Consider the following 93,288-nt stretch of genomic DNA (forward strand, 5'->3'; position numbering starts at 1 on the left):
GCGCGGAGTGGGGCGCGGACGCAGGGTGCGTTGGAGCTGCCGCTCGGGCGGCCCGCGGCCAGCGCGGTGCTCGTCTCGTGCTTCGCGTGTCTGGGTGAGTCGCCGGGCCCCGCGCGCCTGGCGCATGCCCTGGTGTCCCGGGGCTTCGCGGTGCTCCGCCTGGACTTCACCGCGCGGGATGGGGGCGGTCACCCGGACACCGTGCCCAGCGTGGCCGCGGTGGTGGACGCGGCGGCGTGGCTGAGCGCGGAGGGCTTCCCTCCGCCGCGACTGATGGTGGGCCACAGCCTGGGAGGCACGGCTGCGGCGGTCGCGGTGGCTCGGCTGCCCGAGGTGGCGGCGCTGGCCCTGGTGAATGCGCCCGCGGGCGGCAGTGGCTTGCTCGCGCGCCTCACGCCCGCGGAGCAGGCGGCGGGGGAGGGCGAGCTGCACCTGGGGCCCGGGCGACTGCGATTGGGGCACGACTTCCTCGCGGCCATCGCGGAGGCGCGCGTGTCCGAGGCGCTGAGCGGCTTCCCCGGCGCGGTGCTCGTGCTGCACGCGCCCGCGGACCGGTACGTGGGCCTGGAGAGCGCGCGGAAGCTGGTGGCGAGCGCCCGTCGCCCCGCCAGCCTGGTGATGTTGGACGGCGCGGACCACTTCCTCTCGCGCGAGCGGGATGCCTCGTTCGCGGCGGACGTGCTGGGCCCGTGGGCGGTGCGCGAGGTCGCGCCCGTGGCCGAGCGCGAGGCGCCGCTGCCCTCGGGCGTGGTGGAGGTGCGCGAGGCGGGGCAGGGCCGGTTCGCCCAGGACATCCGCGCGGGGCTGCACCGGCTGCGCGCGGACGAGCCCCTGTCACTGGGAGGCTTGGACACCGGGCCCACGCCGTATGGCCTGCTCGCGGCGGCGCTGGGCGCGTGCACGTCCATGACCCTGCGCCTGTACGCCGAGCGCAAGGGCTGGCCCCTGGAGCGCGTCAGCGTCCGGCTGAGCCATGACAAGGTCCACGCCAAGGACTGCGCGGAGTGCGAGCAGCGGGACGGCAAGGTGGACCGCCTGGAGCGCGTCATCCGCCTGGAGGGGCCGCTGACGGACGCACAGCGTGAGCGGCTGTTGCACATCGCGGACCTGTGCCCGGTGCACCGCTCGCTGTCGTCGATGGAAGTCGAGGTCCGCACCCGGATGGCGGAATCAACGTGAGCCCTCGGGGCTGGGGACTGCTATAGGGACCGCCCCCTTCCTGGATTGGATGTCCGCACATGCATTCCCGTGACACGAACCTGGTGTGGCTGGACCTGGAGATGACCGGACTCGACCCCGAGTCCTGCGCCATCATCGAGGCCGGCGTCATCATCACCGGACCGGACCTGGACATCCGGGAGGAGCAGGGCTGGGTCATCTGGCAGCCGGAGGAGATGCTCGCGCGCATGGAGCCCGTCGTGCGCGAGATGCACACGCGCAACGGCCTGCTGGAGAAGGTCCGCTCCTCCACCACGTCCCTGCGCGTGGCCGAGCGAGAGATGATGTCGCTGGTGGCGGGCCACTGCGGCGTCCACGAGGGCATCCTCGCGGGCAACTCCATCCACACGGACCGGCGCTTCCTCGCGGAGTACATGCCCATGCTCGACCGCTACCTGCACTACCGCATGGTGGACGTGACGAGCCTCAAGGTGCTGGCGCGCGCCTGGTACCCCAACCTCGTCGAGCCGCGGAAGCCGCCCAGTGCCCACACCGCGCTGGCGGACCTGCGCGCGAGCATCAACGAGCTGCGCTACTACCGCGAGATTCTCTTCCGGGCCACGCCGGGCTGAGTCACGGGCTGGCGCGCGGCGCGCCGTCGAGCAGTCCGGCGATGGTGTCCAGCAGCGTGTCCAGCTCGAAGGGCTTGGCCAGGAAGCGGGCGCTGGCCTTGCGCTCCTCCTCGGAGATGCGGCCGGCGCTCATCACCACCACGGGCAGGTCTCGCGTGGTGGCGTCCTCGCGCATGCGGCGCAGCATCTCGCGCCCGTCCATCACCGGCATCATCAGGTCCAGGAGCACCAGGTCCGGCTTCACCTGGGCCAGCCGCTCCAGGCCCTCGGCGCCGTTGAAGGCGGTGGCCACGTCGTAGCCCTCCACGGAGAGGATGTCTTGGAGCGCCTCGACGATGGCCACCTCGTCATCCACGATGAGCAGCCGCTTCATGCGCGGCCCCCCCGCTTCCCCGCCGCCCGTGGGCGGGTGGGGCGCTTGCGGCCTCGCGACGCGTCATCGCGGGCGGTGATGCCCTCGGGCCCGATGGTGTACAGGCGCAAGGACGGGTCGTTGTCGCTCTCGCGCATCTTCAGCACGGAGAGCACGCGGTGGCGCCGCGCGCGCAGCTCCACGAAGCGCAGCAGGATGATGTTGTCGACCACGGCCTCCAGGCCGGACTGCGGCGTGCTCGGCTCCTGGCCCACGAGCGTGTGCGTCTCCTGCGCGATGAGCACGCTGACATGGCGCTCGCGCAGCATGTTCATCACCGCCACGAGGAAGCGCGGCAGCCGCTCCGGAGACATGGACTCCTGCGCGAAGGTCACCAGCCCGTCCAGGAACAGCCGCCGCACCTGGTGCTGCTCCACGTGCTCCAGCAGCCGTTGCACCAGGGCGTCCGGCGGCGCCTCCACATCCACCTGCGTCTCCAGCCGCACGTGCCCCTTGGCCACGTGCGCACGCAAGTCCAGCCCCACGCCGCCCGCGGCCTGGAGCAGCCGCGAGGGCATCTCCTGGAACCCGAGGTACAGCCCGGGCTCATCGCGCCGCGCGCCCTCGGCCAGGAAGTGCAGCCCCAACAGCGTCTTGCCCGTGCCCGGCGCGCCGAACAGCAAGGTGGACGTGTCGCGCACCAGCCCACCCGTCAGCATGGCGTCCAGCCAGGGCAGGCCGAAGCTCAGGCGCTGGCGCGGGTCGGGGACCTCGGCGGGGGGATGGAAGTAGAGCGCCTCGGCGCGCGGGAAGACGCGCACGCCCGCGTCGCTGATGTCGAAGGCGTGCCGGCCTGGGAGCTGCGCGCCCCCTCGGAACTTGGGCACCTCCACGCCGCGCACGGCCTTGAGCCCGAGCACGTCCAGCGACAGGGCCACCACGCCATCCACCAGGGCGAACTGTGAGTCCTCTCCATCCGGAGGCCGCCCGGTGAGCAGCAGCGTGGTGCAGCCCGCGAGCGCGCTCTGCACGCACAGCGCATGGAGGAACTCGCGGAAGGCCAGCCGCGACTCGGCGTACTCCTCCGCGGCGGAGAGTCCGTCGAGCACCAGCGTGGTGGCGTCGTGCTCGCGCACCGCGCGGAAGATGAGGCGGTTGAGGCCCGTGAGCCCCTCGCCCTTCAGGGCCGCGGAGCCGCTGACGTAGTGCAGCGAGCGCCCCACGGCCTCGGGTTGGAAGAAGCCCAGGGGAGACAGGTGCAGCACCATGCGCGAGTGGGACTCGGTCAGCACGGTGACGTAGACCGCGCGCCCACCCAGGGCCACGGTGGCGAAGCAGAACTGGTTGCCGAGCAGCGTCTTCCCCGTGCCCGGCATGCCCGTGAGAATGTACGTGCCGCCGCGCAGCCAGCCGCCGCGCAGCAAGGTGTCCAGCCCGTCCACTCCGGTGGGGACTCGGGGCGCGGGCCCGGTCGGAAGGTCAGGGGATTCCGTCACGCGTGCTCCTTCCGCCTTCTGTGCGCAAGGTAGGCCATGCCGCGTGAGCGGCCACGTCTTCAGACGCGGTGTGTCCGGAATCCAGCGCTGGCGGTGGTCCGTCTTTCAGCTTGCGAGCACATCGCCCCGCGCGGCGGTGCCCAAACGCTCGCGCAGCACGTGCTTCTGCACCTTGCCCAGCGCGTTGCGGGGCAGGGCTTGCGCGAACACGACGCGGCGCGGCTTCTTGAAGCTCGCCAGCCGCTCACGGCACCACTCCACGAGCACCGCGGCATCCGGCGTGACGCCCGCGGTAGGGACGACGACGGCCACCACCTGCTCGCCGAAGTCCGCGTCCGGCATGCCGAGCACGGCCACCTCCGCGACGGAGGGGTGCGAGGCGAGCACCTCCTCCACCTCGCGCGGGTAGATGTTGAAGCCGCCGCTGATGATGAGCTCCCGCGCGCGGCCGGTGATGCGCAGGTAGCCGTCCGCGTCGAACGCGCCCAGGTCGCCCGTGCGGAACCAACCCGCCAGGTCGAAGGACTCGGTGGTGGCGTCCGGACGTCGCCAGTAGCCCGCGAAGACGTGGGGCCCGCGCACCTCGATTTCGCCCGTCTCGTCGGCGGCCACGGGCTGACGGGTGCGCACGTCCACCACGCGCGCCTCCTGGCCCGGGAAGGCGAAGCCCACCGTGCCCGGGCGGCGCTCGCCGTCATACGGGTGGGTGGTGTTCATGAGGGTCTCCGTCATCCCGTAGCGCTCCAGGATGCGCTGACCGAACTCCGCTTCGATGTCATGGCAGAGCTGTGGGCTCAGCGGCGCGGAGCCGGACACCCACAGGCGCAGCCGCCGAGGCTTCACGCCCGTGCGCCGCGTCTCCTCCAGCAGCCGCCCGTACATGGTGGGCACGCCGAAGAAGAGCGTGAGGCGCGCATCGTCACGCAGCGCGGCGAGCGCCTCGGACGCGACGAAGCGGCGGCGAAGGTCCACCGTGGCGCCGGTGAACAGGGTGCCATGCAGCCCCACCATGAGCCCGTGGGTGTGGAAGAGCGGGAGGGTGAGCAGCAGTCGGTCCGCGTCCGTCCAGCGCCACGCCTCGGCGACGGCGCGCACGTTGGCCAGCAGGTTGCGGTGCAGCAGCATGGCGCCCTTGGAGCGGCCGGTGGTGCCAGACGTGTAGCCCAGCACCGCGAGGTCCTCCGCGCGCGGCAGCGACAGCGCGGCCTGCGAGGCCTCGCCCTCCGCGAGCAGCGTGGCGAAGGGCAGCTCCGTCAGCGAGGTGGGCAGCGCGAGGGCGGGCGGCTCCACGGTGATGAGCCATTGCAAGGCGGGGAGCTGCTCGTGAAGCGGCACGAGCTCCGCGGAGCCCGCGGTGCCGGTGACACACGCGCGCACCTCCGCGTCCGCGAGGATGTGGGCCAGCTCCACCTGGCGGTACGCGGTGTTGACGAGCACCACGACTCCGCCCGCGGCCTGCACGCCCAGATAGGCGATGACGAACGCGGCGCTGTTCTCCTGGAACAGGGCCACGCGCTCGCCGGGCTGGAGGCCGCGGTGCTTCAGGCCCCGCGCGAACCGCGTGACGCTTTGCGCCAGCTCTCCTCGCGTGAAGGACTCCTGCTCGAAGGTCAGCAGCGGGCGCTGCGGCTCGGCGCGAGCGAGGTCGAGGAAGACTTCGAGCAGGGAGGAGGTCATGTCGCGGCGCCTCGGGGAACAAAGGGGAACGCCTGACACATCGCACGTGGGGGGGCTTGCGTGAAGGGTTGGCTTCTGGACGAAACTCGCGCCGGGGGCCGGCATTGCGCGAGGTGTGGAATGCAACTGCGTCGCCGCCCATGGCTTGGAGTGCTGGTCGTCTCGTTGTGGGGCTGGGGGTGTTCTTCCTCCAGCCCCGCGTCCCCGCCCGACTCGGGCTCTGTCGTGCCGGAGTGGGATGGCACGGCGGTCCCGCTGGAGGAAGTGGGAGACCCGGTGGATGCGGGCACGCCGAGCGCGTGCCGCGTCGTCAAGGATGCGGGCCCGGGGGTCGCGTGTGGTGACTTCGCCACCTTCGACTTGTCGGGGTGCAAGCGCGAGACGCTCGCGCGGGTGTCGGAGACGGGCGTCTTCTATGGCTCGGTTGGCGCCTTGGCCTTTCATGGCGACGCGGGCGCCTTCGCGGATGGGTTCCCCGCGGACAAGGCGCTGCGCGATGGCACCACCCTGTACGCCACCGCGGAGTACGTCACGCTCACCAACACGCGCCGGGTTCGCGTGGCCATCGCGGCCTGCGAGGCTCCCACGCCGGACCTGGTGAAGAGCTGCAGGTCGTTCTGCGTCAACGGGAAGCTCTCGGGCTGGGACTTTGGAGACCTCAACCAGGTGGGCGCGCCCGGCAGTCAGCCCGAGTCCTCCGGCGGGCTCCAGCTCTCCTCCGAGTCCTTCGTCACGCAGGGCGAGCCCGTGGATGTCTATGTCACCCACGAGCGCGCCTACGTCGTGTCCATTGATTCGCTCTGGGGACGCGGGGGGCTCACCGTCTTCGACGTGCGCGACCGTGCGCACCCCGTGCTCAAGAAGGTCATCCACATCGATGGGGACAGCTACTGGAACGCGGCCTGGTCCAAGGGCGACACGCTGTACGTCGCGAGCAAGGCCCGCGGCGTGCTCCTCTTCGACATCCGCCAGCCGGACGATCCGCAGTTCCTGCGCGCCCTGCCCGGGGGAGAAGCCATCAACGTCCACACGATGTTCGTGGATGGGGACATCCTCTTCGCGATGGTGCTGGATCCCGTGGCGAGCACGCTCATCTTCGACATCTCCAACCCGTCCGAGCCCGTGCTCCTCGATCGCTACGTCACCCCAACAGGGCCGGATGCGTGGCCCGTCACCTATACGCATGACGCGTTCGCCTACCAGGGGCGCCTCTACGTCAATCAGCAGGGGGAGGGATACGTCATCGTGGACGTCACGGACCCGAGCGCACCGCGCAAGCTGGGCGCGTATCGCTTCCCCGACACCTTCACGCACGCCAGCGCCGTGGGGACCTTCGCGGGCCGCACCATCGCGTTCGAGGGCGGCGAGAACTACGGCGCGCACCTGCGCGTGCTCGACGTCACGGACCCCGCGAACATCGTGAAGATTGGCGAGTACGGCTTGGGCACGTACTCCATCCACAACATGCTGCTGCGCGGTAAACGGCTCTACGTCGCCTACTACCAGCTGGGCCTGCGAGTGCTGGATGTCTCCAACCCCACCCGTCCGCGCGAGGTCGCACACTACGCCACGTATCGGGATACGGACCCTTACAGATGGGGCGATATGTTCGAGGGCGCCATCGGGATCCGCATCCCGGGGGATGGGTTCGTCTACCTGGTGGATACCTCGCGCGGCTTGCTCATCCTCAATGAACTGTGATCCGGAGCCGTGAGCCGGAGGGACGGCGCCCCGTGAGACATGGCTGATACGTCTCACGGGGGCTTGCGGGAAGCGCGCGGCTGTGTTCGAAATCCCTTCTTGAAGGGGCCGGCCATTGCGAGAGGTATCCGATGCAGCTGCGTCGCCGTCCATGGCTTCATTTGTTGGCCGTTTCCCTTCTGAGCTGGGGGTGCTCCTCCAAGCCCACGCCTCCCCCGGACCCCGAGACCCCCACGCCCGAGTGGGATGGCACCGCGGTGCCGCTGGAGGAGCTGGGAGACGTGATTGACGCGGGCACCCCGAGCGCGTGCGGGACGCTCGCGGACGCGGGCCCGGGGGTCGAGTGTGGGGACCTCGCCGCCTTCGACCTCTCGGGCTGCAACCGCGCCTCGCTCGCGCAGGTGCCGGCCGTGGGCATCTTCCAGGGCGGGGTTGGCTCCGTGGCCATGCAGGGGGATGCGGGCACGTTCGTGAGCGGGCTTCGGGGCGAGCTGTACCGGGACGCGACCTCCCTGCATGCGTCCATGACCTATGTCACGAAGCGCAACTTCCACATCCGCACGGCGATCGCCGCCTGTGAGGCGCCGAACCCCGACCTGGTGAAGGTCTGCGTCGCCACGTGCCGCGACGGCAAGCTCATGTTCTTGGATCGCGGCGACCTCAACCGCATTGGCAAGGTCGACAATCAGCAGCCCGTGTCCGAGGGCGGCATCAACCTGGCCTCCGAGTCCTATGTCGCGATGGGCGAGCCCGTGGATGTCTATGTCACCCACGACCACGCCTATGTCGTCTCCATCGATGGCCTGGAGGGGACGGGGGGGCTCACCATCTTCGATGTCCGCGACCGGGCCCATCCTGTCTTCAAGAAGCAGATCCGGATGGATGGTGACAGCTACTGGAACGCGGTCTGGGCCACGGGCGACACGCTGTACATCGGGAGCAACTCCCACGGCGTGCTCGTCTATGACATCCACGACCCGGCCAACCCGCAGTACCTGAGGGCCGTGGGGGGTGACACCATCAACGTGCACACGTTCTTCGTGGACGGGGACATCCTCTACGCGATGTCTCCCATGCCCGCGCCGAGCGTGTTCGTGTTCGACATCAAGAAGCCCAACGAGCCGGTGCTGCTCCAGAAGATCGTCATCCCGCTGTCTCCCACGGCATATCCGACCGCGTACCCGCACGATGCGTTCGCCTACCAGGGGCGCCTCTACGTCAACAACATCCTGGACGGGTACGTCATCCTGGACGTCACCAACCCGAGTGTGTCGACGGAGCTGGGGGCGTACCGCTTCGAGGGCAGCCTGTCACACGCGAACGCGGTGGGCACCTTCGCGGGCCGCACCATCGCGTTCGAGGGCGGCGAAGGCATCGCGACGCACTTGCGACTGCTGGACGTCACGGACCCGGCGCACATCGTGAAGATTGGCGAGTACCAGCTGGGTAACTCCTCCATCCACAACATGATTCTCCGTGGGAAGCGGCTCTACGTCGCCTACTACCAGGAGGGCGTGCGCGTGCTGGACGTCTCCAATCCCACCCAGCCGAAGGAGATTGCCCGCTACTCCACGTATCGGGACACGGACCCCTTCCGGGTGGGTAACTTCCTGGAGGGCTCCATCGGAATGCGCGTGCCGGGAGATGGCTTCGTCTACGTGGTGGACACCTCGCGCGGACTGCTGATCTTCAACGAGCTGTAAGGTGCTGGGGGCGAGCCGCGTGCGGTGCGGCGACGGCTCGCCCTGGCCAGGCTCTGTGGGGGGCGCCTCGGAGCGCGTGCGACTCGGAGCAGCCGGCGGAAGCGCCGCGACCTTGCCCCCGCACTTGGGGGAGGCCGCGGCTGAACCGTGGCCTGACGAGGAAGCCCAGTCACAGCTCACCCGCCTGCGAAGCCCTGGTGGGGGTTGCAGCGCTCTGGGCTTTTCTGCGACCGGAGCAAGCTGCTGACGTAGCCAGTCGAGGTGTCGCCGCACATCTTTGGATTGGACCCGTTCCTCCGATTCGAGGAACCAGCCATTCACCATCACCGTCCGAGTTCGCCCGCGACTGTTCGTCTTCACCTCGCCAACACGATTGGTTTTCGCGGGCACGAGGTTGAGGGAGTGTGTCACCTCGTCAGGGGATGTGTTGCCATTGTAGATGCACGGTGTGCAGAACGCCTCGGCACATGAGCTGTCGTCATCATTGTATGGGGTGAAGGGAGGCGGGATTGTCACGCGGATGAGGCTGTCATGATGGGGTTGGAGCGAGCCGCCGGGGGGACCTGGATGACTCACCCCGTCATGGGGTGACCGCACCCGCCCGGGGGGCACGTGCTGAGAAGAATGCCTGACAGTTCGCGAGGGGGCTTGCGACCTACACGTGGCTGTGCGCGAACGTGTCGATACGGGGGGCCGGCAAAGGTGTGGAGGTCGAATGCAATCGCATCGTCGTCCTTTGCTGCGTGTGCTGGCCTTTTCCCTGCTGTGTTGGGGGTGCTCATCCTCCAGTCCCACGTCCCCGCCGGATTCGGGCACCGTCACGCCCGGCTGGGACGGCACCGCGGTGCCGTTGGAGGAGTGGGGGGACGTGTTCGACGCGGGGACCCCGAGCGCCTGCCGAATGGTTGAGGACGCGGGCGCTGGGGTCGAGTGTGGCGACCTCGCCACCTTCGAACTCTCCGGGTGTGACCGGGCCTCGCTCGCGCGGGTGCCTGCGATGGGCATCTTCTCGGGGGTGAGCGGTGCCTTGGCCATGCAGGGGGATGCGGGGACCTTCCTCGTCGGAGGACCGGTGGAGCAGCTGCGACGGGAGGACGGCACCCTGTATGCGTCCGTGCGCTACACCACCAAGCGCAACGCCCACATGCGCGTGGCATTCGCCGCCTGCGAGGCGCCGACTTCTGAGCAGGTGAAGGGCTGCCTCGTCACCTGCCGCGAGGGGGTCTTCTCGGGCTTGGAGCGCGGGGACTTCAACCAGCTGGGCAAGAGCGATGGCACGCCGGAGGCCTCCGGCGGCCTCCAGCGCATCTCCGAGTCCTTCGTCCCGCTGGGCATGCCCGCGGACGTGTACGTCACCCACGACCACGCCTACGTCGTGTCGCTGGATCACCCTCACGGAGAGGGAGGACTCACGGTCTTCGACGTGAGCGACCGAGCGCATCCCGTGCTCAAGAAGGTCATCCACCTGGACGGTGACAGCTATTGGAACGCGGTCTGGTCCAAGGGCGACACGCTGTATGTCGCGAGCAAGGCCCACGGCGTGCTCGTCTTTGACATCCACCAGCCCGCCGACCCACAGCTCCTTCGCGCCGTGCCGGGCGGGGACCCCCTCAACGTGCACACGCTGTTCCTGGATGGGGACCTCCTCTACGCGATGTCGCAGGCGCCCACGCCGAGCATTCTCGTGTTCGATGTCCGCGCGCCCTCCGCGCCCGTGCTGCTCCAGCGCATCGTCATCCCCCTGCCCCCAGAAGCGTCGGCGTTGTCCTATCCGCACGACGCGTTCGCCTATCAAGGGCGCCTCTACGTGAACCACATGGGAGATGGGTATGTCGTCCTGGACGCCACCCAGCCGACCACGTCCCGTGAGCTGGGCGCATACCGCTTCACGGACAGCTACTCGCACGCCAATGCCCTGGGCACCTTCGCGGGCCGCACCATCGCGTTCGAGGGCGGCGAAGGCGTCGCCGCGCACCTGCGGGTGCTCGACGTCACGGATCCAGCGCACATCGTGAAGATTGGGGAGTACAGCCTGGGTACGTACTCCATCCACAACATGATCCTGCGGGGCACGACGCTCTACATCGCCTACTACCAGGAGGGCCTGCGGGTGCTGGATGTCTCCAACCCCACCCAGCCCCGCGAGATTGCCCACTACGCCACCTACCGGGACTCGGACCCCTTCCGTATCGGAGACCTCTTCGAGGGCGCCATCGGCATCCGCGTCCCGGGTGACGGCTTCGTCTACCTGGTGGACACCTCGCGCGGCCTGCTCGTGTTCAAGGAGCTGTGAGTCGGGTGGCGCGCCGCGCGGCGCTGAGTCGCGCGGCGGGCCGTGTGCGCGCTACGGGACCTCGCCGTAGTAGGAGAGGTCGGTGGTGGTGCCGCTGACGACGTTGCCCACGAAGAAGGCCGAGGCCAGCGGCTCCGCCTGCTTCTTCACGCCATTCTCCAGGGAGTATACGGGCGTGAACCCGAACGTCTGGCGATTGCCATTGCGCAACACGTTGCCGAAGAGGAAGCGCGTGGGCGAGCCGTCCGCGTTGAGCTTGTTGGGGTCGTGGGAGCTGGCGGCCAGCCCTTGCAGTCCCAGCTCCTGCTGGAACCAGACGGTGGGGCCCATCGCCTGCCACGACACGCCATCCACGGAGCCGTAGCCCTGGGCGAAGCTGGCGCCATTGCCGGCGGGCCACACGTCCAGGCGGACGAAGGTGGCCTCCTCGGCCTGGATGCCTTGGGCGAGCGAGGCCTCTGCGCGCGCCGTGCCGCAGGGACCCGAGCAGCCGAAAGTGCGGTATTGCACGAAGAGCTGCTTGTTATCGCCAGCACGGCACACGGCGTAATAGGGCGAGTTCGCGTCAAAGCTGTTGCGGGCCATGAGGCAGCCCTTGGCCCACTCGTGCACGTTGCCGTTGCTCGCGTCGGAGATGAAGGCGGTCCATTGGGTGCGCTCGGCGGGGTTCGCTTTCCAGGACGGCGCGAAGACGAAGTCGTCCCACGTCCCCCAGATGTCGCCGGAGCGCACGGTCATCTCCAACAGGCTGCGACGCTCGCGCTGGGTGGACAGCGCATGCGGCTGGGTGCGGCAGTCCAGGCCGAGCACCCCGATAGGACAGAACGGGTAGCCCAGGGCGTTGTCAGTGCGAACGAGCGGATTGGCGTGCCAGTCGAACAGGTCCGTTTGGAGCCACGGATAGACCTGGGCAGCCGCAGCGTTGTTGAACGTGTCGAAGTCGTTGGTGCCACTGGCTCGGATGACCGCGCCGGGGAACGCGTCTCGCAGGAGCACGGCGCGCCAGGGGGTCCCGCCCTCGGTGTGCATGACCACGCCCGGGTTGTTGGCCAGCCCGGCGAAGGGTGGGACGTCATAGAGCCATCCATTGACGAACTTCAGCGGCGCCAGGAAGGCGGTCCTGCCGAGCGCGGCCGAGCTGTTCGGCCCGGCATACAAGTCATAGGACTCCTCGGCGTAGTTCACACCGTTCCAGTTGCCAGCGTGAAGGGTGACGAGAATCTTCCCGCGCAGCGTCTCCAGGAGCGGCCATCCGCAGGTGGCCACCGCCTGCTGAAGCGTGGTCGCTCCCGGGCACAGGGCCAACAGGTCCGAGGGCGTGAAGAGCGCGGCGCCGAGCTGCGCGCGCAGCCGTGCATCCAGTCCCTCGGGCGTCTGGCGTCCGGGGTTGTGTGTGCTGTTGGCGGTGGCGTCTGGGAAGGCGACGTCGCAGCTGCCGCCGTCGGCGCCGCCCTTCAGCTCCAGGTGCAGCGTGAAGACCTCGTGCAGGGGCATGGCCGACTGGAACGCGGCGAGGAGTCGCAGCCCGTCCGACAGCGTGTTGAACCGGCCATAGTCAGAGGGTTGCCAGGGGGAATGGTAGACATACCAGTCATTGGCGGGATGGTGGTCCGTACCGCAGACATTGGAGATGGGCTGCGAGCGCAGGTCCCACTCAACGTCTCGGATGCCGTAGTACACGAGCTGATCCATCACCCCCGCGCTCTTGCCCATCTCATAGGCGTTGTGCAGGGAGCGTTGGTAGACCTGATTGTAGCGGAGCTGTGTGCGCAGCCAGTCCCGGTATGTCCCGACCGAGCGGCCCAGGACGGCAATCATCGCTTGCGCGGACTCGATGTCCTGTGGCGTCGCTTTGAGGTGCACGGTCTCCAGGAAGGCCGCGGTGATCCTGTTCATCCCCTCCGTGGCGTGCGTGAACGAAGCGCGCATGCTGGGGATGGACCACCCGTAGAGGATGTTCTGCTGCCAGGCATCCACCTCCGAGGTCGCGGGTGTCCGCTCGAACACCTGTTGATAGCCGAGGCTGATGGCCGCGCGGCACTGCGGGTCTTTCGCGAACGCGGCCCGCATGGAGCCAATCGTCCAGCTCCCTGATTGGAGGTTGCTCACCCAGGCGTTCACTTCCCACTGCGCGGCCTCCCTCCCCAGCGTGTCCCGGTACACCTGGCGGATCTGCTCGGTGTTGACGGCGATCGCCGCCTGGGAGAGTTCCCGGATGGCTCCAAGTGTCTGGGATTGCGCCAGGGCCGTCGCGGCCCCGGCTGTCCCCTGGGCCCACACCCCCAATGCCATCACCGCTCCGACCACGGATGCTCGCTGCCACATCTGTCCCCCCTCATGGGTGCTGAGAAATTCGAGAGAAGAACGACAGGCTGGGCATTCCTTCGGTGCGGGAGCATCTGCCTCGGGCGGCGCGCCGCCATGTCCGTTTCTGGGACGTGACTTCGCGGAAGCGGGCAGTGGGGAGGAGGGGGGCCCCGTGAGTCCTCGTGATTTCGAGGATTTGGAAGGCGAAATGCAATTGGCACGGGGCTCGCTCTTAGTGAGGGCGTGGACATTCCCAAAGCTCGCAAGACACGACGCGCCCCGTGGATCCTCGCCGTGGTGGGGGCCCTGGCGCTCATCGGGGTGACGGTGGGGCTGGCTCGGCTCCGCCCCGCGGCGCCCACGGTGGAGAAGGCCTCGGTGTGGCTGGACACGGTGAAGCGCGGCCCCATGGTGCGGCAGGTGAAGGGCGCGGGCACGCTGGTTCCCGAGTACATCCGGTGGTTGACGGCCGACACCGCCGGTCGCGTGGAGCGCATCCACGTGAAGCCCGGCGCGCAGGTGAAGGCAGACACGCTCCTCATGGAGCTGTCCAACCCGGACGTTCAGCTCCAGGCCCTGGAGGCCGAGCGTCAGCTCGCCAGCGCGCTGTCGGACTTCCTCAAGCTGCGCACGGAGCTGGAGACGGAGCGGCTGGCGCAGGAGGCCGCGGTGTCCACGCTCGTCGCGGACAGCGCGGACGCCCAGCGTCGGGCGCAGGCCAGCTCCTCGCTTCAGCAGAAGGAGTTCATCGGCGAGCTGGAGGCGCGGCAGGTGACGGAGAAGTCCGGCGAGCTGGAGCAGCGCCTGGAGCTCCAGCGCAAGCGGCTGAGCGTGGTGTCAACCAGCATCCGCGAGCGGCTCGCGGCGCAGCAGAGCCAGGTGGATCGCTTGCAGGCCGTGGCGCGCTTCCGCCGCGCGCAGGTGGAGTCCATGAAGGTCCGCGCCGGCGAGGATGGCATCCTCCAGGAGCTGCCGTTGGAGCTGGGCCAGTGGGTGACGCCGGGCGTGCTGCTGGCGAAGGTGGTGAAGCCCGAGAAGCTCAAGGCCGAGCTGCGCATCGCGGAGACGCAGGCGCGCGACATCCAGCCGGGGCTCAAGGCGCAGGTGGACACGCGCAACGGCGTGGTGGAGGGCACGGTGGCGCGCGTGGCGCCGGCGGCCAGCCAGGGGACGGTGCGCGTGGAGGTCTCCTTGCCGGACACGCTTCCGAAGGGCGCTCGGCCGGACCTGACGGTGGAAGGCACCGTGGAGTTGGAGCGGCTGGGCAACGTGCTGTCCGTGGGGCGGCCCGCGGGCGCGCAGCCCAACGCGACGGTGGCGCTGTTCCGGCTGATGCCCGGCGGCGACGAGGCAGTGCGCGTTCCGGTGCAGCTCGGCCGGGGCTCGGTGAATGCCGTGGAGGTCGTGCAGGGCCTCTCGGAAGGTGATCAGGTGGTGCTCTCAGACATGACCGCGTGGGACGCGGTCGAGCGGGTGAGGCTGCGATGATGACGACGACGAATGACAGTGTGCCCGCGCAGGAGTCCGAGGGTGCGGTGCTGGCCGGTGGACCGAAGGTGGAGGCAGGCAAGGCCCTCATTCAGTTGGAGGGACTGACCAAGGTCTTCGAGACCGAGGAGGTGGAGACGCACGCGCTCTCCAACATCCACCTCACCGTGCGGCAGAACGAGTGGGTGGCCATCGTGGGCCCCTCGGGCTCGGGCAAGTCCACCTTGCTGGCGGTGCTGGGACTCCTGGACACGGCCACGCGCGGCGCGTACCTGCTGGACGGGCGCAGCGTGTTGGACCTGTCCTCCTCCGACCGCGCGCTCGTGCGCAACCGGCACATCGGGTTCATCTTCCAGAGCTTCAACCTGATTGGCGACCTGACGGTCTTCGAGAACGTGGAGCTGCCGCTCACCTACCGGGGCATGCCCGCGGCGGAGCGCAAGCAGCGGGTGGAGCGCGCGCTGGAGCGCGTGGGCATGGCGCACCGCGCGCGGCACATGCCGGGACAGCTCTCGGGCGGTCAGCAGCAGCGTGTCGCGGTGGCCCGCGCGGTGGCCGGAGACCCCATCATCCTCCTGGCCGACGAGCCCACCGGTAACCTCGACTCGAAGAACGGCGAGGCGGTGATGCAGCTGCTGGGCGAGCTGCACAAGGCGGGCGCCACCATCTGCATGGTGACGCACGACCCGGCGCACGCGCGCGTGGCCACGCGCACCGTCAGCCTCTTCGACGGCCGCGTGGTGCAGGACGAGCAGCGCCGCTAGTCGGCGTCGAATCCCGTCCGAGTCGCCCGCGCACGGCGTGGGCACCGGACGGTGGTGGTGGATGGGCGCCAGGACATGGCGCCTCTTTTCTTGGAGGCCCCGTGCTGAGTTCCCTGAATCAAGACATGCGGTATGCGCTGCGCACGCTGCGAGGCAGCCCGGGCTTCGTGCTGGCCGCGGTGTTGGCGCTCGCGCTGGGGATTGGCGCGAACAGCGCGGTCTTCAGCGTGGTGAATGGGGTGCTGCTCACGCCGCCGCCGTTCCGAGAGCCCGAGCGGCTCGTGCACCTCTCCAATGACTTCGCCAAGGCGGGCATCCGGCTCGCGCCCGTGTCGATGCCTGAGTACCGCGACCATCAATCCCTGGCGCGGGTCTTCTCGTCGGTGGCGGCGTATGTCCAAGGTGACCTGACCCTCACGGGGCGGGACACGCCGGTACGGCTCGGCGCGACGTCCTCCACCGCGTCGCTCTTCTCCACGCTGGGCGTGACGCCCGCGCTGGGGCGGACGTTCACCGAGGCGGAGGAGGTTCCGGGGCGCGACAAGGTGGTGGTGCTCACGCAGAAGGCGTGGCGGGTGTACTTCGCCGCGGACCCCGCGGTGCTCGGCCGGAGCCTGCTCCTCGACGGTGAGTCTTACACCGTGGTGGGCGTGCTGCCCCCGGGCGTGGCGTATCCGGCGGACACGGACCTCTACCGTCCCTTCGCGCCGCCGCCCGAGCAGACCACGGAGGCGCAGCGCGGGGAGCGCTACCTCTCGATGCTGGGGCGGCTGAAGCCGGGCGTGACGCTGGAGGCCGCTCGCCAGGACATGACGCGCGTCATGGCGCTCATGGTGGCGGATCATCCCAAGTATGGAAACGGCGGCTGGTCCATCCAGTTGAGGTCGCTGGAGGACCTGGTGGTGGGGGACGTGAGGGGGACGCTGTGGATGCTGTTGGGGGCGGTGGGGTTCGTGCTGCTGGTGGCGTGCTCGAGCGTGGCGAACCTGCTGCTGGCGCGAGCAGCGACGCGGAGCCGCGAGGTGTCGATTCGAGCGGCGCTGGGAGCCGGGCGCGGGCGGCTGGTGGCGCAATTCCTGACGGAGAGCCTGCTGCTGGCCGCGGCGGGCGGCGTGTTGGGATTGCTGCTGGCGATGTGGGGGACGGACGCGCTGCTGACGCTGGTGGGAGAGAGCCTGCCGCGCGCGGCGGAGGTGAAGCTGGACAGGTGGTCGCTGCTGTTCACCGGAGGCATGTCGTTGCTGACGGGGCTGTTGTTTGGGTTGGTGCCGGCGTTGCAGTCGAGCCGGGCGGACCTGAGCGCGGCGATGCGGCAGGGGGCGAAGGGGACGGCGGAGGGCGCGGTGAAGCTGCGCTCGGGGCTGGTGGTGGCGCAGATGGCGCTGGCGTTGGTGCTGCTGGTGGGAGCGGGGTTGTTCGCGAAGAGCTTCCTGGCGCTGCGCTCGGTGGACGTGGGCTTCACGCCCGAGGGGGTGTTGACGGGTCAGCTCTCGCTCCCGGCCACGCGCTACAAGGAATCGGAGCGTCAGGTGGCCTTCCACCGCGAGCTGCTGGAGCGGATTCAATCGCTGCCAGGAGTGGAGTCAGCGGGGCTCACCAACATCCTGCCGTTGGGCGGACGCTTGACGCGCGGCTTTGAGATCGAGGGACGGACGAAGGGCCCGGGCGAGGTGTGGCCGGCCGTGCAGTTCCGCACGGTGAGCCCCGACTATCTGCACACGTTGCGCGCGACGCTGCGCGAGGGCCGGATGTTGGATGCGCGCGATGATGCGGCGGCACCCGGCGCGGCGATCATCAACAAGTCGCTCGCGGACTTCTTCTGGCCGCGAGGGGACGCGGTGGGCAAGCGGCTGCGGCTGGGGAATCCCGCCGCGGCTTGGACGACGGTGGTGGGCGTGGTCGACGACTTGCGCGAGTGGGGCGTGGATCAACCGGCGCGCCCCGCCATGTACTACGCCCTCGCGCAGTTTCCTTCCGCGGACCTGGCGCTCGCGGTGCGCGCGAAGGACAGCGTGCGCGCGAGCGTGGAGGCGGAGCTGCGGGCGATGGACCGAGACGTGCCGATGTTCGCGGTGAGCCCGTTGTCTCGACTGGTGGACGAGTCGATTGGCTCGCGGCGGCTGTCGGCGCTGCTGATGGGGCTGTTCGCGGGAGTGTCGCTGGTGCTGGCGGCGCTCGGAATCTCGGGAGTGATTGCGTACGCGGTGGCGCAGCGGACGCGAGAGATGGGGATTCGGATGGCGTTGGGCGCGGAGCCGGGAGATGTGTTGCGGCTGGTGTTGGGGCAGGGGATGAGGCTGGCGGGGCTGGGCGTGGGCGTGGGGCTGGTGCTGTCACTGGGATTGGCGAGGCTGTTGGGGTCGATGCTGTACGGGGTGACAGCGTATGACCCGTGGACGTTCGTGGGCGTGGCGGCGCTGCTGAGCGGCGTGGCGCTGTTCGCGACCTGGTTGCCCGCGCGTCGGGCGACGCGGGTAGACCCCATCATCGCGCTGCGCGCGGAGTGAGTGAATCCATGAGCATGTTGCTTCAGGACGTGAAGTACGCGCTGCGCACGTTGAAAGGCAGCCCAGGCTTCGTGTTGGCCGCGGTGCTAGCGCTCGCGCTGGGGATTGGCGCGAACAGCGCGGTCTTCAGCGTGGTGAACGGGGTGCTGCTCACGCCGCCACCGTTCCGAGAGCCCTCGCGGCTCGTGCACCTCTTCGGCAACTTCAAGGCCGCGGACTTGAAGGACATCTCGGTGTCCGTGCCCGAGTACCACGACTACCAGGAGATGCCGCGGGTCCTCGAGAGCGTGGCGGCGTACGCGCCGACCAGCCTGACGATGACCGGGGGCGACACGCCGCTGCGCTTCACCGTCGTGTACAGCACGGCGTCGTTCTTCTCCACGCTCGGCGTGCAGCCGATATTGGGGCGCTTCTACACGCAGGAGACGGAGACGCCGGGCCGCGACAAGGAAGTGGTGCTCACGCAGAAGGCGTGGCGCATCCACTTCGGCAAGGACCCCGCCGTGCTCGGGCACGTGCTCGTGCTCGACGGTGAGTCCTACACGGTGGTGGGCGTGCTGCCGGCGGGTGTGTCGTATCCGGCGGACACGGACCTCTACATTCCCTTCGCGCCTCCTCCCATGACGTCCACCGATTCCCGGCGGGGCAACCGCTACCTGGACGTGGTGGCGCGGCTCAAGCCGGGCGTGACGCTGGAGGCGGCGCGCCGGGACCTGGCGCGGGTGTCGGGTGAGCAAGAGGCTGCGTACCCCGACAACTACAAGGACGGCGGCTGGGGCATCAGCGTCAACTCCATGGAGGACCTGGTGGTGGGGGACGTGAGGGGGACGCTGTGGATGCTGCTGGGGGCGGTGGGGTTCGTGCTGCTGGTGGCGTGCTCGAGCGTGGCGAACCTGCTGCTGGCGCGAGCAGCGACGCGGAGCCGCGAGGTGTCGATTCGAGCGGCGCTGGGAGCCGGGCGCGGGCGGCTGGTGGCGCAATTCCTGACGGAGAGCCTGCTGCTGGCCGCGGCGGGCGGCGTGTTGGGATTGCTGCTGGCGATGTGGGGGACGGACGCGCTGCTGACGCTGGTGGGAGAGAGCCTGCCGCGCGCGTCGGAGGTGAAGCTGGACGGGTGGTCGCTGCTGTTCACCGGAGGCATGTCGTTGCTGACGGGGCTGTTGTTTGGGTTGGTGCCGGCGTTGCAGTCGAGCCGGGCGGACCTGAGCGCGGCGATGCGGCAGGGGGCGAAGGGGACGGCGGAGGGCGCGGTGAAGCTGCGCTCGGGGCTGGTGGTGGCGCAGATGGCGCTGGCGTTGGTGCTGCTGGTGGGGGCGGGGTTGTTCGCGAAGAGCTTCCTGGCGCTGCGCTCGGTGGACGTGGGCTTCACGCCCGAGGGCGTGCTCACGGGGCGCGTGTTCCTGCCGGCCACGCGTTACAAGGAGTCGGCGCGCCGGGTGGCCTTCCACCGCGAGTTCCTGGAGCGCGTGCAGGCGCTGCCGGGAGTGGAGTCGGCGGGACTCACCAACATCCTGCCGCTGGGTGGGCGCTCGGACCGGAGCTTCGACGTCGAGGGCCGCACGGAGGACCCCAACGAGCACTTGCCCGCGGTGGAGTACCGCACGGTGACGCCCGACTATCTGCGCACGTTGCGCGTGAAGCTGAGGGCGGGCCGGATGCTCCAGGCCTCGGATGGTCCGGACTCGCCGTGGGCGGTGGTCATCAACAAGTCCTTCGCGGATGCGTACTGGCCGAGCGGGGACGCGTTGGGCAAGCGCCTGAAGCTGCACGGCGACGACACGCAATGGACCACGGTGGTGGGAATCGTGGAGGACCTGCGCGAGTGGAACCTGAGCCAGCCCGCGCGGCCGGCCGCCTATTGGTCCATGGCGCAGCTGCCGGCGTCGCGCATGGGGTTGGTGGTGCGCGCGAAGTCGGGCATCGAGGAGTCGGTGCGCGCGAGCGTGGAGGCGGAGCTGCGAGCGGTGGATCGGGACGTGCCGATGTTCGCGGTGAGCCCGCTGGCGCGGCTGGTGGATGAGTCCATTGGCTCGCGGCGGCTGTCGGCGCTGCTGATGGGGCTGTTCGCGGGAGTTTCGGTGGTGCTCGCGGCGTTGGGAATTTCCGGAGTGATTGCGTACGCGGTGGCGTTGCGGACGCGCGAGATGGGGATTCGCATGGCGCTGGGCGCGGAGCGGGGCGATGTGATGAGGCTGGTGCTGGGCCAGGGCATGAAGCTGGCGGGGCTGGGGGTGGGCGTGGGCCTGGTGCTGTCGCTGGGATTGGCGAGGCTGTTGGGGTCGATGCTGTACGGGGTGACGGCGTATGACCCGTGGACGTTCGTGGGCGTGGCGGCGCTGCTGAGCGGCGTGGCGCTGCTCGCGACCTGGTTGCCCGCGCGGCGGGCGACGCTGGTGGACCCCATCATCGCGCTGCGCGCGGAGTGAGCATCATGTCCGAACCCCTCATGCGGCTGCGTGACGTGGAGAAGTCCTACCCCCTGGCCGGAGGCCGCAGCTGGGTGCTGCGCCGCATCCACCTGGACATCCAGCCCGGCGAGTTCGTCACCCTGATGGGCCCCTCGGGCGCGGGCAAGTCCACGCTGCTGTCCATCCTGGGCCTGCTCGACGCCGAGTGGACCGGCGAGTACTGGCTGGATGGCAAGGGGGTGCACTCGCTGAAGACCAAGGAGCGGGCGGAGCTGGCCCGGCGAACCATCGGCTTCGTCTTTCAGCAGTACCACCTGCTGGACACCCTCACCGTGGCGGAGAACCTGGAGGTTCCCCTGTCCTATCGCGACCTCAAGCGCTCCGAGCGCGAGGCGCTGGTGGGCGACATGCTCGACCGCTTCCAACTCGTGGGGAAGAAGGACCTGTTCCCCTCGCAGCTCTCGGGCGGTCAGCAGCAGTTGGTGGGCGTGGCGCGCGCGCTCATCTCCAACCCCAAGGTCCTCCTCGCGGACGAGCCCACCGGCAACCTTCATTCCGGGCAGGCGAAGCAGATCATGGAGGTCTTCCAGGAGCTCAACCGGGCGGGCACCACGGTGGTCCAGGTGACGCACTCGGACGCCAACGCCGCCTATGGCCACCGCATCATCCGGCTCGCGGATGGCTGGATGCAGCCCACTCCGGCCCCCTGAGGCGCCTGCTCCCTGGGCGGAAGGCCGACCCAGGGAACGGTGTTCCCCGCGTCACCCCGCTTTCTGGCACATTCTCTCCCGTTCGTTGGTGACCCCCGTGTTCGAGTCCACCCCCGCTGTCCCCGCTGCCTCACCGGAGCCCGTGGCCCCCGCACGGGCCGCGCGCATCCTGCTCGCCGATGATCAAGCGGACGTGCTGGATGCGCTCCGGCTGCTGCTCAAGCGCGATGGCTATTCCATTGTCACCGCGCAGTCGCCCGCGGGCGTCCTCGCCACGCTGGACGCCGAGGACGTCGACCTGGTGTTGATGGACCTCAACTACGCGCGCGACACCACGTCCGGGCGCGAGGGATTGGACTTGCTCGCGCGCCTGCGCGGGATGGATGCGTCGCTGCCCATCGTGGTGATGACGGCGTGGGGAAGCGTGGAGGGCGCGGTGGAGGCCATGCGCGCCGGCGCGCGCGACTACGTGCAGAAGCCGTGGGACAACACGCGGCTGCTCGCCACGCTGCGCACGCAGCTGGAGCTGGGGCAGGCGCTCAAGCGCAGCCGCCGGCTGGAGGAGGAGAACCAGCACCTGCGCCGAGGCCAGGGCGGACTGCCCTCCCTGGTGGGTGACTCCCGCTCGATGCAGCCGGTGCGCCGCCTCATCGAGCGCGTGGCGCCCTCGGGCGCGAACGTGCTCGTCACGGGCGAGCACGGCACGGGAAAGGAAGTCGTCGCGCGGCTGATGCACGCGGCCAGCACGCGCAAGGACCGGGCGTTCGTCGCGGTGAACTCGGGAGGCCTGTCCGAGGGCGTCTTCGAGAGCGAGCTGTTCGGCCACGTGAAGGGCGCCTTTACGGACGCGAAGACGGACCGCATCGGCTGCTTCGAGCTGGCGGACGGCGGCACGCTCTTCCTGGATGAGATTGGCAACATGCCGCTCACGCAGCAGGCGAAGCTCTTGCGCGTGCTCCAGACGGGTGAGCTGCACCCGGTGGGCTCCTCCAAGACGCGCCGGGTGGACGTGCGCGTGGTGAGCGCCACCAACGTGGACCTGGCGAAGGCGGTGGCCGAGGGCCGCTTCCGCGAGGACCTGCTCTACCGGCTCAACACGGTGGAGGTGCAGCTGCCCTCGCTGCGCGAGCGGCGCGAGGACATTCCCCTGCTGGCCGCGCACTTCCTGGCGGAGCACGGCAAGCGCTATGGCCGTCCGCAGATGCGGCTCGCCCCGAGCGCGCTGGAGGCCCTCCTGGCCTACCCGTGGCCCGGCAACGTTCGCGAGCTGGAGCACGCGGTGGAGCGCTCGCTGCTGATGGCCTCGGGCGAGGAGGTGCTGGCCGAGGACCTGCTGCTCAAGCGCGGCGGCAACAACGGAGGCACGTCGCGCCTGGAGGAGATGACGCTGGAGGAGGTGGAGCGCTACCTCATCGAGCGCGCCCTGGCGCGGCACGAGGGCAACGTGAGTGACGCGGCCAAGGGCCTGGGCCTGTCGCGCAGCGCGCTGTACCGCCGGCTCCAGTACTACGGAATCAAGGGCGCTCGGTGAAGCCACAGCGGGCGCCGCCACCGCACGACGTGCAGGTGTTGGGGCTGGCGCTCCTGGCGGGTCTGCCCGCGGTGGCCGTGGCGTTCGTGCTGGTGTGGACCGGCGCGTTGAGCGCGAAGGTCCAGTGGACCCTCTCCGCGCTCATCCTGGGGTTCTATGCCGGCGGAGGATTGGCGTTGCGCGAGCGCATCGTCCGCCCGCTGCATGCGCTGGCCAACCTGTTGGCCGCGCTGCGCGAGGGGGACTACTCGGTGCGCGGCCGCGGCGCGCGCGGAGGTGATGCGCTCGGCGAGGTGCTGCTGGAGGTGAACGCGCTGGGCGACACGCTGCGCGAGCAGCGGCTGGGCGCGATGGAAGCGGGCGCGCTCCTCGAGCAGGTGATGGAGGAGATTGACGTCGGGGTGCTCGCCTTCGACGTGGCGGGCACGCTGCGGCTGGTGAACCGCGCTGGTGAGAAGCTCTTGGGCCACTCGCGCGCGCAGCTCGTGGGCAAGGGCGCTGGGGCCTTGGGGCTGGCGGACCTGTTGGAGGGGCCCGCGCCGCGCCGGCTGACGCGTGGGTTCTCGGAAGAGGGCGGGCCCTACGAGCTGCGGCGCGGGTCGTTCCGGCAAGGCGGCCTGCCGCATCAGCTCGTGGTGGTGGCGGACCTGCGGCTCGCCCTGCGAGAGCAGGAGCGCGAGGCGTGGCGCCGGCTGGTGCGCGTGCTCAGCCACGAAATCAACAACTCGCTGGCGCCCATCCAGTCCATCGCGGACTCGCTGCGCGGGCTGCTGTCCCCGGGGCCGCATGCGTCGGATTGGGAGGATGACATGCGGGCGGGGTTGGGCATCATCGCCCGGCGCTCGGAGTCGCTCGCGCGCTTCATGTCTGCCTATGCGCGGCTGGCGCGGCTGCCACCCCCCGCGCTCCGAGACGTGTCGCTGGACGGCTGGGTGCGCCGCGTGGTGGCGCTGGAGCAGCGCTCGCTGGTGTCGGTGCGCGCGGGCCCGGTGTTGGTGGTGCGCGGAGATGAAGACCAGCTGGAGCAACTCCTCATCAACCTGGTCCGCAACGCGGTGGACGCCGTGCAGTCCGAGCCGGAGAAGGGCAGCGGTGTCTGGGTTTCGTGGGGCGTCCACGCGCCCGGCTCCGTGGAGGTCTGGGTGGAGGACGAGGGCCCGGGGCTGGCGGACACCGGCAACCTCTTCGTGCCGTTCTTCACCACCAAGCCGCAAGGCAGCGGCATCGGGCTGGCGTTGAGCCGGCAGATCGCCGAGGCGCATGGCGGCAGCCTGCGCCTGGAGAACCGCCCGGATGGGCGAGGCTGCCGGGCACGCCTCAAGCTGCCGCTGGATGCCCCGGGCGCTTGAGCGGTCCGCTCAGGCCGTCTGCTCGTCCAGGTGCAGGTCGTACGCGGGCGACAGCTCCACCACGTTCATCGTGAGCAGGTGGTACAGGATGGCGTCGCTCAGCCAGAAGAACAGGGCGCTGAAGCTCACGTAGACAAGCTGGGAGTTGGGCCAGATTTGCAGCGGGTGGTGGAACACCTCGGCGGCGATGAACCCAGCGAACCACTCCCCCATCCAGCCAATCACCGTGCTGGTGATGAGCCGTTGCCACAGCTTCACCCGGCGCGGATAGAACCAGAAGTGGTGCAGCGCCCACAGCAGCGTCACCGCGGCCGCCCACAAGAACAGGCTGCTGAACGAGAACCACTCATAGGGCGACTCCGGGTAGACCCAGCCCCAGCTCCCGTTCATCCACCGCCACGCCACGTTCTCCGACAGCTCCAGGAACCAGAACAGGGGCGTGATGTAGAGCACCTGCCTCACGAGGACGCTCAGAAACGAGGCCAGCGTCTTGAGGAGCTGCCCCATGGGCCAGGTCAGCGTGATCATCCCGTCCCTCGCTCCGGCGGTTGGCCGCTGTCACCGCTCTCCGGACAGAACGGAGTCGCCTTTATTTCTTGATTTATTCGAACCCGTCAGCTCGCAGGAAAGGCATAAATCTCTGGAGTTTCAGGATGTTGTCGAAGTCCTGCCCGCCGGATGGAGGCCAGCGTTCCCAGGTAGACAACCCGGGTGGTGTTTGACGGGGAGAGGAAGACTATCCAGGATTGCTGAGTCCCCAGATGGGGATGCTTTCACCACACTTCCGGAGATTCAGCATGCGCGTTCGTCCCCTTCGTCGCTCCCTGCTGTTCACCGCGGTCGCCACGTTCCTCGGCGCAGCCGCGGGTTTCTTCGTGGCCACGGATGCGCGGGCGGACGACCCCGGCACTGGCGTGGAGCAGGAGAGCCGCGAGTACTACTCCGATGCGGCCATGACCCAGCACGTCGGGGGCTGGTGGTACGACTGCAATGGCAATGTCCGCTCCTGGGGCGTGCAGACCATTTACATGACCAGCTACCGCTCCGCTTGCTACTAGCCGGATGTTTCCGCCCCGGGTGTGGCACTCTCTCGGGGCACCCTTGCCCTGTCGAACCATTCCGCTATTTTTGTGTAGTCAAGTCAGTGTTCGCGGATTTGGATTTGGGATTGCTGGCAGGCTGATTCCTGTCACGAAACGACGGCAGCCATCCGCTGTCGTTCCACAGACGCGCCGGGGCCCGCCGCGAGCCTCGGCGCGTCGCTGTGTTCGTGGGTCAGTACGTGGCCTTGAGGCCGAGCAGCGGGAGGATGACAGGGATTCCCACCGCCCGGCGGATGGGCGCTCGGGTCATTGAGTCGACCGTGTACTCGTAGGAGAGGACCTCCTCCTGGACGGAGGCGTTGAGGATGTCCAGGTAGGCATCGAAGGTGAAGTCCTCCATGGCCCACGACTTCGCCACGCGCAGGTCCACGCGGAAGAAGGACGGCAGTCGCTCGGCGCGATCGAGGTCCTGCCGCACCCAAGGATTCCCCTCTCCGTTGTCCACCACGCGCTGGGTGAGCGAGGCGACCTCGCCCGACTCGGGGCGGCCGGAGTTGACGTGCACCACCGTTCCCACCGTCCAGTTGTTGCCGAACTTGTAGCTGAGCGCGGCGTTGAAGACGTGGGCCTGCTCGAACGCGAAGGGCAGGGTCCCCTCCACTGTCTCCACCACCTGGTTGAGATCGCCGATGCGGCTGAAGCGCATGTGCCGCTTGCTCTGCAGGAAGCTGTAGGACACCCAGCCGAACCAGTTGCCGCCCAGCGGGTGGCGCACCATCAGCTCGAACCCGTAGGCATAGCCGCTGGCGGCGGGGTCCTTCATCAGCAGGTCGCGGCGGCGGCGGTTCTCCGCCACGTCCGTCAGGTCGAACTCCACCGTGCGAGACAGCGGGTTGTAGAAGACGTCCGCGTTCAACTCCAGGCCCTCGGTCGCCTTCCACTCGGCTCCCACGTCCATCTGCGCGCCGGACTGGAGGCCGTAGCGCAGGCCCGCGGTGTCCATCGCGGGGATGTGCAGCAGGACGCTCGGCGGCTGGTGGTAGAGGCCCGCCCCCCCCTTGAGCGTGAGCGTGTCGGTCAGCTCGTGTCGTACGGTGAGGCGCGGCTCGACGGCCGTATGCGTGATTCCCGGCACCAGGTGATAGGCATCCACGCGCACGCCCGGCAGCACCATCCATCGCTCGGTGGGCTTCCAGGTGACGGACGCGTACGCGCCCGTGAACGTCGCGAGCGACGAGGGATTCTTCAGCGGATCCGCCTCTTCACCGGGGCGCCAGCCGGGGGGGCGCGCGGTGCCGTCGATGTGTGTGGCGGCGCGCCGGTGCTCCACGTCGCCGCCCACGAGCAGCTCCAGGTCGTCCGAGAGAGCGCGCTTCCAGCTGGCGCGCGCCGCGAAGCTCGTCTGCTCCAAGCCGTACTCGCCCACCTGCTCGCGCGTGAGCACGAGCGTCTTCTTGTTCTGGACGGTCTGCTCGCCATCGAGTCCGAGCGCGTCCGTGCCGAAGGTGAGGCCCAGCTCGCCCTCGCCGCCCGCCAGCGGATGTGTGCCCCGCAGGTCCACACGATGGAAGCGCGACGCGATACTGCCGCCCTCGGCGTCCGGCAGCCACTCGGAGTGGACCCCCACGGTGTCCGAGCTGCCCAGTGCGAACAGGCGCACGCGCCCCGCGCCCACCTTCTGCTCGATGCGCGCCTGGTAGTCCCAGAAGCCCGCGCGCACCAGCTCCGCATCCTTGATGTCGAACGCGTGGGTGGTGAGCGAGAGGAGCAGCGCGGAGTAGCTGAAGCGGCCGGCCACGCTGATGCTGGTGCCCGTGGACTCGATGGGGTACTCGATGAAGCCGCCGCTGTTGAGCAGATCCGCGTAGGCCGTGAAGTGGAGTCGGTCCTCGCGTGGGCGTGACAGGCGTCCCTCCACCGCGCCGCCGAGCACGCGTCCATACTGGACGGGAGGCGCGCCGGGATAGAAGTCCACCGCGTCGAGGAAGTCCGGGTGGATGACCGCGGGCCCCAACAGCAAGTGGTACAGCATGGGGACGCGCACGCCGTCGAGGAAGAAGCCCGTGGCCGCGGGCTGGCTGCCGCGTACGACGGGATAGCTGATGCCGGAGGCGATGCTGCCCACGCCCGGCATCAACATCACCACGCGGAAGGGGTCACCCATGGTGCCGGGCACCTCGCGAATCTCCTGCTCATGGAGGGTGATGCGGGTGACCTCGGTGCGTGGCCGGTCGTCGCGGACCACGGTCTCGTAAGGATTCACCACGCCGGGTTGCAGGCGATAGACGACCTCGACCACCTGGCCGGTGGTGAGCGTCTCCTCGAAGGTGGCGGGCTTGTGTCCCGGCGCGCGCACCTCGATGCGATGCGCGCCCGCGGAGGTGCCCAGGGTGAAGCGGCCTTCCGTGTCGGTGGTGGCGGCGGGGGTGGCGCTGCCGTCGAGGAAGAGCGTGGCATCCACGAGGGGGCGCCGAGTGCCGCGCGCGCGCACCACGCCGGAGACGCGGGAGACCGCGACCTCGACGGGGCGGGGTGGCTCGAAGCGATAGACGAAGGGCAGGCGCACGGAGACGGGCGTGCCCCCCAGCGTGGCGGGAGTGAAGCGCAGCCCGGGCGCGGCGGCGAGGGCGGCGTCGGTGAGGCGTGGCTCGCTCGGGGCTTGGACGACCTTCGTTTCAGAGACGTGGCCTTGCTCGTCCACGAGCAGCTCCAGCGTCACCTCGCCCGGAGTGCCCTCCAACCCTTGTGGCCACGCGGCGGGCGAGTCGGCCAGGAGGGTGGGCGGGACGAGCACCGCCTCGCCTCCGGTGGGTGGGAGGCCCAGGCGCTGGGCATCCTCCGTGGAGATGCCCGTGCCCCCATCCGTGGCATGAACATCCACCTCGACTTGTCTGGGCGCACTCGTGCCGGAGGGGACACCTTGGGCGTGGGATGTCGAGGCGAGCGCGAGCGATGCGAGCAGGAGGAGCGCGACGACGCGGGGAGAAGGCATGGGCCCGGTGCAACACCGGTCGGCCTCGCAACTGTTACCGACCCGGTCGATTTATTTTCCGCCCCGCCGAACTCCGGCGGAACAGCTGGGGTCGTGGCCGACCTGAACCTCCGGAAACTAACCGACCGCGTTCTTCTTGTTGTGGAAGAGCGAGTCCCCCAGTCGGCACACGTTCTTGCCTTCGAATTTCACGTCGAAGGAATACAGCATGAACTCGGCGGCTCCTTGGGTGGAGCCACTCATGACTCCACCTCCGGCGGTCCCGGCGTCGTCTCCCGACGACTTCTTGTACTGAGCCCCTTTGACCATCGGCATCTTCCCGTTGACCTGAACGGTCTTGGGGCCCTTGTCCGCGTCCGAGCTCATCGCGACGTTTGGATAGGGAATGGGAATGGGGCCACCCGGGCTCGGGGTCTTGCATACATCTGGAAAGGCGATGCTCTGCCCGCCGCTGTCCTCCGCGGCGATCCCTCGGCCATTGGCGTAGACCTTTGCACCCATGAGGCGTCTCCCGCGTGCTGTGAAGGTGTCTCTACGTCTCGTCCCGAGGCGCGGCGTCCAACGGAATCAGGCGCACGCCGCGAAGCCCCGCGGCCGCTACTGCCTGCCGAACCTTCTCCGAGACGAGGATGGTCAGCGTTGACTCGGCCAGCCGGAACATGGGCACGCCCATCGTCTTCGCCTCATCCAGCACGAGCCTGTCGAACTTCATCAGGGGCGGTTCGTGGTCGGGTAGGTACTGGGATTGCTCCAGATCCGCGCAGGCAATCCGGCCGAGGATATTGACGGCCCGGTAGTCGGTGTACGTCTTCCCCTGCGTGGGATGAACCAGCTCCACCTTGTAGAGGTCCATGTTCTTCACCCCCGCGCTCTTGAGCGCATCGATGAGCCGGGTGGAGAAGATGGGGATGGTGAGGATGAGGTCCGGCGGTGGGGCCGCGCTCTCGGGATGAAGCTCACAGCGGATGGGTTCCTCGACCTGCGCTTTGCTGCGCACCCCCATGGTCCAAGGCACTTCTGCTGTCGGTGTCGACGACAGGCCAGCGAAGTTCGGGGAGTATGGTTCGTTGGTCAGCCGGTAATACACGTTAGGCCCTCCGTGGGGTCTCAGGTCTTACGAGAGATGCCGCCCTTGCTGTTGAGTGTAATCTTCTCCGACATGAGTGACTGCGTCACATGGTAGGCCAGCGGCGAGACCCAGACCGTCCAATGATCTGGGCGACCTGTGAAGCAGCTCTTGAAGGAGGAGGACGCCGCGTTGATCTTCGCCACCAATGCGTAGGGCGGGTAGTGCTTGCCATCGTCGGACTTCGAGCGCTTGCAGACGTAGTGGTAGTTCAACATCAGGTCGCCCAGGTTGTTGCAGGACGCCAGGGCTTCGTCATTGTAGGAAGCCGTCGCTCCGGAGGCCGTCGGGTAGCTTGCCTTGTGGTCAACGTAGTGCATCTGGAGCCACGTCGCGAGCATCACTGTCTCTCCGATGCTCTGCTGGGCCGGGTTGCTGAGTTGGCTCCATTTTCTGCCGTAGAAATCTCGCAGCGCTATTTTCTGGTCCGGCGTGGAGAGTGCCGGCGCTGCGGTCGGATCCTTGAGGCGAGCCTCGCGGAGTTCCGAGACCTTCCGCTTGCGCATCCAATAGATGTCCGGAAGGTGAGGAAGGAAGATGCCATTGAGGGCACCATCAATGGTGTAGCCAATGTCTTGTTTGATTTTCCCTTTGCTCTCGCGTGTCCACGTCTCCAGCTTCGACTTCGCCATCACCGCATCGCCTGGAATGATGTGGTGGGGGGCTGCGGCCATCTCGACCTCGAAGTCCTCGAGGATTCCTGCGGCGGCGTGCCAGCCTGTTGTTGGGTCATTCCCTCCAGGGATTGGATGGATGGGACCCACGGATGGATCCGAGGCGATCTCCCGCGCGGGGCTCAAGAGGTTCTTCCGGAGTTCCTCCTCATCTTTCTGCGCGCCGTGTTTGGTCTTGTAGTTGCGCAGCTTGGGCTCGTTGTTCTTGCAGAAGAGACAGTCATCCGGGTGTGCGTCCCCCATATCCGGTGGGACGATGTCCTCACCAAACTCTGGCATGACCCTGACCTCCTGGCTCTACTGCTCGCAGCAGCACGGCGGCTCGCTCCTCGTGGTCGGAGGAGCAGGATACAAGGCAGGGCCCCTTTCTGTACCCGCGCTGCAGGCCTATCGCGGCCAACGCCAGCATGAGCGCCCCGAGCCCCGCCCCGGGATCGCCGAGGTTCTCCACGGGATGCTCAATCTTCAGGACGTCGTGGAATCGCCGCTGGAAGCGCACCTGCCCGACTCCCCATTCCTTTGCCCAGAAGCTCTCGCCATTGAAGCCCAAGTACGCCGTGCGCACCCGCTCCACCTCCTGCGGCATGCCAGTGAATGCCTCATGGAACGCGGCGGAGAGCCCCTCGCCTCGGTAGGGCACTTGGCTGTCTCGGTGCCCCGGTTCCCGTCCAATGCCCATTCCGAAGATTTCTCCCAACGGCGCTTTTCTTCTTCGTCGTGCAGTCCCCGAAGGGGCGAGCCATAGGAATCCAGCCCCTTCGCCAGGGATGAACGTGTCGGAGGGGCGAGTGCCCGCAATCCGACAATCCGCTTCGAGGCCCGCCAGTACCGTCGGGTCGATGAGAGAGTCGACTCCACCTACGATGACGTCCTGGCCTTTCCCCGCGGAGAGGTACCCAAGAGCTTCAGCGAGCGCCCAGAGCCCCGCGGCTCGTCCGCAAGGAATGACCCTGCTTGCGTTGGGCGAGATGCGTGCCCCGCTCGCATGGATCAACTCCCGAAGGAACACGTCCCCTGTGCCATGAGGTCCAGCCATGTCCTCAGGCAGGCCCAGGAACAACGCGGCGGTGTTCGACTCACTCGCAGCCTCCTTCAAGGCGGAGAGGGCAAGTCGCAGCATTCGCTCCTCGCGATAGGGGAAGGAACTCGGAGGGGTAGGAGAGTCCGGCAGCGGATTGAGGAAGCCCGCAACGAAGGGGCGGAAGTGAAGGTCCAGCATGGCGGTCTCTCGGGTGCGGACGATGCCGGCCCGAATCGCCGCGGCGGTGGTTGGCGCAGTGAGGCCCACCGGGGTCGCCATTCCGACCGCCAGTATCTCCACGGAGCGCGTCAACATGCGGCAGCTCGGGCGAAATGCTGCCTCCTGGCTTCGTGCTCCATCCCATTCATCTCGATTCTCCCGGCGCAGGTCGCCCAACCCCCGTCGCGAACGTCGAGCCTCGGGAGTATAACACGGTACCGGCCAATCTCAGGCCCGGAGGGGGATACCTTTCATGACCATTCCTTCAGAGAAAGCCGCCACGGAGTCCAATGTGGACGAGGCGCCGCGAGAGCGCATCTGGGGCAGTCGTCTGGGTTGGGTCGTGGGTGTGAACGCGGAAGGGCGCCTTCTGGTGGACTATCGCGGCAACCTGGACGGACCGCTGCTCGCGAAGAGGACCCTGCAGGTGACTCCGGCGGCGGTGAAGGATGCCGTGGCCACCCGACAGACAGCGGTATTGCTTTTCGAGGAGGGGGATCCGCGGCTGCCCTTGCTGATTGGACTGGAGCTGGCCCCCAGCTCGACGCCGCTGCTCGACGCGCTCCTGTCGGAGGACAGTCCCGAGCCACAATCAGAGGCCGCGCCAGCGCTACCCACCGAAGCCCATGTTGATGGGCAGCGTGTGGTCATTGAAGGGAAGGATGAGGTCGTTCTCCAGTGTGGTCAGGCCAGCATCACCCTGCGACGCAATGGCAAGGTTGTCATTCGTGGGGCGTATGTCGAGACGCACGCCTCAGGAGTCAATCGCATCAAGGGTGGTTCGGTTCAGGTGAACTGAGGGGGGCACGATGCTGTTCGATGTCTTCGAGGAGCACCTCGCTGAAGCTGGCTTCCTTTGGACCCAATGGGAGCGGGCTCTGGTTTCTCCTGCCTTCATCCTGGAGGAATCCGCGGCGGTGGAGGAGCGGTTGGTTGCGCATCTGGACGGATTGGTGGTCGCGGGTGCGGCGGCTGTTGAACCCTTGCAGGCTCGCCTGCTGGAGGGAGAAGACCCGGGCGCGGTCTTTGCCTCGGCCTGGGCGCTGCTCTCCTTGGCGCCCGCCTTCGTCCTGGACGTCGTGAAGGCGGGAGAAGGGGCGTATTCGCCCGAGTGTTGGGCTGCGCTGCACCGTGCGCTGGAGTTGGCGGAGGGGCGCGAACTGGAGGCGGCCCTCGCCTCGTGGCTCCATGCAGGAGAGGGGCGTCTTCGTGCGCTCGCGCTCGATGTCTTGAGTTTTCGGGGGAGAGCCCCCGTGGGCGCGGCGCTGGAGTTGTTAGGCCAGTCGGAGGACCTGGCTGTCGCGGCGGCCCTGCGAGCATTGCGGCCTTCGGCCCGGAGTTCGCCTCCTCGGGAGCTTGGGGTGCTCCTGAAGGAGACGCGTCCCGAGATCCGACGGGCTGCCGTGGATGCGGGGCTGATGTTTGGGCTGAGTGAAGCCTTGGCGGCGACCCGCGCGGATGCTGTTTCGGGGACGGGGGCGGTCCGCAAGAGTGCCTGGACGTTGCTGGCGCTGATGGGCGAGGCGCGCGACCTCGAGCGGCTGAGCTCACTCACGACAGACGTGGCCAGCCGCGAGGATGCCCTCTGGGCGTTGGGATACAGCGGGCGCAGAGACGCCGCGGACGCGTGCGTGGTAGCCATGGCCGGACCGACGCGTGTGGCTCAGCTCGCGGGAGAGGCCTTTGCGGCCATCACGGGACTCGTATTGGAGGGGGCCTACGTGATGGAGGAGGACGCCGCTGAAGATGCATTGCCTCCGCTGGAAGAGGATGACCTGGATGCAGACCTATCCCTTCGCCCGGAGGACGCTCTTCCTCGACCCAATCCCGAGGCGGTCGCACACTGGTGGCAGGTGAATCGAAAGGACTTCGTGCCGGGGTCCCGATACCTGAGAGGGCACGTGTTCACGGGCGCGCGATTGCTGGACGCGCTGACCCACGAACCGATGCGGCGGCGGCAGGTGCATGCCTGGGAGCTGATGCTGCGGACCCGGGGGGCTTGGCATGTCGAGGTGCGAGAATTCTCCGTGAAGCAGCAGGTCGCGTTGGAGCGCGCTGCGGAGATTCGTGAGCGTCTCCCCTCGTGGCCTTTTGGGACTTGAGCCGGAGGTCGTCATGTTTCAGTTGCGGAACGAAACGCCCTTCTCGCCCGGCATGTTCTTGTTTCCCGACGCGCAGGGCGTGGACACGGTGTACGTGGTGCTGAAGGCCACGTTCTGTCTGACGGACGGACGGCTGAGCGTTGCGGAACAGCAGACCCCCGTCACCCTGGCGGACACGTACCGAGGAGAGCCAGGGCAGTCGAGCCTACAGGCCGCGAGCGAAGCCCACCTCCTGAGGCCGGGGACCGATGTCTTGGTCGAGGGCGAAGCCCACGCGCCGAAGGGGCGGCCCGTGGATTCATGTCTGGTTCAGGTCCGCGTCGGCCCCGTGCGGCAGGTCATCCAGGTATTTGGGGATCGGACGTGGAAGGGGGGATGGGTTTCACCGAGCCCCTCGACCCCTGAGCCCTTCGCCGTGATGCCCCTCATCTGGGAGCGTGCCTTTGGTGGCACGGTCAGTGCCGGGCAGGCGCAGATGGATGCCGAAACGCGCAACCCCGTGGGACAAGGCTATCGGGGGAAGCGCAGGAGCGCGGACATGGTGGGGCGCGCATTGCCCAACCTGGAGAATCCTCGCCAACTGATTCGCTCTACCGCGGATGCCCCCGCGCCCGTCGGACTGGGGCCTGTTTCGCCATCATGGGAGCCACGCAAGTCATTGGCAGGGACCTACGATGACGCATGGCAGACGCAGCGTGCGCCGTATCTCCCCCGCGATTTCCGAGCGGAGTTCTTTCGCGCATCACCTCCCGCGTTGAGCGCGCACGACGGGTTGATGGGAGGAGAGCAAGTCGAACTGCTCAACCTGTCGCCCTCGGGATTGCTCCGCTTCACGCTCCCGCAGTGCACGGTGGGCGCCACGGTGCGGATCGCTGGCAGAGCGGAGCACCCGCGACTCCTCTTGGAGACGGTTCATCTGTCCCCAACGGAAGGGCGCGTATGTCTGACATGGCGCGGCGCGGTTGTTTGTGACAAGCGCGCCCTGAAGGTGGAGGAAGTCCGCTTCCAGTCTCGGGCGATGGCGGGTGTGGCCGCGTGAGCCGCCGGTCAGGCCCTCCCGTCACTCAAACAGGGACAGCTCGCCCAGCCGGCTCATGCCCCATGTATCGATTTGGGTCCCTTTCTGTTGCAGCACGGTGAGTCGGACGTAACGCACGAGCCCAATGTCATTCAGGGGAAAATCCAGGTAGTGGGGCTCGGTTTCGGGATTGAAGGGAGGGTCGCCGTAAGGGCTGTCTTTCGCGCTGTAGTCAGCGATGGTCCCGAAGGTGCGCCAGGTCATGTGCCGTGTAATCTCCACGGCATCGGCAGGCGCCTCCTGGAGGAGGTTCCACTGCTCTCCATCCGCGCTCCCCTCCAGGCGAACCCGCGCGGTGGCCTGGGGCTGCAGGGGGAAATCCAGCGCGCGCACCACGGCCCGCTTCAGTCGCGCGGGAGCGGCCAGCGAGAGCCGAAGCTCCTGGGTCGGGGATGGCCCCCTTGGATCCGAAGACGTCGTATTGAGTCCCACCGCGTCTGGCTTTCCGTCCGTCCAGGGACACACGTCCGAAGGGGAGGGCTGACACGAGGCGCCTCGGCTGACGGGACGGAGCGCGCCAGCCCCGAGCGGAATCCGGCCCGTGCGCCACTCCATGCGGAAGCTCACGTAGCTGCCCTCGGCGCCCAGGGGCTTGAAGCCCCACCCACCCACGGACAGGGCCCGAAGCTGCGCGTCCGGCGCGGCGAAGTCCTCCATCACGTAGGGGTTGGGCTCCCAGGGAGAGGTGACGTCCCACTGGTACCAGAACGTCGCGCTGCCACTGCTCAGCCACACGCTGGGCCGCGGGACGGAGGGCTCCAGCGTGTCTTCCCCGCTGGTGCCGTCGTCGACGGTGAGCGGTGGCTGGGCGGTGATGGGGCGCGTGGGGCTGGGGGGCGCGGGCGCGAAGGTGAGGCGTGGGCCCGGCGTCGCCGCCAGGTTCGCGGCCCAGGGCTGCAAGGGCGGCAGCTCCACGTCGTCATCGAAGAGGAAGGACAGGATGGCGCCCTGGCCCGAGGCGTCCAGCGGGAGGGCCATGCGGAAGCGGTACCCCTCGCCCACGGTCTCGGGGGTGGGGTCGGAGTCGCCCTTGAGGATTTCCAGCGTGAAGTCGCCTGCGTCGTTGGCGGAGATGGACGAGAAGGGCTTGAAGTCCACCGGCCATGAGCCCGTGGAGAAGTCGAAGCCGTGCTGCGAGCGGTCCACGGCGAGCGCCTCGACCGGGTGGCCCGAGCCATCCGCGTTCAGCACGCGGCCGTAGGCGAAGATGGGGTCCTCGAGATAGCGCCCGCAGCCAGCGGCGAAGCTCAACAGGGAGACGGGCAGCAGCAGAGTCGGAGGGTGGACACGATGGAGCTACAACACCGTATCCGCCTCGGGGTGTCCCTCGCTCCCCGCGACACGAACCCGTCACTCAAACAGAGACAGTTCCGCCAGTCGGGTCATGGGAATCATCGTGACCTTGGCCCCCTCCCGTTTCACCACGGTGAGACGGACGTGGCGCACCGGCCCGATGTCCTTCAGGGGGACATCCAGATAGGTGGGCTCGCCATCGGGATTGAACGGTGGGTCGTAAGGGCTGTCTTTCGCGCTGTAGTCGGCGAGGCCCGCGAACGTGTTCCAGGCCGCGTCCTCTGAGAGCGGCGTGACCGGCGTCTCCTGGAGGAGGCTCCACTGTTCTCCATCCGCGCTCCCCTCCAGGAGCACCTGCACCGTGGTCTTGTAGGCCGGGATGAAATCCAGCGCGCGCACCACGGCTCGTGTCAGCCGCGTGGGCGAGGTCAGCGAGAGGGTGAGCGCCTCGGCATGAGGGAGCCGACCCGGATATTGATTGAAGCTCACCACGTCCGCTTTGCCGTCCGTCCAGGGACATCCGTTCGCGGGCGCGGGCTGGCATGCGGCGCCGCGGCTGACGGGACGGAGCGCGCCGGCCACGATGGGAATCCGCGCCGTGCGCCACTCCATGCGGAAGCTCACGTAGCTGCTCTCGGCGCCCAGCGGCTTGAAGCCCCACCCGCCCACGGACACGGTCCGAAGCTGCGCGTCCGGCGCGGCGAAGTCCTCCATCACGTAGGGATTGGGCTCCCAAGGAGAAGTGACGTCCCACTGGTACCAGAACGTCGCGTCGCCACTGTGCAGCCACGCGACGGGCACCGGGCGGGTGGGCTCCACCTTCTGACCGCCGTTGGTGCCGTCGTCGAAGGTGAGCGGCGGCTGGGCGGTGATGGGACGCGTGGGGCTGGGGGGCGCGGGCGCGAAGGTGAGGCGCGGGCCCGGCGTCGCCGCCAGGTTCGCCGCCCAGGGCTGGAGAGGCGGCAGCTCCACGTCGTCATCGAAGGAGAAGGACAGGAAGGCGCCCTGGCCCGAGGCGTCCAGGGGGAGGGCCATGCGGAAGCGGTACCCCTCGTCCACCGTCTCCGGGGTGGGGTCGGAGTCCGCCTTGACGATTTCCAGCGTGAAGTCTCCCGCGTCGTTCGCGGAGACGGACGAGAAGGGCGTGAAGTTCACCGGCCACGCGCTCGTGGTGGAGTCGAAAGCGTGCGGCGAGCGGTCCACGGAGAGCCCTTCAATCTTGCGGCCAGAGCCATCCGCGTTCAGCACGCGGCCGTAGGCGAAGATGGGGTCCTCGAGATTGCGCCCGCAGCCAGCGGCGAGGCTCAACAGGGCGAAGGGCAGGAACAGTCGGGGGCTGGACACGATTTCGCTGCAACACCGCGGGCGCCTCGCGGTGTCACTCGCTCCCCGCGATTCTTGTCCAGAGGGCCGCGAGCCCCTCCCTTTCGTCCACGGACCGACGTCCTTTCCACCTCCTGCCCTCGGAACGTGTGCACCCCGACACGGGGGGCTGCCCCCAAGTCCTGTCGGACTGGAGGTTTACGGGGTGGTGTCCCTACCCTTTTCCACGCCGGATGAAACGCGACCCAGCCCGCGCGTGTCGGCGTGAAGAAGGAGGACGCTCCATGCGCTCGCCCAAGTACGCGCTGCTCATCCAGGGCCTGGAGCACATCCTGGCCGGACGTCAGGCGGAGGCGGCCGAGGCCCTCGCGCTGCTGTACACGCGTCTGGATGTGGCGGCGGAGCCGGAGGACCTGCACTACGTGCTGTTTGCCACGGCGCTGTCCAAGCGGCTCGTCGGAGGCGAGGGCGTGTTCAACCCCTACCTGCGCCCGGAAGCGAGCACGGGCGCGACGGCGCAGATCGACCTGTTCCGCATGCTCGTCACGCACATGCCGCTGGCGTCGGCGGCGGACGCGGTGGCGAATACGGTGCTGGCGGGCTTCCTCAAGGGCCACGACTCGGCCACGTTGCTGGACGTGGGCATCGGGCAGGGGCGGCAGATGCGCACGCTCTTGCGCCTGCTCGCGCGCGAAGGTGCCCTGCCGCGCCGGCTGACCGTGGTGGGCGTGGAGCCGAGCGGGGTGAGCCTCGTCCAGGCGGGAGCGGCGGTGGCCGAGGTGGCGGCGGAGCTGGGCGCCTCGGTGCGCTTCGTGCCGATGGAGCGCCCCGTCGAGGCGGTGGCGGACGTGACGTGGGCGGAGCTGCGCTCGGTGCCGCGACCGCTGGTGGTGAACGCCGCGTTCGCGATGCACCACATCTCGGAGACGACGGCGCGCGCGGGTGAGGCCCGAGACCGGGTGCTGCGGCGGCTGCACGGCCTGGGGCCGCAAGGCGTGGTGCTGTGCGAGCCCAATGTGGACCACCACCGCGTCCCCCCGCGCGAGCGCTTCTTCAATGCGTGGCGACACTTCACGACCGTCTTCCACCTGTTGGATTCGCTGGAGGTGCCCCGAGACGAGCGGGCCGCCATCAAGCGATTCTTCGGGAGGGAGGTGGACGACATCGTGGGGACCGTGGATGACCCGGAGCGCTGCGAGCGCCATGAGACAGCGGCGGCCTGGTGGGAGCGACTGCGCCGCGCGGGCTTCGCGCCCATGAAGGGCCTGGAGCGCCTGCGGCCCGAGGGCGTGCACCCCGCGGTGAAGCTGCGGCCCGAGCCCGGGGTCGTGGGCATCACCTACCGCGACGAGTCCGTGGTGGCGGTGCTGTGCGCCACGCCGCGAGGAGGCTTGGGATGACGGACGAGACCGAGCTGGACGCGCTGGCGCGCCGCGTGGTCGCTCGCTGCCGGGACGTGGGCGCGCGGCTGGCGTTGGCCGAGGCGTGCACCGGCGGCCTCATCGCCGCGCACCTCACGGACGTGCCCGGCGCCTCCGCGGTGGTGGAGCGGGGCTTCGTTCCCTACTCGCACGAGTCGAAGGTGGAGCAGCTCGGGATGTCCCTGGCGTTGTTCCAGACGCATGGCTCGGTGAGCGCGGAGGCCGCGCGCGGCATGGTGCTGGGCGTGTTGGAGCGCTCGCGGGCGGACTGGGCGCTCGCGGAGACTGGCATCGCCGGGCCCACGGGCGGCACCGAGGCCAAGCCAGTGGGGCTCGTCTTCCTCGCCCTCGCGCGCCGCGGCGCCGAGCCCGAGGTGGAGCGCCATGTCTTCCCGGGAGACCGTCGCGCGGTGAGACGCGCCACCGCGGCGCGATGTCTGACATTGCTCATGGAGCGGCTCGCCGTGGATTCGTGAACGCTCGCACCTCCCCTCGGCCGCCTATCCGTGGACGACCTCCTCCTTTATCCTGAGTCGGTTATGCCTGCAAAACCGTAAAATCCAGACTGAAAGGAGAGCCGCGATGTTTCAGGTCGAAGTGGACGGTCAGCACGCCATCGTGGACTTCGTTCTCGATGGGTACGTGCGGGTGGATGAGATGCAGCGGTTCGTCCTGGAGCTGAAGGTGGCGACCGACTCGCTCATGGGGCGTGAAATCAAGATCAAGGCGGACGTGCGCACGTTCAAGCCCGCGTCTCCCGAGGCGGCGGACATGATTCGCCGCGTGCAGGAGTACGGAATCCGCTCCGGGGTGAAGCGGGTGGCGGAGCTGGTGGAGAGTCAGATTGTGGCGCTCCAGCTCAACCGCATCGCCCACGAGAGCGGGACGGACAAGATTCTGCGTCGCTTCTGGCAGGAGTCCGCCGCGCGGTATTGGCTCCTGCACGGCGACGAAGAAGGCGCGAGCGCCTCGTCGGAGCTGTGACCGGCGTGCGGGCTCAGCCGCCCACGCGCGCGAGCGCGGGCATCAGCCGGTACTCGCGCCGGGTCGGGAGGCCTCGCGCGGTGGCGAGGCGCAGCAGGGCGAGCCCCTCGACGAACACCAGGCGCAAGGTCCGCGCCTCGGCGGAGGGGGCCAGGCGCAGGGCGGCCAGCTCGTCACAGTGGGCTTCGTGCTCTCGGCCGCGTGCCTCCAGCGCGGCGTCAAAGGCCTCGGCGTCCTGACTCATCAGCGCGTGGCACACGGCGCGCCGCGCGTCGGGCGCGGACTCCAGGCGCCCCCAGCGGTCGAGCAGGGCCTGGTGCGCCGCGGTGGGGTGGAAGTCCTCCAGGACGAGGAGGTGGAGGAAGTGGGCGTAGAGGAAGTCCTCCTCGTACTCCTCCTCCTGGAGCCAGACCCGCGAGGACAGGCGGGCCAGCTCGCGCGCGAGCGCGTCATGTCCCGAGGCCAGCGCATCGCAGAAGGGCTGTAGGTGGCTGGTGCCCGTGAAGCGCCCGTTGCGGCCACCCTGTCGGGCTGTCATCAAAAGCTGGCGTCGCGCCTCCGCCGAGCGTGTCAGGTGGGCGAAGAAGCCGCGCGTGTCTGTCTCCGTGCGCAGCAGGGCGATGGCTAGCATTTGCTCATGCAATGAGACTTCGTGAAGCAGCCGGATGTGGGCGGCGTCGTTGGCGGGGCTTTGCAGGGCCTCGCTGCGCAAGTCCAGCTCGTAGCGCAGGTGGAGGACCAGGGCATTCAAGGGGGTGGCCGCCGACCGCCAATCCCTGACATCTCGAACCCGCTCGTGCTCCAGTGAGAGCGCGCGTGCTGGGAGGGGCATGGGTGACTCCTTGGCAGGAATCCTGATTATCCTCGAAATGGGAGGTCTGCCCATTCACCCGCCCGAAAGGGCAATCACACGCCCATCACTATCGGACAGTTTCACGCCGCGCCGGCGCGTGACTCCGGAGGGCGGGAGACCCCCTGGGCCGTGATGCGCATCGTGCGCACGGAGTGAAAGCCATCCTCCAAAGCCAGATGCGCCCGCCACATGAGCACCACGCGCTTCGCGTCCGGCTCCAGGATGACCGTGTCCAGGCGGACATCGGGCCTGGCGTCCTCCGCGCCCGTCTGCTCCACCGTGACGACGGGCGTCGGCTGTGCGGGGAGGGAGAAGCCGAGCCGCCCCTGCGGGGTGACGTTCACCAGCATGACGGCCTCGTCGCCGCGCAGGTAGCCCGGCGCCACGAGCCCCGGCGCGCCCGCGTTGAAGAAGCGGCGGTCGAAGTCGGTGGGCAGCAAGGGCTTGCGCGCGGTCTCCCAGGCCTTGTCATACGTGCCCGCGAACGCGGCCCGCGGCTGCCAGTGTGGCGAGGTGAAGCCCACGCCCATGGGCGTCACGCGCTGGCCGAGCTCGCGCAGGGGCTGCGCGGGGTCCTCGAGGTTGGGCAGCATCAGCCCCTCCTCGAAGTTGCGAGGGCTGGCGCGGAAGCCCACGCCCACGGGGTTGCGGGGCTCGAAGCCGTGCTTCTTCGTGTCCGCGTCGCTCTTGTCCCAGCCACCGAAGGCGCGCTCCCACGTCAGCGGGAGCTTTTCGAAGGGGAGGGGCTGGGTCATGCCCACGCGCCCCAGGCTTCGGAACCAGGTCCGCTCGCCCACGACGCGCAGGGCCTTCTTCACGGGCCCCACCTGCAAGGCCACCAGCGTCTCGGTGTCTCCCTTGCGCTGGGTGTAGCCGTGGCCGATGAGCACCACGTCCGTGGCGGGCTTGAAGAAGGCGCACTCGGGCTCGTACTTGTCGCTGGACTCGCCGGGCTTGCCCCAGGGCTCGCCGGCCCACTTCACCGGCTCCTGCTCCGCGGCGAGCATCAGGCGGCCATCGCTCAGCAGGTACGTGGCCTTGATGAGCAGCAGCAGGAGCGGCCGGCCCTCTTCGTCCGCGCAGCCCATGAACTCGCAGATGAAGGGCGTCTCGTTCTCGACCGTGGGATGACCCATGCCACGGTTCTAGCACTGGCGGTGGCGGCCTCGCGCGTCAGCCCATGCGCCGCAGACCGGGGAGGTCCTCGGGGCGCAGCGCCCAACGGGGCAGCTCGGGCGGCGAGGCGCGCGTGCCCACCTGCGTGGCGGGGAAGCCCTCCAGGAGCGCGCCATCCGGGAAGACGGAGCGCTGCTTCACCAGCGCGCCCGCGCCCACGTGGCAGCCCCGGCCCAGGCGCGAGCCGTCGCAGAGGATGGCGCCCGGCTCGATGACCGAGCCCGCGCCGATGTGGCAGCCGTGGAGCATGCACCCCGGCCCCACGATGACGCCGTCCTCCAGCGCCAGCATCGTGTCGGGCAGCAAGTGCAGCACGGTGTTCTCCAGAATCTGCACCCGCGCGCCAATCCGCACCGGCCCGTGCGCATCGCCGAGAATCTTCACGCCCGCGCCGATGATGGCTCCGGCGCCGATGACGACGTCCCCCATCACCTCCGCGGAAGAGAAGAGCGTGGCGGTGGGATGGATGAAGGGGTGCTTGTCTTGAAAGGCATACAACTGTCCCATGGGTGCATCCTCGACACGGTCTCGCGCGGAGAAGGCGGTGAGTGGCTGATAGGTGAGGCTCAGGCCTCCCTCTCGTTGCCGTTCCACGCGGAGCAGGTCCTCGGGGTTTGCGCGGCGGATGATGCGGCCGGGCCTGCCCACCACCACGGACTGGTCCGGGACGGACATGCCGGGCGGGATGACCGTGCCTTCACCGAGGAAGCAGCGGTCGCCCAGCGAGGCTCCCGGCAGCAGGACGGAGCCGTGACCCACTTCGCACAGGTGCCCCACGCGCGCGCCGATGACGAGGCTGCGGTGCCCGATGACGACCTTCTCGCCCACCGTGACGGGCCGCTCCGGCGTGCCCACCATCACCGCGTTCTCGAGCAGCGACGAGCCCGCGCCCAGCTGCACGGCGCCCCCATGCGAGCGCACCACGGCCCCCTGCGCGATGACGGCGCCCGGGCCCACGTGCACCGTGCCGAGCAATCGCGCGGACGAGGCGAGGGTGAGGTGGTGGCCCCCCGCGGCAGGTAAGGGGGCGGGGGCGGGAAGTGGGGCGCTCATCGTGCAGGCAAGCTACACCCGGCGCTCTGACTGAGGCGCCACCCCCCGGCGCAGTATCTCTGTCCACGTGACGACTGAGGGAGCCCTCGCCTCCGGGGAACCCCTTGGCCTGCCTGCCGAGCGGGCCCCTCCTCGGGCCCCGGCGCGCGCGCGTCAGCCCCGGGGGAAGCGCTCGTCGCTGGACGCCGTTTCGCCTTCCTGTAGGAAGGCTCAGGGAGGCAGTCCCCATGGAAGACACATCCCCGGTGAACGGGACCGACGCGCCCGCGAACTCACCGAGGCAAGCGCCCGAGGGCTTCGGCGCCCTGGTGCGGGAGGCCCTGCGAGGCACCCACCTGGACCTGACCCAGCTCCCCTTGAAGCGCGCCATCATCCTGCTGGCGGTGCCCATGGTGCTGGAGATGGTGATGGAGTCCGTGTTCGCCGTGGTCGACGTCTTCTTCGTCGGCCGGCTCGGGGCGGACGCCGTGGCGACGGTGGGGCTCACCGAGTCACTGCTCACCCTGGTCTATGCCGGCGCCATGGGGTTGAGCATCGGCGCCACGGCGATGGTGGCGCGGCGGGTGGGCGAGAAGAACTGGGACCGGGCCGCGCGCACCGCCGTGCAGGCCATGGGGTTGGGGGTGGTGCTGGCGGTGGTGTTGGCGGGGGTGGGCGTCACGTTCGCGCGCCCGATGATGCAGGCGCTGGGCGCCTCGCCGTGGGTGCTGGAGCACGGCGTGCCCTACACCCAGGTGATGCTGGGCGGCGTGGTGAGCATCCTGCTGCTCTTCCTCTTCAATGCCATCTTCCGAGGCGCCGGCGACGCGGCCATCGCCATGCGGGTGCTGTGGCTTGCCAACGGTGTGAACATCCTGTTGGCGCCGTGTCTCATCTTTGGGCTGGGGCCCTTCCCGGCGATGGGCGTGGTGGGTGCGGCGTGGGCCACGACGATTGGCCGAGGCGTGGGCGTGCTGTACCAGCTCTGGAGGCTGGTGCGCGGTGACGGCCGGCTCAAGCTGCGGCGCGAGCACCTGCGATTGGAGTGGGGCACCGTCACGTCGATGCTGCGGCTGTCGGGCGCGGCGGCGTTCCAGAACCTGGTCAACATGTCGAGCTGGGTGGTGTTGATCCGCCTCGTGTCTGGCTTTGGCAGCACGGCGCTGGCCGGCTACACCATCGCCATCCGGTTGGTGATGTTCGCCATGCTCCCGGCGTATGGGCTGGCGAACGCGGCCTCCACGCTGGTGGGGCAGAGCCTGGGCGCGCGTCAGCCCGAGCGGGGCGAGCGCGCGGTGTGGATGGCGGGTCGCTACAACACCGTGTTCCTGGGGTCGTTGGGGTTGCTGTTCTTTGTCTTCGCCACGCCGATCCTCCACTTCTTCTCGCAGGACGCGGAGGTGGTGAGGCAGGGCGTGATGGCCATCCGAATCTTCAGCCTGTTCTTCCTGTGCTGGGGGTTCGGCATGGTGCTCACCACGGCCTTTGACGGCGCGGGAGACACCCTGACGCCCACGCTCATCAACGTGTTTGGCTTCTGGCTCTTGGAGCTGCCGCTCGCCTGGGTTCTGTCTCGGCCGGTGGGGCTGGGGCCGGAGGGCGTGTTCATCGCCGTGTCCGTGTCCTTCGCCTTCATGGCGGCGGCGAGCGTCATCCTCTTCCGCCGGGGACGCTGGAAGCTGCGGGTCGTGTAGCCCGGGCCACACGCCGAGGGGTGGCTCGCCCGGATGCGTGCTTCAGGTTTTCTTTGGACCTGGCGGGCACACTGTCTCCATGGCCGGGAGTCCCTCGTGAGCAGCCGACCCATTCTCGTGGTGGAGGACGATGCCCAACTCGGCGCGCAGGTGGTGGAGCACCTGCACCGCGCTGGCTTCCAGACCGAGTGGTGGCGCGAGGGGCGCCGTTGGCCCGTGGGCGAGCCCGCGCCCTGGGAGTTGGTCATCCTGGACCTCATGCTGCCCGGGACCTACGGGTTGGACTTGCTGAAGGACCTGCGGGCCGGCTCGGACGTGCCCGTGCTCATCCTCAGCGCTCGTGCGGACGCGGGAGACCGCGTGCGCGCGCTGCGGCTGGGCGCGGATGACTACCTCACCAAGCCCTTCTGGCCCGATGAACTCATTGAACGCGTGCGCGCGCGGCTGCGGCGCCCGGTGCTCCAGCGCGAAGGTGAGCAGGTGCGCGTGGGGCCCGTGAAGTTGGATCCGGTGGCGCGCACCGTGGAAGTAGACGACGTGCCGGTGGAGCTGACGCGTGTCGAGTTCGAGCTGCTGGCGGCGCTCGCCCGGCGCGCGGGTTCAGCGGTGAGCCGGAGGTGGTTGGTCGAGCATGCGCTGGACCCCGAGCGCGAGGGCACGGAGCGCACGCTGGACGTCCATGTCTCGCGGCTGCGCAAGAAGCTGGGCCACGAGGGGCTCATCGAGACGGTGTGGGGCATCGGCTATCGCATCGCGGTGCCCGGGAGCGACGCGTGAAGCTGCGGCCGAGGCTCGTCGTCACGGCGCTGGCGTTGACGGTGCCGCTGCTCGCCGCCATCGCCTGGGGACACTGGCTCACCGCCGAGTACGCGCGCGCGCAGACCCTGTCCGACAGCGTGCTCGCGCGGATGCAGGAAGGTGGGCGCGCGAGCTGCGAGGAGCGCCCCACCACTTGGACCCTGGGGCGAATGGCGCCGCCGCTTCGGTTCCCGCCCCACCGCGAGAGCGGAGCGCCCCCGTCCGAGCGACTGGGGCCACCGCCGCACGGCATGCCATGGGAGTCACGAAGCGATACGTCCGCGCCGCCAGGGCCGCGAGGTGACGCGTCCGACCCGGGCGCTCCTCCGTCGGAACACGGGCCGAGCGCGCGGCAGGGACCGAGCCCCTTCGCGCCCGGTGTCTTCGTGGAGGGCCTGCCGCCCGGGACCCAGCTCTACGCCTACGATGCCTCGCTCCACTCTCGAAACCCGGACGCCCCCGAGCTCACGGGCGCGGAGCTGTCCGCCACGGGCAGCACGGCGACTCGGCCCGTGTCCTGGGGAACGGACACCGTGCAGCGCGTGGCGGTGCGGATGCCCTGGAGCACCGGCCCGTGCGCGGTGGTGCTGGCGCAGCGCGTCCCACCGCCGCCAGGGCGAGACGTCCTGCCTCCCGCGGGGCCCACGCTGTTGACCGTGCTGGTGACCATGCTCGCGCTGCTGCTGTCGCTCGGCCCCGTGGTGCGTCGGCTCCGACGCCTGACCGCCAGCGCCCGCGCGCTCTCGTCCTCCGGCTACGAGGGCGAGGTGGACGTGCGCGGCGGCGACGAGGTGAGTGAGCTGGCGCGCGCCTTCGACGAGGCGGCGCGGGAGATTCGCTCGCACCTGGCCCAGCGCGACCGCCGCGAGCGCGCCCTGCGTGGCTTCTTGGAGAACACCACGCACGACGTGAACATCCCGTTGACGGTGTTGCAGGGACACCTCGCGGCGCTGCGCGAGGACGCGGCGCGGGGGGCTCCGGTGGACCGCGAGCGGGTGGCCTCGGCGGTGGACGAGGTGCACTACCTGGGCTCGTTGGTGCAGAACCTCGCGACCGCCGCGCGGCTGGAGGCCGGAGAGCCCTCGCTGCACCGCGCCCCGGTGGACCTCAACGAGGTCGTCCGCCGCTGCGTGGCCCGCCACCGCCCCGTGGCCGCGCAGGGCGGGCTGTCGCTCGAAGGCGCGACCCCCGAGGTCGCCACCTGGGTGGACGCGGACGTCACCCTGGTGGAGCAGGCCGTGGGCAACCTCGTCTCCAATGCGCTGAGGCACAACCGGCCCGGGGGCCACGCCGCCGTGGTGCTCGACACCACCGACGGGGGCTTCCTGCTGCGGGTGCTGGACGACGGGCCCGGCATCCCCGACGAGGAGCTGCCGCGCCTGTCCGAGCGCTACTTCCGGGGCAACGAGGCCCGCACCCGCGCGCCGGGGGGACGGGGAATCGGCCTCCACATCGCCTCCGAGGTCGCTCGCGCCCATGGCTGGCACATGGAGATGGCGCGCGCCGGGCCCGGGGGGCTCCAGGTTGAGCTTGCCGGCCCCACCGTGGCCGGGCGGTAGGTCCAATTCCGACACGTCGACACTTCCGTCGAGACGCGGCTTCCAGGCGCGGGGGGCTTTCCGCCAGACTCCGCGCTTTCGCGGAGGCGCGTCATGGGACTGTGCGGCTGGCTCGTCTTTGGGTTCTTCGCGGGGCTGGTGGCCCGCGCGCTCACGCCGGGAGACCAGAGCCTGGGGTGTCTGGGCACCACGGCGCTGGGCGTGGCGGGCGCGTTCGTGGGGGGCTTCCTGGGCTCGGTGTGGCACGGGGACAACTGGCGGGACCCCGAGCCCGCGGGCTTCCTGGGGTCCGTGCTGGGGGCGGTGGTGTTGCTCTGGCTGGCCCACGTGGCCTTCGGGAGCCGGCGGCGGCGCTAGACGCTCGGAACCGGACGGTGTTCCCCAACGACACTCCTCCCACAGGCCGGGGAATGCGTGTCTCACCAGAGTGTAGTAAGTCGCGCCCCGGGCCCGCGCAGCGGGGGGAATCGTCGCTGCGCCACGCCAAAGGAAAGGCAACGACATGCGGAAGACGTACCTGGTGATGACGATGCTGAGTCTGGCGGCCTGCCAGCCTCAGGGTCAGAAGAAGGAAGGCACTGCGGCGACCTCGACGGCCGCGGCCACCAATCCTCAGACGGAGGAGCAGAAGACGTTCTACGCCCTCGGCCAGTCCATCGGCCGCAGCGTTGGCGTGTTCGACATGTCTCCGGAGGAGCTGGAGTTCGTCAAGGCGGGCATGTCCGCCCAGGTGACGGGCCAGACCGCGGCGGTGGACCTGGAGACCTACGGTCCCAAGCTCCAGGCGCTCGCGGGTGAGCGCCGTCAGCGCAAGGCCAAGGCGGAGAAGGAGAAGTCGGCGAAGTTCCTGGAGGAGAAGGCCAAGGAGACCGGCGCGGTGAAGACCGAGTCGGGCCTCATCTACAAGGAGCTGACGCCTGGCACTGGCGCGTCGCCCGTGGCCACCGACATCGTCAAGGTGAACTACAAGGGCACGCTCCCGGACGGCAAGGAGTTCGACAGCTCCTACAAGCGCGGCGAGCCCGCGCAGTTCCCGCTCCAGGGCGTCATCAAGTGCTGGACCGAGGGCGTGCAGAAGATGAAGGTGGGCGGCAAGGCCCAGCTCGTCTGCCCGTCTGACATTGGCTACGGCGACAACGGCGCGCCCCCGAACATCCCCGGCGGTTCCGCGCTGGTGTTCGAGGTCGAGCTGCTCGAGATCGTGAAGCCGCCGGAGCCGCCCGCGGGCGCCATTCCGAACGCCAACATGGTCCCGGGCGCCAAGCCGGCCGTCCCGGGCAAGCCGTCCGCGCCGCCGGCCCCGAAGGCGGGCACGGCCACGCCGACGAAGTAGTCACGCGGTCCTCTCCTGGGGAGAGTGACAGCACGAGGGCCGGGCGAGGGTCATCCTCCCCCGGCCCTCTTTCATTTCCAGACGCATCCCGGAGGGCACCGCATGCAGGCCAAGCTTCGCTGGAGCCGTGTCGTGTCGTGGTTGGGCGTCGTGCTGGTGTGGAGCGCGTGCGCGACGGGCCGTCCGCACGAGGTTGCCAACGCGCCGTCCCCCACGGGCGCGGTCTCCGAGGAGCAGTTCAAGGCCATGCACCAGCTGCGCACGGACGCGGCGCCCGCGCGCAAGGGGCAGGAGGTGGAGCTGGCCGGGAGCAAGGCCTACCTGAGCCTGCCCGAGGGCGTCTCTGGCCCCATGCCGGGCATCATCGTCATCCACGAGTGGTGGGGCCTGAACGAGCACGTCCAGCACTGGGCGGATCGGCTCGCGGCGGAGGGCTACGCGGCGCTCGCGGTGGACCTGTATGGCGGCAAGGTGGCCACCACGCGGGATGAGGCGCTGTCACTGCTCAAGGCCGTGAACCCCGAGCACGCGCTGGCCACGCTCCAGGCGGCGCAGTCGTTCCTCCAGAAGGACCCGCGCATCCAGGCGCCTCGCACGGGCACCATCGGTTGGTGCTTCGGTGGGGGCTGGTCCCTCACCGCGGCCATGTCGCTGCCCGAGCTGACCGCGGCCGTCATGTACTACGGCACGCCGGTGACGGACGCCCAGCAGCTCTCGCGGATCCACGCGCGGCTGCTCGCCATCTTCGGGACGAAGGATGCCTCCATCCCGCCGGACACCGTGCGCGCCTTCGAGAAGGCGCTGGACGACGCGGGCGTGCAGAGCCGCATCCTGGAGTACGACGCGGGCCATGCCTTCGCCAACCCGTCCGGCGCGGGCTACGACCCGCGAGCGGCGTCGGCGGCCTGGGCGGAGACGTCCCTGTTCTTCCAACGCACGCTGAAGCAGTGAGCGCCACCGCGCTCAGGGAAGCAGTGAGCGCCGGCCGCGCTCAGGGAAGCAGTGAGCGCCACCGCGCTCAATACGGGCGCTGCCCCGCGTAGTTGCCGGGCGGCGCGTAGTCACACACCCAGAGCTCCCAGTTGGGGAACTTGCTCCCGAAGGGCGAGTTCGTCGTGCACTTCTGCGAGGCGCAGCCGAGCCGCGCGGTGTTGCGCCAGACAATCTGGGTGTAGTGGCCGCAGGTCTTCCCATCGGCGCACTTGTTGGTCGCCAGGGTGTAGTCCTTGGCCTCCGAGGCCCAGTTCGTCACCACGTCCTCGGTCTGCCACAGGTCCGGCGTGGCGGCGGCGATGTTCTCGCCATAGTTGCCGCGGTTGGCGTTGTGCTCGAACCTGCACTGCACGGCCCACTTGGCGGCCGTGGTCTCCGCGTCCGTGTCCCAGGTGAGCGCGGGCAGCGCGGGCGTGGGCTGCGGCGTGGCGCCCGCGCGCACGGCGTTGTGCGCGGTGAGCATGTCCTGGACGAACTGCGGATCCGCGTGCGGGGGTGTCCCCGCGTCGCCCTCCGCGCCGGGAGGATCATCGGGCGGGTCCACCGTGGTATCCGAGTCACAGCCGGACAGCAGTGACGTCGCGAGGAGGCCCAGGCTCAGCAGGTGTCGGAGGGGGAGGTGGCGCATGGCCGCGATTATCCGCGTCCGCACACGTCCCTGCACAGGGGCCTGTGCGGTGTGGGGGCTGCTGGACCCCGGACCTACTTCCGGCCGGCCCCCAGACACCCCGTGTTAGGCTTCGCGCGCGGGTCGGAGGTGTCCATGAGCAGCAAGGATTACGAGTCGCGCGCGAACAAGCTCGCTCGGGCGTTGGATGGCGAGGACGAGTTCAGCATCTTCTCCGTCGACCCGGACGCTCGGAAGTTGAAGGTCGAGCTGACGGGCAAGAAGCAGGAGGACGCGCCGCCCCCGCCCGCCCCGGAGAACCCCGCGGAGCAGCCCTCGGAGGAGGGCGCCTTCATGCGGTTGTTCCGCAAGATGTTCAAGGGCTAGGCGACCTGCTCAGTAGGGGCGCTCGCCCACCCAGTTGCCGGGCGGCGCGTAGTCACACACCCAGAGCTGCCACGTGGGCGCGTCCTTGCCGAACGGCGAGTTCTTGGTGCACAGCCGCGTGGCGCAGCCCACCGCCTTCGTGTTTCGCCACACCACCTGCGTGTAATGACCGCACATCTTCCCCCGCGTGCAGGCGTTGCGCGCCAGGTCGAAGTCCGCGGACTCATCCACCCAGCTCTTCACCACCTGCGGCGTCGTCCACGTGTTCGGCGTGGCGGCCGCGAGGTTCTCGCCGAACTCGCCCCGGTTGGGGTTGTGCTCGAAGCGGCACTCCTTCGCCCAGGACTCGGCCTTGCGCGCGGCGTCGTCGGACCAGGTGAGCGCGGGCAGCGCGGGCTTGGGCGTGGGGCGCGCGCGGGCTCGGGCCTGGTTGTGCGCGGCCACCATCTCCTTCTCGAACTCGCGCGTCGCGGCGGGGCGAGGCGCGGGCGCGGGGCGCTGCGCCTTGGCGCCCATGCCACACGCGAGCAGAGGAGACAGGAGGACCACGAGGCACCAGGGGCGAGCGAGGGACACAGGCATGGTCGCAGTATCCGCCGAGGGGCCCACGCGCGCAGCCGCCCCCTCGCGGCGTCTCAGCCCTCCAGCCCCGACAGGGGGCCGGTGCCGTCTCCGAACTGCGAGACGGGCGCCCCCAGGATGCCGAGCATGGAGATGAACAGGTTGGCCAAGGGGTCGCCGCTGTAGCGAAGGTGCCGGTTCGTGTGGAGGGCGCCCCCCGCGCGGCCAGCGATGAGGATGGGCAGGTTCTTGTGCTCGTGGGAGTTGCCGTCCGCGATCTCGCTGGAGAAGTACGCCATGCTGTGATCCAACAGCGTCGCGTCCGACTCCTGCACCGCCTTCAAGCGCTGGACCAGATAGGCGTACTGCTCCACCTCCCATCGGTCGATGGTGGCCAGCGCCTCGAAGTTGGAGGGGAGGTTCTGGTGATGCGAGTAGGTGTGGTGGCCGCTGGTGAGGCCGAGGAAGGGATAGGCCTTGTCGCTGCGCGCGTTGGCCAGCATGAACGTGCAGATGCGGGTGAGGTCACACTGAAAGGCCAGGACCACCAGGTCCATCATGGCCTTGGCCTTCACGCGCACGTCGGTGGTGTCCTCGGGCGCCACGCCGGGCGAGCACGAGGGGCCTTGGGACTCCAGCGCGTTGACGCGCAGCTCCAGCTCGCGCACGCCCGTGAGGTACTCATCCAGCTTGCGGCGGTCCGTGCCGCCGAGCTGCCCCTGGAGTGACTTCGCGTCCTCTCGCACGAAGTCGATGATGCTCAGGCCATAGGCGCGCCGCTTCTCCACCTGCGCTTGCGTGGCGCTGGGGTCGAAGTCCGCGAAGAGGCGGTTGAACACGGCCTGGGGCCGCGTCTCCTTGGGCACGGGCGTGGCGGGCCCCGCCCACGCGATGTTGTTGGCGTAAGGGCACGCATAGCCCGAGTCGCAGTTGCCGATGCCCTTGCCCGCATCGATGCCCAGCTCCAGCGAGGCGAAGCGCGTCGCCTTGCCGACGGCATTCGCCGCGACCTGATCCATGGAGATGCCCGAGTGGATGTCCGTGCCCTCGGTCTTGTAGGCCTTGGCGCAGCTCAGGAAGGCGGACGTCGCCGCGGCGTGGTGCCCATCTCCGTCCGGGCGCCCCGGCGCGTTGGCCAGCCCGCTGATGACGATGAGGTCATCCTTCACGGGCGCCAGGGGTTGGAGCGTGGGCGTCAGCTGCCAGTCGGAGCCCACGGCGGAGGGCGTCCACCGGGGCATGTGGATGCCGCAGGCCGTGTAGAAGACGAAGAGGCGCCGCGGTGCCCCGGCGGGCGTGGCCGCGGCATCGGCGCGGGCTCGGTGCGGGAGCATCTGCTCGAGGAGCGGGAGCGCCAGCAGCGCGCCGGCACCGCGCAGCAGCGTGCGACGGGAGAGGGTGAACTTCTTGCTCATGGCCGTGGGGTCTCCGTCTCGGCGCGCCGGTGGGTGAAGTGATTGCTTTGGATGACGCCGAGGATGTAGTCGCTGAGGCGTCCGCCTCGTGCCTCGGCTTGCTTGACGATGTCGCGCACCGCGCACTGGTCCTTCGTCGTGGTGCCGCGGCCCAGCGCGTACGTCATCAGGTGCTCGGTGAAGCAGGGCGCGAGGTCGGGATCGCTCTTCACGATTTGCCGCATCTGCATCACGCCGGTGAACGTCGTCCCGTCGGGCAGCTCGCCGCTCGAGTCGACGGGCGCGCCGCCTTCCTCCTTCAGGCGCCAGCGGCCCACCGGGTCGAAGTTCTCCAGGCCGAACCCGAGCGGATCCATCAGGCTGTGGCACCCCGCGCACGAGGGCTGGGAGCGATGCATCTTCATGCGCGCCTTGATGTTGAGGCGCGGGTCCACCGTGGTCGGCAGGCCCTCCACGTTGGGCGGCGGTGGCGGTGGCGCCTTGCACAGCAGCTGCTCCAAGACCCAGACGCCGCGCTTCACGGGCGAGGTGCGATCCGGATTGGACGTCACGGTGAGCAGCGAGCCCTGCGCGAGGATGCCCGCGCGCTCGGGCCGGTCTCGGAGGCTGATGCGCTTCAGCTCGTCTCCGCCCACGGGAGGCAGGCCGTAGTGCGCGGCCAGTCGGTCGTTCACGTAGGTGAACGGCGCGTCCAGGAGGTCCTTCATCGTCAGGTCGCTGGTGAGGAACTCGCGGAAGAAGAGCGTGGTCTCCTGGTGCATGGCCACGCGCAGCGGCTCATCGAAGCCGTAGCGCGTATCGGGCTCGGCGGCGTCCAGCGCGCGGGTGTAGAGCCACTGGCCCGCGAAGTTGTCCACCAGCGCCTGGGCCTTCGCGTCACCGAGCATGCGATGCACCTGCCGCTCCAGGACGGCGGGGTCCTGCAACGTGCCGTCGTCCGCCGCGGCGCGCAGCGCTTCATCCGGCATGCTGCTCCAGAGGAAGTAGGACAGGCGGCTCGCCAGTTCGTCGTCGCTCAAGGGGTGCTCGGAGCCCGCGGCGGAGGCCGGGTCCTTCTCCACGCGGAAGAGGAAGTGGGGCGACACGAGCACGGCGCGCAGCGCCAGCTTCAGGCCGACCTCGGGTGAGTCTCCGTGCTGGCGCGCCAGCGCGAGGAAGCCCAGCAAGCGCGTCACCTCCGCGTCCGCCACGGTGCGCCGCCACGCGCGGTGGGCGAAGGCCGCGAGGATGTCGCGCGCGCAGGGCTCGGGCGACAGGGTGTCCATCACGCAGCGCGCGCCCACGTCGCCGCGGGTCCAGGCTTCGTCCACCAGACGCTCCGCCGCGCTGGAGTACTTCTCCATCAGCAGGGGCGACATGCTGAGCACGTCCGCGTTGTTGTCGAAGCCGAAGCCGTGGTCGTCCGCGGGGAAGTCCCGGGCGGGGTGCGTGGTGTCACCCAGCAAGTCCCTCACGGTGTTGTCATATTCGGCACGGTTGAGCCGGTGCAGCGTGACCCGGCCCGGGTCTCTGGCGTCACTGCGGCACATGGCCTCGGGGTCCACGGGGGGGGGATGGGCTGGTTCCTCCGGGAGGGGCGCGTCCGGTCCGGGCAGCACGCGGGCCTTGGGCGGCGTGTTGGATGGACATGCGGCGAGCACCAGCGTGAGCGCCAGTCCCGTCAGTGCCAGCGCGTTTCGTCGACGATTCGTGGAGGTCACGTCGCGCTCCCCCTGCCGTCCCGCGAAGGCGCGGGTCCAACCTCCGCTCAAGCAAGACGCTCACCAACCCCGGGGGTGGTGGCTGGCGGACGGATGAGCGCGTCCGCGGGGCAGGAATGCTCCCCGCGGGTGCCATGGGGCATGTGCTGCGCGAGCGTGGGTTCGGAAGCGAAGTTCTCCGACAGGGAAGGAGAAGCGGCGCGTGTCCTGTGGCCTCGGCGGGAGGGCATGGCTGGGGCCGGGGCGTTCCGGTAGAGGGAGGACGCCATGACCGATTCACGCGCCGCCGACGCTGACGACTACCCGCTGTTGGTGGAGGTGCTGCCGGAGCCGCTGCGCACCCAGGCTCGGGGGATGGCTTCGGGCGAAGTGCTGGAGTGGGTGTTGGACCTGGGGCGTCCGCCCGAGGTCCGCACGGTGCACGGCTCGGCGCGGCTGCGCGAGGAGCCCGTGCGCGAGGAGGAGCTGGAGGCGGTGCTGGCGCGGGTGGGCGCGCTGGGGGAGGACAACCGCGCGGGCGTCGAGCGCACGCTTCACCGAGTGTCGGGTATCCGCAACCGCCGAGGCCGCGTGGTGGGCCTGACGCTGCGGGTGGGGCGGGCGGTGTACGGCACCATCGACATGCTGCGCGACCTCATCGCCTCGGGCCGCAACCTGTTGCTGTTGGGGCGGCCGGGCGTGGGCAAGACGACGAAGCTGCGCGAGGTGGCGCGCGTGCTCGCGGATGACCTGCGCAAGCGGGTGATGGTGGTGGACACCTCCAACGAGATTGGGGGCGATGGGGATGTGCCGCATCCGGGCATTGGGACCGCGCGGCGGATGCAGGTGTCGCGGCCGGATCGCCAGCACGACGTGATGATCGAGGCGGTGGAGAACCACATGCCCGAGGTCATCATCGTGGACGAGATTGGGACGTCGGCGGAGGCGAGCGCGGCACGGACCATCGCGGAGCGCGGGGTGCAGCTGGTGGCGACGGCGCATGGAAACACGCTGGAGAACCTGGTGTTGAACCCCACGCTGTCGGACCTGGTGGGGGGCGTGCACTCGGTGACGTTGAGCGACGACGAGGCGCGCCGGCGCAACACGCAGAAGACCGTCAGTGAGCGCAAGGCGCCGCCCACGTTCGACATCGTGGTGGAGATGGTGAGCCGCGACGAGGTGCGCGTGCATCGGGACACGGCGGACGCGGTGGACCGACTCCTGTCCGGGAGGCCCGTGGGCGGTGAGCCGCGACGTCACGGAGCGGAGCCTTCGTTCACGCCGACCCAGGAGCACCTGGCGAGCGGGAGTGCTCCGGGTCTTGCCGAACCGATGCGGCGCACCGCGCCCGTGGAGCGCGCCGAAGTGGCGTCACCCGCGGAGGTCGTTGCACCCGCGGATGTTCCAGCGACTGTGAGCCCATGGCCTGGGGTCACGCGAGGACCCCAGTTCGTGCGACAGTCGGCGGGAGGAGCGGAGGCCCCTCCGGCGCGCTTCAATCGCGCAGAGGCCGTTCGGGCGACGGGCGTGGTGAACGCGCAAGGCGAACCCACCCGCATCCATCCCCACGGCGTGAGCCGGGACGTGCTCCAGCGCGTGCTGCGCGAGCTGCCAGTGGACGTGAAGCTGGTGAGCCGATTGGAGTCGGCGGACCTCGTGGTGTCCTTGCGCGCGAAGGCGAATGACCCCCGCATGCGGCGGATCGTGGCGCTGACGGGCGCGCGCGTGGCGGAGGTGCGCCGCGACAGCACCGCCGAGCTGCGCCGGGCGCTGCGCGACGTCTTCATGATTCTGGAAGGCGTGGACTCCGAAGAGGTGCGCGAGGCCGTGGCGGAGGCGGAGCAAGCCATCCAGCGGGTGCTGCGCGAAGGGGTCGTGGTGGCGCTCGCGCCGCGGTCCTCTCGGGTGCGCAAGCTTCAGCATCGACTGGTGGCGCGCTATCCGCTGGAGACCGTGAGCCACGGCAGCGAACCCGCGAGACACCTCACCCTGTATCCGGTGGGCGCGGAGCTCGAAGCCGAAGCCGCCCGCCTGCGAGACCCCGGCGATGACGACTCAGCCGCGCCGCTCGACCCCGCCGAGCCCTGATGGCTCCGGCGCGATGCTCGGAGGAGGAGCCCGGGGCCGGAGGACACATGGGGTGTGCCCCCCGGCCTGAATCGGGCTTGCGCTACGGCGCGTCCTTCGCCGTGCGGGTGTTCTTCGAGGCGCTTCCGTCGAGGAAGGCCCGGTAGGCGTCGAAGCCGTAGGGGCGTCCGAGGAAGTCCTTCGCCAGCTCGGCGGCGGGCTTGGCGCCACCGGGCTCCAGCACCGTGTGGCGGTACTTCATCGCCGTGTCCCGGTCCAGGTAGCCGTGCTTCACGAACTCCGTCTCCAGGTCCTTCGCGATGACCGAGGACCAGAGGTACGTGTAGTACGCGGCCGAGTACCCATCCAGGTGACCGAACGCGAGCTCGAAGTGGGTGCCGTCGCGGTACTCGTGGCGGAACGGGCTGAGCTTCTTCTGCAGCTCACTCTGCACACCCGACAAGTCGAAGCCCGGGTCGCGCGAGTAGTACGCGAGGCTCAGCGCGGACAGGAAGAGCTGGCGACGCGCCCACAGGCCCTGGCCGAACTCCTTCGACGCGCGCAGCTTCTCCACCAGGTCCGCCGGGATGGGCTCGTGCGTCTGGTAGTGCCTGGCGAACTCCTTGAGCACCTCGGGCTGCTGCGCCCACTGCTGGAGCAGCATGGACGGCGTCTCCACGAAGTCCCACTCGGTGCGGATGCCCGTGATGCCGCTCCACTGCTGGTGCCCGGAGAAGATGGCGTGCAGCAGGTGGCCGAACTCGTGGAAGAACGTCTCCACCTCGTCGTGCGTCATCAGCTCGCCGGGGCGCGCGAAGTTGCACACGAGCACGCCTTCCGGATAGCGCTTGCCGCTCTGGCCCGACACCAGGTCGAACTGGGCCGCGTGCTTGTACTTGTCGTCGCGCGGATGCATGTCCAGGTAGATGCGGCCGAGCAGCTTGCCGCCGTCCACCACGTCATAGGTCTCCACGTCCGTGTGCCAGACCTTGGCGTCCTTCACCGGCTGGAACGTGATGCCCCACAGCCGCGAGGTGATGCCCAGCACGCCTTCCTTCACCTGCGCGTACTCGAAATACGGACGCACCGCCTGCGAGTCGAACCCGAAGCGCTCCGAGCGCAGCCGGTCCTCGTAGTAGTCCTGGTCCCACGGGTCCACCGCCGTGGCGCCACGCACGTCCTTCTTCTTGCGCGCCAGCAGGTCCGCCATCTCCTGCTTCGCGCGGGCCTCGGTGGCGCCGGAGAGCTGGTCGATGAAGTCCGCCGCCGCCTGCTGCGTGCGCGTCATGCGCGTCTCGGTCGTGTACGCGGCCCAGTTCGCGTAACCCAGCAGCGTGGCCAGCTCGTGCCGCTTCGCGATGAGCTGCGTGAGCACCTCCTGGTTCTTCGGGAACGCACGCTGGCGGTAGGTGCGCCACAGCCGCTCACGCGCCTTGGCGTTCTTCGCGTACGTCATGAACGGGAAGTAGTCCGGGTAGTTGGTGGTGATGGCCACCTTGCCGTCCTTCCCCGCGGGGTGGGACGCCCGGTAGTCCTCCGGCAGCCCGTCCATCTCCTTGACCGTGAACGTCGCGGTGCGCACGTCCTCCGCGATGTTCTTCCCGAACTCCTGCCCCAGCTTGAGGATGGCCTCGTTGAGCGCCTTCACCTTCTCGCGCGTGGGCTCGTCCCGGTCCACGCCCGAGCGACGGAAGTCGAGCAGCACGCGCTGGAGCCAGTACTGCGTGGGGCCATCCGCCTTGGACAGGTCCACCAGGGACAGCGCGTCGTAGACGCTCCGGTCCTGGGAGATCTCCACGTTGACGGCGTCCACGTCCTGCTCGCACGCGCGGGCGGCGTCGCGCATGGCGGCGTCCGGCAGCACCTCGCGACCCAGGCCGGAGCGGTTGGTCGCGTTGAAGAGCGACGCCATCGCCTCGTCATAGGCGGCCAGCACGGCCGGCCCGTTCGTCCTTGCGTTGAGCTTCTTCAGCGAGGCCACCTGCGCCCGCGCCCGCTCGATGTCGGCGGTGCACGCGGCGGTGAATGCCGCGGGGGTGCCGGAGAGCAGCTCGGACCCCCGGGGAGGCGGCAAGGGCTTGGGCGCGGAGTTGGCGGCCTTGAGCTTCGCCTGCAACTCGGGCTTGTGGGCGATGCTGCCATTCGAGCAAGCCGTGGCGGCCAGCGCGGCCGTCAGGGTCAGGGCAGAGAGTCGTTTCAAAGGGGGCTCCTTCCAGGGGCATCGGAAACGCCAGGGCTTCATGCCACATCCCCGGTGGCCTCGGCCCGCACTCGATGGAATCGCTCGCTCGGCGGGTGCCCTGGCCGAGCGGGCCATGCCCACGCCGCGTGTCGCATGGCTCACACTGCTCGGACGGGGCTTTCCGCGCCTGGGCCGGCCACGCGGGGCGGGCGCTCGAGAGCGGGTGCGTCATGGCTTCGTGACGCAACCCGCCTTGTGCGCCGAGGCAGAGGCCCGCTACTGGCTGCGGTTGATTTCGGGGTCAATCACCTGGCCGGAGAGACGCAACACCATGCGGAAGATGCTCGGTGCGGTCGCGACGTTGATGCTGTGGGCATGTGGCGGAGCGGGCGGGGCGCCGGAGTCAGCGCCGAAGACAGAGGGGTTGTCGCTGTCCACCGAGCCGGGCGTGACGCAGGGGTCGTTCGTGCGCACCGGCGCCGAGGTGACGTTCTCTTCGCGCGAGGTGGAGTCCGGGGTCTACCGGCTGGAGCTGCGGCTGCACGGCATGACGCTGACCGGGCTGTTGGATCCAGCCAACGGCGTGTCGACGATGGACGGCTTCGCGGATGGCAACGCGCAGGACACGCAGCTGTTGGACGCGGATCGCGAGCTGGTGTCCGCGCTCTACGCCGAGCTGAACACGGCGCTGCCCGCGGGTGACGCGGCGGCGCCGGAGGCCATGTACCTGCGGCGCGCGGTGGGCTTGTGGGCCGAGAACCCCACCACCGTCGAGCTGAAGCGACTGGTGATGGGCGAGCAGGGCCGCGGCTACACCATGTTGTGCAGCTATGCGAAGTGCAACGGCAAGTTCACGGGGAGCTGCGGCGGCGTCTACAACTGGTACTCGTATGCGAAGCACGACTGCAACAAGGGTGGCTTTGATTGGGCGGGCAACCAGCAGATCGCCCAGCTCGGTGACCACACGTCGTGCAGCGGTGACGAGTACTACCTGAGCGGCAGCACGTGGCTGTGCGGCGAGCCCGACCACTGGTCGCGCCCGAAGGTCATGGGCATCTGCTGGGGCCGCTGCGGCGGTGGCTGTGGTGGTGACACCCAGTACACGCTGGACGCCACGAACCACGACGGCTGCGTGCGCAACGGCCACATGCTGGCGAGCGCCTACTGCGACGACCAGTTCGTCTCCGCGAGCGACGACGAGCTGTTCGCGCCCAACTGCTACTGAGCCCTGCATCCGTGGCGCGGCGTTGGGGTGACAAGGTGTGGGCCGCGGGGTGGGCGCTCCTGGCGCTCGCCTGCGCGCCCACGACGTCCGTGAAGGCGGAGGCGGGAGAAGCGGCGGTGCGTCGCTTCTTCGCCGCGTTGCCTTCGCGGGACTGCGCGGTGCTGGAGCCGATGCTCGCCACCGGCGGCGGGGCGCGTCCGTGCGAGGACACGGTGCGCGAGCTGCGCGAGCATGGGCTCATGCTCGAAGAGGTTCTCGAGGCCAAGGTGGACGGGCGCGATCCGAACGCGGTGCTCGTGCGGGCGCGGATGTCGAGTGATGGAGCGGTGCGGCGCGAGCCGTATCTCTTGAGGGTGGAGCAGCAGGCGGGGAGCTGGCGCCTGCGGCTGTGAGTCGCCATTCGCGCGGGCCCTTCAACAGGGTGCGCGCGTCGGACCGGGTGTGATGCGAATCCGTTATCGCTTGTTGTGGGCTGGCGTGGCGGTGTTGGGGATGGCGGTGCTCGCGGTGTGGCTGTGGCCCTCGCCGAGCGCGCCGCTGCCCCCGGCCCCGGTGATGGCGGACGCGCCGATGGCCGCTCCTCGCCCGCCGGAGCCTGCGCCGGGTCCGCGCCCGGTGGCGGTGCCCGCCGCGCCGCGTCCCGTCACGGGCGAGTCGACGGAGGCTCGAGCCACGGTGGTTCCGCCGCGCCCGGGAGATGTCCCGCCCGAGCCGGAGGTCTCGAATCCCCCCCCGCAGCAGAACGACCCCATCGAGCCGGAGAAGCCCCAGACGGCGCGCTGGCGTCTGGCGAAGACGGAGCGCATCACCGCGGTGCTGGGACGGGACGTGGAGCGACTGGAGCGCGAGCGGGAGATGGCGGACTCTCGAGGCGACAGCGCGCGACGTGAGCAATTGGAGTTGCTCATTCAGCGTCAGCGCGTGCGGCTGAGTGAGCTGCGCGAGGAGGTCGCCACGCTCACCGAGGCCGCCAAGAACGAGCCGCCCGAGGAGTGAGCGGCATCGTGGGTGCGCCGGCGGCTCAGCGGATCAGCGCGCGCTCCAGCTCGGTGGCGCCACGGCGGACTTCGCCGACGCCGGCTTCGGCATCGATGTGCCCCGCGTTGTGGGCGTCCTGAAGCTCCGCGACGAGCTGGGCATAGGCCGCGCTCAGTCCGCCCGCGAGGAGGGCGGGGAGCCATCGCTCGCGCTCCAGTGCCTGCGGGACGACGGGGCGCTCCACGATTCGCTCGAAGACCTTCGCGACGTCCTGCGCCGAGTAACGGCGAGGCCCTTCTGCATGAACGATGCGAGGGGTGCCGGGCGACGGAGGGGGCTCCCCGAGCAGGTCCGCCGCGATGAGCCCCACGTCGGGCGCGGACACGGTGGGGTACAGCTTGGTGACGGGGTGGTGCAGGCTCACGAGGACACCGCGCTCGCGCGCCGCGCGCAGATGGCGCGCACTGTTCTGCATGTGCTCGGCGGAGCGCAGGAAGGTCATGGGCACCGAGGTCTTGCGGAGCCGCGCCTCGAGCCGATGGAAGATGAGGGTGACGCCCGTGCCCGCCGGCACTTGGGCGCCGTAGTCGGAGATGACGACGACGGCACGAGGCCGAGCGATGTCGATGGCGTCGCCCAGCGAGTCGATGATGCGCTGAGCATCCGCGGCGGGGTCGTCGCCGTTCGCACGCAGCGGGCAGATGACGAGGGCGCCCTCCGCACCCTGGAGGGCACGCGCCACGGCCTGGGGATCGAGGAGATCCGCCTGGGCCAGCTCACATCCGAGCTGGGCGAGGCGCTCGCCTCGGGTCATGTCGCGCAGAACGGCTCGGACCGGGAGTCCGCGCCGTCGGAGTTCCGTCGCGGCCGCGCCGCCCACTCTTCCTGTCGCACCAAGGATGACGAACATGCGGGCGAGAATAGAGGGCGACGGCGCGCCCGTCGCGGCCGACCTGCGACGATGCGTGTCGTGGGCGCGCTGTCGAACGGTCCCGTGACACGACTGGGACGCCGCGAAGTTGAGTGGCAGCCCGAGCGCCTGGCGGAAGGCGGGGCGCGACGCGCTGCGTGTGCCGCGCTGTGGGCGCACGACGTTGGAGCGGGTGCGTGGCAAGCCTTGCCCCAACGTGCGATGAGTGAGGCCGCACCGAGGCAAGGAAGGCCGTGCATGGCAGACCGTCCCTGGATCCTGAGCGCGCTGGGGATGATGTGGCTGGCGACCGCCGTGGGGCTGGGGTGTCAGCCCGTCTCCGAGCCGGGCGCGGCAATGGCCACGGGCGTTGCTTCGCGGGCCGTGGTTCAGGGCACGGATGCTCCGGGAGACCCAGCCGCTGTCGCGCTCGTGGCGCGGCGTGCGCGGTGCTCGGGTGAGCCGCCGGTGTTGCTGTGCTCGGGCGCGCTCATCGCGCCGGATGTGGTGCTCACGGCGGCGCACTGTCTCGCGCTTCTCGGGCAGGACGGTGGCTATGAAGTCTTCGTTGGCCAGCGCCTCCTTCCCGCGCCGGATGGGCAGTTCGTGCGGGTGGCTCACGCCCTCTCGCACCCGGGCTACGTGCCGGAGACCCACGAGAACGATGTCGCGCTCCTGCGGCTCGCGCGCGCAGTGGACGTGCCGCCGTTCGTGCTCCCGTCGAGGTCCGGTGGGGGGCCCGCCGTGGGGGATGCGACGCGGGTGCTCGGTTACGGCGACACGAAAGATGCGCAAGCGCCCGCGGGCCTGCGGCGACAGGGCGCGCTGACGGTCACGCGCGTGGATGCACGCGCGTTCCATGCAGGCCCTGCGCCCTCGATGAGCTGCGTGGGTGACAGTGGTGGGCCGGTGCTCTGGGCCCAGTCGGGCCCCGAGGTGCTCGCTGGCATCACGGTGAGCGGTGACGTGGCGTGCCGCACGGAGGCCGTCAACGTGCGAGTGGAGGCCGTCCTGGATGACTTCATCCGGCCGTTCCTCGCGGAGCCCCCGCTGAGCGACACCTCCACGCTGCACCTCGATGCGCTCTGTCGCGAGTCTTGCGCCGATGCTCGCGAATGTCCGTCCGGCCTCGCGTGTGTCGCGTCCGCGGGCGGCCCAGGTCGCTGCGTGTTGTCAGCGCTCCAGGATGGAGACTTCGGTGCGCACTGCGCGGAGGACGCCGCCTGTGCCTCAGGAATCTGCGCGAGGCTCGACTCCGACGGCGCAGAGGCGTGTCGTTGCTTCACGCCGTGCGCCGCGCCGCCCGAGCCCACCGAGGCCCCGGACGCGTCGAAAGCAGAAGGCTGTGCCTCCACGTCGGGTCTGCTGCCTGGGTTGGCAGGTTGGGTCATCCTGGCCACGCGTCGCCGCGCCCGTTCGTCATGGATTGGCTGAATTGCTAGCATTGTGAGTGTTGCTGGATTGTGTGGTCTGCTTTTCGGGCGGCATGTCGCCGCTCGGGAGGAAGCCCTCGATGCGCAATCGATTGCTCGCGGTCTGTCTCACCCTCGTCCAGTTCGCATGTGAAGGAACCCAGCCACCCCTGCCGACTTCCGCGCCCGTCGCACGGGACTCGGGCGAGGACATCCAGGCGGCGCTGCGTGCGTTGCCCTCGGCGGAATCAGCCGGCGCGGGCGAGGAGGGGGTTCCATTCCTCGTGCGAGGTGACCTGGGCCGGGTCGAGGTCTCGGGACAGGCGCTCTCCGCGCGCGACACCGAGGCGCGTGCGAGCGCCGTGCTGGAGTCCATCGCTCCGGTGTTCCGCCTGCGCTCTTCGGAGTTGGTCCTGCGCCGCTCCAGCCAGGACGCGCGCGGTGACACGCATCTGCGCTACGGCCAGAGGCACGAAGGGCTGGAGGTCATCGGACAGGAGCTCATTCTCCACGTGGATGGCTCGGGGCGCGTCTTCGCCGCGAATGGCACGGCGCGCGGAGACGCAGCCGCGCCGGTGCCCTCGGACGCGCGCCTGTCGCCGGCGGAGGCGGGCGTGGTCGCGCTGGGCGCCACGCCGGGAGGCTCGCGCGTGGAGGGGACGCCTCGGCTCGCCTATGTCCGTGCCTCCGCGGAGGCGCGCCTGTCGCTCGTGTTCGAGGCGGTGGTCACCGGCGTGTTCGCGGCGCTGCCCGTGCGTGACCACGTCTATGTCAATGCGCTCGACGGCGCGGTGGTGTCTCGCACCTCGGACATCCACGAGGTGAAAAACCGCCGCATCTACTCCGCCAACGGAGGCTATGCGCTGCCGGGAGCCCTGAAGCGCGCCGAGGGGGGCGTCGCCTCCACGGATGCGGCCGTCAATGCGGCCTACGACAACCTGGGCCGTTTCTACGACTGCTACCAATCCCTCTTCGGGCGTGACTCCTTCAATGGCACGGGCGGCGCGCTGCTGGCGAGCGTCCACTATGGCAGCACCTATGTGAATGCCTATTGGGACGGCACGCAGATGGTCTGCGGTGACAGCCCCACCACGGGGCCGCTGTGCAATGACATGGACATCGTCATGCACGAGTTCACCCATGCCGTGACGCAGTCCGAGTCCAACCTCAGCTACACGGGCGAGCCCGGCGGCCTCAACGAGAGCCTCTCCGACATGGGCGCCGCCTACTGCGAGAGCTGGGTCTTGGGCGGCTCCACGGCGCCAGAGGTCTGGCGCATCGCCGAGGACACCTTCGGTGCGTCTGCCTATTCGTTGGCGGATCCCGCGCGCAATGGTGGCTCGGTGGACTTCTATGGCGACTTCGACGCGAGCGCGGACCCCCACCTGGGCGCGGGCATCCCGGGCCTGGTCTTCTCGCTGCTCGCGCAGGGCGGAACGCATCCGCGCGGGCTCACCTGCAACCCGGTTGCGTCCATCGGACTCACGCGCGCCGCGGTGATTTTCTACATGGCGAACACCAACTACTTCACGCCCACCACCACGTTCGCCCAGGCGAAGGCCCTCACCGAAACGGTGGCGGACACCTATTACGGGCCGACGGTGAAGGCCTCGGTGACCCAGGCGTGGCTGGCCGTGGGCGTGGGGACGGGCCTGGGGGTCGCGTGTCCGCCCGTCGCGCTCGCCAACGGCGTGGGCGTGCGTCAACTCTATGGCGCGCTGGGCAGCTCCACCGCCGTGTACGCCATCACGCTGCCCGCCGGCGCCTCCAACCTGGTGGTGAGCGCCAGCGGAGGCACGGGCGACGCGGACCTCTATCTCCGCTTCGGCGCCGCGCCCACCTCCACGCTGTATGACTGCCGTCCCTATCTCACGGGGACCGCCGAGTCCTGCGTCTACGCCACCCCGGCGGTAGGCACCTACTACGTCATCCTGCGCGGTCGAGACGCCTTCGCCGGCGTCACCCTGCGCGCCTCCTTCACGCGCCCGGATGGCTCCACCGTGCTGTGGGTGCCGGACTTGGCGGGGGCCACTGGCTCGCTCCAGACCTGGAGCTACTCGGCCGTGGCCGGACAGTCCGTCACCTTCTCGCTGTCCCCCGGTCCGTCGGGCGCCACGGGAGACGCGGACCTCTATGTCCGCTTCGGAGGGCCGGCCTCACCCACCCTCTATGACTGCCGTTCCTCCAACAAGGACAACCTGGAGCAGTGCGGTCCGCTGACCCACGCCACGGCGGGCACGTACTCCGTCCTCGTGCACGGGTACTCGGCCTTCACGGGCGTGGACGCGCTGGTGCAGTAACGGCGGCCTGGAATCATCCACTCCGGGAAGATTGCCGGGGCGTGTCGTTCTGCAGGAGCCAGTGAAGGGGCCCGGGCCCCCGAGCGGGCGGATTCCTCACTGACGAGCACACGCCTATGTCCCAGAAAAGCAGTCGTATCGCGGCGGGAGTCGCCGCGAGCGCCCTCCTCATGTCTCCGATAGCGGCCCGGGCCGCTGTCTCCACCGGGCCCATCATCATCATCGACCCGTGTGTCCTCTACACGCTCACCCTCGCGGGCTGCCAGAACCCACAGAACTCCTGTGAGACCGCCGCCCGCGAGCGCGCGAAGACGGACCCGGACGCCACCTGCAACACGCTCATCAAGCAGGCCGCGGATGCACAGGCCGCGACCATGCCGCAGCGCACGGTGGTGGTGCCCACGCTGCGCAAGTCGGACGGCACTTCGGTGACGCCCCCCGAGCCCACCCGCACCGCCGCCATCCAGAAGGATGACCCCAACGGCTACTCCATGAGTGGCCTGGGGTCGTTCTATCTGGGTCAGGTGCACCGCGCGCAGACGTACCTGCCCGAGACGAGCGCGTACTCCGACTATCTGGCCAACTACCGGCAGCAGCAGCGCGACGCGTGGAACGCGAACGGCTACGCGCTCACGTCCTGCTCCGAGTACGTCTACGAGAAGTACTACGACTACAGCGTCTTCGAGGACGCCATCGTGTCGCGCGGCAGTGATTACCGCGGCATCTACAGCGTCGCGTATGCCATTGCCCGCGCGCCCTACTTGCCGCCCGCGTCGGCCATTGGCACGCGAGGCATCTCGGACCCCGTCCAGCGCGGCAAGGACGGCACGCCCTTCTCGCCGGCCATCACGTTCCCGCAGGGCGAGCCGAAGAACCAGTTCTTCACCGTGCCCGTCTCCACGTCCAGCAAGGTGAGCATCCTGAAGGGCGGGACGCAGGACTCCGTGGCCTACGGGCCCAACGGCGTCATCCTCATCTCGATGAAGGACTTGCAGCGCACGCGCCTGGACCTGTCGGGCGTGGCGTTCGAGGACGCGGCGCTCAAGCCGCTCATCGACGCGGGCGCGCACTACTACGATGAGAGCTGGGCGTGGCACAAGCAGATGAACGCGCGCAACGCCTCCGTGCTCGACGAGCAGATGTACGAGCTGGAGCGCAAGCAGGAGGACTTCAGCCAACTGCTCGCCAAGCGCGAGGAACTCGTCAACACCATCGCGTCGATGTTCAACCCGAAGCCGCCGCTGGTGGGCACCGCGCCGCGCTTCACGGACAACTGGTGGAGGGATCCGGTCTGGAACCCGGACCCCATCGCGGTGAACCAGTTCGCGCAGGTGAACATCAACGTGCTGCCGCAGGTGGGCACGCTGGCCGCGCCGACCACGCTCACCTCGACGAACACGCGGGCCGCGACGACCTCGCTCGCGTCGACGAGCACGCAGTCCGCCGTCGTCATCCCGGGCCCCATCATCACCCAGCAGCCGGTGCTCTCGCCCATCAACACGGCGGCGCTCTCCACCATCTGCACCGGCAACCCCATCATCTGCCTGCTCTACCGCCTGGAGGCGCTGGACGGCGCCATCGAGCAGTCGCTGCACGACGCGCAGGCCCTGGGCTGCCTGGACTTCAACACCACCGGCCCCGCGGCGTGTGACTGGTCGCCCAAGCGCTTCGCCAGGCGCGTGCTGGGCCAGTACCAGGTCGAGCGCGAGAAGGGCTTCCAGAAGTGCTCGGACTACACCGACAACGACTTCACCTCGCTCAAGACGAAGGTGATGGCGGCGGGCAGCGTCAACTACCCGTCCACGGACTACACCACCAGCCCCGCGAAGCTGGAGCAGTACTTCGTGCGTCGGGACATCTACCTGAACGCCCTGCGCAACGTGACGGGCGACCTCATCGACCCGGCCACCGGCAAGGCCCGCGTGAAGTGGGAGGCGGGTGACTCGTACAGCATGGGCGACGACACGTTCGGCGCGTCCGCCACGTACAACGTCTCCTTCGAGATGAGCAACCTGGGCCAGAGCGACTGCGCCGCCTCGCCGCGCGCGTACGGCAGCTTCACGGCCACGGGCCGCGCGTTCGGCTCCTCGGTGCAGTTGGTCAGCGCGCTGGCGGACGTGACGGATCAGCACGCCAAGGTGAAGTTGGACGTGCTCGACAACTCCGTCCACCTGGTCAACGTGGACAAGGACATCCCGGTGGGCACGTACAACGTGGTGTCCGGCTCGAAGATGAAGAGCGCCACGTTCGTGCAGGCCGAGGTCACCTTCGTCATCGTCGTGGTGCCCGTGACGCTGGGCGCGAAGGTGGGCGGCACGGTGGGCCTCAACTACGCGGTGGATGCCAAGCACGACGTCACGACGACCAACGGCTGCAAGGTCAACTCCATCGGCGTCAGCGGCACCGTGTCGCCGTTCGCCTCGGTGGACGGTGAGCTGTACGCGGGCGTGGACCTGTTCATCGTGTCCGCGGGCGTGAAGGGCAAGCTCCAGGTGGTGCATGCCTCCATCCCGCTCCAGGCCAGCGCGTCGCTCGTGTACGGCGCGGGTGGCAACAGCGTGCTCACCTTGAACCTGGCCGCGCGCAGCGACCTGAAGTTCACCTTCCTCTCCGGCTCCATCGCCGCGTTCGTGGAAGTGGGCTTCTGCCCGGCCTGCGTCTCCTACGACGCCACGCTCGTGAGCTGGGACGGCCTCCACTACGACATCAACCTCTTCAACAAGTCCGTCGTCGTGCCGCTCGCGGACGTGCAGTACCTCGTGACGCACGCCCTCTGAGGCGCGCGTTCCGAGTCCCCACCTCCGCACGCGCCTGACCTGGCCTGAAGGAAACACCCATGCGCACCCGTCTGCTCATCACCCTCGGCGTCGCCGGGGCCCTTGCCCTGCTGTTGGCCGTGGGACTCGGCCTCTTCTCCGAGTCACCCGCGGTGGTCCCCGACGCCCCCGTCCGCTTCGCCTTCCCGAGCGGAAGGGCCTGGGCGTGGCGCCTGTCGTACGACGCCGCCAGCCACGTGACGCTGTCTGGGACGTCCGGTGCCGCGGGCACCTCGTCCCTGGCCGGGCGCGTGTTGCTGGACGGGCGGCTGGTGCTCAAGGGCCTGGGCAAGCAAGGTGACGCGTGGCGCGTGGGCCTGCGGCTGGAAGACTTGCGGCAGCACTCGTTGCAAGTCTTTGGCAAGGAAGTGCTCCCGGATGCGGCGTCCACCGACGCCATCTTCCAGGGGCGCGAGGCCGTGCTGGAGGTGGGCCCGGAGGGAGACGTGCGCAGCGTCTCCTTCCGGGAGCAGGACCCGTCCCTCTTCAAGAACACCGTGCAGGCCTTGGTGGGGGACCTGCAGGTGGTGTTGCGCGACGGCGAGGCGTGGACGGTGGAGGAGTCCACCTCGCGAGGCCGCGCTCGCACGGGCTACACGCGCCGAGGCGCGGATGATGCGCAGGGCGCGCACCTGGAGAAGCGCCGCGACGTGTACACGGAGGTGGTGGGCCTGGGACAAGGTGGCCCGCTCCGCGTGGACTCACACTTCCTGGCGGACGTGTCGCGCGCCGGGTTGTTGGAGCGACTGGAGGGCGAAGAGACGGTGGAGCGCCTGGGCCCCACGGGCACGGCGCTGGCGGGCACCACGGTGCACCTGCGCCTGGTGCGTGAAGAGGGCGGCGTGGCGCCGGACGCGGCCCCGTCCTCGGTGGTGGCCGAGGCCCAGCAGCGCCTGCCGCCGGGGCGCATGGTGGTGGAGGCCCAGACGCGCGAGAACATGCTGGCGCAGCAGGTGGATGGCCTCACCGTGGAGAAGCTCGATTCCTTGCTGAAGTCCTTCGGCCGCGGCGGCGTGATGCCCGACCACAACCATTTCCTCCTCCAGGCCACGGGCCTCTTGGAGCAGCAGCCCGCGCTGTGCGCGCACATGGTGGACGTCTTCCGAGACCCGGCGATGGGCAGTCAGGGCCGCGCGCTGGTGCTGGACCTGCTGGCCGGCGCGGGCACGCCCGAGGCCCAGGCCGCGTTGGTGGACGCGCTGCGCACCCCCGAGGCCCATGCCGAGCGCTACCACATGATGCTCAGCCGACTGTCGCTGCTCACCGAGCCCACGGTGGAGACGGTGCGCTTCGCCCAGTCACTCTACGGTGGCACCGACGGCGACGTGCACATCGCCAGCGCGTACTCGCTGGGCGCCACCGCGGGCGCGCTCTACCGCAACGCGCATTCCCCCGAGGCGCTGGCCGCAGTGCAGCGAATCGCCTCCGACTTGCGCGACGCGAAGGCCCCGGTGGATCAGGCCCACCTGCTGCTGAGCCTGGGCAACGCGGGCGTGCCCGAGACCGTGGCCACGGTGATGCAGTACGCCCACGCCGACAACGCCGAGGTGCGCGAGGCCGCTGCCAAGGCGCTGCGCAAGGTGCGAGGCCCCGAGGTGGAGAGCGCCCTCATGGGGCTGGCCCACGACGCCGCGGTGCCCGTGCAGGCCACCGCCTTCGAGTCCCTGGGGCGCCAGAAGCTCCAGGCCGATGCGCTGGTGCAACTGCGTGACCTGGCGCTGGCCGGACAGGTGAACGTGCAGAACTACCACGGGCTCGTTTCATTGGTGGAGCCGTACGTCCACACCGAGCCCGCCGTGCGCGACCTGCTCGAGTACCTGCTCACCCAGGACGTGCCGGACCGGCAGATTCGCACCCGCATCCGCGGGCTGCTGGAAGGCTGAGCCCCTCCCCTCGGGGTGGGGCAGGCCCGCCTCAGACGCGGGCCCCTGGTGGGCGGGCTGGCCCTGGAGTTGCTTGGGCGTGGGTACCTTGTCTCCAGGAGCGTCCCTTCGTGGCAGCGGTGCCGCGAGGGTGCGGTCCGCCTGCCTCGGACACACCATGTCCCAGCCTCCCAGCGCGTTCCCCGCCTTGCTGTCCATGCTGCGCCGCCACGGCCTGGTGCCGGCGCTCCTGTGCAGCACCGCCGCCGTGGCCCTGTTGGCCTTCCGGCTGGATTGGAGTCAGGGCGCCAGCTACGTGTTTCTCCTCTGGAATCTCATCCTCGCGTGGCTGCCGTACCTGCTGGCCCTCGCCGCGCGCTGGTTGATGGTGCGCGGGCAGGAGCGCTGGTGGAGCCTGGGGCCGCTCGCCGTCGCGTGGTTGGCCCTCTTCCCCAACGCGCCCTACCTGCTCACGGACTTCATCCACCTGAGCCAGCGGCCCGTCGTGCCGATGTGGTTCGACGCGGCCCTGCTCGCGCTGTTCGCCGCCACCGGGTGGTTGCTCGGGCTGCTGTCGCTGGAGATATGGAAGCACTGGCTTCAGCGCCGCTGGGGGCCCGTGGGGGCGTGGGCCTTCGTCGCGCTCACCTCGCTCTTGTGCGGCTATGGCATCTACCTGGGCCGCGTGGAGCGCTGGAACAGCTGGGACGTGCTGGCGGATCCCCGGCGCCTCTTGTCCGCGGTGCATGCCCACGCCACCGCGCCCGGGGACTTCCCGTACCTGCTCGGGGTGACGGTCCTCTTCGCCGCGCTGCTGCTCCTGTCCTACGCCGCCTTTGAGTCGCTGCGCCTGCGCTTCCGCCGCGCGCAATGGCAGCGGAGCTGACGCCACCCCGGACAGAATGACACCGCCCCCACCCGAGTCGGGCGAGGACGGTGTCGGTGGGACGCGGGGACCTCAGCCGCCGTGCAGCCGCGAGCGCCGACGGGGTCCACCCCGGTGCTTCACGGCCATCTCGCTGGGCGCCTTCTTGCGGCCTTGCAGCGACGTCCTGCGACGGTGGCTCTTGGGCTTGTGCGACTCGGAGGCGGGGCCCAGGGTGGCCCGCTCCAGCGCCCTTCTCAGTTGAATCGCAGCGGCGTCGTCATGGGGCAGCATCCGGCGGCCCTTGCTGGCCTGCTGGCTGGGTTGCGCCGAGTGCGCGCTCACGCGTCGCTTGTTCGTGATGCCTGCCATTCTCGTCCGTACGGCCATGAAGCCCTCCTGCCGTTGAGGTAGGGACGGCGCCTTGGCTTTTCCATCCCCCTCCAGAGGGGAGGACGGGGGCCCCGCTGCGTGTTCGGACGCGCGCGGCACGGCGTCATCCTCTCCCCCCGGAGGAGTGGGCCCCTCCACGGGTCCAACCCGGGGAAGGGCCCGCCGCCCCCGGTGGAAGGTGCTCACGTCAGCGAGCTGGAGCGCTTGCCGCGCTTGGGCGGCCGCGTGCTGAGCGTCTCCGGCGGGAACAGCCAGCCGTCCTCGGTGCGCGAGGCGCTCATCGTGCTCGTCGTCGAGGGCGCCACGCTGACGCCGCGGCAGCCGCGGCACCAGGACTGCGGACGCTGCTCGCCGCGGATGACGCGAAAGCCAAAGTCCTGCTCGGTGGGCCCCACATGCGAGCAGCGCGGGCAGCGACTCAGCGACGTGGTGCCCGTCTCCTTGGCCCGCTGCCGCCCGTGCTCCACCACCAGCGCGAGCGCCGCCGCGAAGCCCAGCCGCCGCTCCGCCGCGACGTGGAACTGGCGCGCCCGCTTCCGCTTCCCCCGACCGAGCACCGGCATGAGGTCCATCCCCCCGAGCAGGTTGCGCTGCTCCAGGACACGCGACGACGGGCTGTTGGCGTTCGAGTGGCTCACGCGACAACTCATACCGAGCCGGTCTGACATGCCCGCGCGACGGGGCACGCCTCAGGCGGGAGGACTGAACAAAAGACCAGCAATCTTCATGGGTTGGGTCATCTCGCGGCCTGGAGTCAGGCGGCGGGGGCGGGGGCCCGGCCGTCTGGCCGTCCCAGCCCGGCGGGGGGCGTGCGCACCGTGGTTCTGATGGCCAGGGAGGCGCGCCATGACCCGTCCGAGCACCGAGTCCGAGTTGCTGTACCGCCGCCACCAGCGGCACGAGTCCCACGTGAACACGACCTACGCGGCCTTCATCCGGCACGTGCGCGAGCTGGCCGAGGTGGAGGAGCCGGTGGCCGAGCGCGCGGCGGTGGCCGTGCTGGGCGCCCTGGAGCGGCGCATCCAGCAATCCCAGGCGAGGAACCTGGAGGCGCAGCTGCCGCGCCGGCTGGTGGAGCTGCTGCCCGCGCAGGAGCTGCGCCCGGAGCGGCCCCTGCGCTTCGGCAAGGAGGTGTTCGTCGACTCCGTGGCGGACGCGCTGCAGAAGCCGCTGGAGGAGGCCGAGTGGCTGGTGCGCTGCGTGTTCCTCGCCCTGCAGGATCAGATCTCCGAGGGCGAGGCGGACGACGTCGCCAGCAACCTGCCCCCGGACCTGCAGGCGCTCTGGCGCATCTCGCAGTGAGCGCGAGGACTACTCGGCGGAGTCCGGCCCGATGGGGCCCGCGCCCGCGCCGTCGCCCACGTTGAACACGGGCGTGCCGCCCGGGAGGCTGGGGTCGTGCGGCAGGCTGCCGCGCGGGCTGCGCAGGTACACGAACGGGGTGGCGAAGAGGAAGTTGCTCACCCGGGACGTGTAGATGTCCGCGTAGCGCTCCACCTGCCGCGCCAGGTGGCTCTTGTCGTTGCCCGCGCGCGTGAGCAGGCCCCAGTGCGGGTTGGACAGCTCGGTGGCGGCGCGGGCCAGCGGGCCAATCTCCGCGTCCAGCGCCTCCAGCTCCGTGCGCAGCTCGGCCAGGCGGGCCACCAGCTCCGTCTCCGGCGTGGTGCCGCGCGGCCCGTACTGGTGGCGCCGGCGCTGCAGCTCCAGGCGCACCTGGCAGCTCTCCGCCTCCAGCCGCTCCTTGCGCTCCATGCGCTCGCCCAGGCGCAGCTCGGTGGCGCGGAAGGCGGCGATGGCGCGCACCTCGTCCTCCAACTCGCGGAGGATGAGCGCGGTGCGCCAGCGCAGCACGTTCTTGCTGACGTGCACGTCGCCGAACATGTGGTCGCCCACGTAGAGGATTTCATCCCCGCTCATGCCCAGGTGCCGCTCCAGCTCCAGCGCGCTGCCGCCGAAGTAGGGCGTGCCCGCCTTGAGCGGCCCCGCGTGCGGCCGCAACAGCGCCTCGCCACCCACCTCCACCACGTCGAAGAGGGCCGAGCGCGTGGTGAAGAACTCGGGCTTGCGCGCGCTGACGATGACCACGTCGAACAGCTGGCGCCACGTCATGCCCGCCGGCAGGTGCCGGTCGAACGCGAAGTGCATCATGGGCTCGGTGTAGGCCCACTCGCTGTTGGTGATGAGCAGGAGCTTCTTGCCCGCGTTCTTCTGGTCCAGGAGCGCCAGCGGCGTCTCCGGGTCATCCAGGACGTAACGCTCCGGGTCCGCGATGATCTCCGCCTTGAGCCGCCCCTGCATGTGCGTGGCGTCCAGGTTCTTGCGCACGTGCTCGTAGAGGTCCGCGTAGCCCATGGGGCCCGGCAGCTGGCCCGCGTCCAGCCGGTCCACGAGCTGCGCGTAGATGCAGGCCTCGGACAGCGAGAAGAGGGTGTTGAGGAACACCCAGCGGCGCTCGGACAGGTCCACCACGATGCGTGCGTAGGCCTCGCGCTGCGCCTCGAACTCCAGGGGGCGCGTGCCGTGCAGGGCCTTCTTCACGAAGCCGAAGCGGTTGGCCTTCAGCAGGTTGCCCGTGGCGGTGTCGATGATGAGCCCGCGGATGGCCAGCATCGGGTCGAATGTCAGGTCGGCGACCGGCCAACCCTGCTCCACCAGGCGGTCCCGGATGTACTCGTAGGCGCGACGCTCCCATGCTTCCACCCGATAATGGATGAGCGTGTAGTCCATGTCGTAGCCCACGGCCTTGATGGCGCGCATGTTGAGGGTGCGGTTACAGAAGAGGCCACGCTCAGGCGGGGGACCGGGAATGTGAGGGCGCATAGGCAGCCCCAGGCTTTGCCCCGGTCGGCGCCAAAAGTCGATGCCCACGTGGGCCGTCCGAGGCTCGGGGGCGTGGAAAGATGCGATACAGGTCGGCCCGAGGGGCCGGAAGCGAAGGGCGCGGAACGATGAAGACGCAGTCGAGCCGGGTGGTGCTGTGGGCGCTGGTGCTGGTGGCCCCGGGCGCGTGGGCGCAGGAGTGGGAGACGGTGACCGAGACGCCGTACGTCGTGAAGGTGCGCCCGCGCCCCGGCACCCAGGCCCGCGAAGTGTGGGCCGAGGGACAGCTCGACGCGAGCGCCGCGGACGTGCAGGCGGCGCTGGAGAACGTGGACACCTACCGCTTCTGGATGCCCTACGTGAAAGAGGCCCGCACGGTGAAGACCGTGGCGGAGGGCGAGCACGTCTCGTACACGCGCCTGGACCTGCCCGTCGTCACGGCGCGCGACTTCATCATCCACGTGGTGCGCGAATCCGGCGTGGCGCCGGATGGCACGGGCGTCTTCGCGCAGCGCTGGTGGGCGGAGCCGGACCTGTTCCCCAGCCGTCGCGACACCGTGCGCGTGCGCCTCAATGAAGGCACCTGGCACGTGGAGCCTCGGGGCGAGCACGCCTCGTATGCCGTCTACCGGTTCTCGGTGGACCCCGCGGGCTCCATCCCGACGTTCCTGGTCAACATGGGCCAGAAGAGCGCGGTGCGAGACACGCTGCGCGCGGTGGAGAAGCGGGCGCAGCAGCTCGCCGCCGAGCGCCAGTCGGGGAAGTGACGTCCGCCGGACGGGTTGGCGCCGAGGGCGGGCGCCCCCATCGTTGAGGGAAGGGGGCTCGCCTCTTCCGTCAACCCATGGCTCGCCTGCACGACAGCCCCCTCCTCGCGTCCGTCTTCGCCAGCATGGGAGAGGGCGTCCTCGTGGTGGATGCGTCCCACCACTTCGTCCTGCTCAACCCCGCCGCCGAGCGCATCCTGGGCCTGGGGCCCGTGGACGTGCCCGTGGAGCAGTGGTCCGAGCACTTCGGGCTGTACCTGCCGGACCAGGCCACGCTCTATCCGCCCGAGCGCCTGCCCGTGGTGCGCGCCCTCCACGGAGAGCTCGTCGATCGCGCCGAGGTCTTCCTGCGCAACGCCGAGCGGCCCTCGGGGGCCTGGCTGCTCGTCAGCGCGCGCCCGGTGCGCGACGAGAACGGGCGGACGCAGGGCGGCTTGTGTGTCTTCAACGACGTCACCGACTTGAAGCGGAGCGAGGAGTCGCTGCGCGCGGGCGAGGAGAAGTACCGCTCGCTCTACAACAACACGCCCGTGATGATGCACTCCATCGACCGCACGGGGCGGCTCATCAGCGTCAGCGATTGTTGGTTGAGCACCCTGGGGTACGAGCGCGCGGAGGTGCTCGGGCGCGACTCGGTGGAGTTCCTCACGGCCGAGTCCCAGCGCTACGCGCGCGACGTCGTCCTGCCCGAGTACTTCAAGACGGGCATCTGCCGGGACGTGCCGTATCAGCTCGTGAAGAAGAACGGGCAGCGCATCGACGTGCTCTTGTCCGCCATCGCGGAGCGCGATGCCTCGGGCCGGGTCAGTCGCTCGCTCGCGGTGCTCATCGACGTGACGGAGCGCAAGCGCGCCGAGCAGGCCCTGCTGGAGAGCGAGACGCGCCTGCGCTCCATCCTGGACAACGCGCCCGCGGTCTTCTTCCTGCTCGACGCGCGGGGGCGCTACATCTTCGTCAACCGCGCGTGGGAGCAGCTGCTGCACCGCACGCGTCAGCAGGTCGCGGGGCGGACCCTCTTCGATGTCTTCCCTCGCGACATCGCCGAGGCCCTCGACCACGCGAACCAGGCCGTCTTCCGCTCTCGCGCGCCCGTTGAGCAGGAGGAGCGCGTGCCGCACGACGACGGCGTCCACGTGCACCTCACGCAGAAGTTCCCGCTCATCGACTCGAACGGCTCGGTGTACGCGATGTGCGGCATCTCCACGGACATCACCGAGCGCAAACGGACGGAGGCCTCCCAGCACTTCCTGGCCGAGGCGAGCCGCGAGCTGGTGACGTCGCTCGACTACGAGACGACGCTCCAGCGCGTCGCCGAGCTGGCCGTGCCGTCGCTCGCGGAGCTGTGCGTGGTGTTCATGCGCTCGGATGGCGCGCGGCTGCGCCCGGTGGCCGTCGCGGACAGCGTCCCCGCGCGCGCGAGCACGGTGCGGGAGTTCCTGGAGGCCCACCCGCCGCGAGTGGACGCGCGGAGGGGGCCGGCTCGCGTGCTGTCCTCGGGGCACGCGGAGTCCTCGCGCGAGTCCCGGGGGCTGCTGGCCGCGAGAGCGCTGGCGGAGCCGCGCTGGGCGGCCGTGGGGGCGCTGCTGGAGCGGCCTTCGCTCGGCGTCCCGTTGCGCGCGCGGGGACGCACCTTGGGCGTGCTGTACCTCGTCTCGCCGCAGCCGGGGCAGGTGTACTCGCGCGAGGAGCTGGCGCTGACCGAGGAGCTGGGGCGCCGGGCCGCGTTCGCCATCGACAACGCGCAGCTCTACTGCTCGGCGCAGGAGTCCATCCGCGCGCGGGATGAGTTCCTCTCCATCGCGTCCCATGAACTCAAGACGCCGCTCACCTCCATGAAGCTGCGCGTGCAGCAGATGGGCGCGGCGCTCGCGAGTACGCCTCGGGGCTTGCCCGTCGTGGCGAAGCTGGCGCGGATGCTGGGCGTCTTCGACGAGCAGCTCAAGCGCTTGTCCCAACTGGTGGACCACCTGCTGGATGTCTCGCGGGTCAACGAGCGCCGGCTCGCACTTCGCCTGGAGCCGCTGGACCTGTCAGAGGTGGCACGTCAGGTGGCGAGTCACGTCGCCGAGCAGCTCGACAAGGCGGAGTGCGCCTTCGAATTGGTGGCGCCGGAGCCCGTGTTGGGGCGGTGGGACCGTCTGCGGATGGAGCAGGTCATGCTCAACCTGCTGACCAACGCGATGAAGTACGGCGCGGGGCACCCCATCCAGATGGAGGTAGCGCCCCACGCGCACAAGGCCTGGCTCGTGGTGAGGGACCACGGCATGGGCATCCCGCATGAGGCGCAGGGCCGCATCTTCGCGCGCTTCGAGCGCGCCGCGTCCCGCAACTACGGCGGGCTGGGACTGGGCCTCTTCATCACGCGCCAGATTGTGGAGGCGCACGGCGGAGACATCTGGGTGGAGAGCGAGCCGGGACAGGGCTCCACCTTCGTCGTGGAACTCCCGCTGGAGCCTGTCCCGGCCCGGACCCCTGTCAGAGCTGAGGGAACCGCACCCCGGGGACGGTGAAGAGCCGCGCGCCGTCTCGGTCCCTCAACTCCACCGTGTACTCGCCGAGGAGCGTGTCTGGCCGCGCCTCCACCTCCACCACGATGGGCACTTTCGATTGCTCACGCAGCGGCGCTTCTTGGGAGACCGTCGCCTTCGCGAATTCGTTGCCATGCGTGGCGCGGACGGTGGCGTGAGTGGGGACTCGCGAGAGGGGGAGGTCTTGCTCTCGAATGAAGACGACCACGGCGACGCGCTCGCTGGCGCGAAGGCTCAGGAGCGAGTCGACAGGAGGCATGTCCGACGCGCGGAGGATGGAGTCCGTGTGGCGCAACTGTGTTTTGACTCCGCGCGGGTCAACCCCACCTTGGCTGAACACCTCGTCGAGTCCGCCGGGATTCGTCCCCGGGCGAAGGCACTGCGCCGCTTCGGGGCCCGAGGAGGGGGACGAGGCCAGCCGGATCCGAACCTCGTCATCGGGCCCGACCGCGTGAACGACCAGCCGCAGCCGCGTGTGAGCTGGGACCGCGCCTTGGGCGAAGCGCACGTCGAGCCACAGGCGCGTGTCCTCATTCAGTGACCCTGTGGGCAGCAGGACGAGTGTGTCAGAAGTCACCGCGACATCGTCGAAGTGCACCGAGTCCCTGGGGGACAGGGACTCGGAGGCCAGGGGCTGTGCGAAGCGCAGGGTGATGGCGCGCCCGGGTTGGATGTGGATCTCGGGTGCACCCGTGTCCTGCGCCGGAGGCGGTGCGAGGGGACGAGGCTCGAGTGAGACCTGGGGCGTATCGGGACGGAATGTCTCGGTGGTCAGGAGCAGCGCCACGAGGCACCCGCCAAGAGATGCGGGCACAGACGGGGTTCCTGGCTCAGTCGAACTTGGGGAAGACGGGGAAGGTCGAGTCGATGCCAGCGGAGTTCGCCTCGCCGTTGGGGTGACGGGCGAGGCCCACTTGGATGTCTTCGCCATCGGTGGTCCAGGCGTCGAAGCAGACGGGGACGACACGACCCGTGGCGTCCTGTGCCTTCGTGAAACGGATGAAGACGCGCGTCTCAGAGAAGATGAACGTTCCCTTCAGCAGCAGGTTCATGGGGATGCGGTTCAGGGGGAAGTTGACGGTGCCCACCGCGGGCTGTCCGTCGCGCGCGTTGAAGCGCCGATCCGTGTGGCCGGGCTCCCAGGCCACACCGATGGGTTCGGTGCCTCGCAGACCGTACTCCTTGCGCATCGTCTCCACGGCATTCGCGGGGCACGGGGGGGCCGGCGGACCGGAACGCGTCTGCACGCCCGCGCAGGCCAGGCCTGTGCATGCGGTGACCGTGGCCACCTTGAGGGCGCGGCGCAAAGGGGTGGCGTTCTGCCGCGAGGCAGGCGGGTGAGACAGAGAGGGATTGGGCACGGCGGGGGTTTCCTTTGGAGACGCCGCCGGTGTGGCGACGACCGCGGGGGTAGGGCTCACGGGGAGCGGAACCGCGGCAGGCCCAATGTGTGGGGACTCTGCGGGTGACGCCAGTTTATTACCTTGGGAGGGGTCGATTTTGGAGGTGACCCTGGAGGTTGTGCTGTCATTGAGGCCCCGGGACTGGACGAAGTGCCACCAGAGTCCGCCGAGCAGCAGGCACAGCGCGGCGGTCACTCCCCAGCGAGGGCGGGGGCCGGGCGGCGGCAGCGCGGGCTCCTGTCGCTCCTGCCACCGGGCGAGCGCGTCGAGCCAGCTCTCGGGGAGGAGGCGCGCGAGTCGCCCCGGCCAGGGCGAAGGCGGTGGGTAGGCGCGGCTGGGCCAGCGCGGCACGTGCACCTGCGCGGGCGCATCGTCCGGTTGAGAGGGGGCGCGGGGCTCCTCGAGGAACAGCCGTGTGGCGTAGGGCGCCTCGGGGGCGGTGAGCATGCCCTCCACCAGCTCCGCGTGGAGCTGACCGCCATGTCGCGGGCGCCGCCTCGGGTCCTTCTCCAGCAAGCGGAGGATGGTCCGAGCGAGCGGGGTGGGGATGCGTGGGTTGATGGCCTGGGGTGGCGGCGGAGCCCGGGTCGCGATGGCCAGATAGAGCAGGTCGGTGGGCAGGTCGGGCGGGAAGGGATAGTGGCCGGTGGCCGCGCGGTAGAGGCAGACGCCGAGCGCGTAGAGGTCATCCGCGTGGGTGTAGGGATAGCGGGCCTCGGGCGTGCGCCAGTGGCGCTGGTGGAAGTGGACGGCCTCGGGGCTGCGCAGGTGATGGGTGCCAGGGGGCAGCGCGGCGGTGGTGAGCGTGGGCGCGCCCGCGACGTCTCCCGCGCCGAAGTCGATGAGGATGGGTTGGCCCGTGGTCCGCTGAATGAGGATGTGCTCGGGCTTGAGGTCGCGGTGCACCACGCCGCGCGCGTGGAGCAGGTCGAGCGCGAGGGCCACATGGCCTCCCGCGAAGGCGAGCTGGCGGAAGGTGGGATTGCAGGTGTCCGCCCAGGTGTGCAGGGCCGGGCCCTCGATGCAGTCCATGACGAAGTAGGGGAGCCCGGTGCGGGGATGGGGCCACCGGCCGCTCGCGTGGACGCGCACGACGTGGGGGTGCACGGCCTTGTCCAGGAGGAGGGCCGTCTCGCGCAGACTGCGTGCGGAGTCCGGGTGGAGTGACAGCTTGAGCGCGAAGGGCTGCCCGGGCGCATCCGGGTGCTCCACGCGATACACGGCCCCGTAGCCCCCCGAGCCCAGCCTCTCGACGATGCGCCACCCACCCACCACCGCACCCGGCGGGAGCGCCGCCGGATACACGAGGGTCCCGTCCTCACTCATGGCCTTCACAGGTCCAGTGAGTATCAGTCAACCTCTTGGGTTGACAACTCACTGGGGAGGGGGCGGTGTCGCCTCCCTCACAGGTGGTATGGTTGGGGGCGTGCCGCGCGCTTCAGGAGAACAAGAAGTGGGGCACGTTGAGGTCGCTCTCGGTGGAGTCGAGGGACGCGATGATGCTGAGGCGCTGCTGGGGCTCGGCGAGGTCGACCACGTAGTCGGCCTTGGTCTTCCCCGCGCCTTGGATGACCCGGACGCGGGGCCTGGCCGCCAGCGCCGCATCGGTCGGGACGTCCATCACCACGCCGAGCTGTCCGCCCGACAGCCGGACCAGCGTGCCCACCGGATAGAAGCCCGCCACCGCCGTGAACAGGCGGACGACCCGCGGGTCGAACCGCGTGCCGGCCCGATGCGTGATGAGCCGCAGCGCGGTGTCGGGCGGCAGGCCCGGATGGGGAGGCGAGGGGAAGGTGAGCAGGTCGAACGCGCAGGGCACCGCGAGCAATCTCCCCGCGAAGCCAATCGGATGCTGGACCGGGCCGCTCCAGGCCGGCTGAAGACAATCGTGCGCGGCCACCACGCGCTCCAGGCGCTGGCTGTCCAGCGGGCGCTGCAAGAGGCGAAGCCCTGTTTGAAGGGGGCCGCGCCGCGCCAGCAGCTCGTGCGAGGCGCGGTCGAACTCCTGCTCGGGGGACAGGGGCGTGGTGCCGCGCCCCAGGTCGTGGAACAGCCCGTTCAGCGCGAGGTCGAGTTGCTGCGCGCGCGACAGGCCCATGCGTCGCGCCATCAACAGGGTGAGCACCGCCACCGCCGCGCCATGCTGCCCCCCATCGACCTGCGCGCGGCGAAAGCGGGTGAGCCCCACCAGCAGGGACTCGTGGCCCACCGACGCGTCGGCCAATCGGAGCAGCACGCGACGGAAGCGTTCGATGCGCACCGGAGTTCGCGTGTCGATGACGTGCTTGAGCAACACCACGAGGCGCGCGTAGTACCGGAGCATCACCTCGCGCGGCGTCAACACGGTGGTGGACGAGAGCACGTCGCGCAGGCGGATGGGGCCCAGCTTCTCCTGGAGGATGGCTTGGGGCTTCTGCGTCCGCCGGTGCTTCTGGCATGCGACCAGGAAGGTCCTCAGGTGCTCACGGCGCAGCCCCGCGCCGAAGGAGATTTCCTGCGCCTGGAAGTGCTCCAGGTAGCGCCGGAGCGAGACGGCGGTCTCCAGGTGCTCGTCGCCCAGCTTCATCCGCGCGCCACTGAGGAAGGGGATGCCTCCCACGCACTGCAACTCCACGGAGGTCTGCCCCCGCAGCGCGGTGTCCAGCAGCGCGCCCAGCTCCTCCAGGGCCTCCTTCACGCCCGCGTTGTCCACGTCATGCAGGGACACCGCGTTGAGGCAGCGCACGACCAGCGCCATGAGCCGAGGGCCCACCCGATTCGCGTCCTCACGTGTCGTCTCACCATCCATGGTTCAGGCTCCTGGGGCCAGCAGTGCCAGGGCTTCCCGGCAGGCGAGCTTCAGCGTCCGCGGGGCGAAGAGCTTGCGGGCCGTGGCCTCCAAGAGCGGCCGGGCGCGCGGGTCCCCGAGGATGCCCATGCATTGCGCGCAGTGGGCCTTCAGCTCGGTGTCCTGCTCGCGCTCGAACGCCTGTCGCAGCGCGGTCGCGGCGACGGGGCCTCCCAGGTCCGCGAGCGCGCGGACCACGGCCATGCGCTCGCGCCGGTCGAGCCGCGTCTCCAGGCGCGTCACCAGCGGTCCCACCGCGCCTTCCACGCCGTGCCGCAGGAGCAGCGCCAGGGTCTCGCTCCGCACATCGGTGTTGGGGTCCGCCAGCAGCTTCAGGAGCAGCGCGCGGTGGCGGTCCACGTCGCGCTTCTCCAAGCGCGCGATGATGGCCACGCGGACCACGGGCTGAGGATGTCCCAGCAGCGCGGCCGTCAGGGGCTGGGCGTCCGGGCCTGACTCGCGCAAGGGGCGCACCCACTCCAGGTCTCGCACGTTCAGCGACGCGGCGCGGGTCACCAGCACGTTCATCAGGGGAATGCCCCGACGCAGGAGCAGCCGCGCCAGCGCGCCCCGAGACTCGGACGAGGTCATCTCGAAGAGCAGGTCCGTGGCGCCCTGGAGGGCATCGCGCTGCAGCAGGCCCAGCAGCTCCAGCACCTGGGCCTGCTCCGACGTCTGCGCGAGCCCCGTGCGAATCCCCTCTCGGAGGAGCAGCCGCGTGACGGCGTGGAGGTCCGGCGCCCGGGCGCTCATGGCGCGCGCGTCTCGGGTCATGCCCTGCACCACGTGCGTGAGCGCGGTCCACCGGCCCGCGGACACCAAGCCCGCGAGCAGCTCTTCCGCCCAGCCCATCAGCGCCGGGCGCTCCTCGTCGCGGCAGACCGCGAGCAGGGCCCACACCAACCACAGCCCGCGCTCGTGAAGACCGTCTGGGTTTCGCTCGCGCTCCAGCAGGGCGCGCAGCTCCGCGACCTCCGCCTCGCTGGCGCCCGTGAACGCGGGCGCGCCGGTGCGCTTCAAGTCCTCCGCGTGGACAGGCGCCAGGACCTCGGCCTCCAGGCGCGCGAGCCACTCGTCATGTCCCACGGCCAGACGCTGCCCGCTCCCCGTGCCCTGGCGGCGGGTCAGCGCCGTGAAGAGCTGCTCCTCTCGCTCCGACAACAGGGCCTCGGTCTGCGCGGACTCCGCGCCGGCGTCGGTGGTGGTGGGCACCTCGGCGACGACCAGCTCGATGTCCTCGAAGCCTTGCTCCCAGAACCAGGTGTAGAAGTCATACTCGGCCGGCAGCGCGCGTTGCTGCGCCCGGTGCCACATGCCCAGGAACGCGCTCAGCTCCGCCAGCTCCAGCCCGGGCTGGAAGAGAATCTCCTGCACGCCCTCCAGGAACAGCGGCCGCGTCACCGAGTCCTTGGGCGAGGTTGCCTCGACGAGCACGACCTCGCCCAGGAGCAACGTCGAGGCGCGCACGTGCAGGACCACCGCCTCGCTCGTGACGTCGTGATACCGCCGCACCGCCTCGCTCAGGCGTTGAAGCACGTCCTCCAGCGCCGAGTGCCCCTCGGCATAGAACCGGTAGGTGCCGAGGACCTTGTTCAGCGCATGGCCTACCTCCGCGGCGACTTCCTCGGGGCGGGGCGTGGGCGCGGTTGCCGAGGCGGCGGGGGCGAGCGGCTTTCCAATCGCGAGGGCAGGCATGGTTGTAATTCATTGAAATATTGTCATTGCCGCAAATCCAGAAACCGCCACGGAAATGTCAGGCAGTGAACTCAGGCGCGTGAGGCGAGGGCGTCGAGCGCCTGTGTGGCCAGGGCCTCGCCTTCTCTCCAACCCGCGGTGCGGGCTCGGTCCCGGGCGCGCTCCAATCGCTCACGCGCCTCGGCGGAGCGCCCTTCCGCGCCGAGCAGCCGCCCCGCGTTGTAGTGGATGCGCGCGGCCTCCTGCGCATCGCCTGCCTGTTCCGCGAGGGCGAGCGCGCGCTCCAGCTCCGCGAGCGCGGGGCCATGCTCTCCCGCCAGGACGCGCAGACCCGCGAGGTTGGACAGGGCGCGGGCTTGTCCCACGCCACTGTGGCTCGCGCGAGCTTGTTCAAAGGCATGCATGAAGCTGACGCGGGCGCGCTCGGTCTGCTGGAGCCGCAGCTGCAACCGCCCCAGCAGGTTGAGGTGCTCCCAATAGAACTCCGGCGCGCGCGCGGGACGTCCGCCCATGCGCTGGAAGGCCTGGGTGAGCAGCTCCACGGCGCCGGTGATGTCGCCGCGGGCCTCGCGAGCCCGGGCGCGCTCGCCCAGCACCCAGGCCTCGGTCTCGGGGGCTTCGCGGGCCGCTTCCTGCGCCACCTGGAGGCGAGCCTCCGCGGCGGCGACGTGTCCTCGCTTCAGCTCCGCGCTGGCGACGCGCCGCAGCACCTCCGCGCGCGAGGCGGGTGACTCGGTGGCGGGGAGTCGCTCCAGCCAGGAGGTGGCCAGGGGCTCCACGGCCGCGGGGTCCACTTGCGCCAGACACGTGAGCGCGCGGGTCAGCATGCCGAGCTGCCACAGCCGCGCGGACGGAGTCGGTCCCGGCGTCTCTCCCATCGCGTGCCGGAAGTAGTCGGTGGCCGCGCGCCACTCGCCGCGCGCGGACAATCGCTCACCGGCGCGCTCGCAGGCGGCGGTGGCGGCGGGTGCGGCGGCGGCCAGCAGGTGATTGGCCACGCGGACCTCGCGCGCGGGCTCGGCGGCGAAGGCGTCGCGTCCCAGCGTCTCCGCCAGCTCCTGGTGCGCGCGGCGCAGCGCGCTCGCGGGCAGGCGCTGGAGCAAGACCTGGCGGGTCAGCTCTTGGGTGAATCGCAGACACCCGGGGCGCTCCCCGGCCTCGGAGAGCCAGCCATCCGCGACGAGCATCTCCTGCGCCTCGCCGCCCGTGCCCGCCCCCAGGGAGTCTCGAATCAGCGCGGCGCTGAAGACCGCGCCTTCGACCGCGGCGCGCGAGAGGAATTGCTGCAAGGGAGGTGGCAGCAGGTCCAGCCGGGCGCCGAGCGCGAGCCCGAGGCTGTCCGGGAGCACCGCGCGATCCAGCGACGCGGTGGCCTGCCAGGCTCCACCCAGCCGCTGCGTGTCGCCGCGCTCGATGAGGGCGCGCATCAACTCCAGGGCGAAGGAGGGATTGCCCTCGGCGCGCTCCGTGACCCGCTTCTCCACCTCCGCGCCGAGCGGGGCTCCGAACGCGGCCTGGAGCAAGGCCTTCAGCTCGGCGCGAGGCATGCCCTCCAGGGCGAAGGCCGGGAGGGACGCGAGCTCGCCGGGGAGCGTCTCCGGCGCGCTCGTCGCCAGCAGGGCCACGCGTGCATCCGAGGTGAGGAGCAGGGCGTGGAGCAGCTTCAGCGAAGAGGGGTCCGCGTGGTGGAGGTCGTCCACCAACAGCAGCAGGCCTCCGGGCTGCGCCGCGCGCAACAGGGTCGCCGTCACCGCCGCGTCGCCCGCCTGGAGCTGTCCTTGCGGGCCTCCGTGCGACAGGCGTCGCCACAGCGCCGCGACCTCTTGCGCCGGGATGCCCAGGGCCACGAGAGGCTGGAGCGGCGCGCCCTCCGGCGACGTCCCGAGCGTGCGCGCCAGCCCGGTGAGCACCGAGCGCACCAGTCCCAAGGGCCCCGCGCCGCGATGCTCCTCCGCGCTCGTGCGGACCACCCGCAGCGGCGCCAGCGCTGTCGCGCGCGCCTCCACCGCCTCGAGCAGCCGACTCTTGCCCATGCCCGCGGTGCCCGTGAACAGCCGCGCGCCGCCCGCTCCGGTCCGCACCGCCTCCATCACGCGCTGCGCTTCGGCCAGTGCGTCCACGCGCCCGACGAAGGGGCTGCTCCTCGCCACGCCTCCCCAGCCCTCCACGCTCCAGGCCTCGGGGTGACCCGTGGCCGCGAAGCGCACGTGCTCTTCCAGCAGGGCCTTCACCGCCGGGCCCGCGAGGGTCTCGCCCGGCCTCGCGGCCTGGGCCAGCGCGGCGGCGCGCTCCAAGCCGCCTCCCGCCACGCGCCAGGGCACGCGCCCTCCGCCGCCACTCACCAGCACCGCGTCGAACTCCACGCCCGCGCGGGCCCGAGGGCGCGGCAGCGGCCCGGTGGTCTCCACCGCGCGCAGCAGCTCCAGGGCGCAGCGCACCGCGCGCAGCGGGTCCTCCCGCCGCGCCGTGGGCAGGCCGAAGGCGAGGCTCCAGCGGGACTCGGTGAGCTGGACCACCTCCGCCTCGTGTCGCTCGGCGAGGGCGGCGGCCAGGTCGAGCAGTTGGCCCAGGGCCTCCAATCCCTCCTCGGGGCCCAGGGCCTGCTTCAGCGCGTCCACGCCCTCCAGGTCCACCGTGAGGATGACCAGCTTGCGCTTGAGCGCGCCCGCCTCTCGCCCGCGGATCCGAACGGTCGCATGGGGTGGCTCCGCCCCCAGTGCCGTCGTGGCCTCCGTGGGAGGCTCGCTGGGGGGCTCGGTCACATGGAGGACGGTGGGCGCCTCCACGGGCTCGGCGGCGGAGGAGACGGGCGCCGAGGGTTGCGCGGGCGTCGGGGAGCGCGCGCTGCCGCAGTGCGGACAGAAGCGGTGGGTGTCGCTGCTCGTCTGACCGCAGCGAGGGCAGGAGACGCTGGAGGCGGGGCCGCGCAGCAGCACGCCCTCCAGGCCCGTGCCGGACTGTTGCAGTCGCGCGCGCACGCTCTCGCCCACCAGCCGCTCGAGTGTCGCGGACACGCCATTCGCATTCGTTCGAGGCGTCTCGTCCAGGTAGGCCTGGAGGGCACGGGCGACATCCGCGCAGCGCTCGAAGCGCTGCTCGCGCGGCTTGGCCAGCATGCGCAGGATGATGTTCTCCAGCAGGGGAGAGACGCCCGCGACTAGGCTCGAGGGGCGCGGCGCGGGGGTCAGCGCGATGCGCCGCATGGCCTCGGCGGGGTTGTCTGACTCCACCAACACGCGCTGGGTCACCAGCTCCCACAGCACCACGCCCAGGGCGAACTGGTCGCTCCGACCGTCGAGCGGTTGGTTGCGGACCTGCTCCGGGGACATGTAGCGCAGCTTCCCCTTGAGGATGCCGGTGCGCGTTCGCGTGGAGCGGTTGGTCGCCTTCGCCACGCCGAAGTCCACCACCTTCGTCACGCCATCCAGCCGCACCATGATGTTCTGCGGGCTGATGTCGCGATGGACGAGCTCCAGCGGCGCTCCCTCGGCGTCCACCGCGTGGTGCGCATGGTCCAGCCCGAGCGCCGCGTCGCGGATGATCTCCGCGCAGACCGCGGGCCCGAGCGGCGTACCGGCGCGCAGGGCGGTCCGCGCCAGCCGCCCGAGGTTCTCCCCCTCGATGTACTCCATCGCGATGTAGAAGGTTCCACCCCACTCGCCCACCTCGTAGACCGAGACGACGTTGGGGTGATTGAGCCGCCCCGCCACGCGCGCCTCGTCGAGGAACATCTCTAGCGAGCCCTCCTGGTCCAACAGGTCGGGCAGGAGGTTCTTCAGGATGACGGGCCGCTCGAAGCCGCTGACGCCCACCTGCCGCGCCAGGAATATCTCCCCCATTCCGCCCACGGCGAGCCGGTTCAGCACCGCATAGCGGCCGAAGACGAGGGGAACCGGGCTGCTCACGGACGTCATCTCGCGCGAACGCTAGTCAGCCCCGCCGGGCCCCCGCCAGTTCCTGCTCCCATTCCGTGCAAGCGAAGGTGGTGGGTGCAGGTGACCCACCCGCGCGCGCGGTCCTTGGGCGGGCGGGGTGCGGGCAAAGAGCCGCATCCGACCGGTCGGGGCGTGAGAGGCCCTCCGCGCCCGGGACCCGCGCGCGAGACATTGAGACGGGCTGTATTTGTTTCATCGAAGGAATGCGTGTTTTTCAGTGTTGTCAGGTTTGTTGGGGTGATGTGCGCCTTTGCGTCCCTGCCCTGGCGCGCGTGCCGAGGGTTGGCTGGTTTTCATCGTGGAACGGAATGTCTGTCTTCAAATTGGTGCGCGCCGGTCAGCGAACCACGACCCAAGACCCAGGCCGGAGGTTTTTCAACAGCGACCCGACCTGAGGCATCCCGTGTGCATTGGGCCGGCGTCCCCGTGACGAGGGAGTCACACGGGGGGAGGCATGAACGCATGAATCACAGATGGTTGGGCGTCCTGCTGGGAGGAGTGTTCTGGTCCTCCGGCGCCGGGGCGCATGATTTCCTGGCGGAGAAGCTCGTGAACGGGTCGAAGCAGGCCCTCGTGACAAGTTATCCGACCACGCTGAATTTTACCTTCAAGGCCACAAACATTCACCCCACGCTGCCCTCGGTGCTGTTGGCGGCCACGGACAACCTGCTGTCGTCCTGCACTTTTTTGCCGGCGCCGCCCCTGACGGTGCCCGTGGGGGGCAACGTCACGTATCAATGTCAATACAACGTGGTCAGCTACGATGCGTGTGTGGCCCTGGGTGCGTTGGACTCGAACCCGGACAGCCCGAACGCCACCGTCAGCTTCACGAACATCTTCGGCATTGGCTGGGAGAACAGCGGCTCCAGCCAGGCCTCCACCAACGTGCTCTGCACCCAGGAGCCCGTGCTTCACTGTGACGACACCATCTACATCTCCACGTCGTCCTCGACCCCCGAGGGCTTACCCTCCGGCCCCTCGCATCTCTATATCTTCGACCCCGCCACCGGCTCGCTGGCGCTCCAGGGTGACACGGCGCTTCCATACAACGCATTGGCGTTTAATCACAAAGATGGATTTCTGTATGCCATCTCCGCGAACGCGGTGGACCCACCCCAGCTCGTCCGCGTGGATGCCAATGGCTCCACGCAGGTCATCGCGCCGCTGGTGACGGGGGCGGCCAACTCGGCCCGCTGGGGCGCGGGTGCCTTCCTCAAGGAAGGCATCTTCGTGGGCTTCGAAATCACCACGAACCACCTCATCCTGGTCAACCCGCAGACGGGCGCGGTCCTGTCGGACATGGTCGTGGGCACGCCCTCGACCTTCCGGGTCGCGGATGTGGCGGTGAGCCCGGTGGACGGCTTGCTGTATGGCTTCAACAGCGCGACCCAGCGCGTGACGGTCGTGGACCCGCGCACGGGCACGTTCTCGGACATCCCCTTCCGCTCGAAGGTGAATGACGCGACGTCCGAGGGGAACTCCATGGTGTCGGCCATCTTCACGGCCGACGGCAGGCTGTTCTTCTATGGCACCACCAATGCCAACACCTCGCGCGCCAACACCTTCTACTCGGTCAACATGGCGACGGGCGTGCTGTCCACCGTCTCCACCGGACCGACGACGCAGTTCGCGGATGGCGCCACCTGCAACTTCAAGGCGGACTCGAGCGGAGGACTCAGCCCGGCGCCCGTGACGCGCGACCGCGGCTTCTATCTGTCCAGCGAGAAGGCCCTCACGGAGTGCATGGCCCCGGGCCCCATCGCCCTGGGGAACGTGGGCGCGGTGTTCGGCGTGGACGACGCGCTGGGCGTGCTGTGGGCCAACCCGGCCATCTCCTCGGACAACGTCGTGCGCTCGGAGATGGCGGCCCTGACGGTGAAGGTCGCGCGGGAGTGGGTGACCGCGGTCTGCAACGAGCGCGTGTTCGGGACGCCGGCGCCCGCGCTCTCCGCCCAGGAGGCGGTGCTGCCGGCGGACCGCGAAACCCTCGAGGGGACCCTGCACCGTCTGGAGGCCCACAACCTCTCGGGCGCGCGGTGGGCCGTCCCGCTGAGCAAGGAGTTCTGGAACCTGGATCCCACCTGGGGTCTGGGCCGAGCCGTGGAACCTGGGTTCTGGGAGAAGGCGCGATGAAGACCGCGAGCAAGTCGGTGATGGCGGCCGTGATGGGTGTGTCGTTCCTGCTGGGCGGGTGCGGCGAGTCCGACGGCATCTCCCCGGTGCACGAGCCGCCCGGAGACCGCTTCGAGCTGCGCCTCAAGGGCGCGGACCTGGAGGCGTACGACAAGGTGATGCTGGGCATTGGCAGCGTCGAGGTGACGGCTGGAGGCCAGCCGGTGCCCGTGTCGCTGTCCCCCGCGGGCCGGTTCATGGACCTGTCCATCCAGGACCACGCGCACCTGCTGGGCTCCTTCTATCTGCCCAAGGACGCCCCCGAGGCGAACATCCGGGTGCGCTTCGATGACGTGGGGCTGTATCACCAGGGCACCGAGGGCGGCCTCATCAACGCCCGCTCCGCCACCATCCTGTTCACCTCGCAGCGGGTGGAGCTGGAGAAGCGCAAGCACGCCGTCATCGAGCTGCACCTGAAGCAGAGCCTGGACCAGGGCGCGGGCGAGAAAGTCCTCCTCCCCACCACCTTCATCGCCCACTGAGGCGCAGGCGGGGCCCCTGTCCCTGCGGCCCGTGGGGCGGGGGCCCCGGCGGACCCTCCCTCCTGGGCAAGGAGGCGGGGGCCGCCCTGGCAGGGTACGGAATCCGTGCATGCGCGGGTGTCTACGGGTATAGACACCCCCCATGTGCCCCTTGGTGAACACGAAGCACTTGATTGACGCCCAGGGCGTGGCGGGACTGCTGCACCTGCGCCACACCAACAGCGTCAGCACCTATCTGCGCCGTTATCCGGACATGCCCCGTCCCGTGCTGGACCTGGGGACCGGGCGACCGCGCCTCTGGTTGAAGCCCCAGGTCATCCGCTGGCTGCGCGAGCGGCGGACGCCGGACGTGCGCATGGGAGGTGAGCGATGACGGTCACCACGCCTCCCGCGGTGCTGCCCGGGCCCAATGAGCCGTGCTGGTGCGGCAGCGGCTCCAAGTACAAGAAGTGCCACCGCGGCGCGGACAGCGTCGAGGCTCGCAAGCGCGGCCCCGAGCCCGTGCGCGCCGGCAGCGTGCGGCCGGGCATCATCAGCCCTCGGCGCAGCGTGCCCGCGAACATTCCCCGGCCGGACTATGCCGAGTCGGGCAAGCCCCGCCGCTCGCGGTTCGCCGAGTCCGATGTGAAGAGCCCGGAGGTGCTGGCCCGCATGCGCCGGGCCTGCCGCGCGGCCGGACAGGTGTTGCAGGAGGCGGCGTCTCACCTGCGTCCTGGCATCACCACGGATGAAATCGATGCCATCACCCACGCGGCCTACATCCAGCGCGGGGGCTATCCCAGCACGCTGAACTACCACGGCTATCCCAAGTCGCTGTGCACCTCGGTCAACGAGGTCATCTGCCACGGCATCCCGGACAGCCGCGCGCTGGAGGACGGCGACATCGTCAACCTGGACATCACCATCTTCCTGGAGGGCGTCCACGGGGACTGCTCGGCCACGTACTTCGTGGGGAAGGTGGACCCCGAGAGCGAGCGGTTGGTGCGCGTCACCCGCGAGTGCCTGGACCTGGGCATCGGGGCGGTGAAGGTGGGGCGGCCCATCAGCGACATCGGCCGCGCCATCGAGGGGCACGCCACGAAGAACGGCATGAGCGTGGTGCGCGCCTACTGTGGCCACGGCATCGGCGAGACGTTCCACACGTCGCTCCAGATTCCGCACTACTACGAGGCCGAGGCGGACACCGTGATTGAGCCGGGCATGGTGTTCACCATCGAGCCGATGATCAACCTGGGCGACTGGCACCACCGGAGCTGGGATGACGGCTGGACCGCCGTCACCGCGGACGGCAAGCGCAGCGCGCAGTTCGAGCACACCATCCTCGTCACCGAGCAGGGCGCCGAGATTCTCACCCTGCCGTGATTCACCCGAGGCCCGGCCCCTGTCTGGGGCCGGGTCTTCAATTTCGTGGCGAGCCGGCGGGCCTAGGTCCGCCGCCGCCGCGTCCGCAGGGCCGCTCCCGCCAGGAGTCCGAGCGCGGTGAGCACGGACGCCGAGCCACCCGTGGTGCTGCACCCGTCCTCGCCGTCCGGCGGGAGGCCGCCCGGAGGCGGCGAGAGGAACACGGCGGTGGTGCGCGCCGGGAGGGTGAAGGTCCCGCTGGGTGCGTCGAAGCTCGCCGCGCGCACGAAGGGGTCCGTGGAGTCCTTCTGCACGGGGTGGAGCACCAGGGCGAGGTTGCGATAGCGCTCGGCCTGGAATGTCTGCTGCGTGACGCCGCTGTTGAAGAGCACCACCGCGCGCGCGTCCGGCGTGTCGGTGCCCTCGCCGGAGATGCTCATCACGATGAGGCCGGGGGTCTGCCCGGGGCCCGTGTTCTCGAAGCGCACCTGGCGCTTCACCGCGTCGCCCGTGCGCAGGCGGAACAGCGGCGAACTCTTGCGGATCCGCACCATCTCCTCGAAGTGCTCCAGCGCGCGCTGGATGTCCGCGGGCGCGGGCTTGAGGGCGGGGTCCGCGAGCAGCGGGCGGAAGAGGGGCCAGTGGTCTTGGTTCTCCTGGCCGGGTGGCAGGCCCACGCCCCAGTTGTTGCGCTGGTAGGTCCAATCCAGCTGGTTGAACCAGTCCCCCGAGTTGTAGCTGTTGCGGTCGAGCGACTTGGAGCGCAGCAGCTCGTCGCCCGCGTGGAAGAACGGGATGCCCTGGCTCAGCGCCACCAGCGAGATGCCCAGGTTGTGCATCCGCACGCGGTCCGCCAGGGTGGCCGCGCGCGGGGCCTTGAGCTGGACGGCGTCGAAGAGCGTCTCGTTGTCATGCGCGGAGACGTAGGTGATGACCTCCTGCGGGTCTTCGGCGTAGCCGGCCGGGCTGCCGTTGTAGTCCACCTGCGCGCCCGTCACGTCCTTGCCCGTGCTGTCCACGAGCGAGAAGTCCCTCAGGTTGCCCGCGAGCCCCAGGCGGATGAGGTCGGTGTCGTGCAGCAGCCGCGCGCGCTCCTCCGCGGGCGTGCCCTGCGGGGTGCCGTTGCTCCAGAGGGACAGGCCGGTGATGAACCCCTGGTCCTGGATGCCACTGAAGGGGCCACCTCCGCGAGCGGCGTCGCGCAGTCGGTCACTGAAGGTGCCGATGCCCGTGCCGGCCAGGTTGCGCTGCGTGGCGTTCACCCCGCGCTGGTTGTTCTGCACCTCACCGAAGTCCCAGCCCTCGCCGTAGATGTAGATGCTCTTGCCGTCCACGCCGTCCTTCTCCACGGTGAGCGCGTCCAGCGCGGCGCGCAGGTGCAGCATCGTGGACTTCATGTGGTGACCCATCAGGTCGAAGCGGAAGCCGTCCACTTTGTACTCGCGCGCCCACGTCACCACGGAGTCCACCATGAGCTTCTCGAACATGGCGTTCTCGGACGCCGTGTTCTGGCAGCACGTGCTGGTCTCCACGTTCCCGTCGTCGTTCAGCCGGTGGTAGTAGCCGGGGACGATGCGATCCAACACGCTGCGGGCGTCCTGCCCCGCCGAGTGCGTGTGGTTGTAGACGACGTCCATCACCACGCGCAGGCCGTGCTGGTTGAGCGACTGCACCATCTGCCGGAACTCCAGCGTGCGGGTGGGCCCGTTGGGGTTCGTCGAGTAGCTGCCCTCGGGCACCGTGTAGTGGAGCGGGTCGTAGCCCCAGTTGAACCCATCCGCATCCACCACCGCCGCCACGCGCGCCTGCTGCTCCGCCGAGTCCGGCGGCATCGACACGAGGTCCCCCTCGGGCTCACGGCGAGAGGCCGCGTCCTCGTTGACGGTCGCGAAGTCGAACACCGGCAGGAGGTGCACGTGGGTGACGCCCGCGCGCGCCAGCCGCGACAGGTGCCGCATGCCATCCGAGTCCCGCGTGAAGGCCTTGAACGTGCCGCGCTCCTCGGCGGGCACGGTGAGGTCGTGGATGCTGAAGTCGCGCGCGTGCAGCTCGTACAGGACGATGTCCTCGGGCGCCGCGAGCGCGGGCTTGGCGAGCTGGCTCCAGCCGCGCGGCTGGAACTCGGAGGTGGCCAGGTTGACGAGCTGGCTGCGCGTGCTGTTGGTGGAGAGCGCCACCGAGTAGGGGTCCGTCACGAGGTTGACGAACGTGGCGCCCTCGCGCGGGACATAGACCTCCACCTCGTACAGATAGAAGCGGCCGTACCACGCGGGGTCCCCCGTGACGCTCCACACGCCCTTCTCGCCCTCGGTCATGGGGACGCTCACGAAGGCGGAGCTGGGCCGCGCGTCCTCGAACACGCGCACGCTCACCGCGCGCGCCGTGGGCGCCCAGACGCGCAGGGTGGGCCGTCCGCGCTCGAAGCTCACGCCCAACGGCCCCGTGTACAGGTCCGTGTCATCGAGCACGCCCGCGAGCTGGAGGCCCGTCGCGTCGGCGGGCTTTCCATCGGGGTCCGTCACGGACAGCGCCACCTGTCCCTTGAGCATCGCGGGCACGCGGGCCACCTCGGATGCCGCCAGCTTGAACACCGGGCGTCCCACGAGCTGCGGGAAGCGCGCCTGCTGCTCGGCGCTCAACCCCGAGGTCGAGCGCGTCAGCGTCAGCGCCTCGCCTCCCACGACGCCCGTGCCCGAGAGGTGCATCGCGCCCGCGGGGTCGGTGTGCAGCCGCACCGTGGCGCCGTCCTTGAGCTGCTCGGGCTCCCACACGAGCGTGTCGCGGGATATCCAATGCGCGCGCGCCATCCACAAATCTCCCACAAACTCACCCTCCACCTTCACACACAACTTCTTAATAATAACACTCC

General features: G+C 69.7%; 72 protein-coding genes and 1 pseudogene (1 of these 73 running past the window's edge). 42 read left to right on the top strand and 31 right to left on the bottom strand.

Annotation, left to right across the window (positions count from 1 at the left end):
* Both KRR26_RS14240 and orn read left to right on the top strand, forming a co-directional pair.
* Positions 1–1,179, top strand: the 3' portion of a protein-coding gene (locus KRR26_RS14240; protein ID WP_217080069.1) for a bifunctional alpha/beta hydrolase/OsmC family protein. 27 nt of this gene lie to the left of the window's left edge; only the last 1,179 of its 1,206 coding nucleotides appear in the window; its start codon lies beyond the left edge, outside the window; it ends in the stop codon at positions 1,177–1,179.
* Positions 1,180–1,238: 59 nt separating this feature from the next.
* Positions 1,239–1,790, top strand: a complete 552-nt coding sequence (orn, locus tag KRR26_RS14245; protein WP_120206378.1) for an oligoribonuclease — start codon at positions 1,239–1,241, stop codon at positions 1,788–1,790.
* Between the two features lies 1 nt (position 1,791).
* Here orn and KRR26_RS14250 read toward each other — a convergent pair whose 3' ends face one another.
* From KRR26_RS14250 to KRR26_RS14260, 3 genes are all read right to left on the bottom strand, one after another.
* Positions 1,792–2,163, bottom strand: coding sequence for a response regulator (locus tag KRR26_RS14250; protein ID WP_120206377.1), 372 nt, complete (start codon positions 2,161–2,163; stop codon positions 1,792–1,794).
* Positions 2,160–3,638 (bottom strand): ATPase domain-containing protein, encoded by a 1,479-nt coding sequence (locus tag KRR26_RS14255; protein ID WP_120206376.1) that lies wholly within the window; start codon positions 3,636–3,638, stop codon positions 2,160–2,162. The genes KRR26_RS14250 and KRR26_RS14255 overlap by 4 nt, the downstream gene beginning before the upstream one ends.
* 105 nt (positions 3,639–3,743) lie before the next feature.
* A complete protein-coding gene (locus KRR26_RS14260; protein WP_217080070.1) occupies positions 3,744–5,315 on the bottom strand; it encodes an AMP-binding protein in 1,572 nt (523 codons plus the stop codon).
* Positions 5,316–5,435: 120 nt separating this feature from the next.
* Here KRR26_RS14260 and KRR26_RS14265 point away from each other — a divergent pair, with 120 nt between their 5' ends.
* Together KRR26_RS14265 and KRR26_RS14270 are read left to right on the top strand one after the other, a co-directional pair.
* Positions 5,436–7,016, top strand: coding sequence for an LVIVD repeat-containing protein (locus tag KRR26_RS14265; RefSeq protein ID WP_217080071.1), 1,581 nt, complete (start codon positions 5,436–5,438; stop codon positions 7,014–7,016).
* Positions 7,017–7,180: 164 nt separating this feature from the next.
* A complete protein-coding gene (locus KRR26_RS14270) occupies positions 7,181–8,719 on the top strand; it encodes an LVIVD repeat-containing protein (protein ID WP_236068595.1) in 1,539 nt (512 codons plus the stop codon).
* Positions 8,720–8,932: 213 nt separating this feature from the next.
* Here the strand turns inward: KRR26_RS14270 and KRR26_RS37825 are convergent.
* A pseudogene (locus tag KRR26_RS37825) lies at positions 8,933–9,541 on the bottom strand (DUF4279 domain-containing protein); the annotation flags it as partial.
* On the opposite strand from KRR26_RS37825, the gene KRR26_RS14275 reads away from it, so the two are divergent.
* The gene (locus KRR26_RS14275; RefSeq protein ID WP_217080073.1) at positions 9,435–11,012 is read left to right on the top strand and encodes an LVIVD repeat-containing protein; all 1,578 of its coding nucleotides are present in this window, start codon (positions 9,435–9,437) and stop codon (positions 11,010–11,012) included. The pseudogene KRR26_RS37825 and the gene KRR26_RS14275 overlap by 107 nt on opposite strands.
* 51 nt (positions 11,013–11,063) lie before the next feature.
* Here KRR26_RS14275 and KRR26_RS14280 read toward each other — a convergent pair whose 3' ends face one another.
* On the bottom strand, positions 11,064–13,337 hold the full coding sequence (locus tag KRR26_RS14280) for a PI-PLC domain-containing protein (RefSeq protein WP_217080074.1): 2,274 nt from the start codon (positions 13,335–13,337) through the stop codon (positions 11,064–11,066).
* 225 nt (positions 13,338–13,562) lie between these two features.
* Here KRR26_RS14280 and KRR26_RS14285 point away from each other — a divergent pair, with 225 nt between their 5' ends.
* The 7 genes from KRR26_RS14285 (at position 13,563) to KRR26_RS14315 (ending at position 24,076) form a co-directional block, all read left to right on the top strand.
* Positions 13,563–14,807, top strand: coding sequence for an efflux RND transporter periplasmic adaptor subunit (locus KRR26_RS14285; RefSeq protein WP_120206370.1), 1,245 nt, complete (start codon positions 13,563–13,565; stop codon positions 14,805–14,807).
* Complete coding sequence (locus tag KRR26_RS14290) at positions 14,804–15,571, top strand: ABC transporter ATP-binding protein (protein WP_233576927.1); 768 nt, start codon at positions 14,804–14,806, stop codon at positions 15,569–15,571. Before KRR26_RS14285 ends, KRR26_RS14290 begins: the two co-directional genes overlap by 4 nt.
* A gap of 104 nt (positions 15,572–15,675) precedes the next feature.
* Positions 15,676–18,078 carry an ABC transporter permease gene (locus KRR26_RS14295; RefSeq protein ID WP_217080106.1) on the top strand — a complete coding sequence of 801 codons (2,403 nt, stop codon included), beginning with the start codon at positions 15,676–15,678 and terminating at the stop codon, positions 18,076–18,078.
* Positions 18,079–18,086: 8 nt separating this feature from the next.
* A complete protein-coding gene (locus KRR26_RS14300; RefSeq protein WP_120206367.1) occupies positions 18,087–20,504 on the top strand; it encodes an ABC transporter permease in 2,418 nt (805 codons plus the stop codon).
* A gap of 5 nt (positions 20,505–20,509) precedes the next feature.
* The gene (locus KRR26_RS14305) at positions 20,510–21,196 is read left to right on the top strand and encodes an ABC transporter ATP-binding protein (protein WP_217080075.1); all 687 of its coding nucleotides are present in this window, start codon (positions 20,510–20,512) and stop codon (positions 21,194–21,196) included.
* A gap of 85 nt (positions 21,197–21,281) precedes the next feature.
* Positions 21,282–22,727 (top strand): sigma-54-dependent transcriptional regulator, encoded by a 1,446-nt coding sequence (locus KRR26_RS14310; protein WP_120206365.1) that lies wholly within the window; start codon positions 21,282–21,284, stop codon positions 22,725–22,727.
* The gene (locus KRR26_RS14315; protein ID WP_217080076.1) at positions 22,724–24,076 is read left to right on the top strand and encodes a sensor histidine kinase; all 1,353 of its coding nucleotides are present in this window, start codon (positions 22,724–22,726) and stop codon (positions 24,074–24,076) included. The genes KRR26_RS14310 and KRR26_RS14315 overlap by 4 nt, the downstream gene beginning before the upstream one ends.
* A gap of 9 nt (positions 24,077–24,085) precedes the next feature.
* Here the strand turns inward: KRR26_RS14315 and KRR26_RS14320 are convergent, their stop codons facing one another.
* Positions 24,086–24,604 (bottom strand): hypothetical protein, encoded by a 519-nt coding sequence (locus KRR26_RS14320; RefSeq protein WP_120206363.1) that lies wholly within the window; start codon positions 24,602–24,604, stop codon positions 24,086–24,088.
* 269 nt (positions 24,605–24,873) lie between these two features.
* On the opposite strand from KRR26_RS14320, the gene KRR26_RS14325 reads away from it, so the two are divergent.
* On the top strand, positions 24,874–25,134 hold the full coding sequence (locus tag KRR26_RS14325) for a DUF6289 family protein (RefSeq protein WP_120206362.1): 261 nt from the start codon (positions 24,874–24,876) through the stop codon (positions 25,132–25,134).
* A 217-nt stretch (positions 25,135–25,351) separates the two neighbouring features.
* Here KRR26_RS14325 and KRR26_RS14330 read toward each other — a convergent pair whose 3' ends face one another.
* The 5 genes from KRR26_RS14330 to KRR26_RS14350 form a co-directional block, all read right to left on the bottom strand.
* A complete protein-coding gene (locus KRR26_RS14330) occupies positions 25,352–28,111 on the bottom strand; it encodes a TonB-dependent receptor domain-containing protein (RefSeq protein WP_217080077.1) in 2,760 nt (919 codons plus the stop codon).
* A gap of 117 nt (positions 28,112–28,228) precedes the next feature.
* A complete protein-coding gene (locus KRR26_RS14335; RefSeq protein ID WP_120206361.1) occupies positions 28,229–28,612 on the bottom strand; it encodes a DUF4150 domain-containing protein in 384 nt (127 codons plus the stop codon).
* Between the two features lie 31 nt (positions 28,613–28,643).
* Complete coding sequence (locus tag KRR26_RS14340; protein ID WP_120206360.1) at positions 28,644–29,114, bottom strand: imm11 family protein; 471 nt, start codon at positions 29,112–29,114, stop codon at positions 28,644–28,646.
* Between the two features lie 104 nt (positions 29,115–29,218).
* Entirely contained in the window at positions 29,219–30,190 is a 972-nt protein-coding gene (locus tag KRR26_RS14345; RefSeq protein WP_120206359.1) for an AHH domain-containing protein, read from the bottom strand.
* A complete protein-coding gene (locus tag KRR26_RS14350) occupies positions 30,174–31,247 on the bottom strand; it encodes a hypothetical protein (RefSeq protein WP_236068596.1) in 1,074 nt (357 codons plus the stop codon). Before KRR26_RS14350 ends, KRR26_RS14345 begins: the two co-directional genes overlap by 17 nt.
* Positions 31,248–31,404: 157 nt before the next feature.
* Here KRR26_RS14350 and KRR26_RS14355 point away from each other — a divergent pair, with 157 nt between their 5' ends.
* Genes KRR26_RS14355 through KRR26_RS14365 form a run of 3 tightly spaced genes read left to right on the top strand, consistent with a single transcriptional unit; the run spans position 31,405 to position 34,292 of the window.
* The gene (locus KRR26_RS14355) at positions 31,405–31,950 is read left to right on the top strand and encodes a DUF6484 domain-containing protein (protein WP_120206358.1); all 546 of its coding nucleotides are present in this window, start codon (positions 31,405–31,407) and stop codon (positions 31,948–31,950) included.
* A 10-nt stretch (positions 31,951–31,960) separates the two neighbouring features.
* Positions 31,961–33,253: a TIGR02270 family protein gene (locus tag KRR26_RS14360; protein ID WP_120206357.1), complete on the top strand. Its 1,293-nt coding sequence runs from the start codon at positions 31,961–31,963 to the stop codon at positions 33,251–33,253.
* A 13-nt stretch (positions 33,254–33,266) separates the two neighbouring features.
* On the top strand, positions 33,267–34,292 hold the full coding sequence (locus KRR26_RS14365) for a DUF2169 family type VI secretion system accessory protein (protein WP_217080078.1): 1,026 nt from the start codon (positions 33,267–33,269) through the stop codon (positions 34,290–34,292).
* A gap of 21 nt (positions 34,293–34,313) precedes the next feature.
* Here KRR26_RS14365 and KRR26_RS14370 read toward each other — a convergent pair whose 3' ends face one another.
* Both KRR26_RS14370 and KRR26_RS14375 read right to left on the bottom strand, forming a co-directional pair.
* Complete coding sequence (locus KRR26_RS14370) at positions 34,314–35,582, bottom strand: hypothetical protein (RefSeq protein ID WP_217080079.1); 1,269 nt, start codon at positions 35,580–35,582, stop codon at positions 34,314–34,316.
* Positions 35,583–35,681: 99 nt separating this feature from the next.
* Entirely contained in the window at positions 35,682–36,968 is a 1,287-nt protein-coding gene (locus tag KRR26_RS14375) for a hypothetical protein (RefSeq protein ID WP_217080080.1), read from the bottom strand.
* A 263-nt stretch (positions 36,969–37,231) separates the two neighbouring features.
* Between KRR26_RS14375 and KRR26_RS14380 the strand changes: the two genes are divergently transcribed.
* The 3 genes from KRR26_RS14380 (at position 37,232) to KRR26_RS14390 (ending at position 39,352) form a co-directional block, all read left to right on the top strand.
* A complete protein-coding gene (locus KRR26_RS14380) occupies positions 37,232–38,347 on the top strand; it encodes a GRAS family protein (protein ID WP_217080081.1) in 1,116 nt (371 codons plus the stop codon).
* Positions 38,344–38,844, top strand: a complete 501-nt coding sequence (locus tag KRR26_RS14385; RefSeq protein WP_217080082.1) for a CinA family protein — start codon at positions 38,344–38,346, stop codon at positions 38,842–38,844. The genes KRR26_RS14380 and KRR26_RS14385 overlap by 4 nt, the downstream gene beginning before the upstream one ends.
* 106 nt (positions 38,845–38,950) lie before the next feature.
* Positions 38,951–39,352: a hypothetical protein gene (locus tag KRR26_RS14390; RefSeq protein ID WP_120206352.1), complete on the top strand. Its 402-nt coding sequence runs from the start codon at positions 38,951–38,953 to the stop codon at positions 39,350–39,352.
* A 13-nt stretch (positions 39,353–39,365) separates the two neighbouring features.
* On the opposite strand, the gene KRR26_RS14395 is transcribed toward KRR26_RS14390, so the two are convergent.
* The 3 genes from KRR26_RS14395 to KRR26_RS14405 form a co-directional block, all read right to left on the bottom strand.
* Positions 39,366–40,184 carry an Imm49 family immunity protein gene (locus KRR26_RS14395; RefSeq protein ID WP_217080083.1) on the bottom strand — a complete coding sequence of 273 codons (819 nt, stop codon included), beginning with the start codon at positions 40,182–40,184 and terminating at the stop codon, positions 39,366–39,368.
* 101 nt (positions 40,185–40,285) lie between these two features.
* On the bottom strand, positions 40,286–41,341 hold the full coding sequence (locus KRR26_RS14400) for a DUF2169 family type VI secretion system accessory protein (RefSeq protein WP_120206350.1): 1,056 nt from the start codon (positions 41,339–41,341) through the stop codon (positions 40,286–40,288).
* Positions 41,342–41,378: 37 nt separating this feature from the next.
* Positions 41,379–42,434, bottom strand: a complete 1,056-nt coding sequence (locus KRR26_RS14405; protein WP_120206349.1) for a DapH/DapD/GlmU-related protein — start codon at positions 42,432–42,434, stop codon at positions 41,379–41,381.
* A gap of 227 nt (positions 42,435–42,661) precedes the next feature.
* Between KRR26_RS14405 and KRR26_RS14410 the strand changes: the two genes are divergently transcribed.
* The 6 genes from KRR26_RS14410 to KRR26_RS14435 all read left to right on the top strand — a co-directional run bounded on the left by KRR26_RS14410 (position 42,662) and on the right by KRR26_RS14435 (position 48,748).
* Positions 42,662–44,107, top strand: a complete 1,446-nt coding sequence (locus tag KRR26_RS14410; RefSeq protein WP_217080084.1) for an MATE family efflux transporter — start codon at positions 42,662–42,664, stop codon at positions 44,105–44,107.
* A 96-nt stretch (positions 44,108–44,203) separates the two neighbouring features.
* Positions 44,204–44,884 carry a response regulator transcription factor gene (locus tag KRR26_RS14415; RefSeq protein ID WP_328707130.1) on the top strand — a complete coding sequence of 227 codons (681 nt, stop codon included), beginning with the start codon at positions 44,204–44,206 and terminating at the stop codon, positions 44,882–44,884.
* Positions 44,881–46,464, top strand: coding sequence for a sensor histidine kinase (locus KRR26_RS14420; protein ID WP_217080086.1), 1,584 nt, complete (start codon positions 44,881–44,883; stop codon positions 46,462–46,464). Before KRR26_RS14415 ends, KRR26_RS14420 begins: the two co-directional genes overlap by 4 nt.
* 93 nt (positions 46,465–46,557) lie before the next feature.
* A complete protein-coding gene (locus KRR26_RS14425) occupies positions 46,558–46,821 on the top strand; it encodes a GlsB/YeaQ/YmgE family stress response membrane protein (RefSeq protein WP_120206342.1) in 264 nt (87 codons plus the stop codon).
* 145 nt (positions 46,822–46,966) lie between these two features.
* Complete coding sequence (locus KRR26_RS14430) at positions 46,967–47,797, top strand: FKBP-type peptidyl-prolyl cis-trans isomerase (RefSeq protein ID WP_120206341.1); 831 nt, start codon at positions 46,967–46,969, stop codon at positions 47,795–47,797.
* A 102-nt stretch (positions 47,798–47,899) separates the two neighbouring features.
* A complete protein-coding gene (locus KRR26_RS14435) occupies positions 47,900–48,748 on the top strand; it encodes a dienelactone hydrolase family protein (RefSeq protein ID WP_120206340.1) in 849 nt (282 codons plus the stop codon).
* A gap of 67 nt (positions 48,749–48,815) precedes the next feature.
* Here the strand turns inward: KRR26_RS14435 and KRR26_RS14440 are convergent, their stop codons facing one another.
* On the bottom strand, positions 48,816–49,418 hold the full coding sequence (locus KRR26_RS14440) for a CAP domain-containing protein (protein ID WP_120206339.1): 603 nt from the start codon (positions 49,416–49,418) through the stop codon (positions 48,816–48,818).
* A gap of 135 nt (positions 49,419–49,553) precedes the next feature.
* On the opposite strand from KRR26_RS14440, the gene KRR26_RS14445 reads away from it, so the two are divergent.
* Positions 49,554–49,784 (top strand): hypothetical protein, encoded by a 231-nt coding sequence (locus KRR26_RS14445; RefSeq protein WP_217080087.1) that lies wholly within the window; start codon positions 49,554–49,556, stop codon positions 49,782–49,784.
* Positions 49,785–49,793: 9 nt separating this feature from the next.
* Here KRR26_RS14445 and KRR26_RS14450 read toward each other — a convergent pair whose 3' ends face one another.
* The 3 genes from KRR26_RS14450 to KRR26_RS14460 are packed head-to-tail and all read right to left on the bottom strand — an operon-like array spanning position 49,794 to position 53,460.
* Entirely contained in the window at positions 49,794–50,366 is a 573-nt protein-coding gene (locus tag KRR26_RS14450; protein WP_120206337.1) for a CAP domain-containing protein, read from the bottom strand.
* Between the two features lie 53 nt (positions 50,367–50,419).
* Positions 50,420–51,760, bottom strand: a complete 1,341-nt coding sequence (locus KRR26_RS14455; protein ID WP_120206336.1) for a DUF1552 domain-containing protein — start codon at positions 51,758–51,760, stop codon at positions 50,420–50,422.
* Entirely contained in the window at positions 51,757–53,460 is a 1,704-nt protein-coding gene (locus tag KRR26_RS14460; RefSeq protein WP_120206335.1) for a DUF1592 domain-containing protein, read from the bottom strand. Before KRR26_RS14460 ends, KRR26_RS14455 begins: the two co-directional genes overlap by 4 nt.
* A gap of 267 nt (positions 53,461–53,727) precedes the next feature.
* Between KRR26_RS14460 and KRR26_RS14465 the strand changes: the two genes are divergently transcribed.
* A complete protein-coding gene (locus KRR26_RS14465; protein ID WP_217080088.1) occupies positions 53,728–55,527 on the top strand; it encodes a R3H domain-containing nucleic acid-binding protein in 1,800 nt (599 codons plus the stop codon).
* A gap of 82 nt (positions 55,528–55,609) precedes the next feature.
* Here KRR26_RS14465 and KRR26_RS14470 read toward each other — a convergent pair whose 3' ends face one another.
* Entirely contained in the window at positions 55,610–57,748 is a 2,139-nt protein-coding gene (locus KRR26_RS14470) for a M3 family metallopeptidase (RefSeq protein ID WP_217080089.1), read from the bottom strand.
* A gap of 271 nt (positions 57,749–58,019) precedes the next feature.
* On the opposite strand from KRR26_RS14470, the gene KRR26_RS14475 reads away from it, so the two are divergent.
* Genes KRR26_RS14475 through KRR26_RS14485 form a run of 3 tightly spaced genes read left to right on the top strand, consistent with a single transcriptional unit; the run spans position 58,020 to position 59,909 of the window.
* Positions 58,020–58,913 (top strand): hypothetical protein, encoded by an 894-nt coding sequence (locus tag KRR26_RS14475; protein WP_120206332.1) that lies wholly within the window; start codon positions 58,020–58,022, stop codon positions 58,911–58,913.
* Positions 58,914–58,924: 11 nt separating this feature from the next.
* Complete coding sequence (locus KRR26_RS14480) at positions 58,925–59,305, top strand: hypothetical protein (RefSeq protein ID WP_328707131.1); 381 nt, start codon at positions 58,925–58,927, stop codon at positions 59,303–59,305.
* Positions 59,306–59,357: 52 nt separating this feature from the next.
* Positions 59,358–59,909: a hypothetical protein gene (locus KRR26_RS14485; RefSeq protein ID WP_217080090.1), complete on the top strand. Its 552-nt coding sequence runs from the start codon at positions 59,358–59,360 to the stop codon at positions 59,907–59,909.
* A gap of 25 nt (positions 59,910–59,934) precedes the next feature.
* Here the strand turns inward: KRR26_RS14485 and KRR26_RS14490 are convergent, their stop codons facing one another.
* Complete coding sequence (locus tag KRR26_RS14490; protein WP_120206330.1) at positions 59,935–60,801, bottom strand: NmrA family NAD(P)-binding protein; 867 nt, start codon at positions 60,799–60,801, stop codon at positions 59,935–59,937.
* A 258-nt stretch (positions 60,802–61,059) separates the two neighbouring features.
* On the opposite strand from KRR26_RS14490, the gene KRR26_RS14495 reads away from it, so the two are divergent.
* From KRR26_RS14495 to KRR26_RS14515, 5 genes are all read left to right on the top strand, one after another.
* Complete coding sequence (locus KRR26_RS14495) at positions 61,060–62,235, top strand: S1 family peptidase (protein ID WP_236068598.1); 1,176 nt, start codon at positions 61,060–61,062, stop codon at positions 62,233–62,235.
* A gap of 79 nt (positions 62,236–62,314) precedes the next feature.
* Complete coding sequence (locus KRR26_RS14500) at positions 62,315–64,513, top strand: M4 family metallopeptidase (protein WP_217080091.1); 2,199 nt, start codon at positions 62,315–62,317, stop codon at positions 64,511–64,513.
* 170 nt (positions 64,514–64,683) lie between these two features.
* Positions 64,684–67,290, top strand: coding sequence for a hypothetical protein (locus KRR26_RS14505; RefSeq protein WP_233576920.1), 2,607 nt, complete (start codon positions 64,684–64,686; stop codon positions 67,288–67,290).
* A 59-nt stretch (positions 67,291–67,349) separates the two neighbouring features.
* The gene (locus KRR26_RS14510) at positions 67,350–69,212 is read left to right on the top strand and encodes a HEAT repeat domain-containing protein (protein ID WP_217080092.1); all 1,863 of its coding nucleotides are present in this window, start codon (positions 67,350–67,352) and stop codon (positions 69,210–69,212) included.
* Between the two features lie 157 nt (positions 69,213–69,369).
* The gene (locus KRR26_RS14515) at positions 69,370–70,077 is read left to right on the top strand and encodes a DUF1361 domain-containing protein (protein ID WP_217080093.1); all 708 of its coding nucleotides are present in this window, start codon (positions 69,370–69,372) and stop codon (positions 70,075–70,077) included.
* 72 nt (positions 70,078–70,149) lie between these two features.
* On the opposite strand, the gene KRR26_RS14520 is transcribed toward KRR26_RS14515, so the two are convergent.
* Together KRR26_RS14520 and KRR26_RS14525 are read right to left on the bottom strand one after the other, a co-directional pair.
* A complete protein-coding gene (locus tag KRR26_RS14520) occupies positions 70,150–70,428 on the bottom strand; it encodes a hypothetical protein (protein ID WP_233576919.1) in 279 nt (92 codons plus the stop codon).
* 203 nt (positions 70,429–70,631) lie between these two features.
* The gene (locus KRR26_RS14525) at positions 70,632–71,117 is read right to left on the bottom strand and encodes a hypothetical protein (RefSeq protein WP_120206325.1); all 486 of its coding nucleotides are present in this window, start codon (positions 71,115–71,117) and stop codon (positions 70,632–70,634) included.
* 178 nt (positions 71,118–71,295) lie between these two features.
* Between KRR26_RS14525 and KRR26_RS14530 the strand changes: the two genes are divergently transcribed.
* Complete coding sequence (locus KRR26_RS14530; RefSeq protein ID WP_120206324.1) at positions 71,296–71,751, top strand: DUF2267 domain-containing protein; 456 nt, start codon at positions 71,296–71,298, stop codon at positions 71,749–71,751.
* A gap of 9 nt (positions 71,752–71,760) precedes the next feature.
* On the opposite strand, the gene KRR26_RS14535 is transcribed toward KRR26_RS14530, so the two are convergent.
* Positions 71,761–73,269, bottom strand: a complete 1,509-nt coding sequence (locus KRR26_RS14535; protein WP_120206323.1) for an HAD-IG family 5'-nucleotidase — start codon at positions 73,267–73,269, stop codon at positions 71,761–71,763.
* A 128-nt stretch (positions 73,270–73,397) separates the two neighbouring features.
* Between KRR26_RS14535 and KRR26_RS14540 the strand changes: the two genes are divergently transcribed.
* A complete protein-coding gene (locus KRR26_RS14540) occupies positions 73,398–74,036 on the top strand; it encodes an START domain-containing protein (RefSeq protein ID WP_233576918.1) in 639 nt (212 codons plus the stop codon).
* Between the two features lie 77 nt (positions 74,037–74,113).
* Positions 74,114–76,546, top strand: a complete 2,433-nt coding sequence (locus KRR26_RS14545) for a PAS domain S-box protein (protein WP_217080094.1) — start codon at positions 74,114–74,116, stop codon at positions 76,544–76,546.
* On the opposite strand, the gene KRR26_RS14550 is transcribed toward KRR26_RS14545, so the two are convergent.
* The 5 genes from KRR26_RS14550 to KRR26_RS37430 all read right to left on the bottom strand — a co-directional run bounded on the left by KRR26_RS14550 (position 76,512) and on the right by KRR26_RS37430 (position 86,403).
* On the bottom strand, positions 76,512–77,378 hold the full coding sequence (locus KRR26_RS14550; RefSeq protein WP_217080095.1) for a DUF2381 family protein: 867 nt from the start codon (positions 77,376–77,378) through the stop codon (positions 76,512–76,514). The genes KRR26_RS14545 and KRR26_RS14550 overlap by 35 nt on opposite strands.
* Before the next feature lie 16 nt (positions 77,379–77,394).
* Complete coding sequence (locus KRR26_RS14555; RefSeq protein WP_217080097.1) at positions 77,395–79,293, bottom strand: serine/threonine protein kinase; 1,899 nt, start codon at positions 79,291–79,293, stop codon at positions 77,395–77,397.
* 112 nt (positions 79,294–79,405) lie between these two features.
* Positions 79,406–80,755, bottom strand: coding sequence for an HD-GYP domain-containing protein (locus KRR26_RS14560; RefSeq protein WP_120206318.1), 1,350 nt, complete (start codon positions 80,753–80,755; stop codon positions 79,406–79,408).
* Between the two features lie 3 nt (positions 80,756–80,758).
* Entirely contained in the window at positions 80,759–82,489 is a 1,731-nt protein-coding gene (locus KRR26_RS14565; RefSeq protein ID WP_217080098.1) for a HEAT repeat domain-containing protein, read from the bottom strand.
* Positions 82,490–82,560: 71 nt separating this feature from the next.
* Complete coding sequence (locus tag KRR26_RS37430) at positions 82,561–86,403, bottom strand: serine/threonine-protein kinase (protein WP_217080099.1); 3,843 nt, start codon at positions 86,401–86,403, stop codon at positions 82,561–82,563.
* 483 nt (positions 86,404–86,886) lie between these two features.
* On the opposite strand from KRR26_RS37430, the gene KRR26_RS14575 reads away from it, so the two are divergent.
* The 4 genes from KRR26_RS14575 (at position 86,887) to map (ending at position 90,440) form a co-directional block, all read left to right on the top strand.
* The gene (locus tag KRR26_RS14575; protein WP_217080100.1) at positions 86,887–88,557 is read left to right on the top strand and encodes a YncE family protein; all 1,671 of its coding nucleotides are present in this window, start codon (positions 86,887–86,889) and stop codon (positions 88,555–88,557) included.
* A complete protein-coding gene (locus tag KRR26_RS14580) occupies positions 88,554–89,078 on the top strand; it encodes a hypothetical protein (RefSeq protein ID WP_233576917.1) in 525 nt (174 codons plus the stop codon). Before KRR26_RS14575 ends, KRR26_RS14580 begins: the two co-directional genes overlap by 4 nt.
* A gap of 142 nt (positions 89,079–89,220) precedes the next feature.
* Positions 89,221–89,451 carry a hypothetical protein gene (locus KRR26_RS14585; RefSeq protein ID WP_120206314.1) on the top strand — a complete coding sequence of 77 codons (231 nt, stop codon included), beginning with the start codon at positions 89,221–89,223 and terminating at the stop codon, positions 89,449–89,451.
* Entirely contained in the window at positions 89,448–90,440 is a 993-nt protein-coding gene (map, locus tag KRR26_RS14590) for a type I methionyl aminopeptidase (RefSeq protein ID WP_120206313.1), read from the top strand. The genes KRR26_RS14585 and map overlap by 4 nt, the downstream gene beginning before the upstream one ends.
* A 62-nt stretch (positions 90,441–90,502) precedes the next feature.
* Here map and pulA read toward each other — a convergent pair whose 3' ends face one another.
* Positions 90,503–93,226 carry a pullulanase-type alpha-1,6-glucosidase gene (pulA, locus tag KRR26_RS14595; protein ID WP_236068600.1) on the bottom strand — a complete coding sequence of 908 codons (2,724 nt, stop codon included), beginning with the start codon at positions 93,224–93,226 and terminating at the stop codon, positions 90,503–90,505.
* Positions 93,227–93,288: the final 62 nt, after the last annotated feature.

The organism is Citreicoccus inhibens (assembly GCF_019039035.1).
GTDB lineage: Bacteria > Myxococcota > Myxococcia > Myxococcales > Myxococcaceae > Citreicoccus > Citreicoccus inhibens.

Excerpts from the sequence above, each read along its gene's own strand:
- KRR26_RS14280 (WP_217080074.1), bottom strand. The coding sequence starts at position 13,337 with ATGTGGCAGCGAGCATCCGTGGTCGGAGCGGTGATGGCATTGGGGGTG.
- pulA (WP_236068600.1), bottom strand. The coding sequence starts at position 93,226 with ATGGCGCGCGCGCATTGGATATCCCGCGACACGCTCGTGTGGGAGCCC.
- KRR26_RS14350 (WP_236068596.1), bottom strand. The coding sequence starts at position 31,247 with ATGTTGACGCGCTCCGTGGAGATACTGGCGGTCGGAATGGCGACCCCG.
- KRR26_RS14455 (WP_120206336.1), bottom strand. The coding sequence starts at position 51,760 with ATGAGCAAGAAGTTCACCCTCTCCCGTCGCACGCTGCTGCGCGGTGCC.
- KRR26_RS14395 (WP_217080083.1), bottom strand. The coding sequence starts at position 40,184 with ATGCCCCTCCCAGCACGCGCGCTCTCACTGGAGCACGAGCGGGTTCGA.
- KRR26_RS37430 (WP_217080099.1), bottom strand. The coding sequence starts at position 86,403 with ATGACGTCCGTGAGCAGCCCGGTTCCCCTCGTCTTCGGCCGCTATGCG.
- KRR26_RS14450 (WP_120206337.1), bottom strand. The coding sequence starts at position 50,366 with ATGCCTGTGTCCCTCGCTCGCCCCTGGTGCCTCGTGGTCCTCCTGTCT.
- KRR26_RS14520 (WP_233576919.1), bottom strand. The coding sequence starts at position 70,428 with ATGGCAGGCATCACGAACAAGCGACGCGTGAGCGCGCACTCGGCGCAA.
- KRR26_RS14445 (WP_217080087.1), top strand. The coding sequence starts at position 49,554 with ATGAGCAGCAAGGATTACGAGTCGCGCGCGAACAAGCTCGCTCGGGCG.
- KRR26_RS14495 (WP_236068598.1), top strand. The coding sequence starts at position 61,060 with ATGGCAGACCGTCCCTGGATCCTGAGCGCGCTGGGGATGATGTGGCTG.
- KRR26_RS14545 (WP_217080094.1), top strand. The coding sequence starts at position 74,114 with ATGGCTCGCCTGCACGACAGCCCCCTCCTCGCGTCCGTCTTCGCCAGC.
- KRR26_RS14275 (WP_217080073.1), top strand. The coding sequence starts at position 9,435 with ATGCAATCGCATCGTCGTCCTTTGCTGCGTGTGCTGGCCTTTTCCCTG.
- KRR26_RS14410 (WP_217080084.1), top strand. The coding sequence starts at position 42,662 with ATGGAAGACACATCCCCGGTGAACGGGACCGACGCGCCCGCGAACTCA.
- map (WP_120206313.1), top strand. The coding sequence starts at position 89,448 with ATGACGGTCACCACGCCTCCCGCGGTGCTGCCCGGGCCCAATGAGCCG.
- KRR26_RS14540 (WP_233576918.1), top strand. The coding sequence starts at position 73,398 with ATGAAGACGCAGTCGAGCCGGGTGGTGCTGTGGGCGCTGGTGCTGGTG.
- KRR26_RS14340 (WP_120206360.1), bottom strand. The coding sequence starts at position 29,114 with ATGGGGGTGCGCAGCAAAGCGCAGGTCGAGGAACCCATCCGCTGTGAG.
- KRR26_RS14485 (WP_217080090.1), top strand. The coding sequence starts at position 59,358 with ATGCGAATCCGTTATCGCTTGTTGTGGGCTGGCGTGGCGGTGTTGGGG.
- KRR26_RS14530 (WP_120206324.1), top strand. The coding sequence starts at position 71,296 with ATGACCCGTCCGAGCACCGAGTCCGAGTTGCTGTACCGCCGCCACCAG.
- KRR26_RS14400 (WP_120206350.1), bottom strand. The coding sequence starts at position 41,341 with ATGGGTCATCCCACGGTCGAGAACGAGACGCCCTTCATCTGCGAGTTC.
- KRR26_RS14470 (WP_217080089.1), bottom strand. The coding sequence starts at position 57,748 with ATGAAGCCCTGGCGTTTCCGATGCCCCTGGAAGGAGCCCCCTTTGAAA.
- KRR26_RS14575 (WP_217080100.1), top strand. The coding sequence starts at position 86,887 with ATGAATCACAGATGGTTGGGCGTCCTGCTGGGAGGAGTGTTCTGGTCC.
- KRR26_RS14580 (WP_233576917.1), top strand. The coding sequence starts at position 88,554 with ATGAAGACCGCGAGCAAGTCGGTGATGGCGGCCGTGATGGGTGTGTCG.
- KRR26_RS14560 (WP_120206318.1), bottom strand. The coding sequence starts at position 80,755 with ATGGATGGTGAGACGACACGTGAGGACGCGAATCGGGTGGGCCCTCGG.
- KRR26_RS14435 (WP_120206340.1), top strand. The coding sequence starts at position 47,900 with ATGCAGGCCAAGCTTCGCTGGAGCCGTGTCGTGTCGTGGTTGGGCGTC.
- KRR26_RS14290 (WP_233576927.1), top strand. The coding sequence starts at position 14,804 with ATGATGACGACGACGAATGACAGTGTGCCCGCGCAGGAGTCCGAGGGT.
- KRR26_RS14500 (WP_217080091.1), top strand. The coding sequence starts at position 62,315 with ATGCGCAATCGATTGCTCGCGGTCTGTCTCACCCTCGTCCAGTTCGCA.
- KRR26_RS14265 (WP_217080071.1), top strand. The coding sequence starts at position 5,436 with ATGCAACTGCGTCGCCGCCCATGGCTTGGAGTGCTGGTCGTCTCGTTG.
- KRR26_RS14365 (WP_217080078.1), top strand. The coding sequence starts at position 33,267 with ATGTTTCAGTTGCGGAACGAAACGCCCTTCTCGCCCGGCATGTTCTTG.
- KRR26_RS14250 (WP_120206377.1), bottom strand. The coding sequence starts at position 2,163 with ATGAAGCGGCTGCTCATCGTGGATGACGAGGTGGCCATCGTCGAGGCG.
- KRR26_RS14335 (WP_120206361.1), bottom strand. The coding sequence starts at position 28,612 with ATGGGTGCAAAGGTCTACGCCAATGGCCGAGGGATCGCCGCGGAGGAC.
- KRR26_RS14260 (WP_217080070.1), bottom strand. The coding sequence starts at position 5,315 with ATGACCTCCTCCCTGCTCGAAGTCTTCCTCGACCTCGCTCGCGCCGAG.
- KRR26_RS14475 (WP_120206332.1), top strand. The coding sequence starts at position 58,020 with ATGCGGAAGATGCTCGGTGCGGTCGCGACGTTGATGCTGTGGGCATGT.
- KRR26_RS14360 (WP_120206357.1), top strand. The coding sequence starts at position 31,961 with ATGCTGTTCGATGTCTTCGAGGAGCACCTCGCTGAAGCTGGCTTCCTT.
- KRR26_RS14525 (WP_120206325.1), bottom strand. The coding sequence starts at position 71,117 with ATGTCAGACCGGCTCGGTATGAGTTGTCGCGTGAGCCACTCGAACGCC.
- KRR26_RS14565 (WP_217080098.1), bottom strand. The coding sequence starts at position 82,489 with ATGCCTGCCCTCGCGATTGGAAAGCCGCTCGCCCCCGCCGCCTCGGCA.
- KRR26_RS14515 (WP_217080093.1), top strand. The coding sequence starts at position 69,370 with ATGTCCCAGCCTCCCAGCGCGTTCCCCGCCTTGCTGTCCATGCTGCGC.
- KRR26_RS14325 (WP_120206362.1), top strand. The coding sequence starts at position 24,874 with ATGCGCGTTCGTCCCCTTCGTCGCTCCCTGCTGTTCACCGCGGTCGCC.
- KRR26_RS14300 (WP_120206367.1), top strand. The coding sequence starts at position 18,087 with ATGAGCATGTTGCTTCAGGACGTGAAGTACGCGCTGCGCACGTTGAAA.
- KRR26_RS14385 (WP_217080082.1), top strand. The coding sequence starts at position 38,344 with ATGACGGACGAGACCGAGCTGGACGCGCTGGCGCGCCGCGTGGTCGCT.
- KRR26_RS14555 (WP_217080097.1), bottom strand. The coding sequence starts at position 79,293 with ATGAGTGAGGACGGGACCCTCGTGTATCCGGCGGCGCTCCCGCCGGGT.
- KRR26_RS14330 (WP_217080077.1), bottom strand. The coding sequence starts at position 28,111 with ATGCCTTCTCCCCGCGTCGTCGCGCTCCTCCTGCTCGCATCGCTCGCG.
- KRR26_RS14510 (WP_217080092.1), top strand. The coding sequence starts at position 67,350 with ATGCGCACCCGTCTGCTCATCACCCTCGGCGTCGCCGGGGCCCTTGCC.
- KRR26_RS14425 (WP_120206342.1), top strand. The coding sequence starts at position 46,558 with ATGGGACTGTGCGGCTGGCTCGTCTTTGGGTTCTTCGCGGGGCTGGTG.
- KRR26_RS14355 (WP_120206358.1), top strand. The coding sequence starts at position 31,405 with ATGACCATTCCTTCAGAGAAAGCCGCCACGGAGTCCAATGTGGACGAG.
- KRR26_RS14405 (WP_120206349.1), bottom strand. The coding sequence starts at position 42,434 with ATGAGCGCCCCACTTCCCGCCCCCGCCCCCTTACCTGCCGCGGGGGGC.
- KRR26_RS14305 (WP_217080075.1), top strand. The coding sequence starts at position 20,510 with ATGTCCGAACCCCTCATGCGGCTGCGTGACGTGGAGAAGTCCTACCCC.
- KRR26_RS14440 (WP_120206339.1), bottom strand. The coding sequence starts at position 49,418 with ATGCGCCACCTCCCCCTCCGACACCTGCTGAGCCTGGGCCTCCTCGCG.
- KRR26_RS14345 (WP_120206359.1), bottom strand. The coding sequence starts at position 30,190 with ATGCCAGAGTTTGGTGAGGACATCGTCCCACCGGATATGGGGGACGCA.
- KRR26_RS14320 (WP_120206363.1), bottom strand. The coding sequence starts at position 24,604 with ATGATCACGCTGACCTGGCCCATGGGGCAGCTCCTCAAGACGCTGGCC.
- KRR26_RS14380 (WP_217080081.1), top strand. The coding sequence starts at position 37,232 with ATGCGCTCGCCCAAGTACGCGCTGCTCATCCAGGGCCTGGAGCACATC.
- KRR26_RS14585 (WP_120206314.1), top strand. The coding sequence starts at position 89,221 with ATGTGCCCCTTGGTGAACACGAAGCACTTGATTGACGCCCAGGGCGTG.
- KRR26_RS14505 (WP_233576920.1), top strand. The coding sequence starts at position 64,684 with ATGTCTCCGATAGCGGCCCGGGCCGCTGTCTCCACCGGGCCCATCATC.
- KRR26_RS14490 (WP_120206330.1), bottom strand. The coding sequence starts at position 60,801 with ATGTTCGTCATCCTTGGTGCGACAGGAAGAGTGGGCGGCGCGGCCGCG.
- KRR26_RS14535 (WP_120206323.1), bottom strand. The coding sequence starts at position 73,269 with ATGCGCCCTCACATTCCCGGTCCCCCGCCTGAGCGTGGCCTCTTCTGT.
- KRR26_RS14390 (WP_120206352.1), top strand. The coding sequence starts at position 38,951 with ATGTTTCAGGTCGAAGTGGACGGTCAGCACGCCATCGTGGACTTCGTT.
- KRR26_RS14465 (WP_217080088.1), top strand. The coding sequence starts at position 53,728 with ATGACCGATTCACGCGCCGCCGACGCTGACGACTACCCGCTGTTGGTG.
- orn (WP_120206378.1), top strand. The coding sequence starts at position 1,239 with ATGCATTCCCGTGACACGAACCTGGTGTGGCTGGACCTGGAGATGACC.
- KRR26_RS14430 (WP_120206341.1), top strand. The coding sequence starts at position 46,967 with ATGCGGAAGACGTACCTGGTGATGACGATGCTGAGTCTGGCGGCCTGC.